Below are 115,343 nucleotides of genomic sequence, written 5' to 3'. Positions count from 1 at the left end.
ACACTTCATCCGTACAGATACGAATTGAATGGGATCGAAAGCCCGTTTGATTTAATGTCGGCCAAATTCGGATCGTACGGCGAAATGAATAACGGCTGGAGCGGAGAAGATGTGAAAGGATTTACAAAAATATTCGGAAATCAGACCTCGATTTATCATCAGGTTACTAAGGAATTGATACATGAAAACAATTAAAACCGGAATTATAGGCGGAGCCGGTTATACAGCCGGGGAATTATTAAGAATTCTAATTAACCATCCGCAGATGGAAATTGGATTTGTACATAGTAAAAGTAATGCTGGTAAGTTCATTTATGAAGTCCATGATGATTTGTTTGGAGATACAGATTTGAAATTTTCGGAGACTTTCAACTCCAATGTTGATGTGGTTTTTTTATGTGTCGCTCATGGCGAAGCCAAAAAAATGGTGAGTGAGTTTTCTGCCTCTGTCAAAATAATTGATTTGAGCCAGGATCACAGAATCGCAGATGAACATTCTTTTGTTTACGGATTACCCGAACTGAATAAGGAAGCCATTCAAAAGGCTGATTATATTGCGAATCCCGGATGTTTTGCCACGGCAATCCAATTAGCGCTGCTGCCTTTGGCGGAAGCAAATCTGTTAAACGGGGAGGTCTATGCTTCCTGTACAACCGGTTCAACCGGTGCGGGTCAGTCATTGGCGGAGACTTCGCATTTCAGTTGGAGACAGAACAATTTGTCGGTATACAAAGCTTTTACGCACCAGCATTTGGCAGAGATTAACCAAAGCTTGGCACAGGTTCAGAATGATTATTCCGGGAATCTGCACATTTTGCCGCAAAGAGGATCTTTCACGAGAGGGATTTTGGCCTGCATCACATTAAAATCGGATCAGTCTTTAGAACAATTGACTGCTTTATATGAAGACAAATACAAAGACGAGCCTTTTGTGTTTGTATCGCCTAAGAACATTCATTTGAAACAGGTGGTAAATACGAATAAATGTTTGTTGTATCTGGAGAAAAACAGAGACGATCTCATGATTGTAAGCGTGATTGATAATTTATTAAAAGGGGCATCAGGACAGGCAGTACAAAATATGAATTTGATGTTCGGCTTACCTGAAACCACTGGATTAAAATTAAAACCAAGCGCATTTTAAGTATGGAAACAACAAGTATAAATAGCCTATCGCAAATGAATTTGTTTGATGTGTATTCGGTTTCAGATATTGAAATCGTTAAAGCATTGGGTTCACTGTTATGGGACAAAAACGGAAAACACTATTTGGATTTATATGGCGGACATGCCGTGATTTCCATTGGTCACACGCATCCTCATTATGTTTCAAGCCTTACAGAGCAATTGCAGAAAATTGGTTTCTATTCCAATTCGATTGTCATTGATCAGCAAAAGCAACTGGCAGCAAAATTAGGCCAACTTTCAGGTTATACTGATTATCAGTTGTTTTTGTGTAATTCTGGTGCAGAAGCTAACGAGAATGCTTTTAAACTAGCTTCTTTCCATAACGGAAGAAAAAAAATTATCGCTTTTAGTAAAGCTTTTCATGGTAGAACATCATTGGCGGTTGCAAGTACAGATAATCCTGCAATCGTGGCGCCAGTGAACGAAAACAACAACACAACTTTTTTACCATTAAATGATATTTATGCTTTTGATCAGGCTGTAAACAATGAGGTATGCTGTGTGATTATTGAAGGAATCCAAGGAGTAGCAGGTATTCAGATTCCTGATGACACATTTTTGCAACACGTAGCACAAAAGTGTAAAGAGCTAGGTATCGTCCTCATTTTAGATGAAGTACAATCGGGTTACGGAAGAACAGGAAAATTCTTTGCACATCAGTATGCTGAAATTCAACCAGATATTATCACAGTAGCTAAAGGAATGGGCAACGGTTTCCCTATTGCAGGAGTTTTGATTGCGCCACACATTCAGCCCAGAAAAGAAATGCTTGGAACGACTTTCGGAGGAAACTATTTGGCTTGTGCAGCCGGATTAGCGGTTTTGGAAGTAATTGAAAAAGAAAACCTAATGGAGAATGCTCAACTAATGGGTGACTATCTTATGGAGCAATTAATGAAAATCCCGAATATCAAGGAAATAAGAGGTAAAGGATTGATGGTTGCTATCGAATTGTATGAACCTTGCGCTCCGGTTCGTAAGCGATTGTTGGAAGAATTCGGAATTTTTACCGGAACGGCAAGCAACAAAAATGTATTGAGAATATTGCCATCCTTGGCTGTAACCGTTGCGGAACTGGACAAATTGTTAAATGCGCTAAGAATACTTTTGAAATGAAACATTTTACATCCATAAACGATATAGAAGATCCTATAGCTTTGGTCAACGAAGCCATTACATTGAAGAATACCGAAAAAAAATCGGAAATAGGGAAAAATAAAACCATCGGTTTATTGTTTTTCAATTCGAGTCTAAGAACCAGAATGAGTACCCAAAAAGCAGCTCAAAACCTGGGAATGGAAGTAATGATTCTCAATGTGAATAACGATGGTTGGGCATTAGAATTCGAAGAAGGCGCTGTGATGAAAGGCAAAACAGTAGAACACATTAAAGATGCTGCCGCAGTAATGGGTTTGTATTGTGATATTTTAGCCATTCGTTGCTTCCCGAATCTAGAAAATAAAGAAGAGGATTATGCTGATAAAATTATCAATCAGTTTATTCAATATGCGAAAGTTTCTGTGGTGAGCCTAGAATCGGCAACGAGACATCCTTTACAAAGTTTGGCGGACATGATCACGATTCAGGAGCATAAAACCAAAGAGAAACCAAAAGTAGTTCTGACTTGGGCTCCGCATATCAAACCGATTCCACAGGTAGTAGCTAATTCGTTTGCCGAATGGACTTTGGCAAGCGGTTATGATCTGACCATTACCCACCCGGAAGGATATGAATTGAGTAAAGCGTTTACCAAAGGAGCAATAATTGAAACGGATCAGGAAAAAGCGCTTCAGGATGCCGATTTTGTATATGTGAAAAACTGGTCATCTTTCACGGATTATGGTAAAGTACTACCAGTAGAAGAAGATTGGATGTTGACCAATGCAAAATTGAAAGTTACAAATTCGGCAAAAGTCATGCATTGCCTACCAGTGAGAAGAAATGTCGAATTATCAGATGAGGTTTTGGATAGTGAGAATTCTTTAATTCTGCAACAAGCGGAAAACAGAGTATACGCAGCACAGACAGTATTGAAAAAAATACTGGAAACTAATTTTTAATTTATGGTACACGTAATAAAAATAGGTGGAAATATTATTGATGATGCAATTAAACTGGACGATTTTTTGAACCGTTTTGCAAAACTAGATGGTCCTAAAATATTGATTCACGGCGGCGGAAAACTGGCTACCAATTTAGCAAAAGAGCTGAATATCGAACAGCAAATCATTGATGGTAGACGTGTTACCGATGCCGAAACGTTGAAAATTACCGCGATGGTGTATGCTGGATTAGTCAACAAAACTATTGTGGCTAAATTACAGTCAAAATCATCTAATGCTATTGGATTAAGTGGAGTTGACGGTAATATCATCCAATCGGTTAAAAGAAATCATCCAACGATTGATTATGGTTGGGTAGGTGACGTAGAAAGCGTTAATGCCGATTTCTTGCAAAGTCTTATAGACAATGGAATTGTACCTGTTATCAGTCCGATTACGCACGACGGGAAAGGAAATTTGTTAAATACCAATGCGGATACTATAGCAACAGAAGTGGCCATGGCACTATCGGAAACGAATGATGTGAACCTCAGATTTTGTTTTGAAAAGTTAGGCGTTTTGACCAATCCCGAATTGGATGGTTCGTGGTTGCGGATTTTAGATAAAAACGAATATGAATGGCTTAAAGACCAACAGATTATATCCAAAGGAATGCTTCCGAAATTAGAAAACGCATTCAGAGCTAGTGAATCAAAAGTAACCAAAGTGGAAATCTGTCATGCTGATTATGCCACAGAACAAGGCGAATCCTTTATCGGAACCCAAATAATTTAAAAAATGGAACAGTTACAAAAAGAAGCTTTGGAGCTCTTGCAAAAATTGATTGCGACGGAATCCTTCAGTAAACAGGAAGATAAAACAGCCGAAATCTTAAATAATTTTTTTGTTCAGAAAGGCATTCCAACGGAGCGATTACTGCATAATGTTTGGGTAAAGAACAAGTATTTTGACGATTCAAAACCAACCATCTTACTGAATTCGCATCACGACACTGTAAAACCGAACAAACAATACACAAGAGATCCTTTTAGTCCTGATATCGAGGACGGAATTTTATATGGTTTGGGAAGTAATGATGCAGGCGGACCGCTTGTTTCTTTAGCGGCTTGTTTTTTGCATTTTTATGACAGACAGGACTTGCAGTTCAATTTGATTTACGCTGCGACTGCTGAAGAAGAAATATCTGGGAATAACGGAGTCGAAATTGTCTTACCTGAATTAGGGACGATTTATTTCGGAATTGTGGGAGAACCTACTAAAATGGATATTGCCATTGCCGAAAAAGGTTTATTCGTGATTGATTGTATTGCCCACGGAAAATCAGGGCATGCCGCCAGGGAAGAAGGGGAAAACGCGATTTACAAAGCTTTGGCAGCTATTGAATGGTTCAGAACGTTTGAGTTTCCTGAGGAATCTGAAATGCTAGGCAAAGTCAAAATGTCGGTGACAATTATCAATGCGGGTATACAGCATAACGTGGTACCTGAAAGCTGCCAGTTTACAGTTGATATCAGAACAACTGATAAATACAATAATGAACAGGCTTTGGAAATTATCAAGCAGCATGTTGATTGTGAAGTGATTCCGCGTTCGACAAGGTTAAATCCTTCGTTTGCACCGAAAGAGCATCCTATTGTGCAAAGCGGTATGGCGTTGGGAAGAGCAATTTATGCTTCTCCAACTACTTCGGATCAGGCTTTGATGAATGGATTCCCAACATTCAAAATGGGACCGGGCGACTCGGCAAGATCGCATACGGCCAATGAATATATTTATGTAGAAGAAATTAACAAAGGCATTGAAATTTATATCGAAATGCTTGAAAAATTTAATAAGACAGATCATGAAACTGTGGCAAAATACATCGGATAACGTAAAAACTTCCATTTCTGCAATGGTAGAACAATTTACCATCGGACAGGATACAATCTGGGATTTATCTTTGGCAGAAGCCGATATCAAAGGATCGCTTGCCCATACATCTATGTTGCATGACATAGGATTGTTAACTACAGAAGAGTTGAAACAAGCACATGAAGGGTTGGATGCTATTCTGAAAACGATCTATGATAAAACTTTTGTGATTGAAGAAGGGGTAGAGGATGTACACTCACAAGTAGAGTTATTGCTGACTCAAATGAAAGGGGAAGTAGGGAAAAAAATCCATGCTGGACGTTCAAGAAATGATCAGTCCCTGTTGGATATCAAGTTGTTCATCAAAGCTGAACTCAAGCAGATTGTTGAAAAAACCGAAACTGTTTTTAATAGTTTAATTGATTTAAGTAATAAACATAAAGAGGATTTATTACCAGGTTATACCCATTTTCAACTGGCTATGCCTTCCTCATTTGGGTTATGGTTTGGTGCTTATGCCGAAAGTTTATGCGATGACCTGGAACTGATTTTAGCGGCATATCACATGGCCAACAAAAATCCATTGGGTTCGGGAGCTGGGTATGGTTCTTCATTTCCATTGAACAGAACATTTACAACACTGTTACTCAATTTTGAATCGATGAATCATAATGTGGTGTATGCCCAAATGACAAGAGGGAAAATTGAGAAAACTACAGCTATGGCTTTAGCTGGTATTGCCGCAACGTTGACCAAATTTTCGATGGATGTGTGTTTATACATGAACCAGAATTTTGGGTTTATTTCTTTTCCAAAAGAATTGACAACGGGAAGCAGTATCATGCCTCATAAAAAGAATCCAGATATTTTTGAGTTGATCAGAGCCAAATGTAACAGAATCCAGGCATTGCCGAATGAATTGACGTTACTGACGAACAATCTGCCTTCTGGATATCACAGAGATATGCAATTAACTAAGGAATGTTTGTTTCCTGCCATAATTACATTGAAAGAATGCTTGGATATGCTTCAGGTAATGCTAGAGAATATTACTGTAAAACAGAATATTCTTTCGGATGAAAAATACCTTAATTTGTTTACGGTAGAAGTGGTCAATGAATTGGTTTTATCTGGAATTCCATTCAGGGAAGCCTATAAAATAGTATCAAAACAAGTGGAAGAAAATCAGTTTGAATACAACAGTAAAACATTCAACCATACCCATGAGGGAAGTATTGGTAATTTACAAAATGATAAAATAAAAGAGGAGTTTATCCAAAAAAGAAAACAGATAATTTAGTTTTCTGGTAAAAAGTATGAAGTTTCGTTTTTCACCATACTCATCACAATATTACTGTGATATTGACCAATGTTTGGGATATTGGCTAATTTATTCACCACAAAATCATTGTAAGCATCAATGTCGGTGGTGGCAATTTTTAACATATAATCATAAATGCCTGAAAGACTAGTTACCTCTAGAATTTCAGGCATTTCCATTACTTGTTCCTCGAAATTTTTTAAATTTTCTCGAGATTGTTTTTTAAGAGTGATATTACAATAAGCAAAAAGCTTAATACCCACTTTTGAAGGATTAAGGATAACAGCACTTTTCTTGATAACTCCAGATTCTTGAAGATGTTTAATCCTCTCGTACGTTGGAGTATAAGAAAGTCCCACCATAGCCGCAACATCTTTCACCGAAAGTGTACAATCTTTTTGTAGAATGTTTAGAATTTTTGCGTCTGTTTTATCCATAAAAGAAAAGTAAACAATTTCTGTTTACTCTTTAGTTTCGTCTTCTTTCTTTGCAGTAGTGGTATCTTCTCCTTTAGAAGCTTTTTTGAATTCGTTCAAACCGCTTCCTAAACCTTTCATTAATTCTGGAATTTTTTTACCTCCAAAAAGTAATAAAACAACAACTAGTATTATAATAATTTCAGTAGTTCCAAGTCTTCCCATGATGTATTTAAATTATGCTTTTTAAGCTTAAATTATTCAGCAAATATATTAAAGAAAATAATCTTAGGCTCAATTTTTAACTAATTATTATCTGATTACAGTTTCTGGATTTCCAAATTAGTATATTTGTAGTGTTAGACAAGATACTATGTCCAAAAAAAGATTAAAAAGAAAAGCCTTTTTTAAAGCCATAAAAACCCCTCGAAGATTAGTCATTTTGAATGAAGAAACTTTTGAGGAACAGTTCTCATTAAAACTAAGCATACTTAATGTTTTTGTTTTAGGAACAATAGGTGCAATTTTTTTAATATCAATAACAAGTTATTTAATTGCTTTTACACCCCTACGTGAGTATATTCCTGGGTATTCTTCAACTCAATTGAAAGAGGATGCTCTTTTTTTAGGATTAAAAGCAGATTCACTAGAGTTTAAATTAAAAAAGAATGATGCTTATATCAATTCAGTTAAAAAAGTTTTAACTGGAGATTTAGAATATGCTAAAGTAAATAAAGATTCTATACTCGCATCAGATTATGTAGATCCTTCAGAATACGAGATGGAAGCTTCTGAACAGGAAATGGAATTAAGAAAGCAAGTACAAGAAGCAGCTAAAAAAGAAAGTAAATAATGAATGATTTTTTGGAGTTTAGTTATCCAATATCTTTTTTGGTTGGAATTATTTTTATAGTAATTTCTTTGATTACTAGAATTTTACCACCCAAAAAGATTAATGCATTATACGGTTATAGAACTCTTGCTTCGATGAAAAATCAAGAAACATGGGATTTTGCTCAAAGGTATTCTTCTAATAAAATGATTCATGCAGGATTATTTTTAATTGTGGTAAGCTTCTTAAAAATTGTAATTGAAGAAAAACATGAAATACTTTTAAATTTATTATTTCTCTTTTTAGCGACATTATATTTACTTTTTACAACAGAAAGAGCAATAAAAAACAAATTCAACTAGGATGTCTATTAAAAGTTTTGGAGCAAAATTATTTGCTTCCATCATTCATCATAAAACCAAAAAATGGGTAAATAATCCTATTGAAACACAGCAAAAAGTATTTCAAAACCTAATTTCCGAAGCTAAAAACACTCAGTTTGGTAAAGATCACGATTTTGCAAATATCAAGGCATTTGAAGATTTTAGCAAAAGAGTACCAATCAGAGATTACGAAGATTTACGACCCTATTTTGATAAGGTAGTAAAAGGGGAATCAGATGTTCTTTGGAAAGGAAAACCTTTGTATTTTGCCAAAACATCTGGAACAACTTCTGGTGCAAAATATATTCCGCTCACAAAAGAATCGATGCCATATCATATCGAAGCTGCTCGAAATGCGATTTTGAGTTATATTCATGAAACTGGTAATGTCAATTTTGTTGACGGAAAAATGATTTTTTTACAAGGAAGTCCTATTTTGGAAGAAAAAAATGGAGTCAAATTAGGACGTCTTTCAGGGATTGTAGCACATTATGTTCCAAAGTATCTTCAGAAAAACAGAATGCCTTCATGGGAAACTAATTGTATCGAAGATTGGGAAACCAAAGTAGATTCCATAGTGGAAGAAACTATCAATGAAGATATGGCGGTAATTTCTGGAATTCCGTCATGGGTACAAATGTATTTTGAAAAGCTTTCGGCGAAAGCTAATAAACCTGTTGGAGAGATTTTTAAAAACTTCAACCTATTTATATATGGGGGAGTAAATTATGAACCATACAGAGCAAAATTTGAAAATTTAATAGGACGAAAAGTAGATTCTATAGAGCTATTTCCGGCATCTGAAGGGTTTTTTGCCTACCAAGATTCTCAAAAAGAAAAAGGAATGTTATTGCTTTTAAATTCTGGAATTTTTTATGAATTTGTAAAAGCAGATGAGTTTTTTACAGAAAATCCAAAACGATATACTATAGGCGAAGTAGAGTTAGGTGTTAATTATGTTTTAATCATTTCAACTAATGCCGGACTTTGGGCCTACAATATTGGTGATACTGTTCAATTTACCTCTTTAAAACCTTACAGAGTAATGGTTTCGGGGAGAATTAAACATTATATTTCAGCTTTTGGTGAACACGTTATTGGTAAAGAAGTAGAGAGCGCTTTACAAGAAGCAATGGATGGAACATCAATAAGAGTAAACGAATTTACAGTGGCTCCTCAAATTAATCCGTCGGAAGGTTTGCCTTATCATGAGTGGCTTATTGAATTTGAAAACGAACCAGATAAATTAGAAGAATTTGCGCTAAAAATTGATGCAGCTATGCGTAAGCAAAATGTATATTATGACGATTTAATCGTAGGACATGTTTTAAGAACAGTAATTATAACCAAAGTTCAAAAAAACGGATTTCAAGAATATATGAAATCGATTGGAAAATTAGGAGGACAAAACAAATTACCTAGATTATCTAATGATAGAAAAATTGCAGACTTTTTTGTTAAAGAATAAAGAAAAAGAGATGAAAGATAATAGACTTTTAGTACTACTGCTGTTATGTGTAACTTCTGTTTTTTCTCAAATAAAAGGAAAGGTAATCGATGAATTTAATCAACCCATACCTTATGTAAATATTTGGGTTCAAGGTGAAAATATAGCAACAACTTCAGAAGAAAACGGTGAATTTATCATTCATACAACTCCTGATAAAAGTCTTTTGTTTTCTTCTTTAGGTTTTGAAAAGAAGGTTGTTTTAGCAAAAGAAGCATCTTTAGTTAAATTACAACCAACAGCATATCAACTAAGCGAAATAGCGATAACAAAACGACGTCGCAATAGACGTCTAGAAATAGGACAAATAGAAAACACTACCTTACAAGCTTTTGACAATGGACCAAGGATTGATGTTAAATTTTTTCCTTATAATAAATCATATTCAAAGACCAAATATTTAAGTAAGATTGCATTACTAACAGATTGTAAAATAGAGAATGCTTCGGTTAAAATTAGAATCTATAAAGCAGATCAAAATGGGTTCCCAGGAGAAGAAATGCTAGATAAAAACTTAATTGTCAATGTGAAAAAAGGAATTCAAACGACTTGGGTTAATATTTCTGAAAACAACATTGAGTTTCCAATAGAAGGAGTTTTTATTGGTGTAGAAAAACTATTGATCGAAAAGAACCGAACAGAAAAAGGGGTTGCTCCAAACGTATTATATAGCTTTGTTGAAAGAGAGTTTTTGTTCAATTATTCTGGAGGAATTTGGAATAAAAAAATTACCGAAATAATCAAAAATCAAACTTCAAGACCTAAAGTCCCTGAGCCTGCAATAAATCTTATTTTAACAAACTAAAAATAAAATTGTACCTTTGCAGGTTAGAAAAATATAAAAGATGAAAGAAATCAAAAACATTTCGCGCTCAAGAGCGCAAGAGTCTTCGGCTGCTATCGAAAGACTGTACATTACAATGAGACATTTATTTAACAGAGGTTTTTATAAACCAATGGGAGTTTCTGGTGAAACTTTAAGAGAAGCTTTACTAGCACTTCGCCCAGAAATTTATGGCTCAATTGCAGAAGAAAAAGTAGAATTAAACGGGTTGCTATACGTAATCGAACGTCTTCCAGTAGGAATAGAAGAATGTCGTTATATCAACTTAACTTCTGACGAAGGGTATTCAAAATCTCACTTCCAACCTATTGTTCCGCCTAAACGCCGCAGAAACTGCTACCGTATTGATGACGAGCAAATGAATGTTGAGATTACAAGAGGACGTTCAGATATTTATGATATTTTAACGCATCTAACATTCATTTTTATCGAATCACACAAAATTAAAGATAAAGTACTGATTGATGATGAAGGATCGGTTTCCAGAGATTGGCAAAAACTTGAACAAGCAGCATTACAATCTAAAAAGCTGACTTTAATTGAAAGAGAAAAAGCAATTTCTCATGCTGCAAATGTATTAGGAAGAACTTTTGCTGAGGTAAGTGATATTTATGATGATTTTGCCACTGCTGCTGCACCAGATCGTTTTTTACACATTGTGTATTGGTTAGGAAAAATAGCTATTGAAGAAGTGGTAGATAACAACAAAAGAACAATAACCTTTAGTCCAATTCTTAGAGAGCGCTTAGGACATCATATTTATGGTGATATTTGGGCAACAAACATAAAGAAAACATTAGCAGACAATGGCTTGTTACAAAGACCAATTCATATAATTAGTGCTAACATGCACAGTGTAATGAATTCAGTATTTGCACCAGCTGTTTTAGCTACAAAATATAAAGGAAAAGGTGAGTACCAAATCTATGAAGACCTTTCAGCTTCTGGGAGTAAAGATTTACGTAAAAAAGTAGAAGATTTTGCTTTACAACATGGAATGATTTCTCAGCCAGATGAATCAGGAACAAATATAGACGTTCAAATTTTTGATACAGCTAAATTTGACTGGAAAAAAACAGCATTTCCAAATGCTAAAATTAATGGAGAGTCACCAGTTTTAATAGTAATGGATTATGCTTTTGGGGAGCAAGCTTTCGAAACCATCGACGAGCTTTTAAAACCATACAAAGTTGATAAAAAGAAAACATTCTTAAATGTAGAATCGGTTTCAATTATGGGAAAAGCGGGTATCCTTCAAGGAGGAAAAGGGGATATTATGATTGCTACTGCTCACGTAAATGAAGGGACTGCAGATAATTATCCTTTCGAAAATCAATTGACAGCTGCTATGTTTGAAGGAAATGATATTCCTGTTTACGAAGGACCAATGATTACAGTTCTTGGGACGTCATTACAAAATAGAGATTTGCTTAAGTTTTTCCACGAATCTACTTGGGAAGCCATAGGATTAGAAATGGAAGGAGCTTATTATCAAAAAGCGATTCAATCGGCTTCAAAAATTAGAAAAAGTATTAACCCAGACGTAAAAGTACGTTATGCTTACTACGCTTCTGATAATCCTTTAGAAACAGGAAGTACATTAGCTTCTGGAGGTTTAGGAACAACAGGAGTAAAACCTACATACTTAATTACAATTAAAATTTTAGAGCAAATATTTAACTGCTAATGAATTTTATAGAAACTAATCTTAAAGGTTGTTTTATACTTGAACCTAAAGTTTTCCATGATGACCGTGGTTATTTCATGGAAAGCTTTAATCAAAACACTTTTGAAAAAGGTATAGGACAAAAAGTACAATTTGTTCAGGACAATCAATCGTACTCTTCAAAAGGAGTTCTACGTGGATTGCATTATCAATGTGGAGAACACGCACAAGCCAAATTGGTTCGAGTTTTAGAAGGCGAAGTATTAGATGTAGCAGTAGATTTACGTCCAGAGTCTGAAACATATGGACAATCGTATTCCATTTTACTTTCTGCAGAAAACAAAAAGCAATTTTATATACCTCGTGGTTTTGCCCACGGTTTTATAGTATTGAGCGAAAAAGCTACTTTTTTTTATAAATGTGATAATTTATATAATAAAGAAAGTGAAGGCGGTTTGATTTATAACGATCCAACAATAGCAATTAATTGGGGAATGTCAGAAGAGGATTTGATTATTTCTGAAAAAGACAAAGTGTTACCAACAATAGAAAATGCTCGTAAAGTATGGTAGTTTTAGTCACAGGAGCTTCAGGTCAATTAGGACAGTCTTTACAATTTATTGCATCTCATTATTCTGAGATGCAATTTATTTTTGCGTCTTCACAGGATTTAGATATAACTAATACAGAAAGAGTTTTAACTTTTTTTGAACAGAATAAAATTGATTTTTGTGTTAATACAGCAGCATATACAGCAGTTGATAAGGCTGAATTAGAGCATGAAAGAGCGCTATTTGTTAATGTTATTGGACCTAAAAATTTAGCAATTGCTTGTGAAAAAAGTAATGTAACACTTATCCATATTTCAACTGATTTTGTTTTCGACGGTTCGGCAGAAAAACCTTATTTAGAATCTGATGAAACAAATCCTATAGGAGTTTATGGTCAAACTAAATTAGACGGAGAAAAAGAAGTCATATCAAATTGCGACAAATATTTCATCTTAAGAACATCGTGGGTGTATTCTAAATTTGGTAATAATTTTATGAAAACTATGTTGCGTTTGGCTCAAGACAGAACCGAATTGAATGTGGTTTCTGATCAAATAGGAACACCAACAAATGCTGTTGATTTAGCAGAAGTTATTGTAGCAATGATAAAATCTAAAAATAAAGAGTACGGTATTTACAATTTTAGCAACGAAGGAATTTGTTCTTGGTTTGATTTTGCAAAAGAAATTTTTAAAATCAACAATGTTAATATTCAAGTAAACCCAATTCTCACAGAGGCTTATCCCACACCAGCAAAAAGACCCAAGTACAGTGTACTGGATAAATCAAAAATTAAAAGTACATTTGGTATAACAATTAAAAATTGGCAAGAAGCTTTAGCACAAACAAAAATATAATGAAGAGAATATTAATCACTGGAGCGGCAGGTTTTTTAGGATCACATCTTTGTGACCGATTCATAAAAGAAGGTTATCATGTAATTGGAATGGATAACTTAATTACTGGCGACTTAAAAAATATTGAGCACCTGTTTAAATTAGAACATTTTGAGTTTTATCATCATGATGTTTCAAAGTTTGTACACGTTCCAGGAGAATTAGACTATATTCTACATTTTGCTTCACCTGCAAGTCCTATTGATTATCTGAAAATTCCTATTCAAACATTAAAAGTAGGGTCGCTAGGGACACACAATTTATTAGGTTTAGCTAGAGTAAAAAAAGCGCGTATATTGATTGCATCAACATCTGAAGTATATGGAGATCCTTTAATCCATCCACAAACAGAAGATTACTTTGGAAACGTTAATACAATTGGACCTCGTGGAGTTTATGATGAGGCAAAACGTTTTCAAGAATCAATTACCATGGCATACCATCGTTTTCATGGTTTGGAAACTCGTATTGTTCGTATTTTTAATACCTATGGACCAAGAATGAGACTGAATGATGGTCGAGTAATTCCAGCTTTTATAGGCCAAGCTCTAAGAGGAGAAGATTTAACTATTTTTGGGGATGGTTCACAAACACGTTCATTTTGTTATGTAGATGATCAGGTTGAGGGCATTTATCGTTTATTGTTATCTGATTATGCATATCCTGTAAATATTGGAAATCCAGATGAAATTACCATCAAAGATTTTGCAGAAGAAATAATTAAATTAACAGAAACTAATCAAAAAATCGTCTATCACCCACTTCCTGAGAATGATCCTTTGCAACGTCAACCGGATACTACTAAAGCTAAAGAAATACTTGGTTGGGAAGCAAAAGTTTCTCGTAGTGAAGGAATGAAATTGACTTACGAATATTTTAAATCATTACCTAAAGAAGAACTTTTAAAAGAAGAACACAAAGATTTTAAAGATTATATTAAATAGTTAAGTGACTAAGGGGAGATATTCAAAATATATTAGGCCTATTAGTGTTATTACTGATTTTTTTCTGCTGATTTTTTTAGCCGAAATTTTTCTGAATAACTTTGGTATTTATTTGCCCTATTTTTTTGTTTTTCTCTTAGTTTCTTGGAGTGTACTTTCTTATTTTACTGAGTTTTACGAAGTTTTTCGCTTCACAAAACCTACTGAAATTTTATCTAAATTGGTTAAACAATTTACTCTTTTTACTCTAGTTATAATTGCCTATTTCTCTGCAGCGAGAGAAATTATTCCAAGTTTTAAGCAATTATTAGTTTTTATAGGGTTTACTTTTTTATATGTAACTTTATTTAAAGGGTTACTATTTTATTATTTAAAAAAATATCGAATCATATTAGGAGGAAATTTTAGAAGAGCAATCATCATTGGTCATACACAAAGTGCTATAAATTTAAAAAATCTATTTACTTCAAGACCAGATTATGGGTATCGCTTCTATGGTTTTTTTTCTAATAAAATAACAGGAGATGATATTAGAGGTAAAATCGAAGATATTCAAGACTTTGTTTTGACAAATAAAATTGATGATATTTATTGTGCATTACAAGAACTTCCAGATGACGAATTAAAAAATTTGGTCGAGTTTTCAGATTATCATAGAAAAACAATCAAATTTATACCAGAAGAAAGTGAAATTTATTCTAAAAATCTTCAAATTGATTACTACGAATTTTTTCCGGTATTGTCATTAAAAAGAACCCCTTTAAATGATTTACCCAACAAGATAATTAAGAGATTGTTTGACATTTTCTTTTCTTTACTAATAGTTATTTTCGTGTTTTCATGGTTATTTCCCATTGTAGCATTATTGATTAAGCTTGAGTCTAAAGGCCCAGTTTTTTTTAAACAAGGAAGGCCGGGTTTAGATCAAAAGGAGTTTTTTTGTTTTAAGTTTCGTTCCATGTTTATAAATGAAAAAACTGAAGAAATGACAATCAAAAACGACCCACGAATCACAAAAGTAGGAGCTTTTTTAAGACGTACTAGCCTTGATGAAATGCCTCAGTTTTTAAATGTTCTTTTAGGTGATATGTCAATCGTTGGTCCAAGACCACATTTGTGGAGTCATAACAACGAGTATCAAAAAAAGATAAAAAAATACAATGTCAGGTTACATGTTAGACCGGGAATTACTGGATTAGCCCAAGTAAAAGGTTTTAGAGGTGAAATCGAAACGGATGACGAGATGATCAACCGAATCAAGTACGATGTTTTTTATATTGAAAACTGGTCTTTGTTTTTAGACATCAAAATTATTCTTCTTACAGTAATTAATATTTTTAGAGGACAGGAAAAAGCATACTAAATGAACGGATTGGTATCGATAATTACTCCAACATACAATTCAGAAAAATTTATTACTGAAACCATTCAATCTGTGCAAAATCAAACCTATCAAACCTGGGAGATGATTATTGTAGATGATTGCTCTTCTGATAAAACAATAGAAATTGTTCAGCAATTAATGGAAGATGATCTTAGAATTCACCTTATTCGATTGAATAAAAATTCAGGTGCCTCAAAAGCAAGAAATGAAGCTATAAAATTGGTTAAAGGAGATTACATGACCTTTCTTGATGCTGATGACATTTGGTTTCCAGATTTTATAGAAAATAGTATCAATACAATCAAAGAAACAGGAATTCCATTCGTTTTTTCTTCTTATAGACGTTCAAACGAAAATTTAGAATTCGTATATTCAGACTTTATAGTTCCATCAAAAGTTACATATACTGATATTTTGAAAACCAATTCGATAAGCTGTCTGACCGCATTTATAGATGTGAAAGAATTGGGAGTAAAACTAATGCCTGATATTCGTAAAAGACAAGACATGGGTTTGTGGTTAAAATATTTAAAAGAAATTCCATTTGCCCATGGAATTCAAGAACCTAAAGCAATATATCGTATTAGGGAGAATTCACTTTCTAGAGATAAAAAAGCATTGATAAAATACCAATGGCAGTTTTACCGCGAAGTCGAAAAACTATCCATTCTCGAATCGGTTTATTACATGATGCACTGGATGGTGAGAGGTTTCTTGAAGTACCGTAATTAAAGCAAACTCTGGAATTGCTTCAACTTTCCTCTTGTAGTTCTTTGCAGCGATTCTCTCCGGTTAAATGTGAAATATAAACCAGATTCCAAATACAAATCAATTGCTTGTTTTATTTTGTCAATTTGCGTTGAAGTTAATTCAGTTTCACTTACATAATCAATTTCAAAAGTATCAATCTTTGTTTGTTTGATTATGAATTCTTTGACATTTCCATCATCTTCAATAATGCTTTTGGTGACGTAGTAAAAAGTCAATCCGGGTGATTTTTTTCCGCTTGGCAAAATCGCAATATCATTGGTGCGACCAATTAGTTTCTTAAGAATAGGGGAATTTAATGTGCTTTTTTCGTCTAAAATGCCAATATCACCAATGTCATAGCGAATAAAAGGATGTGCTTTGTTGTATAATGAAGTAATCACTACTTTGCCTTCTGTTCCATTAGGAACGGGTTGGTTATTTTCATCTAGGATTTCTACAAACAACGTTTCAGAGTTCACCTGCCATTCTCCATCTAAATTTTGAAAAGCAATCAAATCAAGTTCTGAAGCGCCATATTCATTAACAACAGAAATTCCAAACTGTCTTTCCATCAATGTTTTATCTTCCTCAAAAAGCATTTCTGAAGTGACCATACACACTTTTAATGTTGGACAAACATCAGTTAAAATAATGTTTTTCTTCTGAAGAAATTTAGCAAATAATACTATGGAACTGGTGTAGCCATTTATGTAATCAAACTTCTTTTGTTTGAATTTTCGAAGCACTTTTTCTAATATTTCATCAGATAAATCAAAAATGGTAAAACGATATCGCTGTCCTAAAAAATCTTTAAGTCGTTCTTTAGTATAACTAATAAAATCTAGTGGAATCCCGTAAAATCTAGCTTGATAGGATTTATTGAAATCAATTCCATACCAACCGAAACGGTATATTATAGAAGCCCAAGTTATAGCATGAGCATATTTATCTTTGGCAAATATAAAAGGATCACCACTTGAACCCGAAGTTTTGTTTTTAAAGACTGATTTTTCAGTAAAATCTTTTGAAAGCCTTTCTGACAAAGGTTTTTGAAAATCCTTTTTGGTCATTACAGGAATGTCATTCCAGTTTTTAACCTCAGATTTTCCAACAAAATTTCTGTAATAGGAATTATTTTGTAGATGATAATTTAGAATTTCTGACTTCTTCTGCTCAATAAATTTTAAATGTTCTTCAGGAGAAAAACATAGGATAGCGTTAAATTCGGTTTGGGCTTCCTTTATTGGAAAACCATTTAATTTCAAGGATAAATCAAAAAACCGAATCATATTTACGCTTTTGTCAAAAATAAGAAAACAACTGTTTTCAAATTCGTTTTAAACAAACTATTTTTGCACAACAACTCGAAGCGTAGCCGAACTGTATGGAGCGCAGCGTAATAAAACAACACAACAATGATAATCTTATTATTAGGTTCTGGCGGAAGAGAACACGCCTTGGCCTGGAAAATGCTTCAAAGCGATAAATGTTCTCAACTTTTTGTAGCTCCGGGTAATGCTGGTACATCCCAAATAGCAACAAATGTTGCTTTAAATCCTGTCGATTTTGAATCAGTTAGGAACTTTGTACTTGAAAACAGAGTTGATATTGTAGTGGTAGGTCCTGAAGACCCTTTGGTTCACGGTATTTACGATTTTTTCAAAAATGATTCGCAATTACATAATATACCAGTGATTGGCCCTTCAAAAGTAGGAGCACAATTGGAGGGAAGTAAAGAGTTTGCAAAACAATTTTTAGTAAAAAATAATATCCCAACAGCACGATACGAAAGTTTTACGAAAGATACGGTTGAACAAGGATGCGAATTTCTAAAAACTTTAGAAGCTCCTTATGTTTTAAAAGCAGATGGATTAGCGGCTGGAAAAGGAGTTTTAATTTTAAATGATTTAGCTGAAGCACAACAAGAATTGCGAAACATGTTGGTTGATGCAAAATTTGGAGAAGCTTCTTCAAAAGTGGTAATCGAGGAATTTCTTGACGGAATCGAATTGAGTTGTTTTGTTTTAACCGATGGTAAATCCTATAAAATTCTGCCAACAGCCAAAGATTACAAGAGAATAGGAGAGGGAGATACAGGTTTAAATACCGGAGGTATGGGAGCAGTTTCACCAGTACCGTTTGCAGATGCTACTTTCATGGAAAAAGTAGAAACCCGAATTGTAAAACCTACTATTGAAGGACTTCAAAAAGACAATATCGAATATAAAGGATTTGTCTTCATTGGACTAATCAATGTGAAAGGAGAACCAATGGTTATTGAGTATAACGTTCGTATGGGTGATCCGGAAACTGAAGTAGTGATGCTACGAATCAAATCCGATTTAGTTGAGTTATTTGAGGCAGTTGGTAACCAAGAATTAGATAAGGCATTTTTAGAAATTGATGAAAGAGCAGCCACAACAGTGATTGTTGCTTCTGGTGGTTATCCGGAAGAGTATGAAAAAGGAAAAGTAATTTCAGGTTTAAGCCTTGCTACTGATTCGATTGTTTTTCATGCGGGTACTAAAAAAAATGAAGCTAATAATGTGGTAACTAGTGGAGGTCGTGTTTTAGCAGTTTCATCATATGGTAACACTTTCCCAGAAGCACTTCAAAAATCATACGACAGCATTTCAAAAATAACTTTTGACAAAATGTATTTTAGAAAAGATATCGGAAACGATTTAATATAAAAAATGCCGCTTTAAGCGGCATTTAATTTTTATTTCAAGAACGAATGTGCAGTGGTATCCTGCTCATCTTCGTTATTATCTTTAAATATTTTTAACTGAGTTGTCCAGTAGTAGATATAATAACTAATGATTCCCCAAAGAACCCAGTTAACTATATTAGCAGTCCACCAATTGTCAAGTTCAGTGGCACGCATTAAATCGTGTGGAGCGAACAAAATTTGTTCAAAAAGCCATTGAATTCCTTCAAAAAATGATTTCATCATAATGAATGTATTATATTTACACAGCAAAAATATAAAATATACTCATGATAACAAGCGTTTTTAGTAAATCTAGACCAATAAATTATATTTTAGTTACTTCTTTGATGATTGTATGCTATATAATTTATCAGTTTAACACTAATTACAACACAATTTCTAATTATGAAATTGCAAAAAAAGTTGTTTTTCTTTTACTAATCGTTGGTTCATTGTTTATAACAAATTTTATAACTAAAAAGAACGGGTTGAGTAAGGATAATAGTTATACTTTCTTTTTGTTTTGTGTATTTTTTATACTTTTTCCAGCTACACTATCTAATGAGAATTTAATTATTGCTAACGGACTTATTTTATTGGCTCTACGAAGATTAATTTCTATGCAGACAATGAAAACTCCTAAAGAAAAAATCTTCGATGCTTCGATTTGGATTTTTGCAGCGAGTTTGTTTCATTTTTGGAGTATTCTTTTTATTCTGTTGGTTTTTATCTCCATTATTTTTCATGTTTCAAGAGATTACAGAAACTGGATTATCCCCTTTATAGCTCTTTTTACAGTTGTAATTTTAGGGGTTCTTTTTTCATTGATATTTAACCAATCTCTTATAGAAGGTTATATCAAATCAGTTGTGATAGATCTTGATGTAAATTATATAAAAACAATTTTTCAAAGTTTTGCTTTAGGATTCTATATAGTGATAGCTTTAATAGCATTTATAACTATGTTATTTATTTTGACTCACAAATCACTTAATCTTCAAGCATCATACAAGAAAATTATTTTTGCTTTTATAATAGGACTTATAATATTTTTTATATCCCCAAATAAGGACAATAGTTATTTGGTTTATACTTTTGTACCTGTAGCTATTATGTTAACCAACTACTTGGAAACAATAGAAAGATATTGGATAAAAGAAACTATTTTAGGAGTTATCCTTTTTGCAAGCTTACTTAATTTTACATTACGCCTCTTATAACTTACTTCCGTAAGCTAAGTCACCAGCGTCACCTAATCCTGGAACAATATAGTTTTTTTCGTTTAGTTTTTCATCAAGTGCTGCTACCCATAAATGACAGTTTTCTGGTAAGTTTTTTTGAAGATATTCAACGCCTTCAGGAGCAGCAATTACAACTGCAATATGTATTTCTTTAGGTTTTTGTTCCAAATGTAGCTTGTGTAAAACCGCTACTATTGATTGACCAGTGGCTAACATTGGATCAATCAAAATCAAATTCTTTCCTTCAAATGAAGGTGCAGCCTGATATTCTACTAAAATATCAAAAGCATCATCATTATTATAGTGATGACGGTATGCCGAAACAAATCCGTTTTCAGCATCATCAAAAAAGTTCATGAACCCTTGATGTAAAGCCAATCCAGCTCTTAAAATAGAGCACAAAACCACTGGTTCGGCTACTGTTGTAGTATGCTTTATTCCTAAGGGAGTCTGAACATCAATATTTTTATACTCCAAAGTTTTGCTTAGTTCATATGCCATAATTTCTCCAATACGCTCTATGTTTTTGCGAAAACGCATGCTGTCTTTTTGAATATGAATGTCGCGAAGTTGCGTTAGAAAATGATTTAGAATACTGTTTTGTTCAGAAATGTAATGGATGTGCATTTTGATAAATTTTACAAATTCCCGATAAAAGTACAAAAAAACGCTACTTTTGTAAAAAATAAAGAGTCAAAACTATGTTTGCAGAATTTGCTTTTCCAATATTTGAGCGTTGTATCAATGACTATCACGTAATTGATGATGTGTATCAACCAGCTTTGAATCCTTATGAAAAGGGATCGATAGAATATTTATTGTATGCTAAAAACTGGGTAGATACAGTACAATGGCATTACGAAGATATTATTCGTGATCCACAAATTGATCCAGTAACAGCATTAGATTTAAAACGTAAAATTGATGCATCAAACCAAGTTCGTACAGACATGGTTGAATATATTGACAGCTATTTTTTACAAAAATATGCAGGAGTTCAGGTAAAAGCTGATGCTAAAATTAATACTGAAAGTCCAGCATGGGCAATCGACCGTTTATCTATTCTTGCTTTGAAAATTTATCACATGAGTGAAGAAGCAAACCGTGCTGAAGCAACTCCAGAACACAGAGCAAAATGTCAAGAAAAATTAAACGTTTTGTTAGATCAAAAAAACGATATGTTTGTTTCTATCAGTCAGTTAATTGAAGATATAGAAAACGGAGACAAATACATGAAAGTTTATAAACAAATGAAAATGTACAATGATGAGGAGTTAAATCCAGTGTTGTATCAAAATAAAAAATAAGATCTGTTTAGATGTCAAACATCAAACATATTTTAGTTATTAGGCTCTCGGCTATGGGTGACGTTGCAATGACGGTTCCTGTTTTGAGAGCTTTTTCTTTGCAATATCCAGAAGTAAAGGTTACAGTAGTTTCTCGTCCTTTTTTTAAACCCTTTTTTGATGGAATTCCGAATATAGATTTTTTTCCAATAGATGTAAAAGAAAGGCATAAAGGTTTTCTTGGTTTAATAAGATTATACAAAAATTTAAAACCATTGAGTATTGATGCAGTTGCTGATTTGCATAATGTGTTACGATCTAAAGTAGTTAGAAATCTTTTCGCTATTAGTGGAAAAAGAACAGCTGCTACTGACAAAGGCAGAGCAGATAAAAAAGCATTGACAAGGGCAGAAAACAAAGTTTTTGAACCTGTAAAATCGATGTTTGAAAGACATTGTGAAACATTCGAAAAATTAGGTTTTCCAATAAATCTATCCCAACCTGTTTTCCCTTCGAAGGCAATTTTGTCTGAAGAAATAACAAACATCACTGGAAATAAAACAGAAAAATGGATTGGTATTGCACCTTTCGCACAATACGATTCAAAAGTATATCCTTTGGATTTAATGCAAAATGTAATTGATGGTTTAGCAGAATCTGGAAGCAAAATATTTTTATTTGGAGGAGGAGATAAAGAAATTCAACTTTTAAACAAGTTAAAATCAAATTATCAGAATGTAATTGTTATTGCAGGTAAAATTAAGCTTCAGGAGGAGATGGATTTGATATCGAATTTAGATCTCATGCTTTCTATGGATTCTGGGAATGCGCACATTGCAGCAATGTTGGGTGTTAAAGTTATCACACTTTGGGGAGCAACACATCCTTTTGCAGGATTTAAACCTTTCAACCAACCTTTAGAATATTGTATCACAGCTGATAGAGAAAAATACCCGTTATTACCAACATCGGTTTATGGAAATAAAAAGGTGGAAGGATATGAAGATGTAATGCGAAGCATTTCATCAGAAACAGTTATTAATACAATAAAAAAGGAGCTTTAAAAGCTCCTTTTTATTTTAAACGTCATCATAATCGACGGTTATTTCGGCAGATGTGGGGTGTGCTTGACAAGTCAGAATTAATCCGCTTGCAATTTCTTTATCAGTTAAAATTGAGTTTTTCTTCATTTCCGCAGAACCATTTGTAATTCTAGCAATACAGCTACTGCAAATACCTCCTTGACACGAATAAGGAGCATCCATTCCATGTTTTAGTGCAGCTTCAAGCAAAGTTTGTTTCGATGACATTTCGAAAGTTTCTTCATCACCGTCAACTAAAACAGTAATTTTTGTATGTTCATTTTTACTTGTATCAACAGCATTTTCTTGAGTAGAAGCAGTGAATAATTCAAACTTAATATCTTTTTCGGAAACGTTTTTCTCTTTCAAAATTCCGCTCACGGTATTAATCATGTCTTCTGGTCCACACAAATAATACTTCGAAAACTCTTTACCAATGTGTTTTGTATTTAAAATATTGTTTACGACCGATTTGTCAATTCTTCCAAAAAACTCAGAATGATTAGACTGGCTGAAAACAAAATGAACAAAAAATCGACCAAGATACTTACTTTGTAATTCAGTTAGTTGATTATAGAAAATAGTTTCTTCTGGAGATTTATTACCATAAACTAAAACGAATGTGCTGTTTGATTCCTGAGCCAAAACTGTTTGAAGGATAGACATTATTGGAGTTATACCACTTCCAGCAGCAAAAGCCATATAATTTCTTTGCTTATCATGATGAGGTTCGTGTATGAACTTACCTTCTGGAGTACCTACTTCTAAAACACTTCCTTCTTTTAATTCGTCATTAGCAAACTTTGAAAAATAACCATTTTTAACTGCTTTAATTGCGATTCTTAATTCACCGCTATTTGGCGAAGAACAAATAGAATATGCTCTACGTATTTCTTTACCATCTAAAGTCAGCTTTAAATTAACATATTGCCCTGCTGTGAACTGATAAAAATCCTTAAATTCGATAGGAATATTAAATACAACTGATATACTTTGTGGAGTTTCCCTTTTAATTTCTTTTATAGTGAGTTTATAAAATGTTGACATATTTTTCTCTTTTTAGCAAAATTAACAAACAAGGCTGACATATTCTTAAATTCTTATAAAATTAAAAAATGTTATTTTTTTCTGAATTGTAAAAAGAAACGTACTTTTACAAGTTATAATACTAAAAATAGTATTTAGAAGTTATATTTAAAACTTTTATATGTTGAAAAACAATCAATTAAAAAACATATCACTAGCCTTCTTTTTAGTTACTGCAATAGCTTGCTCTACCAAAAAAAATAATTTTGTTAGCAGAAATTGGCATGCATTAAATGCGAGAGATAATACAATGTATAATGGTAGTTTAGCTCTTGATGGAGGAATTAAAGAAATTAAAGGAGAGTATCAAGATAATTTTTGGGAAGTTCTCCCAGTAGAACGTATGCAAATTCCTGAAGAAGCAATTCTTCCTGGGCAAAAAGAAAAAAATAAAAACTTTGAGCGTGCGGAGACTAAAGCTACAAAAGCTATTCAAAAGCACTCAATGAATATCGAAGGTAAAGAGAAAAATTATCAAATGGATGAAGCCCATCTTATGTTAGGTAAAGCAAGATATTATGATCAACGTTTTATCCCAGCATTAGAAGCTTTCAATTATATTTTATACAAACATACCAATTCAGACAAAATCAATGAAGCTAAAGTTTGGCGTGAAAAAACCAATATTCGTCTTGAAAACGATGCATTGGCTGTAAAAAACTTAAAAAAACTCATAAAGAAAGGTGATTTAAAACCACAGGTTACCGCTGACGCCAATGCTATTTTAGCACAAGCGTTTATTAACTTAGAATACAAAGATAGCGCAATTGCACCATTAAAAAAGGCAATAAGTACAACAAGACTAAAAGAAGAAAGAGCCCGATATCATTTTATTTTGGGACAATTATATCAATCTCTAGATTATAAAGACAGTGCTTATGCTGAATTTCAAGACGTAATAGATATGAAGCGTAAATCTCCTCGTCAGTATGTAATTCGTGCACATGCTAAACAAGCATTGCTTTTAGATCCAACGAAAGACACTTTAGCATTTGTAGAAAAATATAAAAAATTACTTAAAGACAGAGAGAATAGACAGCATTTAGATGTTTTGAATTTCGAAATGGGACTTTTTTATGATAAAGTAGGTAATAAGCAAAACGCAATAAAGTATTATAATAAGTCATTAAAAAGAGGTTCAAACGACGCATATTTGCAGGCATCAACATATAGAAATTTAGCGACTATTTATTTTGATAAGGCTAAATATATTACCGCTGGGAAATATTATGATAGTACTTTAACTAAGTTGGTTAAAAAGAATAAAGAATATTATGTAATTGCTAAAAAGAAAGAAAACCTTGTTGATGTAATTAAGTATGAAGGTATCGTATCTCATAATGATAGCATATTAAAGCTAACATCAATGTCTGGCATTGAGAGAGTAGCTTATTTTGAAAAACATATAGCTGATTTGAAAGCAAAAGATTCTATAAAAAGAGTTTTAGAGGCAAAACAAAAGGAATTAGCTAGCCAACAAGGTATTCAAGATATTGGAAAGCCAATAATGAATCCGCCAGGAATGAATGAAACAATTTTACCTCCAGGAAAAGCCGATATGATGCAACCTCCTGGTTTTAAAGGACAAGATGGAGCATTTTATTTTTATACTCCTACAACTGTGGCTTATGGTAAGGTTGAGTTTCAAAAAAGATGGGGAAAAAGAAAATTGATTGAAAATTGGCGCTGGTCTACAGAAAAAGATAATATTATTGTAGAAAACAATCAGGAAATAAAAACAGAAGAAAAGAAAGAAGTTGTTGTTGATGAAAAATATTCAACAGATTTCTACATTAGTCAATTACCAACATCACAAATTGTTTTAGATAGTTTGGCAAAAGAAAGAAATTTTGCTAATTATCAGTTAGGTGTAATTTATAAGGAGAAATTCTCTGAGCAAAAACTAGCTGCTTCAAAATTTGAAACAGTTTTAAAAAGTCAGCCAGAAGAGCGTTTAATTTTACCTTCGCTTTATAATCTTTATAAAATTTATGAGGTTTCAGATATAACCAGAGCCGAAGAAATTAAAAATAAAATAATTTCACAATATCCAAATACAAGATATGCTCAAATATTAAACGGAAGTATTCCAGCGGAAGAATTGTCAAATGAAAATCCTGAAAATGTTTATAAGAAAACGTATGAAAAGTACAGTAAACAAGAATATGTTGATGCTCTTCAAACTCTAGACAAATCAATTCAGCAATTCGCAGGAGATGATTTAATTCCAAAATTTGAATTACTTAAAGCTAGTGTTTTAGGTAAACTTAAAGGGTTAAGTGAATATAAAAAGGCGGTCAGTTATGTTGCAGTTACTTATCCAGATTCTAATGAAGCAAAACAAGCTGAAGATATTTTAAAAGCTAGTATCCCAAGAATGGAGCAAAGAATATTAACTCAGGATACCGTTTCTACAAATTGGAAATTACTTTATAAAGTTGGAAAAAGAGATGATGTAGAGACAGTTAAGCTAACTGAAAAATTAGAAAAGTATTTTGCAGAAAAACAGTACGACAAATTTAAAGTGTCTTACGATGTGTATAACGAAACGACAAGCTTTGTAGTAGTACATGGGATTTCTTCAAGAGACTTTGCAAGATATCTAATTACCTTACTTAAAGAAGATAAAAAATATAAAGTATTAAATCCAGCACAAGTAATATCAAGTGATAATTATTTGGTTATCCAAATTCACAAAAACTACAATCAGTTTTTAGAATTAAAGATGTAACATATGTTTGAAAAAAGCACAAAATCATATACAGACTTTTTAGGTAAAACAAACCGAATTGTTGAAGGAACTATTATAAAAGGTGATATCGACTCTCAGGCCGATTTTAGATTAGACGGTCACTTAATTGGAAATTTCGTTTCAAAGGGAAAGTTGGTTGTTGGACCAGCTGGAAGTGTTATTGGCGACATTACATGTAAAAATGTTGATGTTGAAGGTAGAGTTGAAGGCAAAGTAACTGTTCAGGAAATTTTAAATGTAAAATCTAAAGCAAGTATTCATGGTGAAGTTACTTGTGGTAAACTTTCTGTAGAACCAGGTGCCGATTTTAGCGCCTCGTGTGTTATGAAAACCTCAGTAAAAAATATTCTTCCACCAGATGGAGAACAACAAACCACCTAAAGGATATAATAAGTGGTTAGCATTTATAAACATTCCTATTCAAATGGGAGTAATTATTTATGCTTTTTATTGGATAGGATTATGGTTGGATGAAAATCATCCAAGCGAAAAAGTATACTATTATAAAATACTTACTCTAGTTGGAGTTTTTATTGCTTTGTATAATGTTATAAGGCAAGTAAACGAAATAGGAAACAAATAAAATGAAATTAAAACTTAACGTATCTTTTTTAATATTACCAATTCTTTTCAGTTTTTTTCTTTTTGTTATTTATATACTTGCAAAAAACCTTTTTGATTTTCCAGACTTGACATTATTATCATTGCCTTCTATCCTTCTTTTCTTTGGAGGAATGTCTTTAATACTTTTTGGAATAATTGAAGCAATTTTTATAAAAAACAAAGAAGTTGTGGGAATGAGCTTTATGCTTATTACTACAATCAAGACAATAGCTGTTGGAATAGTTGGTAAAGTTTATATTTTAAGCCAAAATATAACTTTTGAAAAATGGAATTACTTTACACTATTTATTCTTTATTTGTTATTTGAAACAATAGTCATTGGAAGAAGACTTAACAAAACTGTTTTTTTAATGAAGAAGGATTAGTTCTTTATGAACTTTTTCTGAAATTGTTTTCCTTCAACTAAAAACTCTATAAAGTAGAAGCCAACAGAAAGAGTTTCAATATTAATTTGAGAAATATTCCCAATGTTTTCTAAAACAACTTTTCCATATAAATCATAGATTGTAACCTTATCTAAAGTAATATTTTCTTTATTTTTTATGTTAATTATTCCATTTGAAGGATTAGGATAAATAGAAATGTTTTCTGAGAGCATCTTTTCATCAGCACTAAGGGTTGGACAAGTTGTAGAGGTAGGACTTGTCTTAAAGTTCATCGATGTCCCATCACCTACTTGGCCATAAGTATTGTTTCCCCATGCATATAGTGACCCATCATTTTTTAAAGCGAGAACGTGTGTACCACGCATCGAAATGATTTGCCAATCAGTCGCACTCCCCAGTTGAATAGGACTGCTGGTAAAGCTAGAGCTTGTTGTGCCATTACCTAACTGACCTGTGAGATTTGCACCCCAATTCCAAACTGTTCCATCAGATTTTTTTACAATTGTATTTTGACTTCCTTTACTTATAACACTACATCCATTAAGTGAAACAATATTAAAAGGACTTGTAATATTAGTTCCTGCACCACTGGTCCCAATACCCAATTGCCCTTCATTATTTCCTCCCCACACCCACAAAGTCAAATCATCTTTAAAAGCAACACTATGTATAGTACCAGCAGCAACTTTGTTCCAATCAGTATCATTTCCAATTTTTACTGGAGTATTTTCATTAACTGTTGTTCCATTTCCTAATTGACCCAGACTATTTACACCCCAACCATAAAGATTACCATTTGTTTTTATGGCCAAAGAATGATTTGCTCCTGCAGAAATTGATTCCCAATCCGTCTGATTTCCAATTTGTATTGGGGAATTTTTAGGAACTACACTTCCATCCCCTAACTGGCTATTATCATTTCTACCCCAAGCCCAAAGTGTTCCATTTGTTTTTAATGCTAATGAAAATTCATCTCCAGCCGAGATAATTGCCCAATCAGTATCAGTCCCAACTTGAACAGGGACATTAGAATTGGTATTGTTTCCATTCCCTAACTGACCAGATGAATTTAATCCCCAAGCCCAAAGTGTTCCATTTGTTTTTAGAGCTAAAGTATGCGATCCACCACAAGATATTAATTGCCAGTCTGAGGCTGTTCCAATTTGTGTAGGAATTGTTCTGTTGGCCACAGCGCTACCATCTCCAATTTGACCAAAATTATTTCTACCCCAAGTCCACAATGTACCTCCGGCTCTTATACCAACAGAATGTGCAACGCCAGCAGAAACTGATTGCCAACATTGAGCAAAAAATATCGAAGATGTCAAAAGGAATATATAAATAAGTAATGTTCTTTTCATAGTTTTGGGTTTTTGTAAAAGAAACTTTACAGCGAATGTAAACAAAAATAAGTTATTAACAATTTGAAATTAAATATATCGATAAAAAACACAAATTTATCGGTATAAAACATTGTTAAATCTGTATTTTTTAATTTTTTTTACATGTAGAGTTGTTAACAATGTGAATTAAGGAGATATAAAGGTGTACTTATTTTTCATTTAAAAATACCTTCTCAAAACAGTTTTTTAAAAAAAGTATTTTAATCGTTTTGGATATTAATAAAAAATGTACCTTTGCACGAAATTTACAAACACAGAAATATAGATTTTTATATGGTAATTCCAAGAAAACCTGTATCATTGATAATGCCAGCTTTTGTAAGCTTATTTTCGATTGTTGCTTTAGCAAATCCAGTTTCCGATTCTACACACGTAGCAGTTAAACCTGTTCACGAGACTCATGCGATTACGCATGATACAGTAACACATGCAGAAGAGGCTCATGTTGAAGCTGGACATGAAGAAAAACATGGAGGTCCTGTTAATGAAAAAGATGAAGTTCAAGCTTATATTGAGCACCACTTACAAGACTCTCATGATTTTTACTTTTTCGCAGATGGGGAATCTGGGAAACATTATGGTTTTTCTCTTCCTGTAATTTTATGGGATAATGGAATTCAGTTTTTCTCTTCTTCAAAATTCCATAACGAAAAAGAATTAGCAGAAGTCAATGGTAACTTTTACAAAATGGTTCATGGTAAAATTTACAAATCAGATGCTCAGGGAACTGTGACTTATGATGCTCACCATCATCCAACAAACGTAAAACCTTTAGATTTTTCTATTACAAAGAATGTACTTTCAATGTTATTAGTTTCTGCTTTGTTGTTATTCATGTTTACAAGTTTAGCTAAATCATATAAAAGAGGTCCAATACCAACAGGTTTTGGTAGAATATTAGAACCGCTTATCATTTTTATTAGAGATGAAGTAGCTATTCCTAATATTGGAGAAACAAAATATAGAAAATACATGGGGTTCCTTTTAACAGTGTTCTTCTTTATTTGGTTATTAAACCTTTTAGGTATGACTCCTATAGGAATCAACGTTACGGGTAATATTGCAGTAACTGTTTGTTTAGCTTTATTTACTTACATTATTACTCAATTTAGTGCTAATAAAGATTACTGGGGACACATTTTCTGGATGCCGGGAGTACCAGTTCCAATGAAAATTATATTAGCACCTATTGAATTATTAGGAACGCTTACAAAACCATTCGCTTTATTAATTCGTTTATTTGCAAACATTACTGCAGGTCACGTAGTAATAATGAGTTTAATTGCAATGATTTTCGTAGGCAAAAATTTAGCGGCTGATATGCCGATATCAATTGGATTAACATTGTTTATTTCTGTAATCGAATTGTTGGTAGCATTCTTACAAGCGTTTATTTTTACAATGTTATCATCATTATTTATAGGTATGGCAGTTCAGGATCATCATCATGAAGGACATGAACATCATGATGGTCATGATTATAGTGATAACTCAATAGTTTAATTTAGAAGTTTAATTTTTAATATATACATTATGAACATTCCAATGTTAGTAGGTGCAGGTTTAGTAGTAATCGGTGCTGGTTTAGGTTTAGGTAAAATCGGTGGTTCTGCTATGGACGCTATTGCTCGTCAACCAGAAGCTGCAGGAAAAATTCAAACTGCGATGATTATTATCGCTGCTTTATTAGAAGGTTTAGCATTCGCTGCTTTAATCTTAGGAAAATAATAAAGAAAACATTTAACAATACCTGTAACGGTTGGTTACAGGTGTTGTTTTATCAATTAAAAAATTAAAATCATTTTATACTCAACATAATGGAGAAATTAATTAACGATTTTTCATTCGGTTTGTTCTTCTGGCAAGCTATTATCTTATTAGTGTTAATTTTATTATTGGTGAAATTTGCGTGGAAACCAATCATGGAATCAATTACCGCTAGAGAAGAAGGTATTAAGGATGCTTTACTTTCTGCAGAAAATGCTAAGAAAGAAATGCAAGATTTACAAGCTAACAATGAGCGTATCTTACAAGAAGCTCGTTTAGAGCGTGATACTATGCTTAAAGAAGCTCGTGAAATCAAAGAAAAAATGATTGCTGATGCTAAAGAAGAAGCTCAAGTTCAAGGTCAAAAAATGATCGAACAAGCTAAAGCTTCTATTGAAGGTGAGAAAAACGCTGCTATGGCAGAATTAAAATCTCATGTATCTTCACTTTCATTAGAAATTGCTGAAAAATTATTAAAAGACGAATTATCTAACAAAGAGTCTCAAGTAAAATTAGTTGAGAAAATGTTAGGTGATGTAAAATTAAACTAATTCTATCATGTCAAGTACAAGAGCAGCCATTCGCTATGCGAAAGCAATTTTAGACTTAGCTAACTCAAAAAGCGTAGCTTCTGAGGTAAGCAAAGACATGACTTTGATTGCGAATACAATTAACGAAAATAAAGAGTTAAAGGATTTCATCGAAAACCCAACTCTTAAAAATGAAGTAAAACACAGTGCATTGTTAGAAGTTTTTGCTTCTGTAAATGGTGTTACTCAAGGTTTATTTCGATTGTTGTTCGAAAACAAACGATTCGGAATTTTAGAATCTATTGCAGTAGAATACAATAAATTATTTGATGAAGCTAACGGAGTTGAAGTTGCTAAAGTAACTACAGCTATTGCTATGTCTCCTGAATTGGAAGCAAAAGTTCTAGCTAAAGTAAAAGAGTTTTCAAGCAAAAAAGTTACTATCGAAAACACTGTAGATCCAGCCATAATTGGAGGATTTATTTTAAGAATAGGCGATAAGCAATACAATGCTTCTGTTGCCAACAGATTACAAACTTTAAAAAGAGAATTAAGTAATTAATTATTTATATAATTATGGCGGATATTAAACCTGCTGAAATTTCAGCAATCTTAAAAAAGCAATTATCAGGTTTTGAATCTGGTGCTACGCTAGAAGAAGTAGGAACAGTACTTCAAGTAGGAGATGGTATCGCTCGTATCTACGGGCTATCAAATGTTCAATATGGTGAGTTAGTAGAGTTTGATAACGGTATGGAAGGTATCGTATTGAATCTTGAAGAAGACAATGTTGGTGTGGTATTATTAGGCCCATCTACAGGTTTAAAAGAAGGTTCAACTGCTAAAAGAACTCAACGTATCGCTTCTCTTAAAGTAGGTGAGCAAATGGTAGGACGTGTAGTAAACACTTTAGGTTTTCCAATTGATGGAAAAGGACCTATAGGTGGTGACTTATACGAAATGCCTTTAGAGCGTAAAGCACCTGGTGTAATTTTCCGTCAACCAGTAACTGAGCCATTACAAACAGGTATTAAAGCAGTAGATGCTATGATTCCAGTAGGTAGAGGTCAACGTGAGTTGGTAATTGGTGACCGTCAAACTGGTAAATCTACCGTTTGTTTGGATACTATCCTTAATCAAAAAGAATTTTATGATGCTGGGAAACCAGTATTCTGTATATATGTTGCTGTAGGGCAAAAAGCATCTACAGTTGCAGGTATTGCTAAAACATTAGAAGAAAAAGGAGCAATGGCTTATACAGTTATTGTTGCTGCTAATGCTTCTGATCCAGCTCCAATGCAGGTTTATGCTCCATTCGCGGGTGCTGCAATTGGTGAGTACTTCCGTGACACTGGTCGTCCAGCTTTAATCGTTTATGATGATTTATCTAAACAAGCTGTTGCTTACCGTGAGGTGTCTTTATTATTAAGAAGACCACCAGGACGTGAGGCTTACCCTGGAGACGTTTTCTACTTACACTCTCGTTTATTAGAGCGTGCTGCTAAAGTTATTGCTGATGATGATATCGCTAAAAACATGAACGACTTACCTGAGTCATTGAAACCAATCGTTAAAGGTGGTGGTTCATTAACAGCTTTACCAATCATCGAAACGCAAGCGGGTGACGTTTCTGCATATATCCCAACAAACGTAATTTCGATTACTGACGGACAAATTTTCTTAGAGTCTGATTTATTCAATTCTGGTGTACGTCCTGCGATCAACGTAGGTATTTCAGTATCTCGTGTTGGAGGTAATGCGCAAATTAAATCGATGAAAAAAGTATCTGGTACATTAAAATTAGACCAAGCTCAATTCCGTGAATTAGAAGCTTTCGCGAAATTTGGTTCCGATTTAGATGCAGCTACTTTAAATGTAATCGAAAAAGGTAAACGTAACGTAGAAATCTTAAAACAAGGATTAAACTCTCCGTTTACAGTAGAAGATCAGGTAGCAATTATCTATGCTGGTTCTAAAAACTTATTAAGAAACGTTCCTGTAAATAAAGTTAAAGAATTCGAAAAAGATTTCTTAGAATTCTTAAATGCTAAACACAGAGATACATTAGACGCTTTAAAAGCTGGTAAATTAGATGACAACATTACTGATGTTATTGAAAAAGTAGCTAAAGAAGTATCTGCAAAATATAACTAATACGTAATTGGAAAATCAGCGAATGTAAATTCGCTAATTTCTGATTCGCTAATTTTCTAATTTAGAAAAAATGGCTAATTTAAAAGAAATCCGTAATAGAATTACTTCAGTTTCATCAACGATGCAAATTACATCTGCGATGAAAATGGTTTCGGCTGCAAAACTTAAAAAAGCACAAGATGCTATTACAGCTATGCGTCCTTACGCTGAAAAATTAACTGAATTATTGCAAAATCTTTCAGCTACTTTAGAAGGTGAGGTTGGTGGAGACTATACTAATCAACGTGAAGTAAAGAAAGTATTATTAGTAGCAATTACTTCAAACAGAGGTTTATGTGGTGCTTTTAATACTAACGTGATTAAAGAAATCAAAAATATCACTGAAAAGTATCAAGGTGTTCAGGTAGATGTGTTGGCTATTGGGAAAAAAGGAAACGACGTTCTTAAGAAGACTCATTCAATTGTTGAAAACCAAAGTGCTATTTTCGATAATTTAACATTCGAAAATGCAGCTAATGTAGCATCATTGCTTACAGATAAATTTGTTGCTGGAGAATATGACCGTATCGAATTAGTATATAACCAATTCAAAAATGCGGCAACTCAAATAGTAAAAGCGGAACAGTTTTTACCGTTGGCACCAATTGAAAAAGGAACTGCTGTTGCTGGAGATTATATCTTTGAACCTTCAAAAGAGGAGATTGTGATGACTTTGATTCCTAAATCATTGAAAACACAATTGTATAAAGCTATTCGTGATTCATTTGCTGCAGAGCACGGTGCACGTATGACAGCAATGCACAAAGCAACAGATAATGCTACTGAATTAAGAAATCAATTGAAATTAACATACAACAAAGCGCGTCAGGCTGCAATTACTGGAGAGATCTTAGAAATTGTTGGCGGAGCGGAAGCGTTGAACGGTTAGTCATAATATTATAGTATAAAAAAAGTCCCATTAATTAATTGGGACTTTTTTTATTATACGATTTCTCTACTCTTTAATTAATACTCTAATTAAAAAATCATAAAACTGCGCTTTTTCTTCAACAAATTTGTTGTAAGTATTACCACCATAATGACCTAATTCTTTTTTAGTGATTAAGATAATTCTGTTTTTTTGGGCTTCCCTATTTTGCAAAGCTGCTGCAAACTTATAAGAATGTAAAGGAGGCACTCTATCATCATTATCAGCAGTAAAAATAACTGTCATAGGATAGTTAACATCCTTTTTGATTTTATGTAATGGAGAATAAGAAAGTATTGATTTGAATTCAGTTTCGATTTCTGGATTTCCATATTCTGTATGATGGAAGTTTCCAATAGTGAATTTATCAAACTTTACCATGTCGAAAACACCAACTTTAGGTAAAGCTAATTTATACAAATCAGGTCTTTCAGTTAATGCATAACCAACAACCAATCCACCTTGTGATCCACCTGTAATGGCTAGTTTATTTTGATTAGTATACTTTTCTTGAATTAAAAATTCTGATGCATCTATAAAATCATCAAGTCCATTTTTTCTATTTAAACCAATTCCTTTTTTGTGCCAGTCTTTTCCTTTTTCACCGCCACCTCTAATTTCGGCAAAAGCATATACTCCACCCTTGTCTAAAAAATGTAGTAAACCATTGTCATATCTTGGACCACTAATTGTACCAAAACCACCATAAGCTTCTAATAAGCAAGGATTATTCCCATTTAACTGTAATCCTTTTTTATAGATGATTGTAATAGGAACATCAATATTTTCTCTATTTTTGAAAGAAATACATTTAGTTTCAAAATAATCTAATGGAAATACTGTTGGTTTAGCTCTATTTACTGAAGTAAAAACCTGTTCAGGGTCTTTACTATTTAATAAATTAACTCTAAAATTTCTGTTAGGTATAGTATATGAAGAAACGGTAAAGTAAATGTCTTTAGTTTCTTCGTCAAAGTTTTGGAAAGAGATATTACTTCCAATAGGGGTTTCTATTTTCTTAATAAACTTCCCTTCATAATCATAAACAGATAGATATGTTTTACCAAGTGTTTTGTATTTGCAAAATAAATAATTATCAGTGAAAGATGTGTTTACTAATAAGTGATTGTAAAATTGTGGAATAATTTGTTTATCATCTGATTTATTTTTTAAATTAAAATAGCGAACCTCTCCCCAATTATATTTGTCAGTTGAATAATAAATTCTGCCAGCATGATAGTTTATAAATCTAAATTCACCATTAGCACTTTCATAAAACTTAGTCAATGTGAAATTCTGATCATCTAAGTTGGAATAATAATAACTTTTTTTATTACTTTCATTATCTTTTTCAATCAAAAAAAAGTTAGATTTAGAAGTAAAAAATTGAACATCTTTATTTGATTTTGTTCCATCATAAACAAGTTCATCTTTATCTTGTGTTGTATTCATTCTGTGATAAAATACATGATAAGTAGAATCCTTTTCAAATTGATTTTTATTAGAATTTAATTTATAAAAAACACCTAAATCTTTATTCCAAGACACATTTGAAAATTTAACATTAATTAATGTGTCCTTTAATTTCTCTTTTCTGTTAATGTCTAAAAATCTAATTTCTAATTTATCACTTCCATCAATTCGTAATGAATATGCTAAGTAATTAGAATTTTTTGAAGGATAATAGTTTTCAATATTTACATTTTTGTTTTTATATATTTTATTAGGGTTGACTAATTCAATTGGTTCTTCGTCTAATTTTTTAAGCATGAATAAGTAAGGAGACTTTTTATTATCTACAGTTAATAGTTTGTAAAAGTATCTTCCCCTTATAGAAGGTAATGAACCCGTTGAGTTTTGATCGTAAATTTTGATCGTTTCTTTGGTTGATACAGATTTTTTAACTGCTGCATAATAACCTTCAGCATAAGCGTTTTGTCTACTAACCCAGCTTTTTGTTTCGTCAGAATCCATTTTTTCTAACCATGAATATTCATCATTAAAGGTTAGTCCATGTTTTGTGATAATGTTTTCTACTTTTTTAGTTTCAATGCTGCTTTGTGACTGTGAAAATATGCTAAAGCAAAAAAGGGCTAAAATAAATTTTAATTGCATTTTATAAGTTTTCGGCAAAAGTACCGTAATTTTATACATGCTAAAACTATTTTATGCAACTAAAAGAACTTACTACGATTGAAGAGATGTTGACTCAAATAGAGACAATACATTTTTTATATCCCAAAATGACAATCGAAAAATATAAAGAATACTTGTCACTAATGTTACCACACAATTATAAGCAGTTAGCAGTTTTTGAAAATGATGTTTGTGTTGGAATTACAGGTTTTTGGAAAGGAGTAAAGCTATGGTCAGGACCCTATCTAGAAATTGACAATTTTGTGGTCCATCCAGAGTACAGAAAAAAAGGGATTGGAAAACTCATGACCGATTATATAGATGCTAAAGCTAAAGAGTTAGGGAGTACTATGATTGTTCTTGACGCTTATGTCGAAAATTTTACCGCTCATAAATTTTATTATAATCAAGGATTTGTTCCCAGAGGGTATCATTTCTTAAAAATAATTAATCCAGAACAGTTAAGTTCATAATAAAACAAATATTACATTTGTCTTTTAATAAAATACACTTTGAGCGTCTATAAAAGCCTTTTCAAACAAACTTTGATTTATGGGTTGGCAACAGTATTGCCTAGAATGATAAGCTTTATGCTTAATCCATTATATGTGCATGCTTTGCCTAAGGCAGAATTTGCAGATGTCTCCATTATATTTGCATATCTGGTTTTTTTTAATGTCATTCTTTCCTACGGAATGGAAACAGCCTTCTTCCGATTTTACAATATAGAAGAGGATAAAAAAAATGTGATTTCTACTTCGACAGTATCTCTTTTTTGGTCATCAATTATTTTCTTATGCATAAGCTTAATTTATAGAGAAACTATTGCCGATTGGATTAACGTAAAAACTGAGTATATCACTTATACTATTTGGATTTTAGTATTAGATGCTTTGGTCATTATCCCGTTTTCTAAATTTAGAGCAGAAAGCAGACCTATGAAGTATGCCGTAATAAAAATTGCAAATGTAGGTATCAATTTTGGGCTTAATATTTTCTTCTTAATGGTTTTGCCTAATCTTTCTAAGGATAATATTTTAAGCACTTTTTATTTTGAAAATTTTCAAGTAGGATACATTTTTGTATCTAATTTATTAGCGAGTTTGTTCACCTTTATTGTGGTTTCAAATAATTACTTTAAAATCAACTGGCATTTTGATTATGAGCTTTGGAAAAAAATGATGCGTTATGGTTTACCTATACTTATAGCGGGAATTGGGTTTGCAATCAATGAACATTTCGATAAAATTTTACTTGAAAAATTCAATGTTCCTAAAGCAGATATTGGCGCCTATTCGGCTTGTTATAAATTGGGAATGTTCATGGTATTATTTAGAACGGCTTATACCCTTGGAATTGAACCTTTTTTCTTTAGTCATGCCGATAAGGAAAACGCATCTCAAACGTATGCAACAATCACAAAATATTTTGTAATCTCTGGATCATTTATTTTACTTTTTGTAATTGTTTTTATTGATCTTTTAAAACAACTTTTAGTGCCAAGTCCCAAATATTGGGATGCAATGAATGTTGTTCCGCTAATTGTTTTGGCTAATTTCTTTTTAGGTATTTATACTAATCTTTCTGTTTGGTATAAATTAATCAACAAAACTCATGTTGGAGCTATAATTTCAATTTTTGGAGCCTTGTTGACCCTATTATTTAATTTTTGGTTAGTACCTACATTAAGCTACTACGGATCAGCAATAGCAACTATAGTAGCCTATGGAAGTATGATGATAATATCCTATTATTTGGGACAAAAAAAATATCCAATACCCTATGATATGGAAAAAATTATAGGATATATAGGTGTTTCGACATTACTATCAACATTATCATTTTATGTTCCAATATTGCGAAACAGTTATATCTTCGGAATATTTGCCTTAATCCTTTTTGCTTACTATATTTATCGTAATGAAAAAACAACTATTCTAAAAATCTTAAAAAAACAACAATAATTTTCAGGAGCTATTTCCCGCTATCCGCTATATCTTTTTAAAGGTCATTTCGAAAACCTCAATAACCTTCAAAAAGGATGCCGCTATTATCGGGGCTAAAAAATATAAGTATGGAAATCAAAATCATCAACAAGTCGCAACACCCTTTACCACATTACGAAACAGATTTATCTGCAGGAATGGATTTAAGAGCAAATCTTGATGAAACTATCACCATTCCGCCATTAGGAAGAGTTTTAGTGAAAACAGGACTATTCATTGAACTACCAGAAGGATATGAAGCACAAGTTCGTCCTCGAAGCGGATTGGCATTCAAAAAAGGAATTACAGTTTTAAATTCACCTGGTACAATTGATGCAGATTATAGAGGCGAAGTAGGGGTTATTTTAGTAAATTTATCAAACGATTTCTTCGATATAGAAAACGGAGAGCGCATTGCTCAATTAGTTATTGCAAAACACGAGCGTATTTTTTGGCATCCAGTAGAAGTTTTGTCTGATACAGACAGAGGAGAAGGAGGTTTTGGTAGCACCGGAGTAAAATAATTCCTGCGAAAGCAGGAATCTTTTGTAATAAAAATGAAATTATGGTATATCTACATAATGACAAATAAACCTAATGGTGTTATATATGTAGGGGTTACGGATAACTTATTAGAAAGAGTTAAAGAACATAAATTAAAAGTTTATCCAAATTCATTTACTGCCAAATATAATTGTGACAAATTAGTTTATTTCGAAGAATGGAAAAATGGGTTTGAAGCGACAATGCGTGAGAAACAATTAAAAAAATGGAAAAGAGATTGGAAATTAAATTTAATTAAAGAAATGAACCCAACTTGGTTGGATATAAGTATAAATTGGAATTTCAATTTTAATAAAATAAGAGAATAAAGTTTAATTTAATAAGATACCCGCTTTCGCGGGCATAAAAACATGAAAATAATCGTTCCTATGGCAGGACGTGGTTCACGTCTTCGTCCACATACATTAACAGTTCCAAAACCATTAATTCCAATTGCAGGAAAACCAATTGTTCACAGATTGGTTGAAGATATTGCCGGAGTAATAAATCAAAAAATAGATGAAATCGCTTTCATCATCCACAAAGATTTTGGTACAAAAGTTCCAGAAGATCTAATTGCAATTGCCGAAAAATTAGGCGCAAAAGGAAGCATTTATTATCAAAATGAACCTCTAGGAACGGCACATGCAATACTATGTGCAAAGGAAAGTATGGAAGGTCCAATTGTTGTTGCCTATGCCGATACACTTTTTAGAGCCGATTTTACGTTAGATACTTCAGCAGATAGTGTGATTTGGGTAAAACAAGTAGAAGATCCAAGTGCTTTTGGAGTAGTACAATTAAATGATAACAACCAAATTGTTGATTTTGTAGAGAAACCAACAAGCTTTGTTTCAGATTTAGCCATTATTGGAATCTATTATTTCAAATCTGGAGAAACGTTGCGAGGAGAGCTTGAATACTTGTTAGACAACAATATTCAGAAAGGTGGCGAATACCAACTAACAGACGGATTGGAAAACATGAAACAAAAAGGCATGAAATTTGTGCCTGGAAAAGTAGATGAGTGGATGGATTGTGGTAATAAAGAAGTAACTGTTGAAACAAATTCTAGAATGCTTCATTTTTTACATGAAGAGGATTCAACGAATTTAGTTAATGATAGTGCTAGAATTGAAAATTCTACTATTATTCCACCATGTTTTATTGGAGAGGATGTAGTTTTAATTAATTCAATCGTAGGGCCCAATGTTTCTTTAGGGAAAGCAACACATTTGACAAACGTGAAAATTAAGAACAGTTTGGTACAAACTCATGCGCATATTAGTAATGCAAATTTAGATAATGCAATGATTGGAAATCATGCTACGTTTAATGGAGATTTTAAAAGTATAAGTATTGGAGATTATTCAGTTTTAGAATAATATGAAAAGTAAAGTGTCAAAAAATAGTTTTCTAATAGCTGGAATGTTTTTCATTTCGGCTTCACTTTTGGCACAAACTGAACCAGATGATATTGCTTTAGTAAATGATGAGTTTCAGGAATCATATTACGAATCGCTGAAGCACAAAGGGATGGAGAATTATGATAAAGCAATAGTCTCGTTAGAAAAATGCTTAAAGTTTCAGCCACAAAATGCAATAATCTATCATGAACTAGGAAAGAACTACTTCTTTCAGAAAGATTTCAATAATGCTGAAACCGCTCTGATAAAAGCGACGCAAATTGATCCTAATCAAAAATGGTATTGGATTGATTTGTATGATGTTTATTATGAAATCAAAAACTTTAACCAAGCTATTTTAACTGTTCAGAAGATAATTCCTTTCGATAAAAACTATAAAGAGGATTTGGTCTCACTCTATATGTATACCGCTCAATTTGATAAAGCTTTAGTACTTATAAATGAACTTGACGAAACAGTAGGAAAAACAGAAATGCGTGATCGTTATCGATTAGAAATTAATTCACAATCTAAAACAAATGCTTCGGATAAAAAAGACCTCGAAAAAGCCATTCAACAAAACCCTAAAATTGAAGAAAATTACATTTCTTTAATTTATAAATATTCTGATAATGGGCAAGAGGAAAAAGCTTATGAAGTTGCAAAAAAATTAGAGAATAATATTCCAGATTCAGAATGGGCACAAGTTTTCTTGTTCAAATACTTCATAAACGACAACAAAGGACAAGAAGCTGTAATTGCTTTTGAAAAGGTTATGGAAGGAAAGCAAATTGATAAAAAAATCAAGTTTAAAATGTATAATGAACTTTTGATTTTTGTATTAAAAAATCCTTCATACGAACCTCAATTAGACAAAGCAACAGCCTATTTTGAAAGTGATAGTGAGTTTAATGTTTACAAAGAAATTGGTAAGTTTTACTATAAAAAAAGTAGCTGGGATTTAGCAATTAAAAATCTGGAAAAAGCATATCAGAAAGACAATACAGATATTGAGACAAACGTTTTTTTACTAGCTAGTTATGAAGAGAAAGCTAATTTTGAATCAATGCTAAAAAAAGCTAGCGACTTGGTAGATTTGTATCCTAGTCAGCCAGAGTATTATTATTTTGCTGGAAAAGCAGCCAATAAACTTAAAAATTTTAAAAAAGCCAATGATTTTTTAGAGTCTGGTCTAGATTATGTAGTGGATAATATCGATTTAGAAATTGATTTCTGTACAGAATTAGCAGAGATATCAAAACAACTAGGAAGCTCCCAAAAAAGTGATGAATATTTGGCAAAAGCCAATATGCTTAAAAAGAAGAAAAAATAATGCGAAGAATTTTCCCGATACTATTTATTACCATAATAATGGTTTCATGTAAGCCAAAACAAAAAACAGTTGTAAACGAAGTTGCTAAAGAAAATATTACTGCGTTAACGGTTGAAAACATTGCTGCAAATCATTATGCAGTAAATAGAAATTTTAAAACAGCTTATATTAAAGCAAATGTAGATTATACAGATCCTAAACAATCTCTGGGACTTTCGGCAGATATTAGAATAAAGAAAGATGAAATTATACTTGTAAGTGTAAAAATGCTGGGCATTACAATGGCAAAAGCTATGATTACACCTTTGGAAGTGAAGTATTATGAAAAAATGGGAGGAAAGTATTTTGAAGGAGATTATAAAACCTTAAGCAACTGGTTAGGAACAGATCTTGATTTTCAAAAAGTACAAAACATGCTTTTAGGTCAGTCATTAGATGATTTAAACAAAGGTAAATACGCATCACTTTTAGAAGATGGAATGCCAAAACTTGAAGATACATCAAAACAAAATTTTATTAAAACTTTTGTTTTCGACCCTGCTACATTTTGGCTTAAAAGACAAGAAATAAAACAAAACGACCCTGCAAGAAAGCTATTAGTAAATTATTCTGACTACAAATCGTTTCCAGAAATGGTTTTACCACAAGAACTTACTATTTTTGCAATTCAAGATAACAAAACCACAACCATAAATATTAGTTATAGGAATGCTACATTCAATGAGGAACTTACGTTTCCTTACAGTGTACCAAGTGGTTATGAAAAAATTAGTATAGAATAGTCAACAATCAAAGAATGTTAAAATATATCATTTCCGTTTTCGTATTATTTTCGACACTGACCACTTTTGGTCAGGAAGAGGATAGACAACGAAAATTAGAACAGCAAAAAGCTAAACTGCAAGAAGAAATTCGTGAGCAGGAGAAACTTTTGAAGGATCAAAAGAAAAAAGAAAAATCAGTCGTAAATGTTGTGGTTCAACAAACGGCAAAAATTAGCTTACAACAAAAATTGATTAATGTTACCGAAAAACAAAAGAAAGTTTTAGGGAACAGTATGTATATTAATCAAATAAAAGTAAACGGACTAAAAAAAGACTTGACAATTCTTAAGGAAGATTATTCTGAAATGATTGTGAAATCTTACAAAAGCCGATCAGAACAAAGTAAAGCAATGTTTTTACTTTCTTCAGAGAATTTTCTTCAGGCTTACAAAAGAGCTCAATACATGAAGCAATATTCTAACTTTAGAAGAATGCAAGGCGAAGAAATCAAAGCTAAAACACAAGAGCTTGAAGTTTATAACAGTAAACTTTCTATTCAGAAAAAAGAAAAGGAGAATCTAATAGTTGAAAGTGAAAAAGAAAAGCGAGAACTTGAAAAAGAGAAGCAAGAACAACAAAGATTGTTAAACACAATTAAGAAAGATAAGATTAAGATTATAGCTGAGATTAAGAAAAAACAAAGAGAATCGAAAGCTATAGAAAAACAAATAGAAAGATTAATTCGTGAAGCCATTGCTGCGGCAAATAAAAAAGTAGGTAACACAACAAATACAACAACTTTCGTATTAACGCCAGAAGCAAAAGAATTGGCAAATGATTTTAGATCAAACCGAGGCAGATTGCCTTGGCCAGTTGAAAAGGGATTATTGACAAAAAAATTCGGAAGACAACCACATCCGCTTGAACCCTCTATTATGATTGAAAGTAGCGGTGTTGAAATTTCTTCGGAAATGGGAGCAAAAGCAAGAGCTGTTTTTAGTGGTGAAGTGAGTGAAGTACAAATGGCAGCAAACGGTACTGCAACAATTGTAATTCGACATGGTGACTATATAACAACTTATTCAAACCTTGGAAAAGTGTATGTAGGTAAAGGTGATAAAGTATCTACAAAACAGTCAATAGGAGAACTTCACTTTAATAATTTTACTGGAAAAGCGATTCTTAAGTTTTTGATTTATCAAAATACAACAAAACTCAATCCACAATCTTGGATTATTAATATGTAATAAAAAAGGGAACCGTTGAGTTCCCTTTTTTTATGAAGTAAATAACGCTTTTAGTTCTGTAGCATCGTGTGGCTTCATTTTACCAGCTAAAACTAAGCTTAATTGTTTTCTGCGTAATGCAGCATCGTATCTTAGCTTTTCTTCATCTGTTTGGGGAATTATTTCTGGCACTTCAACAGGTCGACCTGTTTCATCAACAGCAACAAAGGTATAAATTGCCTCATTTGCTTTTGTACGAATTCCAGATTCTCTATCTTCAGTCCAAACATCAATATAAATTTCCATAGAAGATTTGAAACTTCTTGAAACTTTAGCTTCAACAGTTACTACACTTCCTAAAGGAATAGCTCTATTAAAGGCTACGTGATTTACAGATGCGGTTACGGTTATGCGACGAGAATGACGACGAGCTGCAATACTAGCGGCTCTATCCATTCTTGCTAATAATTCACCGCCAAATAAATTATTTAAAGGGTTTGTTTCACCAGGTAAAACTACGTCTGTAAGGACGGCTAGTGATTCTGAAGGGAATTTTGCTTGCATTGTTTTTTTTGACAAAGGTAAGGGTTATTACTAATAAAAAAGCCTTTCAAATTTGAAAGGCTTTCTACGATTATAATTCTTGAATCAGCAACCAGGCATTTTTGTCCTTTGTTGTCTGAATTTGAGTTGCTTCGTATTGGGCCTCAGTATAAGTGGCATAACTACCATAAACTACAGGATACAAATCTTCGCCGTTTTTACTTAAAATCCTTGCTTTATATCCTTGTGCTTCTAATTCATTTAAAGCTTTTTGTGCATTACTTTCACTTCTAAAAGAACCAAAAACGATATGGAAAGGCAAAGTTTTCTTTTCTTCAATTGTTGAAGTACTGCTAGAAGCAACAGGGTTGTCTATAAAGAAAGTAGCTTCTTGAATTTTTGTCTTAAGTTCTTTCTGAACTTCATTTCTCACAATATTTGTTTCAATTTCTGCTTGCTGCGAAACATAGGCAGAATAACCAAAACCAGCGCCACCTAAAGACATGATAAACATAGCAGCATATTTTAAATATGGTTTTGCTTTTCTAGTTTCAGGAAGTAACTCAATAGTTGGTTTTTCTGCAACGACAATTTCTTCAATTACTTTTTTAAGTTCCTCACGTTTCACTATTGGAGAAACATAAGAGCTTAATCCGAATGAATTCGTTAGATAATTCACTTGTGAAGAGGCTTCAAAAACGATATTGCCTTCGCTGTTTTTTCTTAGTAGACCAATATTCTTTAGAATGCTTACTTCTCCAACTTCTAAAGTAGCATTTAATGCTTTCACCACATTTTCAATAACTAAAACAGCATCTGTATAACTTATTTTTTCAGCTACAGAAATGTGATTTGCTAATAACCCATCATTGTTTTTAATGTATGAGTTAAACGAAATTACTTTTTTAGGCGGATAAAAAGTATGATTGCTTTCTTGAATTGAAGCCGAAACAGTTTCAGTCAAAAAAGCACCAAATCCTGGTAGTGTTACACATGGGTAACGATACAGTAATTGCGATATATGATGTGAAATATTCATAAAAACAAAAATAAAGAATACAAGTCAAAATAAAAATTTTATCAACAAATTTTATTAACATATTAAATTTTGATTTATTTGCCACAAAATTATACGCCATGTTAGAAGTTGAAATTTTACATTTATTAGCCTTACAAAATATTGAAGGAGTTGGAGATATAACTGCAAAAAAGCTCCTTAACCATTGTGGTTCTGCCGAAGAAATATTCAAAGCAAAACCAGCTCAATTAGCTTCGATAGACGGTATAGGAAAAAAAACTATTCAAAATATCCTTAATAAAAATGCTTTTGTTGAAGCTGAAAAAGAGCTTCAGTTTATCCAAAAAGAAAAAATAAAAGTTCTTTTTTATAAAAATGATGATTATCCAGAAAAGCTTAAGCATTGTATTGATGGGCCAATAGTACTTTTTACTTCTGGGAATATCGATCTTCAACAAAAAAGGATAATAAGTATTGTTGGAACTAGACAAATCACATCTTACGGAATCGATTTTTGTAAAAAGTTTATTGCTGATTTAGCACCACTAGACCCAATAATTGTTAGCGGTTTTGCTTATGGTGTAGATATTATTGCTCACCAAGCTGCTGTGGATAATGATTTGCAGACTATCGGAGTTCTAGCCCATGGTTTAAATCAAATTTATCCCAAAACACACAAAAGATACATGAGTAAAATAGAAAGCAATGGTGGATTTATGACTGATTTTTGGAGTACTTCAAACCCGGATAAAGAAAATTTCATTAAAAGAAATAGAATAGTAGCTGGAATTTCTGAAGCTACTGTTGTTATTGAAAGTGCTGAAAAGGGGGGCTCACTTGTTACTGCAACAATGGCAAACGATTATAATAGAGAAGTGTTTGCGGTTCCTGGAAGAGCGACAGACAAATACAGTCAAGGGTGTAACAATTTGATAAAAACCCAAAAAGCAAACTTGCTTACCAGTGCTGCTGATTTAGTTTACAATTTGAATTGGGATATTGTAAAAAAAGGAAAATCAATTCAAAAACAACTTTTTGTTTCACTAGAGCCAGAAGAGCAAAATCTTTTTGATTTTTTAAAGATTAATGGAAAAGAGCATATTGATATCATTGCATTAGAAATTAATATACCTGTGTTTAAACTTTCTTCATTATTACTCAATATGGAACTTAAAGGTGTGGTAAGACCCTTGCCAGGTAAAGTTTTTGAAATAATTTAAAATTCAATATCTTTGCACTCGAATTCTTCCATTTAGAATTCATAACATAATTCTGTACAGACGTGATTTATCACGTCTCTAATCTTAAAACGTTTATAGCATGCAACTGTACAACACCTTAAGCGCAGAAGAAAGAAAAGAGCTAATTGACTTAGCGGGTAAACAACGATTAACGTTGTCTTTCTATGCGTATGCCAAAATTGAAGATCCCAAAAAATTTCGTGACGATTTATTTATCGAATGGAACAAACTTGATGCTCTTGGTCGTACCTATGTAGCCAAAGAAGGTATCAATGCTCAAATGTCGGTTCCAGCCGAAAATTTTGAAGCTTTTAGAGAAACTTTAGAAGCGTATGATTTTATGAGTGGCATTCGTTTGAATGTTGCCGTAGAACACGATGATCATTCGTTTTTAAAATTAACGGTAAAAGTTCGTGATAAAATTGTAGCCGATGGTTTGAATGATGAAACGTTTGATGTAACCAATATAGGAGTGCATTTAAAAGCGAAAGAGTTCAATCAAATATTAGAAGATCCAAACACGATTGTAGTAGATTTCAGAAATCATTACGAAAGTGAAATCGGTCATTTTAAAGGTGCGATAACTCCAGATGTGGAAACTTTTAGAGAAAGTTTACCAATAATCAACGAGCAATTAAAAGATTTCAAAGAAGATAAAAATTTGGTGATGTATTGCACCGGAGGAATTCGTTGCGAGAAAGCGTCGGCGTATTTCAAACACCAAGGTTTTAAAAATGTTTTCCAACTAGAAGGTGGAATTATCAATTACGCCAAACAAATCAAAGAAGAAGGTTTGGAAAGTAAATTCATTGGAAAGAATTTCGTTTTCGACCACAGATTAGGGGAAAGAATTACCGATGATATCGTTTCGCAATGTCACCAATGTGGAAAACCTTGCGATAATCACACGAATTGTTTGAATGATGGTTGTCATTTGTTGTTCATCCAATGTGACGAATGTAAAGCAGCTATGGAAAATTGTTGTTCTACCGAATGTTTAGAAATCACACATTTGCCGTTGGCCGAACAAGTAAAACTTCGTAGAGGGAAACAAGTAGGAAATAAAGTCTTCCGAAAAGGAAAATCGGAGAATTTGAAATTCAAACATTCAGGAGACCCGAGAGCTATGCTCGAACAGGCGAAGCAATTGTCTGACAAACCTTTGGCTGTAGCCGAAAAAACAAAAGACATTCGTCAGAAAATAAAAGTAAAAAAGGTATTGCTTGGTAAAGCCGAACATTATTATGTGAAAGCACAAGTAGGACTTTTTGTTATAGAAAACCAAGAACTAAATGTTGGTGACAGCATTCTAATTTCTGGACCAACAACTGGGAATCAAGAATTGGTTCTAGAAAAAATGTTCGTAAACGGAACTGAAAATTCATCAGCAAAAGTTGGCGATAAAGTAACTTTTGAAGTGCCATTCCGAGTAAGATTATCTGATAAATTATTTAAAATTATTAGCTAATGACAACTTCTGGAAGAATAGAATTAATGGCACCTGCAGGAAATTTCGAATCCATGCAAGCAGCTTTAGATAATGGTTGCGATTCGATTTATTTTGGTGTCGAACAATTAAATATGCGAGCTCGTGCAACAGTAAATTTCGTTTTAGATGATTTACCTGAAATTGCGCGTCGTTGCAACGAAAAAAATGTTAGAACGTATCTAACTTTAAATACCATTATTTACGATCACGATTTATCGATTGTAAAAACACTTTTAACCAAAGCCAAAGAAGCAGGAATTACAGCAGTAATCGCATCTGACCAAGCAGTTATTATGACAGCTCGTACAATGGGAATGGAAGTGCATATTTCCACACAATTGAATGTGACTAATATTGAAACGGTTAAGTTTTATGCAATGTTTGCCGATACAATCGTACTTTCTCGCGAGCTGAGTTTACGTCAAGTAAAGAAAATTACTGACGACATTGAAAAAGAGCAAATCAAAGGACCAAGTGGGAATTTGGTGGAAATCGAAATCTTTGGTCATGGTGCTTTATGTATGGCGGTTTCAGGAAAATGTTATTTGAGTTTACATTCGCATAACTCTTCTGCCAATCGTGGTGCTTGCAAACAAAATTGTCGTAAAAAATATACGGTTATTGACCAAGAATCTGGTTTTGAAATTGAAATTGATAACGAATACATGATGTCGCCAAAAGACTTATGTACGTTAGATTTTCTAGATCAAGTTATTGATTCAGGCATTAAGGTATTAAAAATTGAAGGTCGTGGTCGTGCTGCTGATTATGTGGCAACCGTTATCAAAACCTATCGCGAAGCTATCGATTCGTATTATGAAGGAACTTTTACCAAAGAGAAAATCAACACTTGGATGGAAGCTTTAGCAACCGTTTATAATCGTGGTTTTTGGAGTGGTTATTATTTGGGACAAAAATTAGGCGAATGGTCAGACAATCCAGGTTCTAATGCCACTCAAAAGAAAGTATATGTTGGGAAAGGAATGCATTATTTCCCAAAATCAAGCATAGCAGAATTCAAAATTGAAGCATACGACATTAAAAAAGGTGATAAAATTTTAATTACAGGTCCATCAACAGGAGCACAAGAATTAATTTTAGAAGATTTCTTTGTGAATGATGTAACTTCGGAAAAAGCGACCAAAGGCGATAGCTGTACTTTAAAAGTGCCGTTCCGCATTCGTTTATCGGATAAAATGTATAAAATTATAGAAAACTAATGGTTGTTGTTACGCTTCAAAGAGACAAATGCATTGGTTGTAATTACTGTGTTGAAATGGCACCTGCACAATTTCAAATGTCCAAAAAAGACGGAAAATCAGTATTAATTAAATCAGTTGACGCCAAAGGATTTCACACCTTAAAATCACCCGACCATACGATTGTTGAAAATTGTGAATTAGCAGCAAAAGCTTGTCCGGTGCATATTATTACCGTAAAAGAAACCTGAAAATCAGATTAAAGACACTTATTCTTACACCTGTTGCGTTTTTATATTGTAACAGGTTTTTTATTTACAGGTCTTGCTAGACATTTGCCAAATAAAAAATTGGTATTTGGGATTTCTTTTTTTGGAATTTAAAATATGTATCTTTACCCTCAAAACAATTTTGGCAATAGTAGTTTCGTTCTAAGAGCGGGATGACCAATATATATACAAATTTATGGCATGTAATAGTTGTTCAACTTCCGATGGCGGAGCGCCAAAGGGGTGTAAAAATAATGGGACTTGTGGCACCGATAGCTGCAATAAATTAACTGTTTTTGATTGGCTTTCAAATATGAGTCTTCCGGGAGGTCAAGAACCTTTTGACTGTGTAGAAGTTCGATTTAAAAACGGGAGGAAAGAATTTTACAGAAACACAGAAAAGCTGTCACTAGTTATTGGTGACGTTGTGGCGACAGAAGCTTCTCCTGGTCACGATGTGGGGATTGTAACTTTAACAGGTGAACTAGTTAAGGTTCAAATGAAGAAAAAAGGAGTAAATCCTGATGGAGAAGTACTGAAAGTATATAGAAAAGCATCTCAAAAAGATATCGAAATTTGGAGTAATGCTCGCGATAAAGAAGAGCCAATGAAAGTTCGTGCTCGTGAATTGGCGATTTCTTTAAAATTAGAAATGAAAATTTCAGATATCGAATTTCAAGGAGATGGTTCGAAAGCTACTTTTTATTATACTGCAAATGATCGTGTCGATTTTCGACAGTTAATCAAAGATTATGCGAGTGAATTTAAGATTCGTATAGAGATGAAACAAGTTGGTTTTCGTCAAGAGGCTTCTCGACTTGGAGGAATTGGTTCATGCGGACGCGAGTTATGCTGTTCAACATGGTTAACAGATTTCAGGAGTGTAAATACATCAGCAGCAAGATATCAGCAATTATCATTAAACCCACAAAAACTTGCTGGACAATGTGGTAAACTTAAATGTTGTTTGAACTATGAGTTAGACTCATATATGGATGCTTTGAAAGATTTCCCAGATATGGATACAAAATTGTATACTGAAAAAGGAGATGCAGTTTGCCAAAAATTAGATATTTTTAAAGGATTAATGTGGTTTGCCTACACAGATAATTTTGCACATTGGCATGTTTTGAAAACTACGGAAGTGAAAGAAATTATTGCTAAGAATAAGCAAAAAATAAAGGTTTCATCACTTGAAGAGTTTGCAATAGAGGAAGAAAAGCCAGAAGTAGAGAAAACATTCCAAAACGCAATGGGTCAGGATAGTTTAACTCGTTTTGATCAGCCTAAAAAGAAAAAACCGAATAATAATAAAAAAAGAAAACGCCCAACTGAAGTTAACAAAGAAGGTAATGTAAATCCTAATCCTAACGTTAACAAGAATAACAACAATGGGCCAAAGCCAAAATTCAAAAAAGGAAAAAAAGATGCTAAAGAATAGTTTCTGGTTATTTATAATTGCTTTTGTTTTTGTGTCGTGTGATAAAAGTCAAGTTTTTGACGATTATAAAACTATTGATGATGGTTGGCACCGTGACAGTATTATTACATTTAAGTTTGATCAGGAGGTTTCAAAAAAACCATTAAATATGTTCATTAATGTTAGAAATAATGATGATTATGAGTTTAGTAACTTGTTTCTAATTGTTAAAATGGAAGAGCCAAAAGGAAAAATTAAAGTAGATACGTTAGAATATCAAATGGCAAATCCAGATGGAACATTAATGGGAGAAGGTTTTTCAGATATTAAAGAGAGTAAACTTTGGTACAAAGAAAACGCAACTTTTACAGAAAAGGGTACATATAAAGTTTCAATTCAGCAAGCGGTAAGACAAACAGGAAAAGTGAAAGGAGTTGAAAAACTTAACGGAATTACAGAAATAGGTTTTAGAATAGAATCTTTAGATACAAAATAAAATGGCTCAAAAACTAAACACAAAAAAACCAGATTATTCACAGTATGTGAAAAAATTTTGGAAATATTTCTTCATGTTTTTTGGAGGTTTACTATTGTTTTTCCTATTTGCTTCATGGGGACTTTTTGGTTCAATGCCATCATTCTCAGAACTTGAAAATCCTGAGTCAAATTTAGCTACAGAAATTATTTCTTCTGACGGGGTTGTTATCGGGAAGTTTTTTAACGAAAATAGGACTCCAGTAAAATACGAAGATTTACCACCATACTTAGTTAAAGCGCTTGTTGCTACCGAAGATGAACGTTTTTATGAACATTCAGGTATTGATGGAAGACGCACATTGAGTGCTTCATTAAGTTTAGGTAGTCGTGGTGGTGCGAGTACAATTACACAGCAGTTGGCAAAATTACTTTTCCATGGTGAAGGTTCGCGTTTCTTGCCTTTCCGTATCGTTCAAAAAGCAAAAGAATGGATTATTGCAATCCGTTTAGAAAGACAATATACTAAGAATGAAATCATCGCAATGTATTTTAATAAAGTTGACTTTATTAATACAGCGGTGGGAATTCGTTCTGCGGCAAAAGTATATTTTGCAAAAGAGCCCAAAAACCTAACAGTAGACGAATCGGCTATGTTGGTTGGAATGTTAAAAAACCCTTCGTTATTCAATCCGCTAAAGCGTGAAGAAAAAGTAAAAGACAGACGTAATGTGGTTTTAAAACAAATGGAAAAGAACCATTTTTTAACGACAGCTCAAAAGGAAAATTATCAGGCAAAACCAATAAAATTAACTTTTACACCAGAAAAATATAACGAAGGAACAGCAACGTATTTCCGCGAGTATCTTCGTGATTACATGAAAACTTGGGTAAAAGAAAACAAAAAAGAAGACGGATCTGATTACAACATTTATTCAGATGGTTTAAAAATTTATACTACTATAGACTCTAGAATGCAGTTATATGCTGAAGAAGCTGTTAAAGAGCACTTGGCTAACTTGCAAGAAGAATTTTGGAGTGAAATGAAAAACAATAAAACGGCTCCATTTGTTAATATTAAACAACCTGATATTGATAAAATCATGGAACGTTCAATGCGAAATACAGAACGTTGGAGAATCCTAAGCGAAAACGGAAAAGATGAAGACGAAATTAAAAAATCATTCTACATCAAAACAAAAATGACTGTTTTCACTTGGAAAGGAGATAGAGATACAATCATGACTCCTTACGATTCAATTCGTTATTATAAGCACTTCCTTCAACCAGGTATGATGGCCATGGAACCACAAACAGGAGATGTGAAAGTATGGGTAGGAGGAATTGATTATCGTTATTTTCAGTATGATCACGTTGGTTTAGGAGCACGTCAAGTAGGTTCAACATTCAAACCATTTGTTTATGCAACCGCAATCGAACAATTGGGAATGTCACCATGTGATACTATTATTGATGGTCCAATCTTAATTAGAAAAGGACGTCATAATGTTACTGAAGATTGGGAACCTCGAAACTCAGACCATAAATATCGTGGGATGGTAACTCTTAAAAAAGCTTTGGCATTATCAATTAATACAGTTTCTGCAAAGTTAATTGACAAAACTGGTCCTGATGCTGTTATAGACTTAGTTAAAAAATTGGGAGTAAATTCAGATATTCCTTCACAGCCATCAATTGCATTAGGCGCAGTAGACATGACTGTAAAAGATTTAGTGGCAGCTTTTAGTTCATTTGCAAATCAAGGAATTTATTTAAAACCTCAAGTTATAACTAAAATAGAGGACAAAAACGGAAACGTGATTTATGAACCAAAAATGGAATCTCGCGATGTATTAAGTAAAGACATTGCTTTTGCTGTGATAAAGTTGATGGAAGGCGTTACTGAGTCTGGTTCGGGAGGTCGTCTCCGTTCTCAAGGTGGCGGTTGGAAATATAATAGAGTTACTGGTTATCCTTATGTTTTCACTAATCCAATTGCTGGAAAAACTGGTACAACTCAAAACCAATCTGATGGATGGTTTGTTGGTATGGTACCTAATCTAGCTGCTGGAGTTTGGGTAGGTAATGAGGACCGTTCGGCACATTTTAGAACATTAGCTTCGGGACAAGGTGCTACAATGGCATTACCTATTTGGGCATTATTTATGAAAAAATGCTACAATGACCCATTGCTGAATGTTTCAAAAGAACCCTTTGAGCGACCAAAAGATTTATCAATAAAAGTCGATTGTTACACTCCTCCTACAAGAAGAGAAAATGATTCAATTGCAAAGGATTCGACGGCAATAAAGCACGAATATGAGCAAAACACAGATGAATTTGGAATTTAATAGTATTAATTTTTACCCTGTTTCTATTTTTTAGGATGTCGAAGGGTGAAGCTTTTTCCAGCTGTTCGCTGTATCTTTTATTGCCATTTGTTAAAGCAATAAAAGGATGCCGCTTCCATCTGGGCTAAACAAATACAACACATGATTAACAGAAAAGTAAACAACGTTCAGGAAGCTTTACAAGGAATTGAAAGCGGACAAACAATTATGTTAGGAGGTTTCGGTTTATGCGGAATTCCAGAAAACAGTATTGCAGAACTAGTAAAAAAAGAAGTAACTGATTTAACTTGCATTTCAAATAATGCAGGAGTTGACGATTTCGGATTAGGCTTATTGCTTCAAAAAAAGCAAATTAAAAAAATGATTTCTTCTTATGTAGGAGAAAATGCCGAGTTTGAACGTCAAATGTTGTCAGGTGAATTAGAAGTCGAATTAACTCCGCAAGGAACATTAGCAGAAAAGTGTCGTGCGGCTCAAGCCGGAATTCCAGCATTTTTTACACCAGCAGGTTTTGGTACGGAAGTTGCCGAAGGTAAAGAAACTAGAGAATTTAATGGAAAAATGCACGTTATGGAATTAGCTTATAAAGCTGATTTTTCTATTGTAAAAGCATGGAAAGGTGACGAAGCAGGAAACTTAATTTTTAAAGGAACTGCTCGTAACTTTAATGCTTGTATGGCTGGTGCTGCAAAAATTACTATTGCTGAGGTAGAAGAACTTGTGCCAGCAGGAACATTAGATCCAAATCAAATTCATATTCCAGGAATTATGATTAATCGTATTTTCCAAGGTGAAAAATTTGAAAAAAGAATTGAACAGCGTACTGTTAGACAAAAACAATAATTAAAAAAAAATAATAATATACATTCATGAAAAAAATCTACTTTTTATTAAGCTTATTAATTATTATATTAAGCTGTAGTAAAGACGATTCAGCTACAGAACAGCAACAGTCTAAATGTTCTCAAATCAATACTTTTAATGCATCTCAACAGGTTGATGTGTTAAATTATTCTATAACAGCAAGTGGAAGTCCTGCTGCTTATGAGTTTGTTTTTTTGGATTCACAATATAATACAGATCCAAATCATGGAAATGTAATTTCTGTTCCAAATGCATCAGGTAATATTAGTTTAGATAATAATGTAACACAAAATAGAACATATTATATTTATGCTAGAGTTATTTGTGCAAATGGAGAAAAAAGTGATTGGTCTGCTCCAAAAATTATTTATATAAATAATTACTGTGGTAAACCCTATAACTTAATTTATTCAGGTCAATTGACATGGGATGACTCTAATTTTGGTTCAGGTACTGTTTCATATTATCAAGTGCAATATGGAGCTCAAGGATTTTCTTTAGGAAGTGGTACAACAATTAATGCGAATAATGAATATTTATCTAATATTCCTATGGCTGCTCAAACCACTTATGATTTCTATGTTAGATCATATTGTAATGATGGTAAAGGATGGAGCTCATGGACTGGTCCTTACGCATATTTTTCTCAGTACACACAAAATATGTGCTCTGTTCCAACAAATTTAGCATATACTCTAGAATCTCAGACTTCTTCATATGCTTGGATTGCTTTGAATTGGAATTATAATGGAGAATCAAACTTTGAATATACAATAGTAAGCCAAGGAGCTTCTGTTTCTTCTGGGACTGTATACTCAGCTTCAACAGGTGGATGGCCAGTTCATCAGTTAACAAAAGGGTATAATTATCATTTCTATGTTAGAGCAGTTTGTGCTAATGGAAACAAAACAAGCTGGTCAACAGCTAAATTAATTGATTTATAAAATGGCATTAGACAAAAATCAAATCGCAAAAAGAATCGCACAGGAAGTTCAAGACGGATATTACGTGAACTTAGGAATTGGTATTCCTACTTTAGTAGCTAATTACGTTCGTGAAGATATTTCAGTAGAATTTCAATCTGAAAATGGTGTTTTAGGAATGGGGCCTTTTCCTTTTGAAGGGGAAGAAGATGCAGATGTGATCAACGCAGGAAAACAAACGATAACAACATTACCTGGGGCAAGTTTTTTTGATTCGGCTTTTAGTTTCGGAATGATACGTGCCCAAAAAGTAGATTTAACAATTTTAGGAGCTATGGAAGTTTCTGAAAACGGAGATATAGCTAATTGGAAGATTCCTAGAAAAATGGTAAAAGGAATGGGAGGTGCTATGGATTTAGTTGCTTCAGCAGAAAACATTATTGTAGCCATGATGCACGTCAACAAAGCAGGAGAATCTAAAATACTTAAAAAATGTACTTTACCATTAACTGGTGTTGGTTGCGTTAAAAAAGTTGTGACTGAATTGGCGGTTATGGAAATTACTCCAAAAGGATTCAAACTTTTAGAAAGAGCTCCAGGAGTTTCTGTTGAAGAAATCATAAAATCTACAGAAGCAGAGTTAATTATCGAAGGAGAAATTCCAGAAATGATTATCAATTAATATACCTTCCACAGACAATGCAATAGCCCTAAAATAGGGCTATTTTTTTTGTTTTACCACATCTTAAAATTAAGATTAAGTTATGGTTAAGATAAAAAACAAAATTAAACACTTGATTATTGATAATTTTTTTAAAATTGTGCAAATTATTGACAATCAATAAGCAAACCAAAAACCTAAAAACCAAAAATTATGAAAAAACAACTACGCAGTTTAACCACAATAACTGCACTGTCGTTGTTTACCTTATCTGCTTTGGCACAAGAAACAGATAAGAATGTAAACAAGAAGGAAAAGAGCGACAATGGAACTCCAGCTTTCATTGCGTTCAAAGAATCTTCGACCTACAAAAGTTCTGATGCAAGAACAATCTTCAAACAGCAGTTAGGACTTAAAGACAATCAAAATCTTTCTAAAGTTAAATCTGATACGGATGAATTAGGTTTTACTCATGAAAAATTTCAAATGTATCATCAAGGAATTAAAGTAGAATTTGCAACCTATTATTTACATTCTAAAAACGGGAAAGTAAATACAATGAATGGGGAATTTTATAATATTGGTGATGTTAATACTTCTCCATCAATCAATGCTCAAACTGCTTTGCAGAGAGCAATGGCTCATACAAAATCTACAAAGTTTTTATGGGAAAACCCAGAAGAAGCTAAAGCAATGAATTATTCAAAACCAAAAGGGGAATTGGTTTTATTACCAGTTGACAACACAGTTAAATTAGCCTATAAATTTGATGTGTATGCTACAAAACCATTAAGCAGAGGAGACATTTATATTGATGCACAAAATGGAAGAGTATTACTATATAATGCAACAATTAAACACTTAGGAGAACATAGTCATGGTAAAAAATCTTCTAAAGGAGCTAATGTAGATATGTTTAAACCAAACATGCTTGTGACTGCTGGAACAGCAGCTACACGATATAGTGGTTCTCAAACAATCGAAACTACTTTGAGCGGAACGCAATATATCTTGTCTGATGCAACAAGAGGTTCAGGAATTAGAACCTATAATTCACAAAAACAAGCAACTTATACAAACGTTGTTGATTTTAAAGACACGGATAACAATTGGACAGCAGCAGAGTTTAATAACACAAATAAGGATAATGGGGCTTTAGATGGTCATTGGGGTGCTGAAAAAACATATGACTATTGGAAAAACATTCATAATAGAAACAGTTTTAACAATTCAGGTGCACAAATTAAAAGTTACATTCACTACAACTTAGTGGCAGCGGGTTATCCAGATAATAACAACGCTTTTTGGAATGGATCTGTAATGACTTACGGTGATGGTACAGGAACGGGAGGTTTTGATATTTTAACAGCATTAGATGTTTGTGGTCACGAAATAGGACATGCAATTTGTACTTATACTTCTAACTTAACGTATTCAAATGAGTCAGGAGCAATGAACGAAGGTTTTTCAGATATCTGGGCAGCTTGTATTGAAAATTATGCAGCTCCAACAAAATCTATCTGGTTAATAGGAGAAGATATTGAAAGACGTTCAGGTCACGCAGCTTTACGTTCAATGAGCAATCCTAAAGCAGAAGGTCAACCAGATACATATAAAGGAACAAATTGGTATTCAGGAACTGCTGATAGTGGAGGAGTTCACACAAACTCAGGAGTATTAAACCATTGGTTTTATATCTTATCAGTGGGTAAATCAGGAACTAACGATAAAGGAAGTACTTACAACGTAACAGGCATTACTATTGCTAAAGCAGAAAAAATTGCATTTCGTTTAGAAAGTGTTTACCTAACATCAAGCTCAACGTATGCTAATGCAAGAACTGGAGCTATTCAAGCAGCTGTAGATTTATATGGTGCAGGTTCTGCTGAAGAAATTGCAACAACAAATGCATGGTATGCAGTGGGAGTAGGTGCTGCTTATTCTGGAGGTTCTTCAGATACAACAGCTCCAACGGCTCCAACAAATTTAGTAGCTTCTGGTACAACTTCATCAGCTACTAATTTATCTTGGACAGCTTCTACAGATAATATTGGTGTAACAGGTTACAATGTTTATAGCGGAACAACTTTGTTAGGAACAGCTACTGGTACTACTTATACAGCTTCAGGTTTAACAGCTTCTACAACATACTCTTTTACAGTTAAAGCAAAAGATGCAGCGGGGAATTTATCTGCAGCAAGTAACGCTGTAAGCGTAACTACATCTGCAGCAACAGCGACTTATTGTGCTTCAAAAGGAAATAGTGTTGCTGACGAATATATTGGAAGAGTTCAAGTTGGAACAATCAATAATGCTTCTACTGGAGGAACAGGTTATTCTGACTTTACAAGTATTTCGACAAATGTTACTAAAGGAAGTGCAACTACAATTACAGTTACACCAACATGGACAGGATCTGCCTATGCTGAAGGTTATGCGGTTTGGATTGACTTAAATAACGATAAAGATTTTGATGATTCAGGCGAATTAGTATGGAGTAAAGCCGCTTCTACAACAACTCCAGCAACAGGAAGTTTTACAGTACCAACAACTGCTATTACAGGTTCAACAAGAATGAGAGTTTCAATGAAGTATAATGCAATTCCAACACAGTGTGAAGCATTTTCATATGGAGAAGTTGAAGATTATACCGTTAACTTAGTAGCTGGTTCAGCAGACACAACAGCTCCAACAGCTCCAACAAGCTTAGCTGCATCAGGAACTACATCATCATCTACAACGCTATCTTGGACAGCTTCAACAGACAATGTAGCTGTAACAGGATACGATGTATATCAAGGATCAACATTAAAAGCTACTGTAACTACAACATCTTACACAGTAACAGGCTTAACAGCTTCAACAGCATATTCTTTTTCAGTAAAAGCTAAGGATGCTGCAGGAAATGTTTCAGCATCAAGTAATGTAGTAAATGTTACGACTTCTTCTACTTCAGTTACGTATTGTGCTTCTAAAGGGAACAGTGTAGCAGATGAGTACATTGATTATGTTGCGTTAGGAGGTATTGCAAATACTACTGGAGCAAATGCTGGTTACGGTAACTTTACAAACTTAGTAGGAAATGTGCCTTATGGTTCTAATACAATCACTTATAGTGCTGGATTCTCTGGGTCAGCTTATACAGAGTTTTGGTCAGTATGGATTGATTACAATCAAAACGGAACTTTCGAAACAACTGAAAAAGTAGCTTCTGGTTCATCATCAAGTTCGGCTAACTTAACAAGTACATTTACTGTTCCTACAACAGCTTTAGCAGGGCAAACAAGAATGAGAGTTCAAATGAAATATAATGCAACTTCTACAGCTTGTGAAACGTTCTCTTACGGAGAAGTTGAAGATTATACAGTAAACATTGGTGGTACTCCAGTAGCTGGAATAGTAGCTGGTGAGGCAATTGCTAACGAATCTAACGTGTTCGATTTCCAAGTGTATCCTAATCCAGTAGAAAGTACATTAAATATTTATATGTTCGATAATCGTTCGGTTTCTTACAAAATCTACAATTTAATGGGACAATCATTAAAAGCAGGTAAGTTAAACCAACAAGAATTAAACGTTTCAGATTTAACATCAGGCTTATACATCCTAGAAGTTAATGACGGACAAAAAGCAATCACTAAAAAGTTTGCTAAAAAATAATTAAACCAAACCAACTAAATAACTATCTGAGAGGAGGCTGAGCAATCAGCCTCTTTTTTTGTAAAATAAATCATAGCTTTGCAAAATAATTTGGGCGTGTCATTTTGTAGCTTTCGAGAACCTCAAGCTACAAAAATGTCGGGCTGTTCGCACTACATGGTAGTTTGCTTCCATCCCTCACGCAATTTAATCCGTAGAAAATGTCCTATCCAAAAGTTATTCTAAAAAAAGGAAAAGAAAAATCAATACAACGCCGCCATCCTTGGGTTTTCAGTGGTGCTGTTTATGGTGTAACACAAGAAATCAATGATGGAGAAATGGTCGATGTAGTCGATTCAGATAACAATCACTTAGGAACAGGTTATTTTAGTGATAAAGGAAGTATTGTAGTTCGATTGTTAACCTTTGCTAAAGAAACATTTTCTGAGAATTTTTGGAAGGAAAAATTACAATCGGCATGGGAATTACGTATAAAACTATTGAATCTTGAAGTAACTAATGCCTTTCGTCTAATTCATGGAGAAGGCGATGGTATCCCAGGATTGATAATTGATTACTATGATAAAAACTGGGTGTTACAAGCACACTCATCGGGAATATATTATCAAATTGAAAAAATAGCGAATGCTATAAAATCTAATTTTCCAGATTTTTGCGAAACCATTTATTGTAAAAGCTCAGGAACATTACCTAATACAGGAACCGATTATTTTTTATTTGGCACTAAAAATGAAACCACAGCTAAAGAAAATAATATCCTTTTTGCCGTAAACTGGGTTGAAGGTCAAAAAACAGGTTTTTTCTTAGATCAAAGAGACAATCGTAAGTTGTTGAGAGAGTTTTCAAAAGATAAGAAGGTGCTCAACACATTTTGTTATACAGGAGGTTTTTCTATTTATGCCATGAGCGCTGGAGCCGAATTAGTAACTTCGGTAGATATATCGCAAAAAGCAGTCGATTTAGCCGCAAGAAACATGGAATTAAATTTTCCCAATTCTAATCATAAAGCTGTAGCTGACGATGTATTTAACTTCATGAGAGAAAATCATCAAGTCTACGATGTGATTGTACTTGATCCACCAGCTTTTGCAAAAAGTATTAAAAGTAAACATACAGCAACACAAGCATATAAACGATTGAATATTGCAGGTTTAAAAGCGCTAGCACCCAAAGGGATTTTGTTTACGTTTTCGTGTTCACAAGTAATTGATGATGTTTTGTTTTACAATACTGTAGCCGCAGCAGCCATTGAAACAGGAAGAAATATTAGAGTGTTACACAAACTCTCACAAGGACCAGATCATCCAACGAATATTTATCATCCAGAAGGACATTACCTTAAAGGATTAGTGTTGTATGTAGAATAAAAAAATTAAGAATAATTTAAAGCCAAAGTTGAAATACTTTGGCTTTTTTATTTTAAAAAATCAGCTAAGTCTGACAATTATCATATTTAATCGATTAGGTTATGGGTTTCTTTGTGCCATAATAACAAAACAAGTAAACCTAATTATTTTATTATGCCTATAAATACAATAGAAAGACCTACACCTATCGACAAAGAAGTAGCTTGGGATAAAACCCAAGTAATTATGAGTAAAACGGATAAATTTGGAACTATTGAATATGCCAATGAAGTATTTTCAGATGTTTCAGGTTATGAAGATTACGAGTTAATGGCTCAGCCGCACAATATCATAAGACATCCTGATATGCCGAAAGTTATTTTTAAGGTGTTATGGGACAATCTTAAAAACGGAAATAACTTTCATGCCATTGTAAAAAATATGGCTAAATCAGGTCGTTATTATTGGGTAATTACTGATTTTGACATTGCAAAAAATGATGACGGTGAAATTGTACATTATTTTGCTAGAAGAAAGGCTGTTCCTAGCGAAGTGATAACAAATCATATTGAACCATTATATAAAAAATTACTTCAAATTGAACAAGCTAGTGGCTTAGAAGCAGCTGAAAAATATTTAATCGGTTTTCTCGAAGAAAAAGAAAAAACGTATGTGGAGTATATTTTAGATATTATGCGACAACAAAAAGAAAAAGAAGTTGTAAAACAACCTTTACCAGTAGAAGAGGAGGAAGAAGAGAAAAGAAGTTTCTTTTCCAGATTTTTTGGTTTGTAATTGTAGAGAAGAAGGAAGGGCTAATTCAATTGAATTAGCCCTTTTTTATTTTTTTGTTCAATTTTATAAATTCGCAAAGAAGTCATTTCCTTTGTCATCAGTAATGATGAATGCAGGGAAATCTTTTACTTCAATTTTACGTACAGCTTCCATTCCTAGCTCTTCAAAATCCACCACTTCAACAGATAAGATATTTTCTTTGGCTAAAATTGCGGCAGGACCGCCAATCGACCCTAAATAGAAACCACCGTATTTGCCACAAGCATTCGTTACATCTTTGCTTCGGTTTCCTTTAGCAAGCATTACCATACTTCCACCAGCCGCTTGGAATTCATCAACATAAACGTCCATACGACCAGCTGTTGTAGGCCCAAAACTTCCTGAAGGCATACCGTCCGGAGTTTTTGCTGGTCCTGCATAATACACAGGATGGTTTTTAAAATAGTCTGGCATTGGTTTACCAGCATCTAATAATTCTTTAATCTTTGCATGCGCAATATCACGAGCAACAATTAAAGTTCCGTTTAGCTTTAAACGAGTTTTGATAGGATAATTAGAAAGCTCTGCTAAAACCTCTTTCATTGGTCGATTTAAATCAATCTCAACAGCAGGTTCTAAATGAGGTGCCGTTTCTGGTAAAAATTGTTTTGGATTGGTTTCTAATTGCTCTAAAAAGATACCATCTTTAGTGATTTTTCCTTTAATATTTCTATCTGCAGAACATGAAACACCCATTCCTACAGGACAAGAAGCCGCATGACGAGGTAAACGAATTACTCTAACATCATGTGTTAAATATTTACCACCAAATTGCGCTCCAATGTGACTTTCTTGACATATTTTTTGCACTCTTGTTTCCCATTCTAAATCGCGAAAGGCCTGACCAGCCATGTTTCCAGAGGTAGGAAGATTGTCATAATAACCAGCGGATGCTTTTTTTACTGCTGCTAAATTTGCTTCGGCAGAAGTACCACCAATTACTAAAGCCAAATGATATGGAGGACAAGCAGATGTTCCTAAATCCATAATTTTTTCACGGATAAATTCATCCATTGATTTTTCGTTTAGTAACGATTTAGTTTTTTGGTATAAGAAAGTTTTGTTTGCAGAACCACCTCCTTTTGTCAAAAACAAAAACTCATATGATGAACCTTTTTTTGCATAAATGTCAATTTGTGCAGGAAGATTAGAACCAGAGTTTTTTTCTTCAAACATCGAGATAGGAACGATTTGAGAATAACGTAAGTTTTTGTTTTGATACGTATTAAAAACACCTTTTGATAACCATTCACCATCATCTACTCCAGTATATACATTTTCACCTTTTTTTCCCATTACGATTGCAGTACCTGTATCTTGGCAAGAAGGTAATTCTCCATCAACTGCAACAACAGCATTTTGTAATAAATTGTAAGCAACAAAACGATCATTATCTGTTGCTTCTGGATCATCGATAATATTTTTTAATTTATGTAAATGTGCAGAACGAAGCATAAAAGAAACGTCTTTCATAGCTTCTTCAGCTAGTAATTCTAAACCTTTAGGGTCAACAGTTAAAATTTCGCGATCTCCTAATTGTTCTATTTTTACATAATCAGAAGTTAATTTTTTGTATTGAGTATCATCTTTTAAGATAGGATACGGGTCTTGATATAGGAAGTCCATGAAGTAATTTTTTTGTTGCGTAAAGATAATAATTATTAATAAAAAAGCCGATTGGAAATCGGCTTTGAAAATTTATGGTTTTGGTGTGGTTACTAGTTTTTTTATAGCATCAGATTGGCCATATTCTAATTTTTTAAGGAAATCGGCCATACTTTCAGAAACCTTTTCCCAAGGATTGGCACCTAAATAAAGTTCTTTTAAATTTACTAGTGCACCAATTTCAGATGGCAAAACTTTAATTTGATTTTCATCAAAATTAAGAGATGTCAAGTTAATTAGTTTTCCAAAGCTGTTAGGAATTCTTTTTATTTGGTTTTTAGCCATATTTACATTGGTTAAATTAACCAATTCACCCAATTCAGCAGGAATTACTTGAATTATATTTGATTTTAGGTTTAATGAATTCAAATTAGCCAAAGCACCAACTTCTACAGGAATTTCGGCAATATTGTTTTTTTCTAAATTGATTACTTTCAATTTGGTTAAAAGTCCAATTTCTACTGGAATAACTTTAAGTTTGTTATCTGCTAAGCTCAATTCGGTCAAATTAGTAAGGCCTCCAATTTCTACAGGAATTGCATCAATTTTATTGCTGCTTAGGTTGAGTTTTCTAAGACGAACAATTCTTCCTACATAAGGAGAAAGAGCATCTAATTTGTTTCTTTGCATTTCAAGTTTTTCTAAACTAGTCATTTTAGCCAACTCGATAGGGAAGCGCATAAACAAATTGTTGTTAATGTACAATTCTCTTAGTTTGGTAAGCTTGGTTATTTCAATAGGAAGTGTTTGAAGGTTGTTGTAGTTTAACCAAAGCTTTTCAATATTAACATATCTTCCAATTTCGGGAGGAAGTTTAGTTAAAGATCTATTGTTTAGATTAAGTTCTTTTGCCTTTTCTGGATTTGGTGCATTCATGATTTCATCCATCGAACGACCTTCGGCTTCTTGGGCATTTGAAATAAAAAAAGCACAATTAAACAGTGCTAATAAAAGTAGTTTTTTTATTGCATTCATGGTAATGTATTTGGGTGCTGTAAAAGTATAAAATTAGTTTTAAAGGAATAAAAAAACCGATAAAATATCGGTTAATTTATCTTTAACGAATTGATTTATAGGAAAAACCAACTAGCAATTGCAATTGCGGCTATAACACAAATTAAATCAACCAACAACATCATACCTAAAGTGTAACGTGTGTTTTTAATATTTACTGAACCAAAATATACTGCTATTACATAAAAAGTAGTTTCGGCACTACATTGAAAAATACAACATAAACGACCTGTGAAAGAATCAGGACCAAAATTACGCATCGCATCAATCATAAAACCTCTTGATCCACCAGAACTAAATGGACGTAGCATTGCTACTGGTAACGAATCTGTAATTTGTTTACTGACACCAATGTTTGAGAAAAGGAAAGAGATTCCGTTACTAATAATTTCAAATAAACCACTGTTTCTAAAAAAAGAAATTGCCACTAACATTCCCATCACATAAGGGAAAATTTTCACTCCAGTGTTTAATCCGTTTTTGGCACCATCTACAAAAGTGTCAAAGATAGTTGTTCCTTTTTCTGTGAATTTTTTCTCATGTTTAAAGGCAAAAATTAAGGTTATAGCAATGATTGAAATTAACATCAAACCAGAAAGATTACCAGTAAAATAATTTTTTCCAATTAAATCCAATCCGTTAATGTAAAATAATAACCCTGCAATTGCTGCAATAATGGTAGTAATAGCTACTACAAGGGAAGCACTTTTAAAATTAATTCGTTGCTTAATTCCTACTAATAAAAACGCTGCAATGGTTCCAACAAATGACGTAATTATACAAGGCAACATTACATCAGCTGGGTTCGATGCATTTTCTGCAGCTCGATATCCTATGATTGAAGTTGGAATTAATGTTAAACCAGCTGCATGCAAGCACATAAACATGATTTGAGCATCACTGGCTTTGTCTTTTTCAGGGTTGATTTCCTGTAAACTTTCCATGGCTTTTAAACCAAATGGTGTCGCGGCAGAATCCAATCCAAGGAAATTGGCAGCAAAATTCAATGTCATGTATGAAATTGATTCATGATTTTTTGGAACAGTTGGAAATACTTTTGCAAAAACTGGGCTCAATTTAGAGGCTAATTTTTCGGAAGCTCCTGAGATAATTAATAATTCCATTAACCCGCAGAAGAAGGCTAAGTAAGCAATTAATGGAATGATTAAATCGATTAAACTGTTTTTGCAGGTTGGTAATAATCCATCAGATTTTTGAACACCACTATACACTTTAACCGTCTGACTCTTATAAATATAAGTGGTATCAGCATTAATTGTATCACGGTTAATGACCATGGTCATGTCTGGTGCTTTTTGGATACTATCGGCAATAAATTTTGGAACTTGGTTTAAGTATTTTTCAGAAATTAAAATAGGTTCATCTTTCTTTCCGTTCAAAACATAATCGATAGTATAACTGTTTCCAGTAAATAAACTTACCACCACAAAAAGAATAGAAGAAATAAATATAACGAGCCAAAATCTGCTTAGAACCATAAGTTTTGTTTTTTGTAAAGATATTTAAATTTTTATACTCAACGTTTTTTTGAAGAAGAATGGCTTATACATGAATTACTTCATCATCAATCAACAAATCTTCTCTGCGTAAACGAAGTAAAATTTGAGCCACAGCAATTACATCTTTTTCACAATATGTAACAATACGGTTAATGTTTTTTTCTACATAAAAAACATGTGCTACTTCACTTCCATCAATGTCATCTTTGGGCGAAGGAATGCCTAGAACATTAGTTAATAATTTTAGAGAAGTATAATGTTTGTAGTCGCCAAATTTCCAAAGTTCCAAAGTATCTAAATGAGGTACTTCCCAAGGTTTTTTACCAAAAAGATTCAGTTTTTGAGGAATTGCAAGATTATGGATTATCATTCGTCTTGCAATAAAAGGAAAATCAAATTCCTTAGCGTTGTGGCCACACAAAATATGTTGAGGTTGACTAAAATGATTATTTAATACGTTTGAAAAATCTTTAAGTATTTTTTCTTCTTCACCAAAAAAAGAAGTTACTCTAAAATTACGGACATCACTTTTGATTGTAAAATAGCCAACAGAAATACAGATTATTTTCCCAAATTCGGCCCAAATGCCAGCACGGTCATAAAATTCTTCTGCAGTAAACTCTTCCTTGCGTTGGTATTTAGTTTTGAGATCGAAAAGATCTTTTTTTGTTTCGTCCAAATCTGAAAAAGTTTCAAATTCAGGAACAGTTTCTATGTCTAAAAAGAGGATGTTTTCGAGTTGGATTTTATCTAACATGAAATAATATTTTGGCGTTTATGTCACGAATGTAAAAGAATTGCCTTGAATTCCGGCTATTGGTTTTAAAAAAATTAAAACAAGCTTTGTTGTTTATTAGGATTTTCGTGTTCGAGTAACCATTGTTTCCGCCACAATCCACCTGCATATCCTGTTAAAGAACCATCAGTGCCAATAACACGATGACAGGGAACCACAATCCAAAGTGGATTTTTACCATTCGCAGAGGCTACGGCGCGAATGGCTTTAACATCGCCTAGCTTTTTAGACAAATCGAGATAAGACATGGTTTTGCCGAAGGGAATATTTAATAATTCCTGCCAAACTTTTTGCTGGAATTCAGTACCTTTAGGGTTTAGTTTGAAAGTAAAATCGGTACGATTCCCTTCAAAATAGTCATGAAGTTGATTAACCGCCTCTTGTAAAACTTTTGGGATTTCTTTGGACACTTCTCCTTCTGATAAAACAGAAATTACGGTAATACCTTTTTCATCTCCTTCTATTTTGGTGATTCCTAAAGGCGAATTGATAAATGCTGTTTCCATGTGATAAAAGTAATTATTTAAAACAAAAAAGCCATCCGGAGATGACTTGATTTTTGTATTATTTTGAAAAACTGAGCATATAGGCTTCCAACGCTTTTAACTCCTCTTCGGGAAGATTTTTGGTTACGGCAAAGTTGGTTTTCATCGTTTCATACTGGCTTGGATCAACAATAGGCTCACTTTTTTCCTGAAGAAAAGCGACAATGTTCCCTCCTTTTTCTTTGTATAGTTTAGCAATATCTTTTATTGCGGGTCCTACTGTTTTTACTTCAGGTTTATGGCAAGTATAACAGACGCCTTTCCCTTCAAAAATTTCTTTGCCTAATTCTTCTGGTTTTTGTTTGGTCGCTTCTGTGGTGGTACCAAAATTCTCTTGACTCTCTTTTTTACAAGAGAAGAAACTTAAAACAATAAGGGTAAATACTATTTTTTTCATTATTTCTGATTCAATAAAATGGCTGCTTCTTTAGCAAAATAGGTCGAAATTAAACTCGCACCAGCACGTTTGATACACATCAATTGTTCCATCATAATTTTATCATGATCTAACCAGCCTCTTTCAGCCGCCGCTTTAATCATGGCATATTCACCAGAAACATGGAAAACGGTAACGGGAACATCAACCACATTTTTTACTTCACGAACGATATCCAAGTAAGCAATTCCAGGTTTTACCATCACCATATCAGCCCCTTCTTCTACATCCCATAACGCTTCTTTTACGGCTTCAATGCGATTAGCATAATCCATTTGGTAGGTCTTTTTATCTTTTGGGACTACGATATCCGCCTCCCTAGGGGCACTATCTAACGCATCGCGGAACGGACCGTAAAACGCCGAAGCATATTTCGCCGAATAACTCATAATCCCCACATTGTGAAAACCTGCCGCGTCCAAACCTTGACGTAAACGCAACACACGTCCGTCCATCATGTCACTTGGCGCTACGAAATCGGCACCCGCTTGAGCATGTGAAACGGCCATTTTAACTAAAGCATCGTTGGTCGCGTCATTCGCTACATCACCGTTTTCAATAATTCCGTCATGACCATAAATTGAATACGGATCTAACGCCACATCTGGCATTACAATCATTTCCGGACAAGCTGCTTTGATAGCACGAATGGCATTTTGCATTAATCCGTTTGGATTCCAAGCTTCTTTACCGGTATTGTCTTTTAGGTTGTCGTTTACTTTCACATAAATGTTTACGGCACGAATTCCTAAAGCGTATAATTCTTTTACTTCTTCTACCGTCAAGTCTAAAGTCCTGCGGTAAATACCTGGCATAGAAGGCACTTCAATTTTGTTGTTTTCGCCTTCCATGATGAACATTGGAAACATGAAGTCGGTTGGACTTAAACTGGTTTCTCTAACTAACGAACGAATACTCTCATTCACTCGTAATCTTCTACCTCTGTGTATTGGAAACATAATTTTATTTTTTAAACCCAATCAATTGGATTGGTTAATACCTTTATTAATTTTTCTTCTTCACTACCTTTTTCAGGATGATGGTCATACACCCATTGCACATGAGGTGGTAAACTCATCAATATAGATTCTATTCTTCCGTTTGTTTTTAGTCCGAAAAGTGTTCCTTTATCGTGCACCAAATTGAATTCTACATAACGACCACGGCGAATTTCCTGCCAAGTACGTTGCTCTGGAGTGTATGGCAAATCTTTTCTTCTTTCCACAATTGGCACATAAGCTTCTAAAAATGAATTACCCACTTCGGTAACAAAATTGTACCAATCTTCCATTTTCATGGTGTCTGTTTCTTTCAAATAATCAAAAAACAAACCCCCTATTCCTCTGGCTTCATTACGGTGCGCATTCCAAAAATAGGCATCGCATTTCTTTTTGTAGTTGGGATAGAACTCCAGATTGTGTTTGTCGCAAGCCGTTTTACACGTTTGATGAAAATGTTTCGCATCTTCTTCAAACAAATAATATGGTGTTAAATCCTGTCCGCCACCAAACCACTGATTGATGATATTTCCGTTATCATCATACATTTCAAAATAACGCCAGTTGGCATGAACCGTAGGTGCCATGGGATTTTTAGGATGAATGACTAAACTCAATCCGCAAGCAAAAAAATCAGCTTCGCCTACACCAAACATCTTTTGCATGGTATCGGGTAATTTTCCATGTACGGCAGAAATATTCACACCTCCTTTTTCAAAAACTTGACCGTTTTCAATCACACGGGTTCTTCCGCCGCCACCTTCGGGTCTGTCCCATAAATCTTCACGAAATTTGGCACCTCCGTCGATATCTTCTAAACCTTTACAGATTTGGTCTTGAAGGGTTTGTATGTATTGGTAGAATTTATTTTTCATTATAGGTTAAAATACTTTCATTCTTTCACTATCAATACTGATTAGAATTGAATCCATTATTGTTTTAATAGATGTTGCTCTCGCAAAATTTCCTTTAGTATTATTTTCTTCACTAAATTGGTTAATCATTAATCCAATCACAACTCCACCATTGCCAAAAATTGGACCTCCTGAATAACCTCCTGTAACATATTCACTTGGAAATTCCATAATCACTTCCTCATAATCTCTAATTCTAACATCTTTTGAAAACTTTTCAGTGATTTCAATTCTTAAATTACCATCAGATGACTCAAATCCACAATATAAAAGTCCTTTATAAGAACTTAAACTTTCATGTCCAGGATACAATGGAAATTCACAAGGATTATTTTTATCAACAATCTGTAGTATAGCTATATCACATTCTTTATGTTCAGCCAATACCTTGACATTAAGGATTACTTTTTCATTAATATTTGGTACAAACTCAATATATAAATTTTGTCTAGGTAAACCATGCTCCATAACAACATGAGCTGCGGTTAAAATCCAATCTTTTCTTAAAAATAAAAATCCAGTTCCTAGTTCTGGTATTTTTTCATTTCTATCAGAAATGATACATACTTGATTCTTATTGAGTTTCATCATAATTAGGAAGTTATTAGTGCATATTTAAGAATTATACTCCTTCACCGCTTCCACAAACGCTTTCGCATGATCCACAGGAATATTTGGTAAAATTCCGTGACCTAAGTTGACGATGTAATTGGCTGCCCCGAATTCATCAATCATTTCATGCACCATTTTCTTGATGGTTGGAATGGGTGACAATAAACGTGATGGATCAAAGTTTCCTTGTAACGTAATTTTTCCACCAGTTAAATAACGGGCATTTCTAGGCGAGCATGTCCAATCTACTCCCAATGCCGAAGCTTTCGATTTGGCCATGTCATTTAACGCAAACCAACATCCTTTTCCAAAAACAATTACTTTCGTTTCTTCCGCTAATGCTTCCACAATTTGGTTGATATATTGCCAAGAGAATTCTGTGTAATCTGTTGGAGATAACATACCACCCCAAGAATCGAAAATCTGGATCGCATTACAACCTGCTTTTACTTTTTCTTTTAAATATAGAATAGTGGTATCGGTAATTTTTTGCAATAACGTATGGGCTGCTACTGGATTGGAAAAACAAAATCCTTTAGCTGTATCAAAACTTTTAGAACCTTTCCCTTCGACTGCATAACAAAAGATTGTCCATGGAGAACCTGCGAAACCAATTAACGGCACTTCGTCGTTCAACATTTCTTTGGTCAACTTAATCGCATCAAAAACATAACCCAACGTTTCATTCACATCGGGAACAAATACTTTTTCTACTTGCTCCATCGTGCGGATAGGATCAGGAATAATAGGTCCTAAATTATCTTTTAATTCTACGTGAATTCCCATAGCGCGCGGTACTACCAAAATATCCGAAAATAAAATCGCTGCATCTGGTTTTACAATTCGAATCGGTTGAACTGTAATTTCCGCAGCTAATTCTGGTGTTTCGCAACGGGTAAAGAAATCGTATTTATCGCGTAAGGCTCTAAATTCTGGTAAATATCTTCCTGCTTGACGCATCATCCAAACGGGTGGACGTTCAACAGATTCGTTATTTAAGGCACGCAGAAATAAATCGTTTTTTATCATACTTTTTAGCTTTTAGTCAATAGTCGTTAGCTATTAACTTTTATAATAATTTATACATTGAATAATCACGTTTTCAACCGAAGGCTGATTGGCAATTATGATATTTTCAGTAATCGTTTGAAGTGCATTTGCCGTGGTATTCCCAATGCAAAAACACATTTCATCCGTAATTTTATTTTCTTTTAGATAACTTTCTACTCCCGACGGACTGTAAAACAGAATACCATCAGGCTTAGTGTTAATTTTTTGTGGTGTTAAAATCGTTTCATAGACTTCAATTTCATTGAAAGGAATTCCGTTTTCTTTCAGCATTTCGGGCAAAACATCGCGACGTAAATTTCCGCTGAAAAAAGTATAACTCTGATCGGCATACACTAACGAAATAATCTCAGCTAAATCGGCTGCATAACCCGTATAAGCTTCTACAGTAAAACTGTTTTCTTCTAATAAGGCTTTGGTTTTTAAACCCACACAGAAAACCGTTTTTTGTTTTAAGACTTCAATATTCGAATGCTGTAAAACACTTAACACCGCATTTTGACTGGTAAAAATAAGCGTTTCGTTAGTGTTATTTAATTCAAACGATTTGTATTTTATTTGAATAAAATCAGCTTCTATCACTGAAAAATTAGCATTCAACAAAAACTGCTTCTGATTGGGAAGCAAAACTTTGGTGGATAATATGCGAGTGTTTTGGGCCACGAATTATTTTTTCAGTTTTTCTTTTATCTCTTTCATTAATTCGGCACCGCCATTGTCCAAAATTTCTTTGGCACAATTGAATCCCAGTTTTTTCCACTCGGAAATATCAAAACTTCGGTTGATTTCAAATTTTTGTTGTCCATCAATAGCAAACAATACGCCTTTAAAATCGATTTGATCTGTCTTTTCATTATACGTTGCCAAAGCGCCAATTGGTGCAGTACAACCTCCTTCTAAAGTTCTTAAAAACTGACGTTCAATATAGGTACAAATTTCAGTTTCAATATGATTCAGTTCCGACAACGCTTCCAATGCAAAAGTATCTTCTGCCATAGCCACTACCAACATAGCGCCTTGTGCAGGAGCAGGAATCATCCAGTCTAAATTGATAAAAGTATTGGGCTTTAAATTGATGCGTTCCAATCCGGCGGCGGCAAAAACAGCTCCGTTCCAATCGTTATCTTGCAATTTTTGCATACGGGTGTTTACGTTTCCACGCAAGTCGACTACTGTATGTTTGGGATATTTATTTAGCCATTGTGCCTGACGACGAAGACTTCCTGTGGCGATAGTTCCATTAGTTTCAAGGAAATCTAAATTGCCTTTGTGGACTAAAATGTCAACGGTATTGGCACGTTCTAAAACGGCTGCTTGCACAATTCCTTGTGGTAAGGCTGTTGGCACATCTTTCATAGAATGCACAGCAATATCTACCTGCCCAGCAATCATGGCGATGTCGAGCGTTTTGGTAAAAATACCCGTAATACCTAATTCGTATAGTGGTTTGTCAAGGATAATATCCCCTTGTGATTTTACGGCAACAATCTCGGTTTTATAGCCTAAATCGTTCAGTTGTTTTTCAACGGTGTGGGCTTGCCAAAGCGCTAATTCGCTATCGCGAGTTCCTATTTTTATAATTCGATTTTTGGCCACAGATTTTATTTTTCTAAGAGAAACACTTTTTGAATCCAATCGACACTGTCATCTACCGAAGTGTTTTCATCTTTTAAATGATTGGCAAAATGATTGGTTATTTTTTGAATGATGCTATTGCTGATTAACTCAGCTTGCTCTTCATCAAAATTGGATATTTTTTTGCGTTGAGTTTGCAATTCTTTTTCTTTAATAGCATGCAGTTTGGCTTTTAAAGCATGAATCGTCGGCGCATATTTACGTCCTTTGGTCCAAGTCATGAACTCCTCTAGGATTTCATTGATAATGGCTTCTGCCGCTGGAATCTGACTTTTTCTGTTTTCTAAAGTTTCATCCGTTATTTGCGATAAATGATCCATGTGGACTAAAGTCACCCCTTCAACATCCTGAACATTTTCGTTCACGTTTTTAGGTATCGATAAATCCAAAATCAGCAATGGCTTTTTCAGATTCAAAATCGCTTTATCTACCGTTGGGTTTTGAGCACCAGTAGCGACTACCAATACATCCGCTTTTTGAATTTCCACCTGCAAATCGGCATAGTCTTTAACTATCACATCCAATTTTTTAGCCAATTTTTCGGCTTTATCCTTCGTTCTATTGATTAAGGTAATTTGACTATGTTTGGTATGTTTTACTAAATTTTCACAGGTATTTCTTCCAATTTTTCCAGTTCCGAACAATAAAATATTTTTCTCTGAAATATTAGGAACTGTTTTGAAAATATACTGTACCGAAGCAAATGACACCGAAGTAGCCCCCGATGAAATTTCGGTTTCGTTTTTCACGCGTTTACTCGCTTGAATCACCGAATTTACCAAACGCTCCATATAGGCATTAGCCAAATTATGCTCTTTTGAAAGAACAAAAGCATTTTTTATTTGGGAGATAATTTCAAAATCCCCTAAAATCTGACTGTCTAGACCCGTTCCTACTCGAAACAAATGCGTGATGGCTTCTCTGTTTTTATGCACATAAGCTACCTTTTGAAAATCCTCAACCGTTCCTTGGCTGTTTTCACAAAGTAATTTGATTAACTGGAAAGGGTGTTGTGCAAAACCATATATTTCGGTACGGTTACAAGTAGAAGTAACAATCAGGCTTTCAATTCCTTCTGCTTTAGCTTGGATGAGTAAATTTTCTTTGGCTTTATCGTCAAGACTAAATTTACCTCTCATTTCTGCATCGGCTTTAAGATAACTTAGACCAATAGCGTAAAATGAAGTCGATTTTGCGGGTATATTCTGTGTCATTAAATCCTAATCAAATTTTCGTTACAAATTTAACCTTGTACTTTTTATAAAAATAACGCTATAAGTACTTTTTGTGTCGCTATAAGTAATTTTTATATCACAAAAGACTTTTTAGCGATATTTGTTTTATTTTTGCAGTAAAATAAGGTGTTTAGAATTTATTTATATAGAATCATTCTAAATAAAAATAATCTTATTGACTCCAATTTAATTTTAAAAAGTATCGCTATGAGTTCAGCGGAAGAAATAAAAATAGACGATGAATTTATTTTAATTCGCTTTCAGAATGATTCTGAGGAAGAAATGAAATACGAGCGTCCCGTCAAGACAGGATTGATTCAGTTTCACTTTGGATTAAAAGGAAAGGCAAAATTCATCTTTAATAATGGCAACTATACTTTGGATTTAAAAGATGAGAAATCGCTTTTGTTTTACAATCCGGAAAAAGAATTGCCACTTCATATGGATATTGCACCTAAAACATGGATTATTTCTATCTTGATTTCTATTAAAAAATTTCATGGCTTATTTACCAGTGATGCTGATCATATTCCTTTTTTAAGTCAGGAAAATATAGACCGAAAATATTATGGCGAAGAGAATATAACACCTTCAACGGCAATTGTGTTGAATCAGATGTTTCATTACCATTTGAATCCTACTATTAAGAATTTATACTACAAAGGGAAAGGATATGAACTACTGAGTTTGTTTTTTAACAAAAATGAAGATCCAAATGTCGAACAATGTCCGTTTTTAATTGATGAAGAGAATGTAAAAAAACTGAAAAAAGCAAAAGAGATTATTATTGCCAATATGTCCGAACCTCCTAGTTTAGAAGAACTTTCAGAAAAAGTAGGGTTAAATTTAAAAAAACTAAAAACTGGTTTTAAACAAATTTACGGCGATACGGTTTACGGTTTTTTATTTGATTACAAGATGGATTATGCCCGTAATTTATTAGATAGTGGTTCATACAATGTCAATGAAGTAGGATTAAAAATTGGCTATAGTACAGCCAGTCATTTTATAGCAGCATTTAAAAAGAAATTTGGCACTACGCCTAAAAAATATTTATTAGAAAAAACACAGTAATGAAAGGAGTATTATTAGTTAATCTAGGTTCACCTGAGAGCCCAAACCCAAAAGATGTAAAGCCTTATTTAGATGAATTTTTAATGGATAAATACGTGATTGATGTTCCGTATTTATTAAGAGCTTTATTGGTCCGTGGAATTATTTTACGTAAAAGACCAGAAGAATCGGCACATGCGTATGGTAAAATCTGGACTAAAGAAGGTTCGCCGCTTGTAGTCATTTCTAAAAATGTTCGTAAAAAAGTTCAAGATAGAGTAGATATTCCAGTAGCCTTAGCGATGCGTTATGGTTCAATGACTATCCAAAAAGGACTTCAAGAACTAAAAGACAAAGGAGTAACCGAGGTGTTACTATTGCCAATGTATCCTCAGTATGCTATGGCGTCTACCAAGACGATTTTTGTTTTAGCAGAGGAACTTCGTAAAAAACATTTTCCAGAAATGACAATTACACGAATCAATTCCTTTTATAATAAAAAAGATTACATCCAAAACCTAGCTGATTCTATCAAGAAACACTTGGAAGGATTTGAATATGATCATCTTTTATTTTCGTATCACGGTATTCCAGAGCGTCACATAAGAAAATCAGATGTAACCACTTCACATTGTAAAATCAACAGTAGTTGTTGTGTTACGGCTTCGCCAGCACATGAATTTTGTTACCGTCATCAATGTTTTGAAACTACTCGTCAGGTAATTGAAATTTTGAACATTCCAAAAGAAAAATACAGCGAAACATTCCAATCTAGACTTGCTGGTGATAAATGGCTGGAACCGTATACTGATGTTGAGATTAACAACATGCCTGCAAAAGGGATCAAAAATCTGGCTGTGGTAACCCCTGCATTTGTTGCTGATTGTTTAGAAACTTTAGAAGAAATCGCTATGCGTGCTGATGAAGATTTCAAAGCTAATGGTGGAGAAAACTTTAAGGCTATTCCATGTTTGAACGAAGATGAAGCTTGGATGGATACAATCGCAAATTGGATTAAAGATTGGGCTAAAAACTAACGTTAATGGAACTTTATAATTACATAAAATCACTGCATCTTATATTTGTTATTACTTGGTTTGCAGGTTTGTTTTATATAGTGAGACTGTTTGTGTATCATGCCGAAGCAAAGCAAAAGCTTGAACCTGAACAAAGTATTTTGATTAAGCAATATCAGTTAATGCAGTATCGTTTATGGTATATCATTACCTGGCCAAGCGCTATTTTAGCTAGTTTTTTTGCGTATTGGATGTTGTTTTTTACAGATGCTGGCCAAGTTTGGTTAACACAATCGTGGATGCATGTTAAGCTTGGTTTTGTGTTTTTCTTATACTTGTATCACTTGAAATGTCATCAAATTTTCCTTCAGTTACAAAAAGACGAAGTAAAGCATACATCAGGTTTTTTTAGATTATGGAATGAGGGAGCAACAATCATTTTGTTTGCAGTTGTATTTTTAGTGATTTTAAAAAATGCCGTAAATTGGATTTATGGAGTGATTGGAATTATACTTTTTTCAGTACTTTTAATGCTCGGGTATAAATTCTATAAAAAGATTAGAGAAAAAAATCAGTAAATGAAATCCCTTTTTAAGGTTAAACATTGGTCCTTACGCACAAGAATCTTCATGTCGATGATTCTAATTACACTTATATCTTCGATATTAATTGCGGCAGCGTCTATTATTCATTTTCAGATTAAAAGCAAAGTGTACCATGATGAAAAGTTATTGATTAAAGAAAACCAAATTCGTCAGCACATACAATATATTTTAGCAACAACTCCACACCCGTTAACTACGTTTAACTTAAGATCAATTTTCTCATATAAGATTTTCGAAATTGCTAATATTCACAATATTCAAATTGATATTTTCGATTTTTCAGGAAGATTGTTAGTTACATCTAAAGCACCTATAATTAATGGTCAAATTTCTCCTTTATTGCCAGATTATGTGGTAGAAAGAGTAAAGAATTCACCTAAGAATAGATATGTCGATTTTGCAGAAGGAAAAGATAAAAGCTATCGTTTTTCGTATAGTTACTTAATGGATTTTGTAGAAAATAAGCCTTTAGGGATCATTCGATTGCCTTATGTTGAGGACGATTCTTTTTACAAAAACGAAATCAGAAACTTCTTGCTTATTTACGGAATGGTGTATTTGGCAATGGTTATTATTTCGATCTGGATTGCATATTATTTGTCAAAATATATTACAAAGTCATTAAAAACAATTTCGGATAGATTGACAGAAACTAGTTTGACCGAAAAAAATGAAAGAATAGAATCTGTTACCAATAGCCGTGAAATTGACAGATTGATTTTTTCATACAATAAAATGATTGATCAGTTAGAGGATAGTGCCAATAAATTAGCTCAAAGTGAAAGGGAAGGAGCGTGGCGTGAAATGGCAAAACAGGTAGCCCATGAAATTAAAAATCCGCTTACTCCAATGCGTTTAACGGTACAAAGTTTTGAAATGCGTTTTAATCCTGAAGATCCCAATGCTAGGAAAAAACTAGCTGATTTTTCTAAAACATTGATTCAGCAAATAGATACCATGAGTGCGGTAGCTTCTGCATTTTCAAATTTTGCTTCATTGCCTGCACAACAAAACGAAACGCTTAATATAGTTGATGTCGTACAATTGGCACTGGAAATTTTTAACGAAGATTATATTCGATTTGAAGCTTCTCACGAAGAAATAATTACTAAAATTGACAGAACTCAACTTATTAGAATTATAACGAACTTAGTTAAAAATGCTATCCAGGCTATTCCCGAAGAACAAGAAATGAAGAGCATTTTGGTCTCAATTACTAAAGACAAAACCAATGCTATAATTTGTGTAGAAGACAACGGAAAAGGAATTTCGTACCTTGATTTTGATCGAATTTTTGAACCAAAATTTACTACGAAAACAAGTGGAATGGGATTGGGCTTAGCAATCATTAAAAACATTATTGAAAATTACAACGGAAGCATTACCTTTGATTCTAAAGTAAACGAAGGAACTACTTTTAAAGTTATTTTACCCATATTAAATCAATAAACATGGCACTAGAAAATATTATTTTAGAACACGAAAAAGGAATTGCTACAATTTTTATAAACCGACCTGAAAAATTAAATGCACTTAATAAAGCTACAATTTTAGAGTTGCACGAAACATTAAAAACAATTGAAGCAAATCCTGAAGTGAAAGTAATTGTAATTACAGGAAGTGGTGAAAAAGCTTTTGTGGCAGGTGCAGATATTTCTGAATTTGCAAATTTTTCTGCTAAAGAAGGAGCACAATTAGCTGCTAAAGGACAAGAATTATTGTTTGATTTTATTGAGAATATGAAAACTCCAGTTTTTGCTGCTATAAATGGTTTCGCTCTTGGCGGAGGTTTAGAATTAGCAATGGCTTGTCATTTTCGTATCGCTTCAGACAATGCAAAAATGGGATTACCTGAAACATCCTTAGGAGTTATTCCGGGGTATGGAGGAACACAGCGTTTACCACAACTAGTTGGTAAAGGACGTGCAATGGAAATGATAATGACAGCAGGTATGATTGATGCGCAAACAGCATTAAATTACGGTTTAGTAAATCACGTTGTACCGCAAGCCGATTTATTTTCGACATATATGACCATAGCAAATAAAATTATAAAAAATTCCCCAGTAGCTATCGGTAAAGCAATTAGAGCAGTTAATGCCAATTATAAAGATGGTGTTAATGGTTACGAAATTGAAATAAACAAGTTTGGAGAGTGTTTCGCCACTGCCGATTTTAAAGAAGGAACCACAGCGTTTTTAGAAAAAAGAAAGGCCGAATTTACGGGTAATTAAATAATAAAAAGAGAACCAATTCGGTTCTCTTTTTTATTTCTGCCCATCCCATTCAGCATAAAATTGTGAAAGGAATTGTTCCATGAATTCATGTCGTTCTTCGGCAATTTTTTTACCTGTCTCGGTATTCATTTTATCTTTTAAGAGCAATAATTTTTCGTAGAAGTGATTTAAAGTTGGAGATTCACTTTTTTTATATTCTTCTTTTGTCATGTTAAAATTTGGTTGGATTTCAGGATTGTATAAAGCTCTGTTTTTAAATCCTCCATAATTAAATGCGCGTGCAACTCCAATAGCTCCAATAGCATCTAAACGATCTGCATCTTGAACAATTTCTAATTCTTTAGAATTGAATTTTTTTTCAAAATTTCCACCTTTAAAAGAAATGTTTTCGATAATGTTAATTACATGTTGAATGGTTTCTTCATCTGTGTTTTCATTTTCTAAAAAAATTCGAGCTGTTTTTGGACCAACGGTTTCATCTCCACCATGAAATTTGCTGTCTGCAATATCATGCAATAAAGCTCCCAGCTTTACAACTGTTAAGTTACAATCTTCTCCGTTGGCAATTAATAATGAATTTTTATATACTCGTTCAATATGAAACCAGTCGTGACCTCCTTCGGCTCCTTCCAGTTGTTTTTTTACAAAAGCAATGGTATTGTTTATTAAAGACATAGATAGGATAAGGGATTAAAAAATCCTTTCGAAAGAAAGGATTTTGTGTTTATTTTATTAAAGCGGGTTGTTGAACCCATTTAAAAACGTGTGAATCTGGAGCAATTTTGATTCTTTCAGCAAGTTTTGTCATTCTGTCTGGAAGTTTCATTAAGTAATCTCTTGCTTTTTCTGCTTCATCAGTTAAATTAGAAATTTTATCTATTTCCCATTTCTGAATTAATTTTTGCATAATATCGACATAATCCATAGAAGTATAAACTCCAATACGTTGTGCAGATTCTGAAAATTGTTCAAAAGCACTTCCTATCTTTTCACCAGACTCTCTGATAAGTTGAGCAGGCATGTTAATTTTGTGTTTCATCATATGATGAAAAGCCATCATCATTTGACTAGGATCTACATCAAAAATTCTTTTCACAAAATCAGAATATGCATGATGGTGACGCATTTCATCACCAGCAATTAATTTGCAAATTTTCGATAATTTATTATCACCATATTTTTTAGCTAACTGTGCTACACGGTTATGCGAAACATAAGTAGCTAATTCCTGAAAGCTTGTAAAAACAAAATTTTTATAAGGATCTCTATCAGTTCCTGGATCAAAACCATCAGTGATTAAATGTTGTGTAGTCACTTCTACTTCACGCATATTTACGCGGCCAGATAAATACAAATATTTGTTTAATAAATCTCCGTGACGATTTTCTTCACCTGTCCAATGGCGTAACCATTTTGACCATCCATTTTCTGGTTTTTGAGATACACCTTCTACATCCATTAACCACGATTCGTAAGTTGGTAAAGCTTCTTCGGTAATGGTGTCACCTACTAAAACAACCCAAAAATCATAAGGTAAATCATTGGCAATTTCTCTTAATTCTTTCACTTCTTCTAAAAAGCTTTCACTTTCAGAGTTTGGTAACAAATCTGAAGGTTGCCAAATTTTTTCTATCGGGAGTAAGTATTGTTCAACAAAACTATCAATGCTTTTTTCTAAAAACTGCATCACCTCCAAGCGTACATTTTGTATTGACATGATTCTTTAATTTTTTATTCCACTTACAACTGCTGATTCTGTTTTTTCCATTAATTCATTAAATGAAAAACCTTTAATAGCCATTGGTTCGTGAATTATGAATTGTAATTTATTGCCCAATCCCATAGGGAAACTTCCGTAACGAACCATTTTCCATGAATTGTTTATAGAAATAGGGACAATATAAGCGGAAGGGGCATATTTGCATAAAATTTTAAGACCGTTTTCTGAAAAACGTTTTGGAACTCCTGTTTTGCTTCTTGTTCCTTCAGGAAAAATAACAGCAGCTCTGTTGTGTTTTTCTATATATTCTCCCAAACTTTTAATAGCTGGAAGCGCTTGTTTAGGATCTTTTCTGTCAATTAAAACAGATCCGCCGTGTCTTAAATTGTATGAAACACTAGGAATTCCCTTTCCAAGTTCTTTCTTGCTTACAAATTTCGGATGAGAACGTCGCAAATACCAAATTATTCCAACTATATCATACAGACTTTGATGGTTAGCTACAAAAATTACAGGAGCGTTTTTTGGAATCAAATTAACATTTTCAAACTGATACCTTGTGCCCAATAAATTGGTGCATTTTGTTAAACAGAAATTTAGATAATCGACACTTTTTTTATGTGCTTGGTATCCAAAAACGTTTAAACAAATCCATTGAATAGGGTGAAAAATTAACAGGCATAGGCCAAAAAACAGATAATAAATTACTGATATTGGGTAGGAAATTAATTTTTGCATTATTTATATCAATTTAGGCAAAGATACGTCATTAAATAAAAAAAACCACTCTAAAAGTGGTTTCCTTTTGAGGTTTTTCTATTTAGCAAAACTCACTGTAAGCGTCTTTTAAGTTTTCTGCAATGATCTCCGCAGGGCGTCCTTCAATGTGATGACGTTCCAACATATGTACTAATTCACCATCTTTAAATAATGCCATAGCAGGAGATGATGGAGGAAAAGGAAACATATGTTGACGGGCTGCATCAACAGCATCTTTATCTACACCTGCAAAAACCGTGATTAAGTGATCTGGTTTTTTATCACCATCTAAACTCATTTTTGCTCCTGGACGAGCATTACGAGCTGCACAACCACAAACTGAATTTACTACTACTAGTGTAGTCCCTTTTTGCGCTAAAGCATTTTCTACTTCTTCAGCAGTATGTAGACCTTGAAAACCTGCGTCAGTTAATTCGGCACGCATTGGTTTTACCATTTCTTCTGGATACATAATTCTTTTAGTTAAAAAGTTATTGAGGCACAAAGTTACAAAGAATATAAGTTTTTGCGTTTTATTTAATAGGAATTTAACGAGACTAGTGGAAAATGTCTTTAGCAACTCTATACGTATTTGAATGTCCTTCAATGATAGTTTTAATTTGTGGAGAATAACCACCTCCCATACTACATTGTACAGGTATTTGATATTTTTCGCAAAGTTCAAAAACTATTTCATCACGTTTTTTACAACCTTGAATAGTACAACTTAATTTTCCTAATTTATCTGTATCTAAAATGTCTACTCCACTTAAATAGAAAACGAAATCAGGTTTTTGTGTTTCTATAAGTTTAGGTAAAGTGTCATTTAAAATTTTCAAATATTTATCATCAGAAGTGCTATCAGGTAAAGCAATGTCTAAATTGGAAGTTTCTTTTTTGAACGGATAATTACTTTTCCCATGCATAGAAAAAGTAAAAACAGCATTATTGTTTTGAAAAATTTCTGCAGTTCCATTGCCTTGATGTACGTCTAAATCGACAATCAATATTTTTTTAGCTAAAGTGTTATTCAATAAAAATTGTGCTCCTATTGCCTGATCATTTAGTAAGCAAAACGCTTCTCCATGATTTGTATACGCATGATGTGTTCCTCCTGCTATGTTAAAAGCGACTCCATCTTGTATTGCATTTTGAACACCTTGTATTGTTCCTTGAGCAATGCGTAATTCTCTTTCAACCAACTCGGCAGAAAGTGGAAATCCAATTTTTCTGGCAGCTCTGGCATCGAGTGTTAAATCAAGTAAGTGATTAACATACTCTTTGCTGTGTACGGCAAAAATATTTGATAAATCTGCAATTTCAGGTTCAAAAAACATTTTTTCAGTAGCGGTTCCTTCATGTAACAACTGCTGAGGGAGCAATTCGTATTTGAGCATAGGAAAACGATGTCCTTCTGGAAGCGGATGTTTGTAAATAGGGTGATAAGCGATGGAAAACATTACAGATTCATCTGTTTTTCGAATTCATCTATCAACAAACCTACATGGTAACCGTCGACCAGCCCATGATGTACATGGATAGACATTGGCATTGATTTTCTACCATTTGTCTCAGTTAATTTTCCAAAAGATATTTTTGGACAACTGTCTGGATATGAAAAACCCCTTGCGTGTGACATTGAAGTAAAGTCTATCCAAGGAATTGCAGAAAAATGAATTAAATTACTGTCAGGGAATTCACGGGTAAGAAGGCCTTTTGTGTTTTGAATTCTTTCTGTTTCCTGTAAAACGTTTTGATGAAATTGATTTAAATCGGAATCGAATTCAATTAATGAAAAACCAAAAGTTTTGTCTTCTCGCATGATTGTTGAAGAAACATCTATTCTCTCCCAGATATAAACTTCATTATCAATAACTCTGTATCTAAAGTTTTCTACAGCATTTATGGCTGCCAAAGTTTTGTGCAGATAAAAAGTAAAGAATGGGATTTTCATTTTTTTAGCTGTTTTGTATGCATGAGTGCAATCAATAGTAACAGTCAAGCCATAAAAAGGTTCTTCCATTTGGCTGAAAAACTCAAAATGTTCTCTACGATTCCATGTCGATAAATCTAACTTTGTTTTCATTAAAGCAAAGATAAGACTTCTTTCACATTTGTAATTGACTTAAAATTTTCGTGGACTATTTCAAAATCTATTTGTTCATAAGCCCAAGTAGTGTGATACGGAATGTGAATGCCATATCCCCCAATATTTAATACTGGTAGGACATCAGATTTTAGAGAATTTCCAATCATTACAAAATCAGTAGGTTCGATATCTAAACGACTAAGCATTTTTTTGTAATCAACTTCAGTTTTATCACTCATTACTTCGATGTGGTGAAAAAAGTGTCCTAATCCAGAATCGTGTAGCTTGCGATGCTGGTCTTTTAAATCGCCTTTGGTAGCTACAATTAGTTTGTATTTTCCTTGTAGTTCTTTTAAGATGTCTTCAATATCGGGTAATAATTCGACTGGTTTTTGCAGTAAATCTTTTCCTATGTGTAAGACTTTGTCAATTGCATGTCCTGAAATTTGATGATTGGTTAATTTTAAAGCCGATTCTACCATAGACAGTGTAAAGGCCTTAATTCCAAAACCGTATAGGGGTAGATTTTTTACTTGATGACTTAAAATAAGTTGTAGGATTTCCTGATGCGAAGCATAGTTTTGAAACAAAGAACAGAATTTCTCTTGAGCTTCATCAAAATAAGGTTCGTTATGCCAAAGCGTATCATCAGCATCAAAAGCAATTACTTTTGGATTCATCTTCATAGGATTAAAAAACTCCTTCAATGAGAAGGAGTTATATGATATTTCTCAATTAAGTCAAACATTGGACAGCGTTTGCAACGTTTTGACTCTTTCTTTTTATATTTTTCGCAACATTTTGACTTACACTTTTCTGCTTTTTTGTGTAGTTTTTTAAGCTCTTTTTCGTGCTTATCTTTGTCCTTATCCTTGTCTTTTTTGCTCAAAGCAAAAAGGTTTAAGCTTGTTTGTCTGCTGTGTTCTTAGCGGTAATTTGTAAAATATCTCTATCAAACAAATATAGACCTCCTTTATCATCACCAATCATATTGATTTTATCCAATATGTTTTTTGCTTGAGCTTCTTCTTCAATTTGTTCAGCTACATACCATTGTAAAAAATTATGTGTGGCATAATCTTTAGATTCAAAAGTTATGTGTACTAATTCGTTAATTGATTGCGAAACAAACAACTCGTGTTTATATAATTCTTCAAACATTTCCTGAAATGCAGTAAATGTTGTTTTAGGCATTTTTAAGTCGGTTATTTGTGCATGTCCTCCACGTTCGTTTACATACTTAATCAATTTAAGCATGTGCATGCGTTCTTCATCTGATTGTAAATACATGAAACGTGCAATGCCTTCAAACCCATGAATTTCGGCCCAACATGCCATTGATAGATATACTTGTGACGATTCGGCTTCGATTCTAATTTGCTTGTTTAAAGCATCTTCAATACTTTTATGTAACATATTTAGTGCGTTTTCTATAAAGTTACAAAATATTATTCATTAAGCAATCGTCGCTCCGTTTTCAACGCCTTCTTTCTCAGGAGAAACAAAAACCAGTTTACCTTCAGCATTATTAGTTAGTAACAACATTCCTTGACTTTCAACTCCACGAAGTGCTCTCGGTGCAAGGTTTACTAAAACGGTTACTCTTTTTCCAATAACTTCTTCTGGTGTGAAATGCTCAGCAATGCCTGAAACAATTGTACGTACATCAAGACCAGTGTCTACTTTTAAAACTAATAATTTATCTGCTTTTGGCATTTTTTCAGCTTCAATAATAGTACCTACACGTAAATCTATTTTTGCAAAATCATCGAAAGTTGTTGTTTCTTTTTGAGGCATAATTGTATTTTTTGTGGCTACTACGTTTGCTTTTTTAGTAGCTTCGAGTTTGTCAATTTGTTTTTGAATTTCGGCATCTTCAATTTGTGCGAAAAGAATTTCTGCTTCGCCAATTTTGTGACCTGCTGGTAATAAATCAGACGTTTCAGCAACTTTATTCCATTCTAATTCTTCCAATTTTAAAATGTTTGCCAACTTGTTAGCTGTAAAGGGTAAGAATGGTTCAGCAAGAACACGTAAAGCAGCAGCAATTTGTAAGGCCACATACATTTGTGTTTTTACACGCTCTGGATCAGTTTTTACCATTTTCCAAGGCTCTTCATCTGCTAAATATTTATTCCCTAAACGAGCGACATTCATCATTTCGCCTAAAGCTTCTCTGAAACGGTAGCGTTCTATCGAAGAAGCAATAACAGCTGGATAAGCTTTTAACTCAGTTAACGTAGCTAAGTCAACTTCATTAAATTCGTTTGGAGTTGGAACAATTCCTTCGTAATATTTATTAGTCAATACCACCACACGGTTGATAAAGTTCCCGAAGATAGCCGCTAATTCATTATTGTTTCTTGCCTGAAAATCTTTCCAGGTAAAGTCGTTGTCTTTAGTTTCTGGTGCGTTCGCAGTTAAAGCATAACGAAGTGCATCTTGTTTTTCAGGAAAATCTATTAGATATTCATGTAACCAAACTGCCCAGTTTTTAGAAGTCGATAATTTATTTCCTTCTAAATTCAAGAATTCGTTTGCAGGAACGTTATCAGGTAAAATGTAGCTTCCTTCCGCTTTTAACATTGCAGGGAAAATTACACAATGGAACACTATATTATCTTTTCCGATGAAGTGAACCAATTTAGTGTCATCTGATTTCCAATATGGTTCCCAATCTTTTCCTTCACGAGCTGCCCATTCCTTTGTAGATGAAATATAACCGATTGGCGCATCAAACCACACATATAGTTTTTTGCCTTCAGCACCTTCAACAGGAACATCAATTCCCCAATCCAAATCGCGGGTTACAGCACGAGGCTCTAAACCTCCATCAATCCATGATTTTACTTGTCCATATACATTGGGTTTCCAGTCATTTTTATGACCTTCCACAATCCATTTCTGTAAAAAATCAGAATATTCATTTAAAGGTAAAAACCAGTGTTTTGTTGATTTTAAAACTGGAGTTGTGCCTGTAATTGTTGATTTTGGATTAATTAAATCGGTAGCATTTAAAGACGAACCACATTTTTCGCATTGGTCGCCATATGCTTCCGGATTTGAACACTTGGGACAAGTTCCAGTTACGAAACGATCGGCTAAAAACTGATCTGCTTTTTCGTCGTATAATTGATCAGTAGTTTCTTCGATGAATTTACCATCATCGTATAATTTTCTAAAAAATTCAGAAGCGGTTTTATGATGAACTTCAGCAGAAGTTCTAGAATAATTATCGAATGAAATTCCGAAGTCAATAAATGATTTTCTGATAATTCCATCATATTTGTCAATCACTTCCTGTGGTGTAATACCTTCTTTTTTAGCTTTCATAGAAATAGCCACTCCATGTTCATCGCTTCCGCAGATGTAAGCCACATCTTTTCCTTGTAAACGTAAAAAGCGCGTATAAATATCACCAGGAACATACACACCAGCCAAGTGACCAATGTGGATGGGACCATTAGTATAAGGCAATGCTGCCGTAATTGTATATCTTTTTGGATTTTGTACCATAATTCAATTAAATAGAGTGCAAAAATAAGGTTTTTTCGTCCAAGAATACATGAATAGTATTCCTAATTTATTACTTTTGAAACTATAAATGATAAGTAATGCTTCGCTATTTAATTGCTTTTATACTTATTTCTAACTTATCCTATTCACAGAAAATGATGATTACACCTCCTTTATTGAAAAAAGGCGATACGGTGGCTATTGTGGCTACTGCGCGTAAAAATGTTGACGATAATTTGAAACCTGCAATCGATTTAATGAAAAGTTGGGGGTTAGAAGTGAAAGTAGGAAGTACGATAGGTTTAGATTTAAACCAGTTGGCCGGAACCGATGAGCAGCGTGCCAAAGATTTTCAAGAGCAGTTAGATAATCCCAATATTAAAATGATTTGGTGTGTGCGTGGTGGATACGGAACTGTGCGTATGCTTGATTTGTTAGATTTTACTAAGTTCAAACAAAATCCAAAATGGATTGTAGGTTTTAGCGATGTGACTGTTTTGCATAGTCATTTGAACACTATGGGGTATAAATCGATTCACGGAATCATGCCAGTAACAGTCGCCAAAGCTTCTAAACCAGCAAAAGAAACATTGAAAGTAGCTTTGTTTGGAGAAGAGCGATTGGAGTATGATATTCCGTTTCATAATATGAACAAATTAGGTAAAGCTAAAGGCGAATTAGTTGGCGGAAATCTATCTATTTTGTATAGTTTGTTTGGATCACCTTCTGCAATAGATTGTAATGATAAAATTCTTTTTATAGAGGATTTGGATGAATATCTTTATCACATCGACCGCATGATGATGAATTTGAAGCGTAACGGATGTCTTGAAAGTATCAAAGGAATTTTAGTAGGAGGAATGACTAAAATGAAAGACAACGATATTCCTTGGGGGAAAGATGCTTTACAGATTATTGAAGATGTAACTAAAAAATATAATATTCCGATTGTTTATAATTTTCCAGCAGGTCACATTCAAGATAACCGAGCTTTAATTTTTGGTTCACAAATTGAATTAGATGTAAATGCAGAGTGTACCAAAGTTTTTTTTGAAAGATAATGGCTTTTCATAACGAGCTTGGGAAAAAAGGAGAGGAGCTTGCTAAGGAATTTCTTCAAAACGTGGGGTATACAATTTTAGAAAGCAATTTTGTTTTTCAAAAAGCCGAAATTGACATTATTGCTCAAAAAGAAGACACTTTGATAGTTGTTGAGGTGAAAACCCGTTCGTCGATTGATTTCGGAAATCCACAAGATTTTGTCAATCCAAAAAAAATAAAGCTTTTAGTAAAAGCGATAGACGAATACGTAAATTTAAAAAATCTGGATCTTTCTATTCGTTTTGATATAATTTCTGTTGTACACGATAAAGGAAACTTTACGATAGAGCATTTTGAAGATGCTTTTTATCATTTTTAAAAACTTTCTTAAAAAAGGCCTGTTTGTTATAAAAGCATTCAAAAAAATATAGCGAGGTTAAATTTGTAACAAATTGTTTATTTTCTATATTTGCAAAAAATTAGGATAGATAAATGAAAACGATTTCTTCAGTAGTAGAGAACTACATTAAAACAAAACCCTTTTTATTAAATGCCCTTTCTCAAGGGATAATTAACCTTACTTCATTAGCGAGAACGATAACAGATGAGCTAGAAGAAGAATTAGGCAAAGATGTAAAACAAGGTGCTGTGATAATGGCGTTGAAGCGTCTATCTGAAGACTTAGATTTTAAAGTGAATCACAAGATTACTAAGGTTTTGAAGAACATTGGAGAGATTACTGTTCGTTCTTCGTTAACAGATTATACTTTTCTTATTTCAGATTCTATTTTAAACAAGCAAGCTGATTTAATTACTGATATTGATTCACACTCGGATATTTTTTATACTTCTTCACGTGGTGTAAACGAGACAAATATTGTAGTAAGTGATAGTATTTCTCACCTGATAGAAAAGCATTTTAAAGGAGAAAAGTTAACTCAAAAATTAGAAAATTTAGCTTCTATTACAGTTAAACTACCAAAGGAAAACATCTCGGTTCCTGGAATCTATTATTTTATTTTTCAACGATTGGCTTGGGAAGGAATTGTTATTTATGAGGTAATTTCTACTACAAATGAATTTACGATTTTAGTTGATGATGATATTGTAGACAAAGCTTTTAAAGTAATCAAGGATTTGAAAACGACAAAATAAAAAAAAGCCAGATTTAATAATCTGGCTTTTTTATTAAAATTACATTTAATAATTTTTTCTGTTTAGGGACAATATTTATATTGCATAAATTTTAAAAAAATGAGTTCCAAAATTACTGCCCCAAGTCCAAAGACTTTACCTTCAAACCTTACAAGTTTATCAAAAAATTATCTTTTTAAAGCAACATTAGCAATTGTTGGTATTGTATTGTTTTTTCTTCTGTATTTATTTATGATTTATAGTTTGGTCATTCTTGTGAAATATGCTTTTATCTACGAAATAGAAGACATTAACAAACTGACAATATTGATGAAATTGGGCGCCATTGCAGGCTCAATAATGCTTTTACTTTTTACTTTAAAGTTTGTTTTAAAATTAAGAAATGTTCAACCTGACAATAGGATAAAATTAAATAGGGAAGAACATAACGAGTTGTTCGATTTTATCCATCAAATCTGTACAGAAACAGGAGCGCCAAAACCAAAATCAATCTATGTTGATCCTGATGTTAATGCTTATGTACGATATACTAACATCTGGATGAGTTTAATTTTGCCTACTAAAAAGGATTTAACTATAGGACTGGGCCTAGTTAGTACTTTAAATTTAAGTGAGTTTAAGGCAGTAATGGCACATGAGTTTGGTCACTTTGCACAAAAAAGCATGAAGATTGGAAGTTATATACATAGTGCAAATACTATTATTCATGATATGATTTTTACTAGAGATAAATGGGATGATATATTAGATCAATGGAGAAACTCGGATATTAGACTTTCTGCTGCTGCTTGGGTGATTACACCAGTGATTTGGTTAATTAGAAAAGCGTTAGAATTATTTTATATGTTTTTGAATTTAATGCATTCTTCACTCTCAAGAGAAATGGAATTTAATGCAGATAAAGTTGCTGTAAAAAGTGCAGGAAGTGTTGCAATAGTTTCTGCCTTATGGAAACTTGATTACGGGTTTAATTATTGGAACAGTATATTAAACAATGCTTACTACGCTTCAAAGAAGAATATTTTTACTGATAATTTATATTTTCACAAATCTAAATTTGCTTTAAAGAATAAGCCTTTGCTCGATGAAAAATTTAATTCATTGGAAGTTGAACTAAATGGTTCTAAGAAGTTTTTTGAAAAAGATGAACATTCTAGTGTAAGTATGTATGCCAGCCATCCGCCAAGTGAACAAAGAGAAGCTAATGCCAAAACCCCATTTGTTGATTGTGAATTTGATGAACGTTCACCATGGGAGCTATTTTCAAATAAAGAAAAAATACAAAAAGAAATGACTTTGTTTGTTTATGATAAATACTTTAGTCAAAAACCTCAAAATTTCGTTTCTGAAGCAGAGTTTGAGAAGTTTATTGAGTCAGAATCAAGAAATTTAAATTTAGTAGATGAATACCAAAATACTTTTCAGAATAGATTCCTTAACTTGCCCGAAATAGAGATATTAAAAAGCGAACAGGCATTTGAAGGTGATTTTACACAACGTCTGGATAGCTTAAAGGAAGAATTAAAAGTTTTAATGGAGCCAGTTCTTGTTTTGGAAGAAAAAATGAGCATTGCGTTGAATATTTTAAACGGTGAAACTAAGCTTAAATCATTAAATTTTAATAATGTAGAATACACTAAAAAGAACGTAACTGAAGCTTATAATTTGATTTTTGCTGAAAGAGAAAAATTATTTAATGACACCTTTAGAGAGTGGGATTATAAATTTGTTGTTTCTCATTACAAGCTTTCTTTAAAACATGGTTTTAACGATCATTATATTAAACTCATTGAACAGCAAAAAAAGATAATTAATGTATATAGAAAGCTTATAGAAATTAAAAATCAAATAGTTGGAGATATTCAGAATATACAATCAAAAAGTGAAGTTACTCCACTAATGGTGAATAACTTATCTGAAGACATTGTAAATCAAACTTTTAGAATAAATGATGAAATAAATACTATTGATGAGAGTAATTTTGTTTCTATTTCAAATATTGATTCAGTCCAAGAGTTAAAAGAATCACTAGTTGATGGAGGACAAATTAAAAAAGAATCTGGAAATATTTTTGAAAATGGCGGGATAGGTAAAATTATGGACTCTATTGAAATCGGATTAATTAATTGTAATCGTGTTGAAAATAAAAACTTAGATGAAATTTTAATTCTAAATAAAAAACTGATAGAGATGGAAAATTAAATCATCTCTATCAATTCCAATGCTTTTTTAATCGATTTTACATTTTCGAAACTCAATAACAAACGGAGACCATTTTTGGTCTCTTTTTCTTTCATTTTACATAAGTTGTTGTTTTGCTGGACAAATGACAATACTTTGTGAAAACGAGCTGATTGATAGTAATTACTTTGTTGGTCGCCTAAGAAGTAGCAAACCATTTTTCCTTGCTTTAGCACCAACTTTTCAATACCCAAATGAGAAGCAATCCATTTAATACGTAAACTATCCAATAACGCCAATGCCGGTTTTGGCATTTTACCAAAACGATCTTCAAGCTGTTGTTGATATTCTTGAAGTTTTTCTTCGGTTTTGATAATAGCTAAATCGTTGTATAAGCTCAAACGTTCTGTGACACTATTAATATAATCATCCGGGAATAGTAATTCGAAATCAGAATCGATTTGAAGGTCTTTTACATATTCTTTAGTCTCTATATCGCTTTCTTCAGGATATAAATCTTTGAATTCGTTTTCTTTTAATTCTTCAATCGCTTCTTGCATGATTTTTTGATAGGTTTCGAAACCAATTTCATTGATGAAACCACTTTGTTCTCCTCCCAAAAGATCTCCAGCACCACGAATTTCTAAATCTTTCATGGCAATATTAAAACCACTGCCCAATTCGCTAAATTGTTCCAAAGCTTGAATACGTTTTCGAGCTTCTTCGGTCATTGCTGAATAAGGAGGTGTAATGAAATAACAGAAGGCTTTTTTATTGCTTCGGCCCACACGACCACGCATTTGGTGCAAATCAGATAAACCAAAATTATTGGCATTATTGATGAAGATTGTATTAGCATTTGGTACATCTAATCCGCTTTCTATAATGGTTGTAGCAACAAGAACGTCAAAATCACCTTCCATAAAAGACAACATAACTTCTTCCAGTTTTTTACCATCCATTTGTCCGTGACCAATACTCACTTTGGCACTTGGAACTAAACGCTGAATCATTCCTGCAATTTCCTGAATATTTTCAATTCGGTTATTGATGAAATATACTTGACCGCCACGTTCAATTTCGTATGAGATAGCATCTCTTATAACCGTTTCGTTAAAACCCACCACTTGTGTTTCTATAGGATAACGGTTAGGTGGTGGCGTAGAAATTACAGATAAATCGCGTGCTGCCATCAATGAAAACTGTAAAGTCCTTGGGATTGGCGTAGCTGTTAGAGTTAAGGTATCAATGTTTTCGGCAATGGTTTTAAGTTTGTCCTTAACATTTACGCCAAACTTTTGCTCTTCATCTACAATTAATAAACCTAGATTTTTAAACTTGATGTTTTTATTTACTAATTGATGAGTTCCAATGATGATATCTAGTTTTCCAGACTCTAAATCTTTTAAAATTTCTGTTTTTTGTTTGGCAGTTCTAAATCGGTTGAGGTAATTTATATTGACTGGCAAATCTTTTAAACGTTCTCTAAAAGTTCTATAATGCTGATATGCTAAAATTGTTGTTGGAACTAAAATAGCAACCTGTTTACTATTGTCGGCAGCTTTAAAAGCGGCACGAATGGCAACTTCGGTTTTGCCAAATCCAACATCACCACAAACCAAACGATCCATTGGGCGGTCACTTTCCATATCGGCTTTAACTTCTTGAGTTGCTTTTAATTGATCTGGTGTGTCTTCATAAATAAAAGAACTTTCTAATTCATGCTGTAAATAACTATCTGGAGAAAAAGCAAATCCTTTGTCCAATCTTCTTTTTGCATACAATTGGATTAAATTGAAAGCAATATGTTTTACTCTTGCTTTAGTTTTTTGTTTTAATGCTTTCCAAGCACTAGAACCCAATTTGTAAATTTTAGGAGGAACCCCGTCTTTACCATTGTATTTGGATATTTTGTGTAGTGAATGAATACTTACATACACAATATCATTGTCGGCATAAACTAACTTTATAGCTTCTTGAGTCTTGCCATCAACTTGAATTTTTTGTAATCCTCCAAACTTTCCAATTCCGTGGTCGATGTGTGTTACATAATCACCAACCGAAAGCGCATTAAGTTCTTTCAGAGTAATAGTCTGTTTTTTAGCATAACCGTTTTTGATTGAGAACTTATGGTAACGTTCAAAAATTTGATGGTCTGTATAACAAGCAATTTTGTTTTCATAATCAATAAATCCTTGATATAACGGAAGAACAATCGTTTCATAATCTTTTACAAAATCTTCATGGTCTTTTTCATCCATCGATTCGAAAATGTCATGAAAACGTTTGGCTTGTTGTTCATTGGCACAAAAAAGATAATTCTTAATTCCGTTTTGACGATTGCTTTTCAAATCCTCCATTAACAAATCGAATTGTTTATTGAATGACGGCTGAGGTTTGGTTTGTAATTCGAAACTTTGTTCTACTCTGAAAGTTGGCTTACTATTTAATTCGACAATTGAAAAATTCAGCGCTTGCTTTATGAAAGAACTTTGGTTTAGAAACAATTCTTCAGGAGAAGCATGCTTAATATCTTTTGATAGTTTTTCGAAACTTTCTTCGGCTTTGCCAAATAATTTATCCAAATTGGTTAACAACAAATCGGTGTTTTGGATAAAAAGTGTTGTTTTTGGATTGATATAATCTAAGAAGCTCTCTCTTTTTTCTTCTAATAATTTATTCTCAAAATTGGGAATAATGGTAATTTTACTTTTCTTTTCTATCGAAAGTTGTGAAGCAACATCGAATGTTCTGATACTATCCACTTCATTTCCAAAAAATTCGATTCGATAAGGGTTGTCATTTGAAAAAGAGAAGACATCTAAAATTCCTCCTCTTACCGAAAACTCACCAGGTTCCGTAATAAAATCGACACGTTTGAAATTGTATTCAAATAAAACTTCGTTTATGAAATCAATAGAAACTTTTTCGCCAACAGCAACTTTTAACGTGTTTTTTTCAAGTTCTTTTTTGGTAACAACTTTTTCGAATAAGGCTTCGGGATAAGTTACTATTATAGCAGGCTTCTTTCGAGAATTGATTCTGTTTAAAACTTCAGATCGCAATAAAACATTTGCATTGTCTGTATCTTCAATTTGATAAGGTCTTCTGTAAGAACTTGGATAAAAAAGAACATTGTCTTCGTTAATTAACTCTTCTAAATCGTTTAGTATATAGGCTGCTTCTTCCTTTTCATTTGCAATAATTAGAAATGTTTTGTCTAATTTTTTGAACCAGCTTTCAATAGCAAAAGAAAGAGATGATCCAACTAATCCTTTTACATTAATTTTAGCGTCACCAGTAATTGAATTGGTAATAGCTTCAAATTTAGGTTCATTAGCAAAAAGCTGTTTAATGTGCTCTGTACTCAACGTGATGTAATTTATTGAACTGTTAATTCTTTTTTAATGTTAGTTTGTGGTGCTCCTTGAGTGGGAGGGCTTACTGTTTTTATAGAATCCTGTTGTGATTCTAATGGATTTGCACCCCCTCGAATTGAGTTAAGCATTTCTTGTTCTCCTTCTTCAAACTGAATGTGACTTCTTCTCACGATTTCTTCAATTTGATCTTGAAAAGCATTTACCTCCTGATTTAAGTCAGTAACTAATGTTAGTACTTTCTTTTCAGGAATTCTGTCAAAAGCCATAAAGGTGTTTAATGCCCTTACTTTTGTCACAATAGCCATCAATCGACTTTTTATTTGTGGTTTTTGAAGTTTGTTTGGAATGGATAGATTAAGTCCTTCAGATTTTTGTGCTAAACTTTTTGTTTTTTGCTTAAATGCACCAATTGTACTTTTAGGTTTTTGATATAATTCTGCTGTGAATAATCGCCATTCGTTCCAGTTTGTAGCAATAGATTGCGATTCTGGGGTTAAAGCTCTTGGAGTAAAATTCCAGACTTTATTAATGTTGGTAAAAACTAATTCTTTTTCTTTAAGTGCCCTAGTTATTTCTGCTTGATGCATAACAGAATCGTCTTTACATCCAGTAAAAATCAAGCAAAGAAAAACAGAAAATAGTGCTAATAACCTCGTCATAGTATCACAAAAATAAAACTGTAACGCAAATGTAAGGTTTTTGTTTTTTGCGTAATCATAAGTGTTAAAGTTCTTAAGAAGAATTAAGTTTTATAATTTGCGAAAACGTTATCTTTGTGACACAACTTTATAAAAATGGACACGAAAATATTAATTATAGGTGCTTGTGGTCAAATAGGTACCGAACTTACTCAAAAGTTAAGAGCCATTTACGGCGTAAATAATGTAATAGCATCTGATATTAGAAAATTAAATATTGATGTTGTTAATGATGGAATTTTTGAAGTCGTAAACGCATTAGATTACAATCAAATTGAGCACTTAATAGAAAAATATCAAATTACTGATGTTTATTTAATGGCGGCTCTTCTTTCAGCAACTGCAGAGAAAAACCCTGCTTTTGCTTGGGATTTAAATATGAATTCACTTTTCCATGTTTTAAATTTAGCCAAAGCTGGAAAAATTAAAAAGATATATTGGCCTTCGAGTATTGCAGTTTTTGGGCCTACTACACCAAGAGAAAACACACCTCAATATACTATTATGGAGCCATCTACTGTTTACGGAATTAGCAAGCAAACGGGTGAAAGATGGTGTGAATATTATCACACACAATATGGTGTAGATGTGAGAAGTATTCGTTATCCTGGTTTAATTAGTTGGAGTACACCTCCAGGTGGTGGAACTACAGATTATGCTGTTGATATTTACCATAAAGCCATTACCGAAGGAAAATTTACTTCGTTTTTGTCTGAAGACTCGGCTTTACCGATGATGTATATGGATGATGCAATTAAAGCGACTATTGGAATCATGGAAGCCCCTGCTGAGCAGATTAAAATTCGTTCTTCGTATAATTTATCGGCAATGAGTTTTACACCAAAAGAAATTGCTGCAGAAATTAAAAAACATTTTCCAGATTTTACTATTGATTATGCGCCAGATTTTCGTCAGAAGATTGCAGATAGCTGGCCAGCTAGTATAGACGATTCAAGGGCAAGGGGAGATTGGGGTTGGCAGAATGACTACAATATGGAAAATATGACAGTTGAAATGATTGCTAAACTTAAAGAGTATATCTACAAATAATAAAAAAGGAACGATTATCGTTCCTTTTTTTATGGTTGTTTTTATTTAGCGATTTTAGGCGTAGGTTTTAATTTTTCAATAAGTGTGTCTTCAATAGGAGTCTTTATTTTAATTACATCGTTTGTGTTGTCATTAGGTATAGTCATTGAAAGTACATAATGCTTTATTTTCCATTCCTTACCTTCTTTAACTAATACACCAGATCCACGACAAATTTTCATTTGGGTGTTTAGCAATTCATCAAACCAAGCAATATTTTTAGTTTTATCAAAATAAATATTACGCTCTAAAGCGGTAAAATTCCAAGCTTTCCCTTTGTCAAAATAAGGTTTAGCAAAATCCATGAATTGTTTTTTATTCCAGTTTTCGGTTGCATCTGTTCCAATAAAAATAGATTCGTCGGCCAAGTAACTAAAATAGTTGTCAAATTTGGCTTCTGCGGCAGCTTTGTGCCAATTGTCTAATAATTGATTGATTTCAGTTTTTTCTTTTGTTTGGGCAAAGGAAACACATGAGAATAAAAGTAAAAGAAGAGTTTTTTTCATGATTGATGTTTTTCTCAAATATATGAAATAAAAAAAGAGCAACACTTTTGTATTGCTCTTTTTGCTCCCCCTCTTGGGCTCGAACCAAGGACCCTCTGATTAACAGTCAGATGCTCTAACCAACTGAGCTAAGGAGGAATCACCTAAAAGGTTTATGTGTTTGCTAAAAAGTTGCTCCCCCTCTTGGGCTCGAACCAAGGACCCTCTGATTAACAGTCAGATGCTCTAACCAACTGAGCTAAGGAGGAAGATTAATATCTTTTTAGCGAGTGCAAATATAATCGAAATTTTATAATCGCAAACAAAAAGCTTTAAAAAATTACAAAAAATTCTTTGCTATGATTTGGTAAATATCTTTTCCAAAAGTTAAAGCCATTAAGCTCAGTAAGATAATCATTCCGAAAGTTTGAACTCTTTCGGCAGCTTTATCACTTAAAGTTTTACCAGTAATCATTTCTGCAATGGTAAAAATTGCATGTCCACCATCTAGACCAGGTATTGGCAATAGGTTCATAAAGGCTAAACCAATTGAGAACATAGCTGTAAAGCCCCAGATAAATTCCCAATCCCAAGTTGTTGGTAATTTTTGTGTAATTCCGATAGGACTCATAACTTGTTTATAAGCTTCTGTTTTTGGTCTTAAAATCAATTTAAATTGTTTAATGTTGTACGTAAATTGTGTATAAGACTCGTTTATTGCTGCTGGGATTGCTTGAATTAAACTTAATTTATTAGTTATTAAAAAATCGTTTTTATCTTTTGTTGTAGGGAAGAATCCAATTTTACCGTCTTTTGAAATAGTTGTATTTAAATTTACTTCTTTATTAGCTCTCAAAACAGTTAATGAGACTTGTTTCCTAGAGTTTTCTTTTAATAAGTCTGTTAATTCATCAAAATAGTTAAATTTAATACTGTCAATTTTCACGATTTGATCACCTTTTTTTAATCCAGCTTTAGAAGCTATACTATTAGGTAAAATAGAGTCAACAAAAACAGTTGCTATTCTTGGTTTTATAAAATCTCTACCTTCAGAACCTAAAATTTTACTTTTTTGCTCGTCAGAAATATGTAATATTTCTTTTTCCCCGTTTCGTTCAATTTCTACATCATTTCCTAATAAAACGTCAATGATTAGGCGATTGAATTTTTCCTGAGTTTTGCCGTCAACTGAAACAATTTTATCTCCATTTTTAAAACCTGCGTTTAATCCAGATTCTCCAAAAGCTAATCCCTTTTCCTGAATTTTTGCCGTAGACACATATTTTTGTCCATAGGTACTATATAGTGTTGTATAAATAATCCAAGCTAAAAGTATGTTTACAGTAATACCACCTAGCATGATGATAAGTCTTTGCCAAGCTGGTTTAGAACGAAACTCCCAAGGTTGTGCAGGTTGCTTCATTTGTTCTTTATCCATGCTTTCATCCATCATTCCAGATAGTTTAACGTATCCACCAATAGGCAGCCAGCCAATTCCCCATTCGGTATCGCCAATTTTCTTTTTAAATAAAGAAAACCAAGCGTCCATGAATAAGTAAAATTTTTCGACTCTAACTTTGAATAATTTAGCTGGTAAATAATGCCCGAATTCATGTAAAATTACTAATACCGAAAGGATAAATATGATTTGAGCAATTTGAATAAGTGTATCCATTTTAAACTTTAAAAATTTCTATAAAAAGCAAAAGTAAGACTTTCGCCTTACTTTTTACACAATAGCTATGCTGAGTTTAGTTTTTTATCAATTTTTTATGAAATATCCCTTCATTAGTTTCTAGAGTCACTACATATAATCCTTTTGCAAGTCCTGATAAATTTATTTTACTTTGATTAGATTCTAAAGACTTTTGACCTATAGAATTATAAATACTAATTTTTTGAAGAATTGTAGATGATGGTATCTCAATGGTTAAAATATCTGAAACTGGATTAGGAAAAACATTGATGGCCGTTTCTAAATTAAAAGAATTAGTACCTAAAGTCGCTGTGCTGTTACGGGAAATAATATTTTTATTTGGATCAAAAATTACATTTGTGATTGTTGTTCCAGCTGGTAAAGTAATATTAAAACTTTGTCCACTAAATGTGTTGTTTAATTTCACGTCAAAATTTGATCCATTACTTAAAACTAAACGAACTGGCACTGGCATTTCATAAAACGAAACATATCCAGTTTGAGCGTTATTGGTTATTGATTGTGTTTGGTTGATTACAACAGTAGCTTGGTTAGTTCCTGAATTATAAGCGTTTATTGTATAAATAGGATAGCCTTCTTTGTAAACCCAATCATCAAAAAATTCTTGTAGACTAGCTCCATGAACCGCCTCAAGGTGAGTTTGAAATTGTGGAGTTACTGCATAGGCATAAGCTAAAGTTGGATCGTTTAAATAATTTCGTAATGCCTGAAAAAAGTTAGCATCTCCCATGATATAACGCAACATGTTGGTTACCATAGACCCTTTATTGTAAGTAAGACGGTTACTAAAAATTCTATTTACATCAGTAAGTTGAGCGTCATATAAGTACAAATTTCCTATAGGAGATGAGGTTATGCTGGTGATTTTTGAATTTTTCCAGTTTACAAAAGAAGCAGCTCCATCAAGATTTTCAACTACACATCCAGACATGTATTCTGTAATTCCTTCATTTAACCAAATATCTTTCCAAGAACCGCAAGTAACTTTGTCTCCAAACCACTGGTGTGCCATTTCATGAGCTATCAATGATCTGCTCATTGTGCCTCCAGATCCAGTCATAAAAGAAACGGTTGTATGTTCCATTCCACCTCCCCAGCCCATTTCGGCATGACCATACTTTTCATTTCTAAAAGGATATGGTCCTATAATTGTTTCATAAAAGTTAATTATTGTTGGAGTTACTCCTAAGGTAGGTGTCATAGTTGCACTTGTTTCAGGATAAATATAATTCACGATAGGGAAAAATGGACTTGCAACTGTTCCAAGTCCTCCTTGTTGATTATAAATTTGATAATTTGACACAGCAATTGCAATAAGATAAGCAGGAATTGGATAGCTATGATGGTAGTGTGTTGTTGCGTTAGCACCATTAATAACCCTTGATTGTTGTAAGCCGTTTGAAACGCTTGTGTATTGTGATGGAGCTGTGATGTAAACATCTATTCCGTTATCTACTTTGTCATTCAAATCTTGTTTACAAGGCCACCAATCTCTTGCTCCATAAGGTTCAGATAATGTCCAAAGAATAGGAGAGTTTGTCCCATGGACGTCAACCACAAAAGAATCGAAACCACTGTTTGCAGGAACACCAGAATAAATAATTTCAACAGTTGCAGATGTACCTGCAAGTTGGGTAGAAGGTAAGTTTATAACTAATTCTTCACTTGTATTTTGTGAAAAAGTAGAAGTAACATTGTTAACTTTCACTGAACTTACTACTAAATCACTTGTTAAATCAAAGGTAATAGCATTCATATTTGACAATGCAGTATAATTAGTAGTTACCTTACCACTAATTTCCCTGACTGTTGGATCTACATTAAATTCTAATTTATGATAGGTTATATTGTAATTTAATGTATTTGGGTTTACAGCTAAATTTAATTTTTTTGATGCAGATTTCATTTCTGCTTCTACCATTTTTTCAAAATCATGGTCATGATTCTGTTTTTGAGAAAACACATGAGTAGAAAAAAGTAGTATTAATGACAAGTAGGTGATTCTTTTCATTTTTGTAGGTTTTTTGTAAAAGTAACAAAATATATAAATATTGTAAGTTTTTAATAAAAAAACCTGTCAATTGACAGGTTTTTTTATTAAAATTATTTACTTAGTAATAATAACTCGTTGGCTACTATTTCTGTGAAATATTTTTTTTCTCCATTAGAATCTTCCCAAGTTCTATAAGTTAGTTTCCCTTCTAAAGCAATTTCCTTTCCTTTACTCACAAAGTTTTCAATGATTTCTGCTGTTTTTCCCCAAGCAGTTATATTGTGCCACTGTGTGTCGGTTACTTTTTCCTTTTTGTCATTATAATAGACTTCGTTAGTAGCTAACGTTAGTTTTGCTAATTTTTTTCCTCCTTCAAGAATTTTGATTTCTGGCTCTTGTCCTACGTGTCCAATTAATTGTACTTTGTTTCTTAATGCATTCATGGCGTTAAAATTTAAATGTTATTGTTAGTTAAAATTATCGTCATTCATTTTGACACTGCAAAGATTAGATGGGGTTTAAAAATTATTCGGTACAAAGTCGTTTAATTTCGATTGTAAATATTTGTTGTCGTTTGTAAGTAGGAATTTTAGTATCTTTAAAACAAATAAACAAACAATGAATCTCGAAGCCTTAAAATTCCCTATTGGAAAATTTCAGTTTGATCCTGATGTTACACGCCAACAAGTACAGGATTGGATAGCTACTATTCAATCTTTTTCACAAGAAATAGAAAATATAACTCAATCACTTACTACAGAACAACTTAATTGGAGATATAGACCAGAAGGATGGTCAATAAAGCAAGTTATACATCATTTGGCTGATAGTCATATGAATGCTTTAATCAGAATAAAATTAGCGCTAACAGAAGATGCACCAGTTATAAGACCTTATGAAGAATCGCTTTGGGCAGAATTGTGTGATGGTTTAAACAATGATATTTCGGCTTCCTTAAAAATCATAAATGGAGTTCATGAAAAATGGGCTTATGTTTTAAAGAATCTTTCAGATCAACAATGGAACAAGATGTATTTTCATCCGCAACACCAAAGATTGTTTTCGGTTAAGGAAGGATTAGGAATCTACGATTGGCATTGTAAACATCATTTGGCACACATAAAACAAGCTTTAGATAATAACGGAAATTTTGGAAGTCTATGAAAGCTTGTTTAGAGTGTGGAGAAAAATTGGTAGGTCGGGAAGACAAGAAGTTTTGCAGTGACGGTTGCCGAAATGCCTACAATAATAAAATGAATAAAGATAGTACCAATTTGATGCGTAACATTAATAATAAGTTGCGTAAAAACTATCGTATTGTATCAGAACTTAACCCCGATGGAAAATCGAAAACAAGTAGAACAAAACTAATTTCTAAAGGCTTCGATTTTGAATATTTCACCTCTATTTATACTACTAAAACTGGAAATGTGTATTATTTTTTGTACGACCAAGGTTATATGGCGATAGAAAATGATAGCTATGTTTTAGTTAAAAAAGAAACTTAACCACCAAACATATGCAAAAACCAACCAACTCACTGTTTCAGATTGCTTTACTTCTCAGTATTGTATTTATGACATTTTATGCAATGGTCCCACAAAGCGAAGAAAAAAATGTCCCTTTAAATGAATTTTCAACACAAAGAGCTTTAGCCCATGTAAAAAACATTACTCAAAAACCACATTATATTGGTTCAACAGGTCATACGGAAGTGGCCAATTATTTGTTTAACGAATTAAAAAACCTTGGATTAACACCTCAATTTCAGGAAGGATTTACACTTTCTGATGGAGGAATTCTAGTTAACTCGAAAAATATTTTAGCACGTGTTAAAGGAAATGAAAATGGGAAAGCACTTTTGCTTTTATCACATTACGACAGTGCACCTCATTCTAAATCATTAGGTGCTAGTGATGATGCCAGCGGAATTGCAGCTATTTTAGAGAGTGTTCGAACGCATTTACATAACAAGCAACAAGCAAAAAATGACATTATTATTCTTTTTTCTGATGCCGAAGAAATTGGTTTGAACGGAGCTGCCCTTTTTGTGAGCAAACATCCTTGGGCAAAAGATGTGGGTGCAGTTATTAACCTTGAAGCAAGAGGAAGCTCAGGACCAGGCTACATGCTAATGGAAACCAATGAAGGAAATGCTAAAATGGTCGATGCTTTTAGTAAAAGCAATTTATCTAGACCCAATTCGAATTCGTTGATGTATAGCATTTATAAAATGTTGCCAAATGACACAGATTTAACTGTTTTTAGAACTTTGGGAAAAATACAAGGATTTAATTTTGCATTTATCGACAATCATTTTAATTACCACACTGCACAAGACAGTTATCAAAATCTCGACAAAAAAACATTAGCACATCAAGGAGCAAACTTATATCCTTTGATGAATTATTTAGCTAATGCCGATTTGTCAAATTTAAACTCAACAGAAGATAAAGTTTATTTTTCAGTGCCATTTGGGTTTATTAGCTATTCGTTCGATTGGATTATGCCAATGTTAATCGTAGCATTATCATTAACGTTTATCTTGATCTTTATTGGGATTTCAAAACGTGTATTGCATCCTGCCGAAATGGGGAAGGGAATGATAACCTTTTTGTTGACATTAATAATCACTGGAGGATTGGGTTTTCTGGGTTGGAAACTTCTATTAGAACTTTATCCTCAATATAGTGATATCCAACATGGGTTTACTTATAATGGACACGATTATATTTACGGATTTGCGAGTATTGCACTTGCATTTTGTTTTATAATGTATCATAGTAAAGAAAGTAAACCCAAAGAATACAATCAATTTATTGCCCCATTAATTTTATGGTTGCTTATCAATATTGGTGCAGCACTTTATCTTAAAGGAGCCGGATTTTTTATCATTCCGGTATTGTCAGGATTAATAATGTTGGGTTACTTTATAATCACTCAAAAGTCTAATTCAATTTTGAATTTTATTTTAGTACTTCCTACATTAATTATTTTAGTTCCTTTTGTGGAAATGTTTCCAATAGGTTTAGGATTAAAGATACTTTTTGTTAGTACAATTTTTGTAACTCTTATTTTTGGATTGTTGTTGCCAATTTTTGGTTCGTTCCAAAATAAAAAAGTGTATTTTTTCTTGTTTCTAGTGCTCGGTTTATGCTTTTTGGGCAAGGCTCATTATAATTCTAATTATTCAGAAAATAAAGCGAAACCAAACAGTTTGATTTATATTCAAAATACAGATGAAAGAAAAGCCTATTGGGCAACATATGATAAAAATTTAGACGAATGCACTAAAGGTTATTTGGGTGAAAAACCAACCGATGCTAAAAAATTAAACAGTAATAAAATGTATAGTAAGTACCAAGCTGGCTTTACTTTTATGACAAATGCTCCATTTAAGAGTTTGCCAAAATCGACTGTGAATTTTGTTAAAGATTCTATTGTTGGGAATTATAGAAATTTTATCATTGACATTGTTCCAAATCGAAAATTGAACAGAATTGATGTATTTTCAAACGGAGGAAAACCTCAACAAGTAAGAGCTAACAATGTTCAAAATATAGAATTCAAAAGCAATATTGAAAATGCTAAAAACAATAAAATTTTGACGTATTATATCACCGATACCATTCCGTTGAAACTTCAGTTTAGAATTCCTGTTAAAGAAAAATTAGATCTAAGTATCAAGGAAAGTTCATTTGATTTGTTAGAGCATCCTCAGTTTAGTATTACCAAAAGAAAATCTTGGATGATGCCAACACCTTTTGTTTTAAATGATGCTATTGTTGTGGAACATCGAGTTTTTAGAAATGCAAAAAATTAGTGTTTTAGGTTGTGGATGGTTGGGATTACCATTAGCAAAAGAGCTTGTTAAATTAGGTTTCAAAGTTAAGGGTTCTACAACTTCTGAGGAAAAGTTGAACCAACTTCAAGAAGAAGGAATAAAACCTTTTTTAATTGCTCTAACAGAAGATAAAATAGAAGGAAATATGTCGGAATTTTTGAAGGATTCCGACATATTGATTGTCAATATTCCTCCAAAATTACGAAGTACGTTATCGGAAAACTTTGTGGCCAAAATTAAAAATCTGATTTCTTTTCTCGAGCAGTCATCAGTTCAAAAAGTAGTGTTTGTGAGTTCAACCTCTGTGTATGGTAACACTTCAACTTCGCTCAATGTGACAGAAGTAGATTTGCCAAATCCAGAAACTGAAAGTGGCAAACAATTACTAGAATCAGAAAAATTATTTCAACAAAACCAACATTTTAAAACTTCGATTTTGAGATTTGGAGGATTAATTGGAGGAGACAGACAACCTGTGAAACATTTGGCAGGAAAAGAAAATCTAGAAAATCCTAACGTGCCAGTGAACTTGATTCATCAAAGTGATTGTATCGAAATAATCTCAAAAATTATAATGAATGAAGTGTGGGGAGAAGTTTTTAATGCAGTAGCACCATATCATCCCTCTCGAAAAGAATATTACTCTCAAAAAGCAAAAGAAATGAATTTGACTTTGCCAAAATTTTTAGAAATGGATGGTGGAAAAGGGAAAATCATTAATTCTGATAAATTAATTCACCGATTAGGTCATCAATTTCGTTTAGATTTGTATTGATGAAACCTTTTCAAAAAATACAATCTCTTGGATTACCTATTCTAGCATTAATTTGGGTTTGCTTTTTTTGGGGAACTACTTGGTTGGCCTCAAAAGAAGGAGTAAAGCATATGCCAGCTTTACAACTTGCAGCAATCCGACAATTTATTGGTGCTGCTTGCTATTTGGCTTATTTTTTCTTTAAAAAAACACCTTGGCCAAAAGGTAAGCAATGGCGAACCATTTTAATTTTGAGTGTTTTGAATTTTGTGCTAAGCAACGGTTTGAGTACTTGGGGAGTAAAGTATATTTCCAGTGGATTAGGAGCCGTAATAGGTGCAATATTTCCGTTATGGATTGTGATAATTAGCTTGTTTAACGGTGAAAAATTGTCACGACTATCGGTAATAGGATTACTTGTTAGTTTTGGAGGTGTATGTGTTGTTTTCTCAGATTATTTAGCAGACTTAATTAGACCTGATTTTCAATTTGGAATTGTACTATCAGTTATTGCTACTTTTACTTGGGCAACAGGAAGTTTATATACAAAAAAGAAAGCTAAAAACTTTAATCCATATTTCAGTTTAGGCTTACAAATGCTTATTTCGAGTATTTTACTTTTTGCTTATACAGGTGCTACCGGAACATCGGTCTCTGTTTTACAAATTCCTTCTCAAGCATGGTGGTCTATAGCTTATTTGGTTGTTTTTGGCTCGATAACCACATTTGTTGCTTTCATTTACGCTTTGCAACATTTGCCAACGGAAGTGAGTAGTATTTATGCCTACATTAACCCAATTATTGCTGTTGTTTTAGGAGCTATGATTTTTGATGAACCTTTAACAATTCCTTTAGCAATAGGTGTTGTAATAGTTCTTGTCGGAATTTATTTGGTTAACAAAGGAATTAAGACAACTTCTAAAAATAAAATGTAACATTTTGACTTACAACATTTACTAATGAAAAATAACGTCAATCGATAACTATGAAAAAACTATCACTAAGCCTATTGGTTCTCTCCACAATTTGGAATACCAATGCGCAAGACAAGAAAAATTTGGTTTTACCTAACGAAAACCTCATAGCAGAAAACATTGCGCCCATTTCTAAAGAATTGGCTCAAAAAGTAAAAAAATATGCTGAATCAAGAGGTGCAGGTTTAGTCGCTGTTCATCCAACAAAAGATGAAATTATTATTTCAACCCGATTTGGTTCTACTAACCAATTGCACAAAGTAGTTCAGGCTTTAGGAGACAGAAAACAAATTACGTTTTTTGATGAACCTGTTGCAGGAGCATCATTTGAACCAACAAAAGGAGAGTATGTAATTTATTCTCGTGATGCAGGCGGAAATGAATTCGGTCAATTATATAAATTAGACTTAAAAACATTGCAATCAACTTTAATTACTGATGGAGGTCGTTCCCAAAATGGTGGTGTTACCTGGAAAAAAGATGGTTCGGGGTTTTATTTTTCGTCAACCAAAAGAAATGGTGGTGACAGAGATATCTATTTTATGAATCCTAATGATCCTACTTCTGCAAAACTTGTTTTAGAAGTAAAAGGTGGTGGTTGGGGTATTTCGGATATTTCAGAAGATGGTAAAAAACTATTAGTAGGAGAATATATTTCGGCTAATGAATCGCACATTTGGTTGTTAGATACTACAACAGGTAAGTTGACAGAAGTTACAAACCGAAACGATAAAAGTATTGTTCAAAGCGATGCTAGTTTCTCTAAAAATCCAAATGAAATTTTGTTTACAACCGATAGAGAAAATGAGTTTCAACGTTTGGCAACATTTAATTTACAAACTAAAAAAATCACTTATATAACATCAGATATTCCTTGGAATGTTGAAGGATATGATTTGAATGAAGACAAATCGAAAATGGTATTTTCAACTAATGAAGGAGGTTTGAATAAAATGTACTTGATGGATACTACTACAAAGCAATTCAAAGTTGTTCCAAATTTGCCTATTGGTTTATTAGGTGGAGCAAAATTTACTAAAGATGGTCAAAATATTTTCTTTAGTCAATCTACTCCTGATTCTTCTTCAGATGTTTATAAACTGAATATGAAAACCAATAAGATTACGCGTTGGACAGAGAGTGAATTGGGAGAAATGCAAAAAGAAGATATGTCTAAACCTAAATTTATCGAATGGAAAAGTTTTGATGGATTAAATGTTTCTGGATTTTATTATCCAGCTGCTGCTAAATTTTCAGGGAAAAGACCTGTAATGATTAACATTCATGGCGGCCCCGAAGGGCAATCACTAGCTTCATTTTTAGGTTCAAGTAATTATTATACTAGCGAAATGGGTGTTGCTTTAATTTATCCTAACGTTCGTGGATCTTCTGGATTTGGGAAAACATATTTGGCAAAAGATAACGGATTTTTACGTGAAGATTCTGTAAAAGATATTGGAGCTTTATTAGATTGGATTGCTCAACAACCCGAATTAGATAAAGACCGCATTATGATTATGGGAGGAAGTTATGGAGGCTACATGACACTGGCGACTGCTTTTCATTATGCTGATAGAATTCGTTGTAGTGTAGATGTGGTTGGAATTTCTAACTTTAATACTTTCTTAAAAAATACTGAAGAGTATCGTCGTGACTTGCGTCGTGTTGAGTATGGTGATGAGCGAGATCCAAAAATGTATGCTTTCTTGGATAAAATTTCTCCATTAAATAATACTGATAAAATTAAAAAGCCAATGTTTATTATTCAAGGGACAAACGATCCACGTGTTCCTGTGACTGAAGCTACTCAAATGCGAGACAAACTAAAGGCACAAGGAAATCAGGTTTGGTATTTGGAAGCAAAAGATGAAGGACATGGTTTCCGTAAAAAAGCTAATGTAGATTTTCAACGTTTAGCTGTTATTAGATACATGGAAGAATATTTATTAAAGTAAAAAATAAGTCATATAAAAAAGCCCTCACATTTCGAGGGCTTTTTTTATTCTAAATATTTATGATTACCAAATTTTAACTCTGTTTTCAGGTTTTACATATAGTTTGTCGCCTTCTTTAATATCAAAAGCTTGGTAAAAAGATTCCACATTTTGTAACGGTACATAAGCACGGTACATTCCCGGTGAGTGAGGGTCAGTTTTTACTTGATTTTTAATCGCTTCATCTCTCATTTTAGAACGCCAAATTGTTCCCCATGAAATGAAGAAACGTTGCTCGGGTGTGAAACCGTCAATGTTTTCTGGTCTGCCATTTTTCTTTAAGAACAATTGTAAACCATCATAGGCTGCATTTACACCACCTAAATCTCCAATATTTTCTCCTAAAGTAAATTTACCATCCACAAAAATGCCAGGTAATGGTTGTAAAGCACTGTATTGAGCAGCAAAAGCTTCTCCTAAACCTGTGAATTGTTTTAAATCGGCATCTGTCCACCAGTTTACTAAGTTTCCATCTGCATTATAACGAGAACCTGAATCGTCAAAACCATGTGAAATTTCGTGACCAATAACCGCTCCTATTCCACCATAATTTACAGCTTCATCAGCTTTGTAATCATAAAAAGGTGGTTGTAAAATTGCTGCAGGGAATACAATTTCGTTATACGACGGATTATAATATGCATTTACAGTCTGTGGAGACATTCCCCAACGTGTTTTGTCTACAGGTTTTTGTAAATCAGCTAAGTTTTCTGCATAGGCCCAACGAGAAAGGTTTTTCATATTTGTGAAATAATCACCACCATTTTCTTTAGCAACAATTTCTAATTTAGAATAGTCCTTCCATTTATCAGGATAACCAATTTTTACAGTTGATTTTCTTAATTTTTCAATTGCTCCTTTTCTAGTATCTGGAGTCATCCATGGTAAATTGTTGATACGGTTTTCAAATGCTAAAAACACGTTGTCGATCATTGCTTTTGCTTTTGCTTTTGCTTCAGCAGGGAATTTTTTCTCTACATATAATTTACCTAAAGCTTCACCTACGGTTCCGTTAACCACTTGCAGCGCTCTTTCTTCTCTAGGACGTTGTTTTAAAGCTCCTTGTAGCGTTTTGCTGTAAAACTCCCAGTTGGCAGTTTCAATATCTGTAGTTAAATATCCTGTTGTTTTATTTATTAATGTCCAACGAAGGTATGCTTTCCAATCATCAACTTTGTTTGCTTTAAATATACCATCTAAAGCTGTCATGTATTTAGGTTGAGAAACGATAAGTGAATCTAATTTACCAATGCCAACACCTTGTAAATAAGTATCCCAGTTAACAGATGGGGTTAGTTTTTGTAAATCTGCAACTGTCATTGGGTTGTAAGTTTTTCTACGGTCACGACGTTCAACTCTGTCTAATCTTGGTCGAGCCATCTCAATTTCAAGAGCTAGTACTTTTTCTGCTTGAAGTTTTGCATCTGTAGGCTTAATCCCTAAAAATTGTAACATTCTCGCTACATGAAGTACATATTTTTCTCTTTTTTCTTTAGAATCTTTATCATCAGAAACATAATAATCACGATCTGGTAATCCTAAAGACCCTAATCCTATATAAACCACATTACGGTTACTGTTTTTTGCGTCTGGCCCAACACCAGCTCCATAGAAACCTAAACCTCCTTGAGGTTCCATTTCAATCAAAAGCTTATTAACATCATCAATAGATTTAATAGCGTCAATTTTAGCTAAATAGGGTTTTAACGGCTTGATACCTAATTTGTTTCTTGAAATGGTATCCATATAAGTTCTATACACATTTACTGCTTTTGCTTGATCAGATTTTGGATCAAGGTTTTTGTTAGCAGCAGCTTCTTTCAAAATTGCTAAAGCATCTTTATCTGTATTTTGACGTAGTTCATCAAAACTTCCCCAACGAGTTTTGTCTCCAGGGATTTCAGTTTTATCAAACCATGCTCCATTTACGAAACGGAAGAAATCATCACCAGGTTTAACAGATTTATCCATGTAATTTAGATTAATCCCTGGTTTTTGTTGTGCAAATCCATTCGAAACAGCCAAGCTGAATAAAACTACAGCACTTAAGGATACATTTTTTTTCATATTTTTTGGTTAAATTTCTAAATAAGTAGGTGGTTTTTGAAAAATGTTACAATTTTCAAATGTATTGAATTATGTAAAGTTGTTTTAATTTTTAACATTTTGTAATGATAACTTCTGAAGTTGTTATTGTTTCAAGTTGTAACTTTGCCGCAAAAATTGATTATGATTGATTTCTTTAAGAGATTCAAAACATTATTTATTGTTCTATCCATTTTATCGGTAGTTATTATAACACTTTTTTATTTTGTTTTAAAGCCAGTTAAATCACTTCCTATTTATACCCCTTCGATGGTAAATCCAGAGTTGGTGGATACTACTATTCAACACGTGGCCAATGAGCATTTTATTTCAGATTTTTCTTTTACGAATCAAAACGGGAAAATAATTACGCAAAAAGATTACGAAGGAAAGATTTATGTAGCCGATTTCTTCTTCACTACCTGCCCATCCATTTGTCCTATTATGGCTGATAATATGGTTTGGTTGCAAGATAAAATTAAAGAGAATCCTGAAGTTATGTTGATTTCGCATTCTGTAACACCAGATATTGACAGTGTACCAGTTTTAAAAGCCTATGCAGAACGAAAAGGTGTTATTGACGCAAAATGGAACTTGGTAACAGGAGACAAAAAAGAGATTTATTACATAGCACGCAAGTCATATTTAGCCGTAAAAACAGGTAAGCCCGAAGAAATGTATGATATGGTTCATACCGAAAACTTTGTGTTGATTGATAAAAAAAGAAGAGTTAGAGGTTTCTATGATGGTACAAAACGAGAAGAAGTCGAAAAGCTCTTAGAAGATATAAACTACTTGTCTGAAAAAGAATAATTACTGCCTTGTGATTTTTATCATATTTAGAATGATTTTAATTAGTACTTTTGCAATGTAAACTGAATCTAAATAAGTGGATATTAACTTAGCACAATTGCAAATAGGACAAAAAGGAATTATTCAAGATTTTGATATTGAATTGGTCCCTTTAAAATTACTGGAAATGGGTTGTTTACCTGGAAATGAAGTGCAAATACTGCAGGTTGCTCCTTTTGGGGATCCTTTATATTTGAATGTTAATGATTCGTATTTAGCCATCCGATTAGAAACAGCACAAGCAATTAAAGTTCAAATTCCTAACAAAACAAAATAATGAAGGTTGGGAATATTAACATAGCACTTATTGGAAACCCGAATGTAGGGAAAACATCTGTATTTAATCAGTTAACTGGATTGAATCAACAAGTAGGGAATTATCCTGGTATTACTGTTGAAAAGAAAGTTGGGATCTGTAAGTTGGCCTCTAATCTTAAAGCAACTATTCTCGATTTACCTGGAACATACAGTTTAAATGCAAGTTCTCTTGATGAAAATGTTGTAATTGAGTTGCTTCTTAATAAAAATGATAAAGATTATCCTGATGTAGCAATTGTAGTTACAGAAGTTGAAAATCTTAAAAGAAATTTACTTCTTTTTACTCAAATTAAAGATTTAGAAATTCCCACGATTTTAGTGATTAACATGGCCGATAGAATGTCTTATAAAGGAATCACTTTAGACATTCCGTATTTGGAAAAAATGCTAAAAACCAAGGTTGCTTTAATAAGTTCTAGAAAAAATGAAGGTATTGATGAGTTAAAAAATCTCATAATCAAATATAAAAACATCCCTACAGATCCGTGTTTAAACGCTTCTGAAATTGATCCTATTTATTTTGATAATCTTCGTAAAGCTTTTCCAAATCAGTTGTTGTACAAACTTTGGTTGGTAATTACTCAAGATGTAAACTTTGTAGATTTGGATAGAAAGGAATTACCTAATCCATCTTTCACCAAGTCAAAAGAAGATTTAAAAAGATTACAACATAAAGAAACTATTAAGCGCTATCAGTTTATCAATGAAGTGCTAAAAGTAGGACAGACAGTTGATATTAATTCAGCAAAAGATTTAAGAAGTAGACTGGATCGTATACTTATGCATAAAGTGTATGGATATTTAATTTTCTTCGGAATTTTAATGCTAATCTTCCAGTCTATTTTTGATTGGTCGAGCGTCCCAATGGATTTTATCGACGGAAGTTTTGCAACTTTTAGTTCGTTTGCAAAATCTCATTTACCGCCAGGTATCTTGACCGATTTAATTGCCGAAGGTATTATTCCTGGATTAGGAGGAATTGTGATATTTATTCCTCAAATTGCTTTTTTATTTCTATTTATTTCAGTTTTGGAAGAAAGCGGTTATATGAGTCGTGTTGTTTTTTTAATGGATAAAGTAATGCGCCGTTTTGGATTAAGCGGAAAAAGCGTTGTACCACTTATTTCAGGAACAGCTTGTGCAATTCCAGCTATTATGGCAGCTCGAAATATTGAAAACTGGAAAGAAAGACTTATTACTATTTTAGTAACTCCTTTTACAACTTGTTCAGCTCGTTTGCCCGTATATGCTATTTTGATTTCACTTATTATTCCTGACAAACGTTTGTTTGGAGTATTCAATATGCAAGGATTAACCTTGATGACCTTGTATATGTTAGGCTTTGGAATGGCTATTTTTTCAGCGTATATTCTAAATAAAATTTTAAAGATAAACTCTAATAGTTACTTTGTAGTTGAAATGCCTAGTTATAAAGTGCCAATGTTTAAAAACGTGGCAATTAATGTTGTCGAAAAAACAAAATCATTTGTATTTGGAGCAGGGAAAATTATTTTGGCTTTGTCTGTTATCTTGTGGTTTTTAGGTTCACACGGTCCAGATAAAACTTTTCATAATGCAGATCAAATTGTTGAACAACAATTGAAAAGTAAAACCATCTCTGGCGAAAAAGAAGATCTTGTTGCTTCATACAAATTAGAAAATTCATATATCGGAATGTTGGGTAAAACAATTGAACCTGTTATTAAACCTTTAGGTTATGATTGGAAAATTGGTATTGCTGTTGTGAGTTCTTTTGCAGCTCGTGAGGTTTTTGTGGGAACATTAGCAACTATTTACAGCGTAGGAAGTCATTCAGATGAAGAAACAACTATAAAAAATAAAATGGCTGCAGAAGTTCATCCGATTACTGGAGCTAAAATTTTTAATTTTGCTACTGGTGTTTCTTTACTACTTTTTTATGCGTTTGCGATGCAGTGTATTTCTACTTTGGCTATTACTAAAAAAGAAACCAATACTTGGAAATGGCCTATGGTACAATTGGTATTTATGAGTGGTTTCGCTTATGTAGTTTGTCTAATTGCTTACCAGATTTTAAAATGATACAGCAAATTATAGCATTTGGAATTTTAATTGTTGCCATAGTTTTTTTGGTAAAGAAATTCTTTTTCAAAAAGAAGAATGGTAAAAACTGTGGTAACGATTGCGGTTGCAGTTAATAATTTAGCTTTATAAAATAATCTTCTAATTTTCTAGGAACACCATCTTTTGGATAAGGTAAAACGCTAATTCCTTTTAACTGAATTTTTTGAGATGGTAAATGTTTTGTAAACCAAGAAACAATTTCTCTTTCTGATTTTGTATTATATGTAAATTGCACTTGTTCGACAACTTTTCCATTCTCATAAGCAGCTAGTTCAATAGTTACTTCTCCTGCCCAAATGCATTGAACACCTTCGGGACATCTAGAATCATCAATAACTTTTACTAATACAATTTCTTTATCAGATTTTGAATCAAGTTTTTGGTTGATTGTTCCATCGTTTTGTGCAGTTGCACACCCAATGAGTGATAAGGCAAGAATCGATAATATAAAATGTTTTTTCATAAAGAGCTTTTCAAAATGAAATCAAAAATTATTCCACAAGTTACACTTTTTTGACAAAAAGATTGGCGGCAATTTTGTTCGAAATCATTAATTCTTTATTATCGACTTTAATTTTTAATGATAAATCGAAGCTTTCCTTAGAAACAACTTCGATTTTCGATCCCAATGCGATTTCTTGTTTATCAAGATATTGAAGAAATTCGGAAGAAGTATCTTTAACTCCTACGCAAACTCCTGTTTGTTTTTCAGTTAGTTCCGAAAGCAACTGTTTCTCAACTTTAACAATCATCCCTTCAGCGTTAGGAATAGGATCACCGTGAGGATCTTCTGTAGGAAAATTTAAAAATTCATCAAGCTTATTGATTAATTTTTCAGATTTGATGTGTTCTAGTTGCTCAGCAATGTCATGAACTTCGTCCCAAGGAAAATCTAATTTATCTACTAAGAAAACTTCCCATAAGCGATGTTTGCGTACAATCATTTTTGCAGAGTGTAAACCTTTATCGGTT

Annotated in this window: 114 protein-coding genes and 2 tRNA genes (2 of these 116 running past the window's edge); 72 read left to right on the top strand and 44 right to left on the bottom strand. The window is 33.1% G+C overall.

Translation table 11 applies throughout. The annotated features are described in order from the left end of the window. The 7 genes in view from argG to argH are tightly spaced (at most 35 nt apart) and all read left to right on the top strand, a layout consistent with a single transcriptional unit that may run on beyond the window. Nucleotides 1-195, top strand: partial view of an argininosuccinate synthase gene (gene argG / locus LJY17_RS11665; RefSeq protein WP_264543998.1) — the 3' portion only. 1,017 nt of this gene lie to the left of the window's left edge; the window shows 195 of its 1,212 coding nt (coding positions 1,018-1,212); the start codon falls outside the window, past its left edge; it ends in the stop codon at nt 193-195. Further along, complete coding sequence (gene argC, locus LJY17_RS11660; protein ID WP_264543997.1) at nt 182-1,144, top strand: N-acetyl-gamma-glutamyl-phosphate reductase; 963 nt, start codon at nt 182-184, stop codon at nt 1,142-1,144. Before argG ends, argC begins: the two co-directional genes overlap by 14 nt. A 35-nt stretch (nt 1,145-1,179) precedes the next feature. Then, a complete protein-coding gene (locus LJY17_RS11655; protein WP_264544839.1) occupies nt 1,180-2,304 on the top strand; it encodes an aspartate aminotransferase family protein in 1,125 nt (374 codons plus the stop codon). After that, nucleotides 2,301-3,248, top strand: a complete 948-nt coding sequence (locus tag LJY17_RS11650) for an N-acetylornithine carbamoyltransferase (protein ID WP_264543996.1) — start codon at nt 2,301-2,303, stop codon at nt 3,246-3,248. The genes LJY17_RS11655 and LJY17_RS11650 overlap by 4 nt, the downstream gene beginning before the upstream one ends. A gap of 3 nt (nt 3,249-3,251) precedes the next feature. Then, complete coding sequence (gene argB / locus LJY17_RS11645) at nt 3,252-4,025, top strand: acetylglutamate kinase (RefSeq protein ID WP_264543995.1); 774 nt, start codon at nt 3,252-3,254, stop codon at nt 4,023-4,025. A 3-nt stretch (nt 4,026-4,028) separates the two neighbouring features. Further along, nucleotides 4,029-5,123 (top strand): M20 family metallo-hydrolase, encoded by a 1,095-nt coding sequence (locus LJY17_RS11640; RefSeq protein ID WP_264543994.1) that lies wholly within the window; start codon nt 4,029-4,031, stop codon nt 5,121-5,123. Further along, complete coding sequence (gene argH, locus LJY17_RS11635; protein ID WP_264543993.1) at nt 5,095-6,405, top strand: argininosuccinate lyase; 1,311 nt, start codon at nt 5,095-5,097, stop codon at nt 6,403-6,405. Before LJY17_RS11640 ends, argH begins: the two co-directional genes overlap by 29 nt. Here argH and LJY17_RS11630 read toward each other — a convergent pair. Together LJY17_RS11630 and tatA are read right to left on the bottom strand one after the other, a co-directional pair. Next, nucleotides 6,402-6,863, bottom strand: coding sequence for an Lrp/AsnC family transcriptional regulator (locus LJY17_RS11630; RefSeq protein ID WP_264543992.1), 462 nt, complete (start codon nt 6,861-6,863; stop codon nt 6,402-6,404). The genes argH and LJY17_RS11630 overlap by 4 nt on opposite strands. 24 nt (nt 6,864-6,887) lie before the next feature. Next, complete coding sequence (gene tatA, locus LJY17_RS11625; RefSeq protein ID WP_264543991.1) at nt 6,888-7,067, bottom strand: twin-arginine translocase TatA/TatE family subunit; 180 nt, start codon at nt 7,065-7,067, stop codon at nt 6,888-6,890. A 148-nt stretch (nt 7,068-7,215) separates the two neighbouring features. Here tatA and LJY17_RS11620 point away from each other — a divergent pair, with 148 nt between their 5' ends. From LJY17_RS11620 to LJY17_RS11575, 10 genes are read left to right on the top strand one after another with little or no spacing between them, the layout of a single operon-like run. Continuing rightward, nucleotides 7,216-7,695, top strand: coding sequence for a peptidase (locus LJY17_RS11620; RefSeq protein WP_264543990.1), 480 nt, complete (start codon nt 7,216-7,218; stop codon nt 7,693-7,695). Next, the gene (locus LJY17_RS11615) at nt 7,695-8,036 is read left to right on the top strand and encodes an SdpI family protein (RefSeq protein WP_264543989.1); all 342 of its coding nucleotides are present in this window, start codon (nt 7,695-7,697) and stop codon (nt 8,034-8,036) included. Before LJY17_RS11620 ends, LJY17_RS11615 begins: the two co-directional genes overlap by 1 nt. Before the next feature lies 1 nt (nt 8,037). Beyond that, a complete protein-coding gene (locus LJY17_RS11610) occupies nt 8,038-9,525 on the top strand; it encodes a GH3 auxin-responsive promoter family protein (RefSeq protein ID WP_264543988.1) in 1,488 nt (495 codons plus the stop codon). A gap of 10 nt (nt 9,526-9,535) precedes the next feature. Continuing rightward, the gene (locus LJY17_RS11605) at nt 9,536-10,369 is read left to right on the top strand and encodes a carboxypeptidase-like regulatory domain-containing protein (RefSeq protein WP_264543987.1); all 834 of its coding nucleotides are present in this window, start codon (nt 9,536-9,538) and stop codon (nt 10,367-10,369) included. A 40-nt stretch (nt 10,370-10,409) separates the two neighbouring features. Further along, nucleotides 10,410-12,095, top strand: a complete 1,686-nt coding sequence (locus LJY17_RS11600; RefSeq protein ID WP_264543986.1) for a DUF6909 family protein — start codon at nt 10,410-10,412, stop codon at nt 12,093-12,095. Further along, entirely contained in the window at nt 12,095-12,646 is a 552-nt protein-coding gene (gene rfbC / locus LJY17_RS11595; protein ID WP_264543985.1) for a dTDP-4-dehydrorhamnose 3,5-epimerase, read from the top strand. Before LJY17_RS11600 ends, rfbC begins: the two co-directional genes overlap by 1 nt. Continuing rightward, nucleotides 12,640-13,482: a dTDP-4-dehydrorhamnose reductase gene (gene rfbD, locus LJY17_RS11590; protein WP_264543984.1), complete on the top strand. Its 843-nt coding sequence runs from the start codon at nt 12,640-12,642 to the stop codon at nt 13,480-13,482. The genes rfbC and rfbD overlap by 7 nt, the downstream gene beginning before the upstream one ends. Then, nucleotides 13,482-14,465: a UDP-glucuronic acid decarboxylase family protein gene (locus LJY17_RS11585; protein WP_264543983.1), complete on the top strand. Its 984-nt coding sequence runs from the start codon at nt 13,482-13,484 to the stop codon at nt 14,463-14,465. Before rfbD ends, LJY17_RS11585 begins: the two co-directional genes overlap by 1 nt. Nucleotides 14,466-14,469: 4 nt before the next feature. Continuing rightward, a complete protein-coding gene (locus LJY17_RS11580) occupies nt 14,470-15,828 on the top strand; it encodes an undecaprenyl-phosphate glucose phosphotransferase (protein ID WP_264543982.1) in 1,359 nt (452 codons plus the stop codon). Next, entirely contained in the window at nt 15,829-16,581 is a 753-nt protein-coding gene (locus tag LJY17_RS11575) for a glycosyltransferase family 2 protein (protein ID WP_264543981.1), read from the top strand. Here the strand turns inward: LJY17_RS11575 and LJY17_RS11570 are convergent. Beyond that, nucleotides 16,578-17,888 (bottom strand): phenylacetate--CoA ligase family protein, encoded by a 1,311-nt coding sequence (locus LJY17_RS11570; protein ID WP_264543980.1) that lies wholly within the window; start codon nt 17,886-17,888, stop codon nt 16,578-16,580. The two genes, LJY17_RS11575 and LJY17_RS11570, sit on opposite strands and share 4 nt — an antisense overlap. 126 nt (nt 17,889-18,014) lie before the next feature. Here LJY17_RS11570 and purD point away from each other — a divergent pair, with 126 nt between their 5' ends. Continuing rightward, entirely contained in the window at nt 18,015-19,292 is a 1,278-nt protein-coding gene (gene purD, locus LJY17_RS11565; RefSeq protein ID WP_264543979.1) for a phosphoribosylamine--glycine ligase, read from the top strand. Between the two features lie 29 nt (nt 19,293-19,321). Here the strand turns inward: purD and LJY17_RS11560 are convergent, their stop codons facing one another. Then, nucleotides 19,322-19,552 (bottom strand): DUF6341 family protein, encoded by a 231-nt coding sequence (locus LJY17_RS11560; protein ID WP_264544838.1) that lies wholly within the window; start codon nt 19,550-19,552, stop codon nt 19,322-19,324. Between the two features lie 47 nt (nt 19,553-19,599). On the opposite strand from LJY17_RS11560, the gene LJY17_RS11555 reads away from it, so the two are divergent. Continuing rightward, nucleotides 19,600-20,532, top strand: coding sequence for a DUF6427 family protein (locus LJY17_RS11555; protein ID WP_264543978.1), 933 nt, complete (start codon nt 19,600-19,602; stop codon nt 20,530-20,532). Here the strand turns inward: LJY17_RS11555 and upp are convergent. Continuing rightward, nucleotides 20,527-21,180: a uracil phosphoribosyltransferase gene (gene upp, locus LJY17_RS11550; protein WP_264543977.1), complete on the bottom strand. Its 654-nt coding sequence runs from the start codon at nt 21,178-21,180 to the stop codon at nt 20,527-20,529. The genes LJY17_RS11555 and upp overlap by 6 nt on opposite strands. Before the next feature lie 74 nt (nt 21,181-21,254). Between upp and LJY17_RS11545 the strand changes: the two genes are divergently transcribed. Both LJY17_RS11545 and LJY17_RS11540 read left to right on the top strand, forming a co-directional pair. Then, a complete protein-coding gene (locus LJY17_RS11545) occupies nt 21,255-21,860 on the top strand; it encodes a DUF4254 domain-containing protein (protein WP_264543976.1) in 606 nt (201 codons plus the stop codon). An 11-nt stretch (nt 21,861-21,871) separates the two neighbouring features. Next, a complete protein-coding gene (locus tag LJY17_RS11540) occupies nt 21,872-22,903 on the top strand; it encodes a glycosyltransferase family 9 protein (protein WP_264543975.1) in 1,032 nt (343 codons plus the stop codon). A 15-nt stretch (nt 22,904-22,918) separates the two neighbouring features. On the opposite strand, the gene LJY17_RS11535 is transcribed toward LJY17_RS11540, so the two are convergent. Further along, nucleotides 22,919-23,968 carry a ferredoxin--NADP reductase gene (locus LJY17_RS11535; protein WP_264543974.1) on the bottom strand — a complete coding sequence of 350 codons (1,050 nt, stop codon included), beginning with the start codon at nt 23,966-23,968 and terminating at the stop codon, nt 22,919-22,921. A gap of 160 nt (nt 23,969-24,128) precedes the next feature. Between LJY17_RS11535 and LJY17_RS11530 the strand changes: the two genes are divergently transcribed. From LJY17_RS11530 to LJY17_RS11515, 4 genes are read left to right on the top strand one after another with little or no spacing between them, the layout of a single operon-like run. Further along, nucleotides 24,129-26,738 carry a tetratricopeptide repeat protein gene (locus tag LJY17_RS11530; RefSeq protein WP_264543973.1) on the top strand — a complete coding sequence of 870 codons (2,610 nt, stop codon included), beginning with the start codon at nt 24,129-24,131 and terminating at the stop codon, nt 26,736-26,738. 3 nt (nt 26,739-26,741) lie between these two features. Beyond that, entirely contained in the window at nt 26,742-27,140 is a 399-nt protein-coding gene (locus LJY17_RS11525; RefSeq protein WP_264543972.1) for a bactofilin family protein, read from the top strand. Beyond that, nucleotides 27,118-27,342 carry an AtpZ/AtpI family protein gene (locus LJY17_RS11520; RefSeq protein ID WP_264543971.1) on the top strand — a complete coding sequence of 75 codons (225 nt, stop codon included), beginning with the start codon at nt 27,118-27,120 and terminating at the stop codon, nt 27,340-27,342. Before LJY17_RS11525 ends, LJY17_RS11520 begins: the two co-directional genes overlap by 23 nt. 1 nt (nt 27,343) lies before the next feature. Continuing rightward, complete coding sequence (locus LJY17_RS11515; RefSeq protein WP_264543970.1) at nt 27,344-27,748, top strand: hypothetical protein; 405 nt, start codon at nt 27,344-27,346, stop codon at nt 27,746-27,748. Here the strand turns inward: LJY17_RS11515 and LJY17_RS11510 are convergent. Continuing rightward, nucleotides 27,745-29,130, bottom strand: a complete 1,386-nt coding sequence (locus tag LJY17_RS11510; protein ID WP_264543969.1) for a T9SS type A sorting domain-containing protein — start codon at nt 29,128-29,130, stop codon at nt 27,745-27,747. The two genes, LJY17_RS11515 and LJY17_RS11510, sit on opposite strands and share 4 nt — an antisense overlap. Nucleotides 29,131-29,445: 315 nt before the next feature. Between LJY17_RS11510 and atpB the strand changes: the two genes are divergently transcribed. From atpB to atpG, 6 genes are all read left to right on the top strand, one after another. Continuing rightward, entirely contained in the window at nt 29,446-30,675 is a 1,230-nt protein-coding gene (atpB, locus tag LJY17_RS11505) for a F0F1 ATP synthase subunit A (protein ID WP_264544837.1), read from the top strand. Nucleotides 30,676-30,705: 30 nt separating this feature from the next. After that, complete coding sequence (gene atpE / locus LJY17_RS11500) at nt 30,706-30,900, top strand: ATP synthase F0 subunit C (protein ID WP_264543968.1); 195 nt, start codon at nt 30,706-30,708, stop codon at nt 30,898-30,900. 89 nt (nt 30,901-30,989) lie between these two features. Beyond that, nucleotides 30,990-31,490, top strand: a complete 501-nt coding sequence (locus LJY17_RS11495) for a F0F1 ATP synthase subunit B (protein ID WP_264543967.1) — start codon at nt 30,990-30,992, stop codon at nt 31,488-31,490. Nucleotides 31,491-31,497: 7 nt separating this feature from the next. After that, entirely contained in the window at nt 31,498-32,031 is a 534-nt protein-coding gene (gene atpH, locus LJY17_RS11490; protein WP_264543966.1) for an ATP synthase F1 subunit delta, read from the top strand. Nucleotides 32,032-32,045: 14 nt separating this feature from the next. Further along, nucleotides 32,046-33,623, top strand: coding sequence for a F0F1 ATP synthase subunit alpha (gene atpA / locus LJY17_RS11485; RefSeq protein ID WP_264543965.1), 1,578 nt, complete (start codon nt 32,046-32,048; stop codon nt 33,621-33,623). 70 nt (nt 33,624-33,693) lie between these two features. Next, nucleotides 33,694-34,551 (top strand): ATP synthase F1 subunit gamma, encoded by an 858-nt coding sequence (atpG, locus tag LJY17_RS11480; RefSeq protein ID WP_264543964.1) that lies wholly within the window; start codon nt 33,694-33,696, stop codon nt 34,549-34,551. A gap of 66 nt (nt 34,552-34,617) precedes the next feature. Here atpG and LJY17_RS11475 read toward each other — a convergent pair whose 3' ends face one another. Next, nucleotides 34,618-36,705, bottom strand: coding sequence for a prolyl oligopeptidase family serine peptidase (locus LJY17_RS11475; RefSeq protein WP_264543963.1), 2,088 nt, complete (start codon nt 36,703-36,705; stop codon nt 34,618-34,620). Between the two features lie 53 nt (nt 36,706-36,758). Between LJY17_RS11475 and LJY17_RS11470 the strand changes: the two genes are divergently transcribed. The 8 genes from LJY17_RS11470 (at nt 36,759) to LJY17_RS11435 (ending at nt 44,004) form a co-directional block, all read left to right on the top strand. Further along, a complete protein-coding gene (locus tag LJY17_RS11470; protein ID WP_264543962.1) occupies nt 36,759-37,199 on the top strand; it encodes a GNAT family N-acetyltransferase in 441 nt (146 codons plus the stop codon). A 39-nt stretch (nt 37,200-37,238) separates the two neighbouring features. Then, a complete protein-coding gene (locus LJY17_RS11465) occupies nt 37,239-38,690 on the top strand; it encodes a lipopolysaccharide biosynthesis protein (RefSeq protein ID WP_264543961.1) in 1,452 nt (483 codons plus the stop codon). A 110-nt stretch (nt 38,691-38,800) separates the two neighbouring features. After that, nucleotides 38,801-39,235, top strand: a complete 435-nt coding sequence (dut, locus tag LJY17_RS11460) for a dUTP diphosphatase (protein ID WP_264543960.1) — start codon at nt 38,801-38,803, stop codon at nt 39,233-39,235. A 33-nt stretch (nt 39,236-39,268) separates the two neighbouring features. After that, entirely contained in the window at nt 39,269-39,583 is a 315-nt protein-coding gene (locus tag LJY17_RS11455) for a GIY-YIG nuclease family protein (protein WP_264543959.1), read from the top strand. A gap of 42 nt (nt 39,584-39,625) precedes the next feature. Further along, nucleotides 39,626-40,639 carry a sugar phosphate nucleotidyltransferase gene (locus LJY17_RS11450; protein ID WP_264543958.1) on the top strand — a complete coding sequence of 338 codons (1,014 nt, stop codon included), beginning with the start codon at nt 39,626-39,628 and terminating at the stop codon, nt 40,637-40,639. Nucleotide 40,640: 1 nt separating this feature from the next. Next, entirely contained in the window at nt 40,641-41,993 is a 1,353-nt protein-coding gene (locus LJY17_RS11445; protein WP_264543957.1) for a cytochrome C biosynthesis protein, read from the top strand. Then, the gene (locus LJY17_RS11440) at nt 41,993-42,775 is read left to right on the top strand and encodes a DUF4292 domain-containing protein (RefSeq protein WP_264543956.1); all 783 of its coding nucleotides are present in this window, start codon (nt 41,993-41,995) and stop codon (nt 42,773-42,775) included. The genes LJY17_RS11445 and LJY17_RS11440 overlap by 1 nt, the downstream gene beginning before the upstream one ends. 14 nt (nt 42,776-42,789) lie before the next feature. Further along, on the top strand, nt 42,790-44,004 hold the full coding sequence (locus tag LJY17_RS11435) for a murein hydrolase activator EnvC family protein (protein ID WP_264543955.1): 1,215 nt from the start codon (nt 42,790-42,792) through the stop codon (nt 44,002-44,004). 30 nt (nt 44,005-44,034) lie between these two features. Here the strand turns inward: LJY17_RS11435 and LJY17_RS11430 are convergent, their stop codons facing one another. Together LJY17_RS11430 and LJY17_RS11425 are read right to left on the bottom strand one after the other, a co-directional pair. Continuing rightward, on the bottom strand, nt 44,035-44,547 hold the full coding sequence (locus tag LJY17_RS11430; RefSeq protein WP_264543954.1) for an acyl-CoA thioesterase: 513 nt from the start codon (nt 44,545-44,547) through the stop codon (nt 44,035-44,037). A 70-nt stretch (nt 44,548-44,617) separates the two neighbouring features. Then, a complete protein-coding gene (locus LJY17_RS11425; protein ID WP_264543953.1) occupies nt 44,618-45,565 on the bottom strand; it encodes an SPOR domain-containing protein in 948 nt (315 codons plus the stop codon). A 98-nt stretch (nt 45,566-45,663) separates the two neighbouring features. Between LJY17_RS11425 and dprA the strand changes: the two genes are divergently transcribed. From dprA to LJY17_RS11360, 13 genes are all read left to right on the top strand, one after another. Then, the gene (gene dprA / locus LJY17_RS11420; protein ID WP_264543952.1) at nt 45,664-46,764 is read left to right on the top strand and encodes a DNA-processing protein DprA; all 1,101 of its coding nucleotides are present in this window, start codon (nt 45,664-45,666) and stop codon (nt 46,762-46,764) included. 100 nt (nt 46,765-46,864) lie between these two features. Continuing rightward, nucleotides 46,865-48,253: a rhodanese-related sulfurtransferase gene (locus LJY17_RS11415; RefSeq protein WP_264543951.1), complete on the top strand. Its 1,389-nt coding sequence runs from the start codon at nt 46,865-46,867 to the stop codon at nt 48,251-48,253. Next, the gene (locus LJY17_RS11410; RefSeq protein WP_264543950.1) at nt 48,253-49,494 is read left to right on the top strand and encodes a peptidase U32 family protein; all 1,242 of its coding nucleotides are present in this window, start codon (nt 48,253-48,255) and stop codon (nt 49,492-49,494) included. The genes LJY17_RS11415 and LJY17_RS11410 overlap by 1 nt, the downstream gene beginning before the upstream one ends. Beyond that, the gene (locus LJY17_RS11405) at nt 49,494-49,724 is read left to right on the top strand and encodes a ferredoxin (protein ID WP_264543949.1); all 231 of its coding nucleotides are present in this window, start codon (nt 49,494-49,496) and stop codon (nt 49,722-49,724) included. Before LJY17_RS11410 ends, LJY17_RS11405 begins: the two co-directional genes overlap by 1 nt. A 214-nt stretch (nt 49,725-49,938) precedes the next feature. Further along, on the top strand, nt 49,939-51,183 hold the full coding sequence (locus LJY17_RS11400; RefSeq protein ID WP_264543948.1) for a PSP1 domain-containing protein: 1,245 nt from the start codon (nt 49,939-49,941) through the stop codon (nt 51,181-51,183). Then, entirely contained in the window at nt 51,170-51,658 is a 489-nt protein-coding gene (locus LJY17_RS11395; protein ID WP_264543947.1) for a gliding motility lipoprotein GldH, read from the top strand. The genes LJY17_RS11400 and LJY17_RS11395 overlap by 14 nt, the downstream gene beginning before the upstream one ends. A 1-nt stretch (nt 51,659) precedes the next feature. Continuing rightward, nucleotides 51,660-53,987, top strand: coding sequence for a penicillin-binding protein 1A (locus LJY17_RS11390; RefSeq protein WP_264543946.1), 2,328 nt, complete (start codon nt 51,660-51,662; stop codon nt 53,985-53,987). Nucleotides 53,988-54,128: 141 nt separating this feature from the next. Then, the gene (locus LJY17_RS11385; RefSeq protein WP_264543945.1) at nt 54,129-54,830 is read left to right on the top strand and encodes a CoA transferase subunit A; all 702 of its coding nucleotides are present in this window, start codon (nt 54,129-54,131) and stop codon (nt 54,828-54,830) included. Between the two features lie 26 nt (nt 54,831-54,856). Beyond that, the gene (locus tag LJY17_RS11380) at nt 54,857-55,795 is read left to right on the top strand and encodes a hypothetical protein (protein ID WP_264543944.1); all 939 of its coding nucleotides are present in this window, start codon (nt 54,857-54,859) and stop codon (nt 55,793-55,795) included. A 1-nt stretch (nt 55,796) separates the two neighbouring features. Next, complete coding sequence (locus tag LJY17_RS11375) at nt 55,797-56,456, top strand: CoA transferase subunit B (protein WP_264543943.1); 660 nt, start codon at nt 55,797-55,799, stop codon at nt 56,454-56,456. Between the two features lie 192 nt (nt 56,457-56,648). Then, on the top strand, nt 56,649-60,095 hold the full coding sequence (locus LJY17_RS11370) for a M4 family metallopeptidase (RefSeq protein ID WP_264543942.1): 3,447 nt from the start codon (nt 56,649-56,651) through the stop codon (nt 60,093-60,095). A 200-nt stretch (nt 60,096-60,295) separates the two neighbouring features. Continuing rightward, complete coding sequence (locus LJY17_RS11365; RefSeq protein WP_264543941.1) at nt 60,296-61,462, top strand: class I SAM-dependent rRNA methyltransferase; 1,167 nt, start codon at nt 60,296-60,298, stop codon at nt 61,460-61,462. Nucleotides 61,463-61,615: 153 nt separating this feature from the next. After that, a complete protein-coding gene (locus tag LJY17_RS11360) occupies nt 61,616-62,236 on the top strand; it encodes a PAS domain-containing protein (RefSeq protein ID WP_264543940.1) in 621 nt (206 codons plus the stop codon). 63 nt (nt 62,237-62,299) lie between these two features. Here the strand turns inward: LJY17_RS11360 and LJY17_RS11355 are convergent, their stop codons facing one another. The 13 genes from LJY17_RS11355 to hemA all read right to left on the bottom strand — a co-directional run bounded on the left by LJY17_RS11355 (nt 62,300) and on the right by hemA (nt 74,692). Further along, complete coding sequence (locus LJY17_RS11355) at nt 62,300-63,901, bottom strand: fumarate hydratase (protein ID WP_264543939.1); 1,602 nt, start codon at nt 63,899-63,901, stop codon at nt 62,300-62,302. Between the two features lie 72 nt (nt 63,902-63,973). Beyond that, the gene (locus tag LJY17_RS11350; RefSeq protein ID WP_264543938.1) at nt 63,974-64,915 is read right to left on the bottom strand and encodes a leucine-rich repeat domain-containing protein; all 942 of its coding nucleotides are present in this window, start codon (nt 64,913-64,915) and stop codon (nt 63,974-63,976) included. Between the two features lie 95 nt (nt 64,916-65,010). Next, a complete protein-coding gene (locus LJY17_RS11345) occupies nt 65,011-66,453 on the bottom strand; it encodes a nucleoside recognition domain-containing protein (protein ID WP_264543937.1) in 1,443 nt (480 codons plus the stop codon). A gap of 64 nt (nt 66,454-66,517) precedes the next feature. Continuing rightward, nucleotides 66,518-67,231, bottom strand: a complete 714-nt coding sequence (locus LJY17_RS11340) for a 3'-5' exonuclease (RefSeq protein ID WP_264543936.1) — start codon at nt 67,229-67,231, stop codon at nt 66,518-66,520. A gap of 74 nt (nt 67,232-67,305) precedes the next feature. Beyond that, on the bottom strand, nt 67,306-67,776 hold the full coding sequence (locus tag LJY17_RS11335) for a methylated-DNA--[protein]-cysteine S-methyltransferase (protein ID WP_264543935.1): 471 nt from the start codon (nt 67,774-67,776) through the stop codon (nt 67,306-67,308). A 58-nt stretch (nt 67,777-67,834) separates the two neighbouring features. After that, nucleotides 67,835-68,212, bottom strand: coding sequence for a c-type cytochrome (locus LJY17_RS11330; RefSeq protein WP_264543934.1), 378 nt, complete (start codon nt 68,210-68,212; stop codon nt 67,835-67,837). Continuing rightward, the gene (hemB, locus tag LJY17_RS11325) at nt 68,212-69,210 is read right to left on the bottom strand and encodes a porphobilinogen synthase (RefSeq protein ID WP_264543933.1); all 999 of its coding nucleotides are present in this window, start codon (nt 69,208-69,210) and stop codon (nt 68,212-68,214) included. The genes LJY17_RS11330 and hemB overlap by 1 nt, the downstream gene beginning before the upstream one ends. Nucleotides 69,211-69,221: 11 nt before the next feature. After that, a complete protein-coding gene (hemF, locus tag LJY17_RS11320) occupies nt 69,222-70,124 on the bottom strand; it encodes an oxygen-dependent coproporphyrinogen oxidase (RefSeq protein WP_264543932.1) in 903 nt (300 codons plus the stop codon). 6 nt (nt 70,125-70,130) lie between these two features. After that, on the bottom strand, nt 70,131-70,754 hold the full coding sequence (locus tag LJY17_RS11315) for a S1 family peptidase (protein ID WP_264543931.1): 624 nt from the start codon (nt 70,752-70,754) through the stop codon (nt 70,131-70,133). A gap of 24 nt (nt 70,755-70,778) precedes the next feature. Next, on the bottom strand, nt 70,779-71,804 hold the full coding sequence (gene hemE / locus LJY17_RS11310) for a uroporphyrinogen decarboxylase (protein ID WP_264543930.1): 1,026 nt from the start codon (nt 71,802-71,804) through the stop codon (nt 70,779-70,781). Nucleotides 71,805-71,837: 33 nt separating this feature from the next. Continuing rightward, the gene (locus tag LJY17_RS11305) at nt 71,838-72,506 is read right to left on the bottom strand and encodes a uroporphyrinogen-III synthase (RefSeq protein ID WP_264543929.1); all 669 of its coding nucleotides are present in this window, start codon (nt 72,504-72,506) and stop codon (nt 71,838-71,840) included. A 3-nt stretch (nt 72,507-72,509) separates the two neighbouring features. Further along, a complete protein-coding gene (hemC, locus tag LJY17_RS11300; RefSeq protein ID WP_264543928.1) occupies nt 72,510-73,439 on the bottom strand; it encodes a hydroxymethylbilane synthase in 930 nt (309 codons plus the stop codon). Nucleotides 73,440-73,444: 5 nt separating this feature from the next. Beyond that, on the bottom strand, nt 73,445-74,692 hold the full coding sequence (gene hemA, locus LJY17_RS11295) for a glutamyl-tRNA reductase (RefSeq protein WP_264543927.1): 1,248 nt from the start codon (nt 74,690-74,692) through the stop codon (nt 73,445-73,447). A gap of 228 nt (nt 74,693-74,920) precedes the next feature. Here hemA and LJY17_RS11290 point away from each other — a divergent pair, with 228 nt between their 5' ends. From LJY17_RS11290 to LJY17_RS11270, 5 genes are read left to right on the top strand one after another with little or no spacing between them, the layout of a single operon-like run. After that, nucleotides 74,921-75,787 carry a helix-turn-helix transcriptional regulator gene (locus LJY17_RS11290; RefSeq protein WP_264543926.1) on the top strand — a complete coding sequence of 289 codons (867 nt, stop codon included), beginning with the start codon at nt 74,921-74,923 and terminating at the stop codon, nt 75,785-75,787. Then, entirely contained in the window at nt 75,787-76,803 is a 1,017-nt protein-coding gene (gene hemH, locus LJY17_RS11285) for a ferrochelatase (RefSeq protein ID WP_264543925.1), read from the top strand. Before LJY17_RS11290 ends, hemH begins: the two co-directional genes overlap by 1 nt. Nucleotides 76,804-76,808: 5 nt before the next feature. Further along, nucleotides 76,809-77,360: a CopD family protein gene (locus LJY17_RS11280; RefSeq protein WP_264543924.1), complete on the top strand. Its 552-nt coding sequence runs from the start codon at nt 76,809-76,811 to the stop codon at nt 77,358-77,360. Beyond that, complete coding sequence (locus LJY17_RS11275) at nt 77,361-78,836, top strand: sensor histidine kinase (protein ID WP_264543923.1); 1,476 nt, start codon at nt 77,361-77,363, stop codon at nt 78,834-78,836. Nucleotides 78,837-78,838: 2 nt separating this feature from the next. Beyond that, the gene (locus LJY17_RS11270; protein WP_264543922.1) at nt 78,839-79,621 is read left to right on the top strand and encodes an enoyl-CoA hydratase/isomerase family protein; all 783 of its coding nucleotides are present in this window, start codon (nt 78,839-78,841) and stop codon (nt 79,619-79,621) included. A gap of 33 nt (nt 79,622-79,654) precedes the next feature. Here the strand turns inward: LJY17_RS11270 and LJY17_RS11265 are convergent, their stop codons facing one another. The 10 genes from LJY17_RS11265 to metG all read right to left on the bottom strand — a co-directional run bounded on the left by LJY17_RS11265 (nt 79,655) and on the right by metG (nt 87,708). Next, complete coding sequence (locus LJY17_RS11265) at nt 79,655-80,299, bottom strand: HD domain-containing protein (RefSeq protein WP_413614510.1); 645 nt, start codon at nt 80,297-80,299, stop codon at nt 79,655-79,657. Nucleotides 80,300-80,348: 49 nt separating this feature from the next. Beyond that, nucleotides 80,349-81,341 carry an acyl-ACP desaturase gene (locus LJY17_RS11260; protein ID WP_264543921.1) on the bottom strand — a complete coding sequence of 331 codons (993 nt, stop codon included), beginning with the start codon at nt 81,339-81,341 and terminating at the stop codon, nt 80,349-80,351. A 6-nt stretch (nt 81,342-81,347) separates the two neighbouring features. After that, the gene (locus LJY17_RS11255; RefSeq protein ID WP_264543920.1) at nt 81,348-82,082 is read right to left on the bottom strand and encodes a lysophospholipid acyltransferase family protein; all 735 of its coding nucleotides are present in this window, start codon (nt 82,080-82,082) and stop codon (nt 81,348-81,350) included. Nucleotides 82,083-82,164: 82 nt separating this feature from the next. Next, on the bottom strand, nt 82,165-82,575 hold the full coding sequence (locus tag LJY17_RS11250) for a BrxA/BrxB family bacilliredoxin (RefSeq protein ID WP_264543919.1): 411 nt from the start codon (nt 82,573-82,575) through the stop codon (nt 82,165-82,167). Between the two features lie 85 nt (nt 82,576-82,660). Next, on the bottom strand, nt 82,661-83,563 hold the full coding sequence (locus LJY17_RS11245; protein ID WP_264543918.1) for a histone deacetylase family protein: 903 nt from the start codon (nt 83,561-83,563) through the stop codon (nt 82,661-82,663). Continuing rightward, the gene (locus tag LJY17_RS11240) at nt 83,563-84,189 is read right to left on the bottom strand and encodes a chloramphenicol acetyltransferase (RefSeq protein ID WP_264543917.1); all 627 of its coding nucleotides are present in this window, start codon (nt 84,187-84,189) and stop codon (nt 83,563-83,565) included. Before LJY17_RS11240 ends, LJY17_RS11245 begins: the two co-directional genes overlap by 1 nt. Further along, on the bottom strand, nt 84,189-84,872 hold the full coding sequence (locus LJY17_RS11235; RefSeq protein WP_264543916.1) for an HAD family hydrolase: 684 nt from the start codon (nt 84,870-84,872) through the stop codon (nt 84,189-84,191). The genes LJY17_RS11240 and LJY17_RS11235 overlap by 1 nt, the downstream gene beginning before the upstream one ends. Nucleotides 84,873-84,895: 23 nt before the next feature. Then, nucleotides 84,896-85,081: a hypothetical protein gene (locus LJY17_RS11230; protein ID WP_264543915.1), complete on the bottom strand. Its 186-nt coding sequence runs from the start codon at nt 85,079-85,081 to the stop codon at nt 84,896-84,898. Between the two features lie 11 nt (nt 85,082-85,092). Then, entirely contained in the window at nt 85,093-85,608 is a 516-nt protein-coding gene (locus LJY17_RS11225; protein WP_264543914.1) for a ferritin, read from the bottom strand. Nucleotides 85,609-85,647: 39 nt separating this feature from the next. After that, nucleotides 85,648-87,708 (bottom strand): methionine--tRNA ligase, encoded by a 2,061-nt coding sequence (metG, locus tag LJY17_RS11220; protein WP_264543913.1) that lies wholly within the window; start codon nt 87,706-87,708, stop codon nt 85,648-85,650. Nucleotides 87,709-87,806: 98 nt separating this feature from the next. Here metG and LJY17_RS11215 point away from each other — a divergent pair, with 98 nt between their 5' ends. The 4 genes from LJY17_RS11215 (at nt 87,807) to LJY17_RS11200 (ending at nt 92,106) form a co-directional block, all read left to right on the top strand. Next, nucleotides 87,807-88,769 (top strand): S66 peptidase family protein, encoded by a 963-nt coding sequence (locus LJY17_RS11215; protein WP_264543912.1) that lies wholly within the window; start codon nt 87,807-87,809, stop codon nt 88,767-88,769. Beyond that, the gene (locus LJY17_RS11210) at nt 88,769-89,128 is read left to right on the top strand and encodes a YraN family protein (protein ID WP_264543911.1); all 360 of its coding nucleotides are present in this window, start codon (nt 88,769-88,771) and stop codon (nt 89,126-89,128) included. The genes LJY17_RS11215 and LJY17_RS11210 overlap by 1 nt, the downstream gene beginning before the upstream one ends. Nucleotides 89,129-89,241: 113 nt before the next feature. Beyond that, nucleotides 89,242-89,904 (top strand): aspartate kinase, encoded by a 663-nt coding sequence (locus LJY17_RS11205; protein ID WP_264543910.1) that lies wholly within the window; start codon nt 89,242-89,244, stop codon nt 89,902-89,904. Between the two features lie 99 nt (nt 89,905-90,003). Next, complete coding sequence (locus LJY17_RS11200; protein WP_264543909.1) at nt 90,004-92,106, top strand: M48 family metallopeptidase; 2,103 nt, start codon at nt 90,004-90,006, stop codon at nt 92,104-92,106. Here LJY17_RS11200 and mfd read toward each other — a convergent pair. Beyond that, complete coding sequence (mfd, locus tag LJY17_RS11195) at nt 92,103-95,456, bottom strand: transcription-repair coupling factor (RefSeq protein ID WP_413614509.1); 3,354 nt, start codon at nt 95,454-95,456, stop codon at nt 92,103-92,105. The genes LJY17_RS11200 and mfd overlap by 4 nt on opposite strands. Before the next feature lie 11 nt (nt 95,457-95,467). Continuing rightward, on the bottom strand, nt 95,468-96,052 hold the full coding sequence (locus tag LJY17_RS11190) for a hypothetical protein (RefSeq protein ID WP_338441327.1): 585 nt from the start codon (nt 96,050-96,052) through the stop codon (nt 95,468-95,470). A 207-nt stretch (nt 96,053-96,259) separates the two neighbouring features. Here LJY17_RS11190 and LJY17_RS11185 point away from each other — a divergent pair, with 207 nt between their 5' ends. Further along, entirely contained in the window at nt 96,260-97,213 is a 954-nt protein-coding gene (locus tag LJY17_RS11185) for an NAD-dependent epimerase/dehydratase family protein (protein ID WP_264543907.1), read from the top strand. Nucleotides 97,214-97,254: 41 nt separating this feature from the next. Here LJY17_RS11185 and LJY17_RS11180 read toward each other — a convergent pair whose 3' ends face one another. From LJY17_RS11180 to LJY17_RS11155, 6 genes are all read right to left on the bottom strand, one after another. Then, the gene (locus tag LJY17_RS11180; RefSeq protein WP_264543906.1) at nt 97,255-97,758 is read right to left on the bottom strand and encodes a nuclear transport factor 2 family protein; all 504 of its coding nucleotides are present in this window, start codon (nt 97,756-97,758) and stop codon (nt 97,255-97,257) included. Between the two features lie 64 nt (nt 97,759-97,822). Next, nucleotides 97,823-97,896, bottom strand: a tRNA-Asn gene (locus tag LJY17_RS11175). A gap of 36 nt (nt 97,897-97,932) precedes the next feature. Next, nucleotides 97,933-98,006, bottom strand: a tRNA-Asn gene (locus tag LJY17_RS11170). Nucleotides 98,007-98,077: 71 nt separating this feature from the next. Continuing rightward, nucleotides 98,078-99,412: an RIP metalloprotease RseP gene (rseP, locus tag LJY17_RS11165; RefSeq protein ID WP_264543905.1), complete on the bottom strand. Its 1,335-nt coding sequence runs from the start codon at nt 99,410-99,412 to the stop codon at nt 98,078-98,080. A 76-nt stretch (nt 99,413-99,488) separates the two neighbouring features. Beyond that, nucleotides 99,489-101,465 (bottom strand): M1 family aminopeptidase, encoded by a 1,977-nt coding sequence (locus tag LJY17_RS11160; protein WP_264543904.1) that lies wholly within the window; start codon nt 101,463-101,465, stop codon nt 99,489-99,491. Between the two features lie 92 nt (nt 101,466-101,557). After that, nucleotides 101,558-101,890: a single-stranded DNA-binding protein gene (locus tag LJY17_RS11155; RefSeq protein WP_073307864.1), complete on the bottom strand. Its 333-nt coding sequence runs from the start codon at nt 101,888-101,890 to the stop codon at nt 101,558-101,560. A gap of 175 nt (nt 101,891-102,065) precedes the next feature. On the opposite strand from LJY17_RS11155, the gene LJY17_RS11150 reads away from it, so the two are divergent. Genes LJY17_RS11150 through LJY17_RS11125 form a run of 6 tightly spaced genes read left to right on the top strand, consistent with a single transcriptional unit; the run spans nt 102,066 to nt 108,974 of the window. Then, the gene (locus tag LJY17_RS11150; RefSeq protein ID WP_264543903.1) at nt 102,066-102,611 is read left to right on the top strand and encodes a YfiT family bacillithiol transferase; all 546 of its coding nucleotides are present in this window, start codon (nt 102,066-102,068) and stop codon (nt 102,609-102,611) included. Beyond that, on the top strand, nt 102,608-102,955 hold the full coding sequence (locus LJY17_RS11145; protein WP_264543902.1) for a hypothetical protein: 348 nt from the start codon (nt 102,608-102,610) through the stop codon (nt 102,953-102,955). Before LJY17_RS11150 ends, LJY17_RS11145 begins: the two co-directional genes overlap by 4 nt. Nucleotides 102,956-102,966: 11 nt before the next feature. Continuing rightward, on the top strand, nt 102,967-105,270 hold the full coding sequence (locus LJY17_RS11140) for a M20/M25/M40 family metallo-hydrolase (RefSeq protein ID WP_264543901.1): 2,304 nt from the start codon (nt 102,967-102,969) through the stop codon (nt 105,268-105,270). Then, nucleotides 105,257-106,066 carry an NAD(P)H-binding protein gene (locus LJY17_RS11135; protein ID WP_264543900.1) on the top strand — a complete coding sequence of 270 codons (810 nt, stop codon included), beginning with the start codon at nt 105,257-105,259 and terminating at the stop codon, nt 106,064-106,066. Before LJY17_RS11140 ends, LJY17_RS11135 begins: the two co-directional genes overlap by 14 nt. Further along, nucleotides 106,066-106,980 carry a DMT family transporter gene (locus LJY17_RS11130; protein WP_264543899.1) on the top strand — a complete coding sequence of 305 codons (915 nt, stop codon included), beginning with the start codon at nt 106,066-106,068 and terminating at the stop codon, nt 106,978-106,980. Before LJY17_RS11135 ends, LJY17_RS11130 begins: the two co-directional genes overlap by 1 nt. Nucleotides 106,981-107,030: 50 nt before the next feature. Next, nucleotides 107,031-108,974 (top strand): S9 family peptidase, encoded by a 1,944-nt coding sequence (locus LJY17_RS11125; protein ID WP_264543898.1) that lies wholly within the window; start codon nt 107,031-107,033, stop codon nt 108,972-108,974. Nucleotides 108,975-109,037: 63 nt separating this feature from the next. Here the strand turns inward: LJY17_RS11125 and LJY17_RS11120 are convergent, their stop codons facing one another. Continuing rightward, nucleotides 109,038-111,080, bottom strand: coding sequence for a M13 family metallopeptidase (locus LJY17_RS11120; protein WP_264543897.1), 2,043 nt, complete (start codon nt 111,078-111,080; stop codon nt 109,038-109,040). Between the two features lie 162 nt (nt 111,081-111,242). On the opposite strand from LJY17_RS11120, the gene LJY17_RS11115 reads away from it, so the two are divergent. The 4 genes from LJY17_RS11115 (at nt 111,243) to LJY17_RS11100 (ending at nt 114,445) form a co-directional block, all read left to right on the top strand. Next, on the top strand, nt 111,243-111,911 hold the full coding sequence (locus LJY17_RS11115; RefSeq protein ID WP_264543896.1) for an SCO family protein: 669 nt from the start codon (nt 111,243-111,245) through the stop codon (nt 111,909-111,911). Between the two features lie 76 nt (nt 111,912-111,987). Beyond that, nucleotides 111,988-112,227: a FeoA family protein gene (locus LJY17_RS11110; RefSeq protein ID WP_264543895.1), complete on the top strand. Its 240-nt coding sequence runs from the start codon at nt 111,988-111,990 to the stop codon at nt 112,225-112,227. Further along, nucleotides 112,227-114,329, top strand: a complete 2,103-nt coding sequence (gene feoB / locus LJY17_RS11105) for a ferrous iron transport protein B (RefSeq protein ID WP_264543894.1) — start codon at nt 112,227-112,229, stop codon at nt 114,327-114,329. The genes LJY17_RS11110 and feoB overlap by 1 nt, the downstream gene beginning before the upstream one ends. Beyond that, nucleotides 114,251-114,445, top strand: a complete 195-nt coding sequence (locus LJY17_RS11100) for a FeoB-associated Cys-rich membrane protein (RefSeq protein ID WP_319800124.1) — start codon at nt 114,251-114,253, stop codon at nt 114,443-114,445. Before feoB ends, LJY17_RS11100 begins: the two co-directional genes overlap by 79 nt. Here the strand turns inward: LJY17_RS11100 and LJY17_RS11095 are convergent. After that, a complete protein-coding gene (locus LJY17_RS11095) occupies nt 114,442-114,834 on the bottom strand; it encodes a hypothetical protein (RefSeq protein ID WP_264543892.1) in 393 nt (130 codons plus the stop codon). The two genes, LJY17_RS11100 and LJY17_RS11095, sit on opposite strands and share 4 nt — an antisense overlap. 40 nt (nt 114,835-114,874) lie before the next feature. Beyond that, nucleotides 114,875-115,343, bottom strand: the 3' portion of a protein-coding gene (locus LJY17_RS11090; protein WP_264543891.1) for a metal-dependent transcriptional regulator. 185 nt of this gene lie beyond the right edge of the window; only the last 469 of its 654 coding nucleotides appear in the window; its start codon lies off the right edge, out of view — the gene reads right to left on this strand; its stop codon occupies nt 114,875-114,877.

The organism is Flavobacterium hankyongi (assembly GCF_036840915.1).
GTDB lineage: Bacteria > Bacteroidota > Bacteroidia > Flavobacteriales > Flavobacteriaceae > Flavobacterium > Flavobacterium hankyongi.
Note: the sequence above shows the minus strand (reverse complement) of the source record. Positions and strands in the feature narration are given on the sequence as shown.

Excerpts from the sequence above, each read along its gene's own strand:
- argC (WP_264543997.1), top strand. The coding sequence starts at position 182 with ATGAAAACAATTAAAACCGGAATTATAGGCGGAGCCGGTTATACAGCC.
- LJY17_RS11655 (WP_264544839.1), top strand. The coding sequence starts at position 1,180 with ATGAATTTGTTTGATGTGTATTCGGTTTCAGATATTGAAATCGTTAAA.
- LJY17_RS11650 (WP_264543996.1), top strand. The coding sequence starts at position 2,301 with ATGAAACATTTTACATCCATAAACGATATAGAAGATCCTATAGCTTTG.
- argB (WP_264543995.1), top strand. The coding sequence starts at position 3,252 with ATGGTACACGTAATAAAAATAGGTGGAAATATTATTGATGATGCAATT.
- LJY17_RS11640 (WP_264543994.1), top strand. The coding sequence starts at position 4,029 with ATGGAACAGTTACAAAAAGAAGCTTTGGAGCTCTTGCAAAAATTGATT.
- argH (WP_264543993.1), top strand. The coding sequence starts at position 5,095 with ATGAAACTGTGGCAAAATACATCGGATAACGTAAAAACTTCCATTTCT.
- LJY17_RS11630 (WP_264543992.1), bottom strand. The coding sequence starts at position 6,863 with ATGGATAAAACAGACGCAAAAATTCTAAACATTCTACAAAAAGATTGT.
- tatA (WP_264543991.1), bottom strand. The coding sequence starts at position 7,067 with ATGGGAAGACTTGGAACTACTGAAATTATTATAATACTAGTTGTTGTT.
- LJY17_RS11620 (WP_264543990.1), top strand. The coding sequence starts at position 7,216 with ATGTCCAAAAAAAGATTAAAAAGAAAAGCCTTTTTTAAAGCCATAAAA.
- LJY17_RS11615 (WP_264543989.1), top strand. The coding sequence starts at position 7,695 with ATGAATGATTTTTTGGAGTTTAGTTATCCAATATCTTTTTTGGTTGGA.
- LJY17_RS11610 (WP_264543988.1), top strand. The coding sequence starts at position 8,038 with ATGTCTATTAAAAGTTTTGGAGCAAAATTATTTGCTTCCATCATTCAT.
- LJY17_RS11605 (WP_264543987.1), top strand. The coding sequence starts at position 9,536 with ATGAAAGATAATAGACTTTTAGTACTACTGCTGTTATGTGTAACTTCT.
- LJY17_RS11600 (WP_264543986.1), top strand. The coding sequence starts at position 10,410 with ATGAAAGAAATCAAAAACATTTCGCGCTCAAGAGCGCAAGAGTCTTCG.
- rfbC (WP_264543985.1), top strand. The coding sequence starts at position 12,095 with ATGAATTTTATAGAAACTAATCTTAAAGGTTGTTTTATACTTGAACCT.
- rfbD (WP_264543984.1), top strand. The coding sequence starts at position 12,640 with ATGGTAGTTTTAGTCACAGGAGCTTCAGGTCAATTAGGACAGTCTTTA.
- LJY17_RS11585 (WP_264543983.1), top strand. The coding sequence starts at position 13,482 with ATGAAGAGAATATTAATCACTGGAGCGGCAGGTTTTTTAGGATCACAT.
- LJY17_RS11575 (WP_264543981.1), top strand. The coding sequence starts at position 15,829 with ATGAACGGATTGGTATCGATAATTACTCCAACATACAATTCAGAAAAA.
- LJY17_RS11570 (WP_264543980.1), bottom strand. The coding sequence starts at position 17,888 with ATGATTCGGTTTTTTGATTTATCCTTGAAATTAAATGGTTTTCCAATA.
- purD (WP_264543979.1), top strand. The coding sequence starts at position 18,015 with ATGATAATCTTATTATTAGGTTCTGGCGGAAGAGAACACGCCTTGGCC.
- LJY17_RS11560 (WP_264544838.1), bottom strand. The coding sequence starts at position 19,552 with ATGAAATCATTTTTTGAAGGAATTCAATGGCTTTTTGAACAAATTTTG.
- LJY17_RS11555 (WP_264543978.1), top strand. The coding sequence starts at position 19,600 with ATGATAACAAGCGTTTTTAGTAAATCTAGACCAATAAATTATATTTTA.
- upp (WP_264543977.1), bottom strand. The coding sequence starts at position 21,180 with ATGCACATCCATTACATTTCTGAACAAAACAGTATTCTAAATCATTTT.
- LJY17_RS11545 (WP_264543976.1), top strand. The coding sequence starts at position 21,255 with ATGTTTGCAGAATTTGCTTTTCCAATATTTGAGCGTTGTATCAATGAC.
- LJY17_RS11540 (WP_264543975.1), top strand. The coding sequence starts at position 21,872 with ATGTCAAACATCAAACATATTTTAGTTATTAGGCTCTCGGCTATGGGT.
- LJY17_RS11535 (WP_264543974.1), bottom strand. The coding sequence starts at position 23,968 with ATGTCAACATTTTATAAACTCACTATAAAAGAAATTAAAAGGGAAACT.
- LJY17_RS11530 (WP_264543973.1), top strand. The coding sequence starts at position 24,129 with ATGTTGAAAAACAATCAATTAAAAAACATATCACTAGCCTTCTTTTTA.
- LJY17_RS11525 (WP_264543972.1), top strand. The coding sequence starts at position 26,742 with ATGTTTGAAAAAAGCACAAAATCATATACAGACTTTTTAGGTAAAACA.
- LJY17_RS11520 (WP_264543971.1), top strand. The coding sequence starts at position 27,118 with ATGGAGAACAACAAACCACCTAAAGGATATAATAAGTGGTTAGCATTT.
- LJY17_RS11515 (WP_264543970.1), top strand. The coding sequence starts at position 27,344 with ATGAAATTAAAACTTAACGTATCTTTTTTAATATTACCAATTCTTTTC.
- LJY17_RS11510 (WP_264543969.1), bottom strand. The coding sequence starts at position 29,130 with ATGAAAAGAACATTACTTATTTATATATTCCTTTTGACATCTTCGATA.
- atpB (WP_264544837.1), top strand. The coding sequence starts at position 29,446 with ATGGTAATTCCAAGAAAACCTGTATCATTGATAATGCCAGCTTTTGTA.
- atpE (WP_264543968.1), top strand. The coding sequence starts at position 30,706 with ATGAACATTCCAATGTTAGTAGGTGCAGGTTTAGTAGTAATCGGTGCT.
- LJY17_RS11495 (WP_264543967.1), top strand. The coding sequence starts at position 30,990 with ATGGAGAAATTAATTAACGATTTTTCATTCGGTTTGTTCTTCTGGCAA.
- atpH (WP_264543966.1), top strand. The coding sequence starts at position 31,498 with ATGTCAAGTACAAGAGCAGCCATTCGCTATGCGAAAGCAATTTTAGAC.
- atpA (WP_264543965.1), top strand. The coding sequence starts at position 32,046 with ATGGCGGATATTAAACCTGCTGAAATTTCAGCAATCTTAAAAAAGCAA.
- atpG (WP_264543964.1), top strand. The coding sequence starts at position 33,694 with ATGGCTAATTTAAAAGAAATCCGTAATAGAATTACTTCAGTTTCATCA.
- LJY17_RS11475 (WP_264543963.1), bottom strand. The coding sequence starts at position 36,705 with ATGCAATTAAAATTTATTTTAGCCCTTTTTTGCTTTAGCATATTTTCA.
- LJY17_RS11470 (WP_264543962.1), top strand. The coding sequence starts at position 36,759 with ATGCAACTAAAAGAACTTACTACGATTGAAGAGATGTTGACTCAAATA.
- dut (WP_264543960.1), top strand. The coding sequence starts at position 38,801 with ATGGAAATCAAAATCATCAACAAGTCGCAACACCCTTTACCACATTAC.
- LJY17_RS11455 (WP_264543959.1), top strand. The coding sequence starts at position 39,269 with ATGAAATTATGGTATATCTACATAATGACAAATAAACCTAATGGTGTT.
- LJY17_RS11450 (WP_264543958.1), top strand. The coding sequence starts at position 39,626 with ATGAAAATAATCGTTCCTATGGCAGGACGTGGTTCACGTCTTCGTCCA.
- LJY17_RS11445 (WP_264543957.1), top strand. The coding sequence starts at position 40,641 with ATGAAAAGTAAAGTGTCAAAAAATAGTTTTCTAATAGCTGGAATGTTT.
- LJY17_RS11440 (WP_264543956.1), top strand. The coding sequence starts at position 41,993 with ATGCGAAGAATTTTCCCGATACTATTTATTACCATAATAATGGTTTCA.
- LJY17_RS11435 (WP_264543955.1), top strand. The coding sequence starts at position 42,790 with ATGTTAAAATATATCATTTCCGTTTTCGTATTATTTTCGACACTGACC.
- LJY17_RS11430 (WP_264543954.1), bottom strand. The coding sequence starts at position 44,547 with ATGCAAGCAAAATTCCCTTCAGAATCACTAGCCGTCCTTACAGACGTA.
- LJY17_RS11425 (WP_264543953.1), bottom strand. The coding sequence starts at position 45,565 with ATGAATATTTCACATCATATATCGCAATTACTGTATCGTTACCCATGT.
- dprA (WP_264543952.1), top strand. The coding sequence starts at position 45,664 with ATGTTAGAAGTTGAAATTTTACATTTATTAGCCTTACAAAATATTGAA.
- LJY17_RS11415 (WP_264543951.1), top strand. The coding sequence starts at position 46,865 with ATGCAACTGTACAACACCTTAAGCGCAGAAGAAAGAAAAGAGCTAATT.
- LJY17_RS11410 (WP_264543950.1), top strand. The coding sequence starts at position 48,253 with ATGACAACTTCTGGAAGAATAGAATTAATGGCACCTGCAGGAAATTTC.
- LJY17_RS11405 (WP_264543949.1), top strand. The coding sequence starts at position 49,494 with ATGGTTGTTGTTACGCTTCAAAGAGACAAATGCATTGGTTGTAATTAC.
- LJY17_RS11400 (WP_264543948.1), top strand. The coding sequence starts at position 49,939 with ATGGCATGTAATAGTTGTTCAACTTCCGATGGCGGAGCGCCAAAGGGG.
- LJY17_RS11395 (WP_264543947.1), top strand. The coding sequence starts at position 51,170 with ATGCTAAAGAATAGTTTCTGGTTATTTATAATTGCTTTTGTTTTTGTG.
- LJY17_RS11390 (WP_264543946.1), top strand. The coding sequence starts at position 51,660 with ATGGCTCAAAAACTAAACACAAAAAAACCAGATTATTCACAGTATGTG.
- LJY17_RS11385 (WP_264543945.1), top strand. The coding sequence starts at position 54,129 with ATGATTAACAGAAAAGTAAACAACGTTCAGGAAGCTTTACAAGGAATT.
- LJY17_RS11380 (WP_264543944.1), top strand. The coding sequence starts at position 54,857 with ATGAAAAAAATCTACTTTTTATTAAGCTTATTAATTATTATATTAAGC.
- LJY17_RS11375 (WP_264543943.1), top strand. The coding sequence starts at position 55,797 with ATGGCATTAGACAAAAATCAAATCGCAAAAAGAATCGCACAGGAAGTT.
- LJY17_RS11370 (WP_264543942.1), top strand. The coding sequence starts at position 56,649 with ATGAAAAAACAACTACGCAGTTTAACCACAATAACTGCACTGTCGTTG.
- LJY17_RS11365 (WP_264543941.1), top strand. The coding sequence starts at position 60,296 with ATGTCCTATCCAAAAGTTATTCTAAAAAAAGGAAAAGAAAAATCAATA.
- LJY17_RS11360 (WP_264543940.1), top strand. The coding sequence starts at position 61,616 with ATGCCTATAAATACAATAGAAAGACCTACACCTATCGACAAAGAAGTA.
- LJY17_RS11355 (WP_264543939.1), bottom strand. The coding sequence starts at position 63,901 with ATGGACTTCCTATATCAAGACCCGTATCCTATCTTAAAAGATGATACT.
- LJY17_RS11350 (WP_264543938.1), bottom strand. The coding sequence starts at position 64,915 with ATGAATGCAATAAAAAAACTACTTTTATTAGCACTGTTTAATTGTGCT.
- LJY17_RS11345 (WP_264543937.1), bottom strand. The coding sequence starts at position 66,453 with ATGGTTCTAAGCAGATTTTGGCTCGTTATATTTATTTCTTCTATTCTT.
- LJY17_RS11340 (WP_264543936.1), bottom strand. The coding sequence starts at position 67,231 with ATGTTAGATAAAATCCAACTCGAAAACATCCTCTTTTTAGACATAGAA.
- LJY17_RS11335 (WP_264543935.1), bottom strand. The coding sequence starts at position 67,776 with ATGGAAACAGCATTTATCAATTCGCCTTTAGGAATCACCAAAATAGAA.
- LJY17_RS11330 (WP_264543934.1), bottom strand. The coding sequence starts at position 68,212 with ATGAAAAAAATAGTATTTACCCTTATTGTTTTAAGTTTCTTCTCTTGT.
- hemB (WP_264543933.1), bottom strand. The coding sequence starts at position 69,210 with ATGTTTCCAATACACAGAGGTAGAAGATTACGAGTGAATGAGAGTATT.
- hemF (WP_264543932.1), bottom strand. The coding sequence starts at position 70,124 with ATGAAAAATAAATTCTACCAATACATACAAACCCTTCAAGACCAAATC.
- LJY17_RS11315 (WP_264543931.1), bottom strand. The coding sequence starts at position 70,754 with ATGATGAAACTCAATAAGAATCAAGTATGTATCATTTCTGATAGAAAT.
- hemE (WP_264543930.1), bottom strand. The coding sequence starts at position 71,804 with ATGATAAAAAACGATTTATTTCTGCGTGCCTTAAATAACGAATCTGTT.
- hemA (WP_264543927.1), bottom strand. The coding sequence starts at position 74,692 with ATGACACAGAATATACCCGCAAAATCGACTTCATTTTACGCTATTGGT.
- LJY17_RS11290 (WP_264543926.1), top strand. The coding sequence starts at position 74,921 with ATGAGTTCAGCGGAAGAAATAAAAATAGACGATGAATTTATTTTAATT.
- hemH (WP_264543925.1), top strand. The coding sequence starts at position 75,787 with ATGAAAGGAGTATTATTAGTTAATCTAGGTTCACCTGAGAGCCCAAAC.
- LJY17_RS11280 (WP_264543924.1), top strand. The coding sequence starts at position 76,809 with ATGGAACTTTATAATTACATAAAATCACTGCATCTTATATTTGTTATT.
- LJY17_RS11275 (WP_264543923.1), top strand. The coding sequence starts at position 77,361 with ATGAAATCCCTTTTTAAGGTTAAACATTGGTCCTTACGCACAAGAATC.
- LJY17_RS11270 (WP_264543922.1), top strand. The coding sequence starts at position 78,839 with ATGGCACTAGAAAATATTATTTTAGAACACGAAAAAGGAATTGCTACA.
- LJY17_RS11265 (WP_413614510.1), bottom strand. The coding sequence starts at position 80,299 with ATGTCTTTAATAAACAATACCATTGCTTTTGTAAAAAAACAACTGGAA.
- LJY17_RS11260 (WP_264543921.1), bottom strand. The coding sequence starts at position 81,341 with ATGTCAATACAAAATGTACGCTTGGAGGTGATGCAGTTTTTAGAAAAA.
- LJY17_RS11255 (WP_264543920.1), bottom strand. The coding sequence starts at position 82,082 with ATGCAAAAATTAATTTCCTACCCAATATCAGTAATTTATTATCTGTTT.
- LJY17_RS11250 (WP_264543919.1), bottom strand. The coding sequence starts at position 82,575 with ATGTATCCAGAAGAAATGGTAAAACCAATGCGTGCCGAATTAACTGAC.
- LJY17_RS11245 (WP_264543918.1), bottom strand. The coding sequence starts at position 83,563 with ATGTTTTCCATCGCTTATCACCCTATTTACAAACATCCGCTTCCAGAA.
- LJY17_RS11240 (WP_264543917.1), bottom strand. The coding sequence starts at position 84,189 with ATGAAAACAAAGTTAGATTTATCGACATGGAATCGTAGAGAACATTTT.
- LJY17_RS11235 (WP_264543916.1), bottom strand. The coding sequence starts at position 84,872 with ATGAATCCAAAAGTAATTGCTTTTGATGCTGATGATACGCTTTGGCAT.
- LJY17_RS11225 (WP_264543914.1), bottom strand. The coding sequence starts at position 85,608 with ATGTTACATAAAAGTATTGAAGATGCTTTAAACAAGCAAATTAGAATC.
- metG (WP_264543913.1), bottom strand. The coding sequence starts at position 87,708 with ATGGTACAAAATCCAAAAAGATATACAATTACGGCAGCATTGCCTTAT.
- LJY17_RS11215 (WP_264543912.1), top strand. The coding sequence starts at position 87,807 with ATGCTTCGCTATTTAATTGCTTTTATACTTATTTCTAACTTATCCTAT.
- LJY17_RS11210 (WP_264543911.1), top strand. The coding sequence starts at position 88,769 with ATGGCTTTTCATAACGAGCTTGGGAAAAAAGGAGAGGAGCTTGCTAAG.
- LJY17_RS11205 (WP_264543910.1), top strand. The coding sequence starts at position 89,242 with ATGAAAACGATTTCTTCAGTAGTAGAGAACTACATTAAAACAAAACCC.
- LJY17_RS11200 (WP_264543909.1), top strand. The coding sequence starts at position 90,004 with ATGAGTTCCAAAATTACTGCCCCAAGTCCAAAGACTTTACCTTCAAAC.
- LJY17_RS11190 (WP_338441327.1), bottom strand. The coding sequence starts at position 96,052 with ATGCATCAAGCAGAAATAACTAGGGCACTTAAAGAAAAAGAATTAGTT.
- LJY17_RS11185 (WP_264543907.1), top strand. The coding sequence starts at position 96,260 with ATGGACACGAAAATATTAATTATAGGTGCTTGTGGTCAAATAGGTACC.
- LJY17_RS11180 (WP_264543906.1), bottom strand. The coding sequence starts at position 97,758 with ATGAAAAAAACTCTTCTTTTACTTTTATTCTCATGTGTTTCCTTTGCC.
- rseP (WP_264543905.1), bottom strand. The coding sequence starts at position 99,412 with ATGGATACACTTATTCAAATTGCTCAAATCATATTTATCCTTTCGGTA.
- LJY17_RS11160 (WP_264543904.1), bottom strand. The coding sequence starts at position 101,465 with ATGAAAAGAATCACCTACTTGTCATTAATACTACTTTTTTCTACTCAT.
- LJY17_RS11155 (WP_073307864.1), bottom strand. The coding sequence starts at position 101,890 with ATGAATGCATTAAGAAACAAAGTACAATTAATTGGACACGTAGGACAA.
- LJY17_RS11150 (WP_264543903.1), top strand. The coding sequence starts at position 102,066 with ATGAATCTCGAAGCCTTAAAATTCCCTATTGGAAAATTTCAGTTTGAT.
- LJY17_RS11145 (WP_264543902.1), top strand. The coding sequence starts at position 102,608 with ATGAAAGCTTGTTTAGAGTGTGGAGAAAAATTGGTAGGTCGGGAAGAC.
- LJY17_RS11140 (WP_264543901.1), top strand. The coding sequence starts at position 102,967 with ATGCAAAAACCAACCAACTCACTGTTTCAGATTGCTTTACTTCTCAGT.
- LJY17_RS11135 (WP_264543900.1), top strand. The coding sequence starts at position 105,257 with ATGCAAAAAATTAGTGTTTTAGGTTGTGGATGGTTGGGATTACCATTA.
- LJY17_RS11130 (WP_264543899.1), top strand. The coding sequence starts at position 106,066 with ATGAAACCTTTTCAAAAAATACAATCTCTTGGATTACCTATTCTAGCA.
- LJY17_RS11125 (WP_264543898.1), top strand. The coding sequence starts at position 107,031 with ATGAAAAAACTATCACTAAGCCTATTGGTTCTCTCCACAATTTGGAAT.
- LJY17_RS11120 (WP_264543897.1), bottom strand. The coding sequence starts at position 111,080 with ATGAAAAAAAATGTATCCTTAAGTGCTGTAGTTTTATTCAGCTTGGCT.
- LJY17_RS11115 (WP_264543896.1), top strand. The coding sequence starts at position 111,243 with ATGATTGATTTCTTTAAGAGATTCAAAACATTATTTATTGTTCTATCC.
- feoB (WP_264543894.1), top strand. The coding sequence starts at position 112,227 with ATGAAGGTTGGGAATATTAACATAGCACTTATTGGAAACCCGAATGTA.
- LJY17_RS11100 (WP_319800124.1), top strand. The coding sequence starts at position 114,251 with ATGGCCTATGGTACAATTGGTATTTATGAGTGGTTTCGCTTATGTAGT.
- LJY17_RS11095 (WP_264543892.1), bottom strand. The coding sequence starts at position 114,834 with ATGAAAAAACATTTTATATTATCGATTCTTGCCTTATCACTCATTGGG.